The sequence below is a fragment of the Parabacteroides bouchesdurhonensis genome, assembly GCF_900186615.1.
Lineage (GTDB): Bacteria > Bacteroidota > Bacteroidia > Bacteroidales > Tannerellaceae > Parabacteroides > Parabacteroides bouchesdurhonensis.
On the sequence record NZ_LT896588.1, the window covers coordinates 2,211,766 to 2,327,108 of the forward strand.

The 115,343-nt window shown below is 41.9% G+C and carries 99 protein-coding genes, 1 tRNA gene and 2 pseudogenes (2 of these 102 only partly in view); 55 read left to right on the forward strand and 47 right to left on the reverse strand.

Translation table 11 applies throughout. From position 1 onward, the window contains the following. The 11 genes from trxB to C1721_RS09630 form a co-directional block, all read left to right on the forward strand. Positions 1–53, forward strand: the final stretch of a protein-coding gene (trxB, locus tag C1721_RS09580; protein ID WP_102408134.1) for a thioredoxin-disulfide reductase. Its footprint begins 901 nt before the window's first position; only the last 53 of its 954 coding nucleotides appear in the window; its start codon lies off the left edge, out of view; its stop codon occupies positions 51–53. Between the two features lie 81 nt (positions 54–134). Continuing rightward, positions 135–911 (forward strand): glycerophosphodiester phosphodiesterase family protein, encoded by a 777-nt coding sequence (locus C1721_RS09585; RefSeq protein WP_102408135.1) that lies wholly within the window; start codon positions 135–137, stop codon positions 909–911. 11 nt (positions 912–922) lie between these two features. Next, the gene (locus C1721_RS09590; protein ID WP_102408136.1) at positions 923–2,401 is read left to right on the forward strand and encodes a glycoside hydrolase family 10-like protein; all 1,479 of its coding nucleotides are present in this window, start codon (positions 923–925) and stop codon (positions 2,399–2,401) included. Positions 2,402–2,680: 279 nt separating this feature from the next. Beyond that, positions 2,681–3,208 (forward strand): RNA polymerase sigma factor, encoded by a 528-nt coding sequence (locus C1721_RS09595; RefSeq protein ID WP_102408137.1) that lies wholly within the window; start codon positions 2,681–2,683, stop codon positions 3,206–3,208. Positions 3,209–3,211: 3 nt separating this feature from the next. Continuing rightward, positions 3,212–4,468 (forward strand): porin family protein, encoded by a 1,257-nt coding sequence (locus C1721_RS09600; protein ID WP_102408138.1) that lies wholly within the window; start codon positions 3,212–3,214, stop codon positions 4,466–4,468. A 56-nt stretch (positions 4,469–4,524) separates the two neighbouring features. Beyond that, entirely contained in the window at positions 4,525–5,310 is a 786-nt protein-coding gene (locus C1721_RS09605) for a BFO_2992 family lipoprotein (protein WP_102408139.1), read from the forward strand. 207 nt (positions 5,311–5,517) lie between these two features. Then, positions 5,518–6,240 (forward strand): BFO_2992 family lipoprotein, encoded by a 723-nt coding sequence (locus C1721_RS09610; protein WP_159063567.1) that lies wholly within the window; start codon positions 5,518–5,520, stop codon positions 6,238–6,240. Between the two features lie 70 nt (positions 6,241–6,310). Continuing rightward, positions 6,311–6,877 carry a YIP1 family protein gene (locus tag C1721_RS09615; protein ID WP_102408141.1) on the forward strand — a complete coding sequence of 189 codons (567 nt, stop codon included), beginning with the start codon at positions 6,311–6,313 and terminating at the stop codon, positions 6,875–6,877. A 16-nt stretch (positions 6,878–6,893) separates the two neighbouring features. Further along, entirely contained in the window at positions 6,894–7,355 is a 462-nt protein-coding gene (gene smpB / locus C1721_RS09620) for an SsrA-binding protein SmpB (protein WP_102408142.1), read from the forward strand. 89 nt (positions 7,356–7,444) lie between these two features. Beyond that, entirely contained in the window at positions 7,445–11,137 is a 3,693-nt protein-coding gene (metH, locus tag C1721_RS09625) for a methionine synthase (RefSeq protein WP_102408143.1), read from the forward strand. 77 nt (positions 11,138–11,214) lie between these two features. Further along, positions 11,215–12,222: a DUF3810 domain-containing protein gene (locus tag C1721_RS09630; RefSeq protein ID WP_199830430.1), complete on the forward strand. Its 1,008-nt coding sequence runs from the start codon at positions 11,215–11,217 to the stop codon at positions 12,220–12,222. Here the strand turns inward: C1721_RS09630 and C1721_RS09635 are convergent. Then, entirely contained in the window at positions 12,189–12,797 is a 609-nt protein-coding gene (locus tag C1721_RS09635) for an HU family DNA-binding protein (RefSeq protein WP_102408144.1), read from the reverse strand. The genes C1721_RS09630 and C1721_RS09635 overlap by 34 nt on opposite strands. 371 nt (positions 12,798–13,168) lie before the next feature. On the opposite strand from C1721_RS09635, the gene ileS reads away from it, so the two are divergent. The 5 genes from ileS to C1721_RS09660 all read left to right on the forward strand — a co-directional run bounded on the left by ileS (position 13,169) and on the right by C1721_RS09660 (position 18,884). Then, positions 13,169–16,588, forward strand: coding sequence for an isoleucine--tRNA ligase (gene ileS, locus C1721_RS09640; protein WP_102408145.1), 3,420 nt, complete (start codon positions 13,169–13,171; stop codon positions 16,586–16,588). Positions 16,589–16,712: 124 nt separating this feature from the next. Then, positions 16,713–17,093, forward strand: a complete 381-nt coding sequence (locus C1721_RS09645; protein WP_102408146.1) for a TraR/DksA family transcriptional regulator — start codon at positions 16,713–16,715, stop codon at positions 17,091–17,093. Beyond that, positions 17,094–17,723, forward strand: a complete 630-nt coding sequence (locus C1721_RS09650; protein WP_102408147.1) for a lipoprotein signal peptidase — start codon at positions 17,094–17,096, stop codon at positions 17,721–17,723. Then, the gene (locus C1721_RS09655) at positions 17,713–18,501 is read left to right on the forward strand and encodes a DUF4296 domain-containing protein (RefSeq protein WP_102408148.1); all 789 of its coding nucleotides are present in this window, start codon (positions 17,713–17,715) and stop codon (positions 18,499–18,501) included. The genes C1721_RS09650 and C1721_RS09655 overlap by 11 nt, the downstream gene beginning before the upstream one ends. A 5-nt stretch (positions 18,502–18,506) precedes the next feature. Further along, a complete protein-coding gene (locus C1721_RS09660) occupies positions 18,507–18,884 on the forward strand; it encodes a hypothetical protein (protein WP_102408149.1) in 378 nt (125 codons plus the stop codon). Here the strand turns inward: C1721_RS09660 and C1721_RS09665 are convergent. Continuing rightward, positions 18,804–19,580: an RNA methyltransferase gene (locus C1721_RS09665; RefSeq protein WP_102408150.1), complete on the reverse strand. Its 777-nt coding sequence runs from the start codon at positions 19,578–19,580 to the stop codon at positions 18,804–18,806. The genes C1721_RS09660 and C1721_RS09665 overlap by 81 nt on opposite strands. Before the next feature lie 76 nt (positions 19,581–19,656). Here C1721_RS09665 and tamL point away from each other — a divergent pair, with 76 nt between their 5' ends. From tamL to C1721_RS09685, 4 genes and pseudogenes are all read left to right on the forward strand, one after another. Next, on the forward strand, positions 19,657–22,014 hold the full coding sequence (gene tamL, locus C1721_RS09670) for a translocation and assembly module lipoprotein TamL (RefSeq protein WP_102408151.1): 2,358 nt from the start codon (positions 19,657–19,659) through the stop codon (positions 22,012–22,014). A 143-nt stretch (positions 22,015–22,157) separates the two neighbouring features. Then, positions 22,158–22,231, forward strand: a tRNA-Arg gene (locus tag C1721_RS09675). Positions 22,232–22,469: 238 nt separating this feature from the next. After that, a pseudogene (locus C1721_RS09680) lies at positions 22,470–24,210 on the forward strand (helix-turn-helix domain-containing protein). A gap of 258 nt (positions 24,211–24,468) precedes the next feature. Then, positions 24,469–24,771 carry a hypothetical protein gene (locus tag C1721_RS09685; protein ID WP_102408152.1) on the forward strand — a complete coding sequence of 101 codons (303 nt, stop codon included), beginning with the start codon at positions 24,469–24,471 and terminating at the stop codon, positions 24,769–24,771. 142 nt (positions 24,772–24,913) lie between these two features. On the opposite strand, the gene C1721_RS09690 is transcribed toward C1721_RS09685, so the two are convergent. Both C1721_RS09690 and C1721_RS09695 read right to left on the reverse strand, forming a co-directional pair. Next, the gene (locus tag C1721_RS09690; protein ID WP_102408153.1) at positions 24,914–26,473 is read right to left on the reverse strand and encodes a Gfo/Idh/MocA family protein; all 1,560 of its coding nucleotides are present in this window, start codon (positions 26,471–26,473) and stop codon (positions 24,914–24,916) included. Positions 26,474–26,509: 36 nt separating this feature from the next. After that, positions 26,510–27,766 carry a DNA recombination protein RmuC gene (locus C1721_RS09695; protein ID WP_102408154.1) on the reverse strand — a complete coding sequence of 419 codons (1,257 nt, stop codon included), beginning with the start codon at positions 27,764–27,766 and terminating at the stop codon, positions 26,510–26,512. A 163-nt stretch (positions 27,767–27,929) separates the two neighbouring features. Here C1721_RS09695 and tpx point away from each other — a divergent pair, with 163 nt between their 5' ends. Both tpx and C1721_RS09705 read left to right on the forward strand, forming a co-directional pair. Next, positions 27,930–28,430: a thiol peroxidase gene (tpx, locus tag C1721_RS09700; protein WP_102408155.1), complete on the forward strand. Its 501-nt coding sequence runs from the start codon at positions 27,930–27,932 to the stop codon at positions 28,428–28,430. Between the two features lie 158 nt (positions 28,431–28,588). Then, positions 28,589–28,873: a hypothetical protein gene (locus C1721_RS09705; RefSeq protein ID WP_102408156.1), complete on the forward strand. Its 285-nt coding sequence runs from the start codon at positions 28,589–28,591 to the stop codon at positions 28,871–28,873. 31 nt (positions 28,874–28,904) lie between these two features. On the opposite strand, the gene C1721_RS09710 is transcribed toward C1721_RS09705, so the two are convergent. From C1721_RS09710 to truA, 3 genes are read right to left on the reverse strand one after another with little or no spacing between them, the layout of a single operon-like run. Then, positions 28,905–29,537 carry a DUF3256 family protein gene (locus tag C1721_RS09710; RefSeq protein WP_102408157.1) on the reverse strand — a complete coding sequence of 211 codons (633 nt, stop codon included), beginning with the start codon at positions 29,535–29,537 and terminating at the stop codon, positions 28,905–28,907. Positions 29,538–29,550: 13 nt separating this feature from the next. Beyond that, on the reverse strand, positions 29,551–30,447 hold the full coding sequence (locus C1721_RS09715; protein WP_102408158.1) for a DMT family transporter: 897 nt from the start codon (positions 30,445–30,447) through the stop codon (positions 29,551–29,553). 7 nt (positions 30,448–30,454) lie between these two features. Beyond that, complete coding sequence (gene truA, locus C1721_RS09720; protein WP_102408159.1) at positions 30,455–31,213, reverse strand: tRNA pseudouridine(38-40) synthase TruA; 759 nt, start codon at positions 31,211–31,213, stop codon at positions 30,455–30,457. Between the two features lie 110 nt (positions 31,214–31,323). Between truA and C1721_RS09725 the strand changes: the two genes are divergently transcribed. Together C1721_RS09725 and C1721_RS09730 are read left to right on the forward strand one after the other, a co-directional pair. Continuing rightward, complete coding sequence (locus C1721_RS09725; protein WP_102408160.1) at positions 31,324–32,922, forward strand: aspartate:alanine exchanger family transporter; 1,599 nt, start codon at positions 31,324–31,326, stop codon at positions 32,920–32,922. 31 nt (positions 32,923–32,953) lie between these two features. Further along, positions 32,954–35,089 carry an HRDC domain-containing protein gene (locus tag C1721_RS09730; RefSeq protein WP_102408161.1) on the forward strand — a complete coding sequence of 712 codons (2,136 nt, stop codon included), beginning with the start codon at positions 32,954–32,956 and terminating at the stop codon, positions 35,087–35,089. 54 nt (positions 35,090–35,143) lie between these two features. Here C1721_RS09730 and C1721_RS09735 read toward each other — a convergent pair whose 3' ends face one another. From C1721_RS09735 to C1721_RS09755, 6 genes and pseudogenes are all read right to left on the reverse strand, one after another. Beyond that, positions 35,144–36,850, reverse strand: coding sequence for an acyl-CoA dehydrogenase family protein (locus tag C1721_RS09735; protein WP_234347607.1), 1,707 nt, complete (start codon positions 36,848–36,850; stop codon positions 35,144–35,146). A 66-nt stretch (positions 36,851–36,916) separates the two neighbouring features. After that, a pseudogene (locus C1721_RS16305) lies at positions 36,917–37,258 on the reverse strand (four helix bundle protein); the annotation flags it as partial. Positions 37,259–37,383: 125 nt separating this feature from the next. Then, positions 37,384–38,403: an electron transfer flavoprotein subunit alpha/FixB family protein gene (locus C1721_RS09740; protein ID WP_102408163.1), complete on the reverse strand. Its 1,020-nt coding sequence runs from the start codon at positions 38,401–38,403 to the stop codon at positions 37,384–37,386. 105 nt (positions 38,404–38,508) lie between these two features. Further along, complete coding sequence (locus tag C1721_RS09745; protein ID WP_102408164.1) at positions 38,509–39,414, reverse strand: electron transfer flavoprotein subunit beta/FixA family protein; 906 nt, start codon at positions 39,412–39,414, stop codon at positions 38,509–38,511. Between the two features lie 329 nt (positions 39,415–39,743). Then, positions 39,744–40,469, reverse strand: coding sequence for a helix-turn-helix transcriptional regulator (locus tag C1721_RS09750; protein WP_159063568.1), 726 nt, complete (start codon positions 40,467–40,469; stop codon positions 39,744–39,746). Further along, a complete protein-coding gene (locus C1721_RS09755; RefSeq protein ID WP_102408166.1) occupies positions 40,411–41,727 on the reverse strand; it encodes a tetratricopeptide repeat protein in 1,317 nt (438 codons plus the stop codon). Before C1721_RS09755 ends, C1721_RS09750 begins: the two co-directional genes overlap by 59 nt. A gap of 561 nt (positions 41,728–42,288) precedes the next feature. Here C1721_RS09755 and C1721_RS09760 point away from each other — a divergent pair. Continuing rightward, positions 42,289–45,630: a GLUG motif-containing protein gene (locus C1721_RS09760; RefSeq protein ID WP_102408167.1), complete on the forward strand. Its 3,342-nt coding sequence runs from the start codon at positions 42,289–42,291 to the stop codon at positions 45,628–45,630. Positions 45,631–45,938: 308 nt separating this feature from the next. Here the strand turns inward: C1721_RS09760 and C1721_RS09765 are convergent, their stop codons facing one another. Further along, positions 45,939–46,532 carry an RteC domain-containing protein gene (locus C1721_RS09765; protein ID WP_102408168.1) on the reverse strand — a complete coding sequence of 198 codons (594 nt, stop codon included), beginning with the start codon at positions 46,530–46,532 and terminating at the stop codon, positions 45,939–45,941. A 223-nt stretch (positions 46,533–46,755) separates the two neighbouring features. Here C1721_RS09765 and C1721_RS09770 point away from each other — a divergent pair, with 223 nt between their 5' ends. Then, positions 46,756–47,661, forward strand: coding sequence for a helix-turn-helix domain-containing protein (locus C1721_RS09770; protein ID WP_102408169.1), 906 nt, complete (start codon positions 46,756–46,758; stop codon positions 47,659–47,661). 36 nt (positions 47,662–47,697) lie between these two features. Here the strand turns inward: C1721_RS09770 and C1721_RS09775 are convergent, their stop codons facing one another. The 6 genes from C1721_RS09775 to C1721_RS09800 are packed head-to-tail and all read right to left on the reverse strand — an operon-like array spanning position 47,698 to position 53,660. After that, positions 47,698–48,819 (reverse strand): NAD(P)-dependent alcohol dehydrogenase, encoded by a 1,122-nt coding sequence (locus C1721_RS09775; protein WP_102408170.1) that lies wholly within the window; start codon positions 48,817–48,819, stop codon positions 47,698–47,700. A gap of 6 nt (positions 48,820–48,825) precedes the next feature. After that, positions 48,826–49,998 carry an iron-containing alcohol dehydrogenase gene (locus C1721_RS09780; RefSeq protein ID WP_199830403.1) on the reverse strand — a complete coding sequence of 391 codons (1,173 nt, stop codon included), beginning with the start codon at positions 49,996–49,998 and terminating at the stop codon, positions 48,826–48,828. Positions 49,999–50,013: 15 nt separating this feature from the next. Further along, on the reverse strand, positions 50,014–50,934 hold the full coding sequence (locus C1721_RS09785) for an alpha/beta hydrolase (RefSeq protein ID WP_102408171.1): 921 nt from the start codon (positions 50,932–50,934) through the stop codon (positions 50,014–50,016). An 8-nt stretch (positions 50,935–50,942) separates the two neighbouring features. Continuing rightward, positions 50,943–52,073, reverse strand: a complete 1,131-nt coding sequence (locus C1721_RS09790) for a carboxymuconolactone decarboxylase family protein (RefSeq protein WP_102408172.1) — start codon at positions 52,071–52,073, stop codon at positions 50,943–50,945. A gap of 17 nt (positions 52,074–52,090) precedes the next feature. Then, positions 52,091–52,780, reverse strand: coding sequence for a flavodoxin (locus C1721_RS09795; RefSeq protein WP_159063569.1), 690 nt, complete (start codon positions 52,778–52,780; stop codon positions 52,091–52,093). Continuing rightward, a complete protein-coding gene (locus C1721_RS09800) occupies positions 52,764–53,660 on the reverse strand; it encodes a cyclophilin-like fold protein (RefSeq protein ID WP_102408174.1) in 897 nt (298 codons plus the stop codon). Before C1721_RS09800 ends, C1721_RS09795 begins: the two co-directional genes overlap by 17 nt. 515 nt (positions 53,661–54,175) lie before the next feature. Here C1721_RS09800 and C1721_RS09805 point away from each other — a divergent pair. Both C1721_RS09805 and C1721_RS09810 read left to right on the forward strand, forming a co-directional pair. Beyond that, positions 54,176–55,411, forward strand: coding sequence for a site-specific integrase (locus C1721_RS09805; RefSeq protein WP_102408175.1), 1,236 nt, complete (start codon positions 54,176–54,178; stop codon positions 55,409–55,411). Between the two features lie 20 nt (positions 55,412–55,431). Next, positions 55,432–56,685 carry a site-specific integrase gene (locus tag C1721_RS09810; protein ID WP_102408176.1) on the forward strand — a complete coding sequence of 418 codons (1,254 nt, stop codon included), beginning with the start codon at positions 55,432–55,434 and terminating at the stop codon, positions 56,683–56,685. A 98-nt stretch (positions 56,686–56,783) separates the two neighbouring features. On the opposite strand, the gene C1721_RS09815 is transcribed toward C1721_RS09810, so the two are convergent. After that, entirely contained in the window at positions 56,784–57,935 is a 1,152-nt protein-coding gene (locus tag C1721_RS09815; protein WP_102409390.1) for a hypothetical protein, read from the reverse strand. A 173-nt stretch (positions 57,936–58,108) separates the two neighbouring features. On the opposite strand from C1721_RS09815, the gene C1721_RS16175 reads away from it, so the two are divergent. Next, positions 58,109–58,279 (forward strand): hypothetical protein, encoded by a 171-nt coding sequence (locus C1721_RS16175; protein WP_199830404.1) that lies wholly within the window; start codon positions 58,109–58,111, stop codon positions 58,277–58,279. Here C1721_RS16175 and C1721_RS16310 read toward each other — a convergent pair. From C1721_RS16310 to C1721_RS09860, 9 genes are all read right to left on the reverse strand, one after another. Continuing rightward, positions 58,261–58,584, reverse strand: a complete 324-nt coding sequence (locus C1721_RS16310; RefSeq protein WP_234347620.1) for a GNAT family N-acetyltransferase — start codon at positions 58,582–58,584, stop codon at positions 58,261–58,263. The genes C1721_RS16175 and C1721_RS16310 overlap by 19 nt on opposite strands. A gap of 77 nt (positions 58,585–58,661) precedes the next feature. Beyond that, positions 58,662–59,603, reverse strand: a complete 942-nt coding sequence (locus C1721_RS09825; protein WP_102408177.1) for a DUF5712 family protein — start codon at positions 59,601–59,603, stop codon at positions 58,662–58,664. A gap of 4 nt (positions 59,604–59,607) precedes the next feature. Continuing rightward, on the reverse strand, positions 59,608–60,192 hold the full coding sequence (locus C1721_RS09830) for a BfmA/BtgA family mobilization protein (RefSeq protein WP_102409392.1): 585 nt from the start codon (positions 60,190–60,192) through the stop codon (positions 59,608–59,610). A gap of 254 nt (positions 60,193–60,446) precedes the next feature. Then, positions 60,447–60,797: a helix-turn-helix domain-containing protein gene (locus tag C1721_RS09835; protein WP_102408178.1), complete on the reverse strand. Its 351-nt coding sequence runs from the start codon at positions 60,795–60,797 to the stop codon at positions 60,447–60,449. A 129-nt stretch (positions 60,798–60,926) separates the two neighbouring features. Beyond that, entirely contained in the window at positions 60,927–61,292 is a 366-nt protein-coding gene (locus C1721_RS09840; RefSeq protein ID WP_102408179.1) for an RteC domain-containing protein, read from the reverse strand. 22 nt (positions 61,293–61,314) lie between these two features. Further along, positions 61,315–61,542: a hypothetical protein gene (locus C1721_RS09845; RefSeq protein ID WP_199830405.1), complete on the reverse strand. Its 228-nt coding sequence runs from the start codon at positions 61,540–61,542 to the stop codon at positions 61,315–61,317. A 97-nt stretch (positions 61,543–61,639) separates the two neighbouring features. Further along, entirely contained in the window at positions 61,640–62,152 is a 513-nt protein-coding gene (locus C1721_RS09850) for a DUF2867 domain-containing protein (RefSeq protein ID WP_102408181.1), read from the reverse strand. Positions 62,153–62,215: 63 nt separating this feature from the next. Further along, on the reverse strand, positions 62,216–62,590 hold the full coding sequence (locus C1721_RS09855) for a DUF6463 family protein (protein WP_102409394.1): 375 nt from the start codon (positions 62,588–62,590) through the stop codon (positions 62,216–62,218). 8 nt (positions 62,591–62,598) lie between these two features. After that, positions 62,599–63,132 carry a TetR/AcrR family transcriptional regulator gene (locus C1721_RS09860; protein ID WP_102409395.1) on the reverse strand — a complete coding sequence of 178 codons (534 nt, stop codon included), beginning with the start codon at positions 63,130–63,132 and terminating at the stop codon, positions 62,599–62,601. A gap of 228 nt (positions 63,133–63,360) precedes the next feature. Between C1721_RS09860 and C1721_RS16110 the strand changes: the two genes are divergently transcribed. The 3 genes from C1721_RS16110 to C1721_RS09870 are packed head-to-tail and all read left to right on the forward strand — an operon-like array spanning position 63,361 to position 64,535. Beyond that, complete coding sequence (locus C1721_RS16110) at positions 63,361–63,915, forward strand: hypothetical protein (protein WP_234347403.1); 555 nt, start codon at positions 63,361–63,363, stop codon at positions 63,913–63,915. Then, positions 63,906–64,199 (forward strand): helix-turn-helix domain-containing protein, encoded by a 294-nt coding sequence (locus tag C1721_RS09865; protein ID WP_102409397.1) that lies wholly within the window; start codon positions 63,906–63,908, stop codon positions 64,197–64,199. Before C1721_RS16110 ends, C1721_RS09865 begins: the two co-directional genes overlap by 10 nt. Positions 64,200–64,235: 36 nt before the next feature. Next, positions 64,236–64,535 carry a helix-turn-helix domain-containing protein gene (locus tag C1721_RS09870; RefSeq protein WP_102408182.1) on the forward strand — a complete coding sequence of 100 codons (300 nt, stop codon included), beginning with the start codon at positions 64,236–64,238 and terminating at the stop codon, positions 64,533–64,535. 47 nt (positions 64,536–64,582) lie between these two features. On the opposite strand, the gene C1721_RS09875 is transcribed toward C1721_RS09870, so the two are convergent. Next, the gene (locus C1721_RS09875; protein ID WP_102408183.1) at positions 64,583–64,951 is read right to left on the reverse strand and encodes a virulence RhuM family protein; all 369 of its coding nucleotides are present in this window, start codon (positions 64,949–64,951) and stop codon (positions 64,583–64,585) included. A gap of 22 nt (positions 64,952–64,973) precedes the next feature. Beyond that, positions 64,974–66,206 carry a site-specific integrase gene (locus C1721_RS09880; protein ID WP_102408184.1) on the reverse strand — a complete coding sequence of 411 codons (1,233 nt, stop codon included), beginning with the start codon at positions 66,204–66,206 and terminating at the stop codon, positions 64,974–64,976. Positions 66,207–66,620: 414 nt separating this feature from the next. Between C1721_RS09880 and C1721_RS09885 the strand changes: the two genes are divergently transcribed. Next, the gene (locus tag C1721_RS09885) at positions 66,621–66,878 is read left to right on the forward strand and encodes a hypothetical protein (protein WP_159063572.1); all 258 of its coding nucleotides are present in this window, start codon (positions 66,621–66,623) and stop codon (positions 66,876–66,878) included. A gap of 2 nt (positions 66,879–66,880) precedes the next feature. Here the strand turns inward: C1721_RS09885 and C1721_RS09890 are convergent, their stop codons facing one another. From C1721_RS09890 to C1721_RS09900, 3 genes are read right to left on the reverse strand one after another with little or no spacing between them, the layout of a single operon-like run. Continuing rightward, positions 66,881–67,789: a hypothetical protein gene (locus C1721_RS09890; protein WP_234347404.1), complete on the reverse strand. Its 909-nt coding sequence runs from the start codon at positions 67,787–67,789 to the stop codon at positions 66,881–66,883. Between the two features lie 2 nt (positions 67,790–67,791). Further along, positions 67,792–68,682 (reverse strand): slipin family protein, encoded by an 891-nt coding sequence (locus C1721_RS09895; RefSeq protein WP_102408187.1) that lies wholly within the window; start codon positions 68,680–68,682, stop codon positions 67,792–67,794. A 5-nt stretch (positions 68,683–68,687) separates the two neighbouring features. Next, entirely contained in the window at positions 68,688–69,071 is a 384-nt protein-coding gene (locus C1721_RS09900; RefSeq protein ID WP_102408188.1) for a GntR family transcriptional regulator, read from the reverse strand. Positions 69,072–69,270: 199 nt separating this feature from the next. Here C1721_RS09900 and C1721_RS09905 point away from each other — a divergent pair, with 199 nt between their 5' ends. Beyond that, positions 69,271–70,716, forward strand: coding sequence for an RNA-binding domain-containing protein (locus tag C1721_RS09905; RefSeq protein WP_102408189.1), 1,446 nt, complete (start codon positions 69,271–69,273; stop codon positions 70,714–70,716). 107 nt (positions 70,717–70,823) lie between these two features. Here C1721_RS09905 and C1721_RS09910 read toward each other — a convergent pair whose 3' ends face one another. From C1721_RS09910 to C1721_RS09935, 7 genes are all read right to left on the reverse strand, one after another. Further along, a complete protein-coding gene (locus C1721_RS09910) occupies positions 70,824–71,933 on the reverse strand; it encodes a glycoside hydrolase family protein (protein ID WP_102408190.1) in 1,110 nt (369 codons plus the stop codon). A gap of 198 nt (positions 71,934–72,131) precedes the next feature. Next, entirely contained in the window at positions 72,132–72,305 is a 174-nt protein-coding gene (locus C1721_RS16115; protein ID WP_159063573.1) for a DUF6722 family protein, read from the reverse strand. Between the two features lie 24 nt (positions 72,306–72,329). Continuing rightward, complete coding sequence (gene gcvP, locus C1721_RS09915) at positions 72,330–75,182, reverse strand: aminomethyl-transferring glycine dehydrogenase (protein WP_102408191.1); 2,853 nt, start codon at positions 75,180–75,182, stop codon at positions 72,330–72,332. A gap of 36 nt (positions 75,183–75,218) precedes the next feature. Then, entirely contained in the window at positions 75,219–75,857 is a 639-nt protein-coding gene (locus C1721_RS09920) for an MBL fold metallo-hydrolase (RefSeq protein ID WP_102408192.1), read from the reverse strand. Further along, entirely contained in the window at positions 75,854–76,507 is a 654-nt protein-coding gene (rsmG, locus tag C1721_RS09925; protein WP_420872732.1) for a 16S rRNA (guanine(527)-N(7))-methyltransferase RsmG, read from the reverse strand. The genes C1721_RS09920 and rsmG overlap by 4 nt, the downstream gene beginning before the upstream one ends. Positions 76,508–76,554: 47 nt before the next feature. Next, positions 76,555–77,409 (reverse strand): DUF3298 and DUF4163 domain-containing protein, encoded by an 855-nt coding sequence (locus C1721_RS09930; protein ID WP_102408194.1) that lies wholly within the window; start codon positions 77,407–77,409, stop codon positions 76,555–76,557. Positions 77,410–77,546: 137 nt separating this feature from the next. After that, positions 77,547–81,521, reverse strand: coding sequence for a hybrid sensor histidine kinase/response regulator transcription factor (locus C1721_RS09935; RefSeq protein ID WP_102408195.1), 3,975 nt, complete (start codon positions 81,519–81,521; stop codon positions 77,547–77,549). Positions 81,522–81,681: 160 nt separating this feature from the next. Here C1721_RS09935 and C1721_RS09940 point away from each other — a divergent pair, with 160 nt between their 5' ends. From C1721_RS09940 to rseP, 9 genes are all read left to right on the forward strand, one after another. Then, positions 81,682–84,219: a glutaminase domain-containing protein gene (locus tag C1721_RS09940; protein WP_102408196.1), complete on the forward strand. Its 2,538-nt coding sequence runs from the start codon at positions 81,682–81,684 to the stop codon at positions 84,217–84,219. Between the two features lie 155 nt (positions 84,220–84,374). After that, a complete protein-coding gene (locus C1721_RS09945) occupies positions 84,375–86,189 on the forward strand; it encodes a glycoside hydrolase family 2 protein (RefSeq protein ID WP_102408197.1) in 1,815 nt (604 codons plus the stop codon). Positions 86,190–86,279: 90 nt separating this feature from the next. Beyond that, complete coding sequence (locus C1721_RS09950) at positions 86,280–87,497, forward strand: DUF418 domain-containing protein (protein WP_102408198.1); 1,218 nt, start codon at positions 86,280–86,282, stop codon at positions 87,495–87,497. Positions 87,498–87,595: 98 nt separating this feature from the next. After that, positions 87,596–88,189, forward strand: coding sequence for a DUF4290 domain-containing protein (locus tag C1721_RS09955; RefSeq protein ID WP_102408199.1), 594 nt, complete (start codon positions 87,596–87,598; stop codon positions 88,187–88,189). After that, a complete protein-coding gene (murA, locus tag C1721_RS09960; protein WP_102408200.1) occupies positions 88,186–89,490 on the forward strand; it encodes a UDP-N-acetylglucosamine 1-carboxyvinyltransferase in 1,305 nt (434 codons plus the stop codon). Before C1721_RS09955 ends, murA begins: the two co-directional genes overlap by 4 nt. Before the next feature lie 11 nt (positions 89,491–89,501). Continuing rightward, positions 89,502–90,023: a ribosome maturation factor RimM gene (gene rimM, locus C1721_RS09965; RefSeq protein WP_102408201.1), complete on the forward strand. Its 522-nt coding sequence runs from the start codon at positions 89,502–89,504 to the stop codon at positions 90,021–90,023. 14 nt (positions 90,024–90,037) lie between these two features. Next, a complete protein-coding gene (locus C1721_RS09970) occupies positions 90,038–90,913 on the forward strand; it encodes a M23 family metallopeptidase (RefSeq protein ID WP_102408202.1) in 876 nt (291 codons plus the stop codon). A 7-nt stretch (positions 90,914–90,920) separates the two neighbouring features. After that, positions 90,921–92,072: a 1-deoxy-D-xylulose-5-phosphate reductoisomerase gene (locus C1721_RS09975; protein ID WP_102408203.1), complete on the forward strand. Its 1,152-nt coding sequence runs from the start codon at positions 90,921–90,923 to the stop codon at positions 92,070–92,072. 34 nt (positions 92,073–92,106) lie between these two features. Next, positions 92,107–93,432 carry an RIP metalloprotease RseP gene (gene rseP / locus C1721_RS09980; RefSeq protein ID WP_102408204.1) on the forward strand — a complete coding sequence of 442 codons (1,326 nt, stop codon included), beginning with the start codon at positions 92,107–92,109 and terminating at the stop codon, positions 93,430–93,432. Between the two features lie 75 nt (positions 93,433–93,507). Here the strand turns inward: rseP and C1721_RS09985 are convergent, their stop codons facing one another. The 5 genes from C1721_RS09985 to C1721_RS10005 form a co-directional block, all read right to left on the reverse strand. Continuing rightward, a complete protein-coding gene (locus C1721_RS09985; RefSeq protein ID WP_102408205.1) occupies positions 93,508–94,251 on the reverse strand; it encodes a tetratricopeptide repeat protein in 744 nt (247 codons plus the stop codon). A 274-nt stretch (positions 94,252–94,525) separates the two neighbouring features. After that, the gene (gene secA, locus C1721_RS09990; protein WP_102408206.1) at positions 94,526–97,888 is read right to left on the reverse strand and encodes a preprotein translocase subunit SecA; all 3,363 of its coding nucleotides are present in this window, start codon (positions 97,886–97,888) and stop codon (positions 94,526–94,528) included. A gap of 60 nt (positions 97,889–97,948) precedes the next feature. Next, positions 97,949–99,538: an alkaline phosphatase family protein gene (locus C1721_RS09995; RefSeq protein WP_102408207.1), complete on the reverse strand. Its 1,590-nt coding sequence runs from the start codon at positions 99,536–99,538 to the stop codon at positions 97,949–97,951. Positions 99,539–99,591: 53 nt separating this feature from the next. Next, positions 99,592–100,779 (reverse strand): lipoprotein N-acyltransferase Lnb domain-containing protein, encoded by a 1,188-nt coding sequence (locus C1721_RS10000; RefSeq protein WP_102408208.1) that lies wholly within the window; start codon positions 100,777–100,779, stop codon positions 99,592–99,594. A gap of 248 nt (positions 100,780–101,027) precedes the next feature. Then, on the reverse strand, positions 101,028–102,074 hold the full coding sequence (locus C1721_RS10005; RefSeq protein WP_102408209.1) for a DUF2776 family protein: 1,047 nt from the start codon (positions 102,072–102,074) through the stop codon (positions 101,028–101,030). A 69-nt stretch (positions 102,075–102,143) separates the two neighbouring features. On the opposite strand from C1721_RS10005, the gene C1721_RS10010 reads away from it, so the two are divergent. The 12 genes from C1721_RS10010 to C1721_RS10065 all read left to right on the forward strand — a co-directional run. Then, positions 102,144–102,938, forward strand: coding sequence for a type III pantothenate kinase (locus tag C1721_RS10010; RefSeq protein ID WP_102408210.1), 795 nt, complete (start codon positions 102,144–102,146; stop codon positions 102,936–102,938). Further along, complete coding sequence (bamG, locus tag C1721_RS10015) at positions 102,925–104,208, forward strand: BamG family beta-barrel-assembly machinery protein (protein WP_102408211.1); 1,284 nt, start codon at positions 102,925–102,927, stop codon at positions 104,206–104,208. The genes C1721_RS10010 and bamG overlap by 14 nt, the downstream gene beginning before the upstream one ends. 28 nt (positions 104,209–104,236) lie before the next feature. Next, complete coding sequence (locus C1721_RS10020; protein WP_102408212.1) at positions 104,237–105,601, forward strand: tetratricopeptide repeat protein; 1,365 nt, start codon at positions 104,237–104,239, stop codon at positions 105,599–105,601. Between the two features lie 2 nt (positions 105,602–105,603). Beyond that, positions 105,604–106,302, forward strand: coding sequence for an LPS export ABC transporter periplasmic protein LptC (gene lptC / locus C1721_RS10025; RefSeq protein WP_102408213.1), 699 nt, complete (start codon positions 105,604–105,606; stop codon positions 106,300–106,302). Beyond that, on the forward strand, positions 106,303–107,559 hold the full coding sequence (locus C1721_RS10030) for a hemolysin family protein (RefSeq protein ID WP_102408214.1): 1,257 nt from the start codon (positions 106,303–106,305) through the stop codon (positions 107,557–107,559). A gap of 96 nt (positions 107,560–107,655) precedes the next feature. Continuing rightward, a complete protein-coding gene (locus C1721_RS10035; protein ID WP_102408215.1) occupies positions 107,656–109,791 on the forward strand; it encodes a peptidylprolyl isomerase in 2,136 nt (711 codons plus the stop codon). Between the two features lie 202 nt (positions 109,792–109,993). Next, entirely contained in the window at positions 109,994–111,025 is a 1,032-nt protein-coding gene (gene rlmN, locus C1721_RS10040; protein ID WP_102408216.1) for a dual-specificity RNA methyltransferase RlmN, read from the forward strand. A gap of 57 nt (positions 111,026–111,082) precedes the next feature. Beyond that, on the forward strand, positions 111,083–112,117 hold the full coding sequence (locus C1721_RS10045; protein ID WP_102408217.1) for a DUF4837 family protein: 1,035 nt from the start codon (positions 111,083–111,085) through the stop codon (positions 112,115–112,117). A 12-nt stretch (positions 112,118–112,129) separates the two neighbouring features. Further along, positions 112,130–113,239, forward strand: a complete 1,110-nt coding sequence (pdxA, locus tag C1721_RS10050) for a 4-hydroxythreonine-4-phosphate dehydrogenase PdxA (protein WP_102408218.1) — start codon at positions 112,130–112,132, stop codon at positions 113,237–113,239. Between the two features lie 130 nt (positions 113,240–113,369). Continuing rightward, positions 113,370–113,834, forward strand: a complete 465-nt coding sequence (locus C1721_RS10055) for an FAD synthase family protein (protein WP_102408219.1) — start codon at positions 113,370–113,372, stop codon at positions 113,832–113,834. Between the two features lie 15 nt (positions 113,835–113,849). Further along, entirely contained in the window at positions 113,850–114,578 is a 729-nt protein-coding gene (locus C1721_RS10060; protein WP_102408220.1) for an SDR family NAD(P)-dependent oxidoreductase, read from the forward strand. 7 nt (positions 114,579–114,585) lie between these two features. Next, positions 114,586–115,343, forward strand: partial view of a CDP-alcohol phosphatidyltransferase family protein gene (locus C1721_RS10065; protein WP_102409398.1) — the 5' portion only. Its footprint extends 127 nt past the window's final position; the window shows 758 of its 885 coding nt (coding positions 1–758); its start codon is at positions 114,586–114,588; the stop codon falls past the right edge of the window.

Here is a 115,343-nt window from a genome sequence, read left to right on the forward strand (position 1 = left end):
GCTGTAAGGCTGCTATTGAAGCTGAACGGTATTTGTCTGAAACCGGAAAATAAGTATTGGATGCTACCTCAAATGACTGTTTGTTTTTGAGGTAGTGCTTTTTTTGTTTAACTAATATTATTCTATTTATTACCATGAGATTAAAAACTACCTTTATTGTGTTGCTTTGTGCTTTGATGGCATTACCGGCAGTAGCAAAGAACAAAACAAAAGTGATTGCCCATAGAGGGTATTGGAAAACGGAAGGTTCTGCCCAGAACTCGATTCGTTCGTTAGAATTAGCAGACCAGATTAAGGCTTACGGTTCTGAATTTGATGTTCACCTGACTGCCGACAATGTTCCTGTTGTTCACCATGATAATGACATTCAGGGTGTAAATATCCAGAAAGCTACCTATGACCAGATAAAGGATATGAAACTGCCTAACGGAGAAACATTGCCTACGTTGGAACAATATCTGGATAAAGCGAAGACTTTAAAGAATACAAAATTAATCTTTGAATTGAAAGTCCATGCTACACCGGAGCGTAATCGTGAGGCTGCACGTATGGTAGTTGATATGATTAATAATAAGAAATTAGCGAAGAAAACCGAATATATTACTTTTAGTCTGGATGCGGGAAAGGAACTTATTCGTGTTGCTCCAAAAGCGAAAGTGGCTTATTTGAATGGTGAATTATCGCCTAAGGAATTAAAAGATTTAGGTTTTAGTGGCTTGGATTATCATTATAATGTTTTTAAGAAACATCCTGAATGGATTCCGGAGGCTAAGAAACTGGGCTTGACTGTCAACGTCTGGACTGTGGACGAAGAAGGTTTGATGAAAGAACTGATTAATGACGAAGTAGATTTTATTACAACAGATGAACCTGTTGTTCTCCAAAAATTGCTAAATTCGCGCGCTAAGTAGAGAGTGTGCAAATGAAAAGATATTGTTGGTTATTGTTGTTGGTAATATGGGGACAAGGCGCGTTGGCGATAAAACTGCCTAAACATGAAATTCGTGCCATCTGGCTTACTACTGTATATGGATTGGATTGGCCTCATCGTCCGGCGGCAACTCCGGCAGGAATGAAAGCCCAGCAACAAGAACTTTGCGATATTTTGGATCGTTTGCAGGAAGCTAATTTTAATACTGTCTTTTTGCAAGTTCGTTTGCGTGGTGATGTCATTTACCGTTCTGCAATAGAACCGGCAAGTAAAGTTTTTTCAGGTAAACAAGGTGTAATGCCGGGCTATGATCCCTTGGCATTTGCTATAGAAGAATGTCACAAACGAGGTATGGAATGTCATGCCTGGTTTGTGACATTTCCGCTTGGAACCGATAAGAGTGTGAAAGAACAGGGAAAACTCTCCGTTGTAAAGCACTATCCTAAATTATGTAAACGGCATAATGGGGAATGGTATCTTGATCCTGGTGTCCCGGAAACAGCTGATTATATTTTGTCTCTGGTTAAGGAGATCGTGAATAATTATGATATTGATGGTATCCACTTTGACTATATACGCTACCCGGAACAGGCAAATCGTTTTCCTGATAAAAGTATTTATAAGAAATATGCGAAAAAGGAGGATTTGTCGGATTGGAGGCGTAACAATATCAACCGTATGGTAGTTCGTATCTACGATTGGATAAAACAGGCAAAGCCTTGGGTGCAGGTTAGTAGTTCTCCGCTGGGTAAGTATAACCGCATACCTCAAGTTCCTAACGCCGGATGGACAGCTTATGAGAGTGTGTTTCAAGATCCTAAGAAATGGTTGCAACAGGGTAAACAGGATATGATTGTGCCTATGATGTATTATTTGCATGATAACTTTTTCCCCTTTGTGGATAATTGGGTGGAAAACGGCAATGGTCGTTTGGTAGTCCCCGGTCTCGGTGCTTATCGCATGGAAAAGAATGAAGCGGACTGGGCAATAAATGATATAACGGATCAAATTGATTACAGTCGTTATTTTGGAGCTGCCGGTTGTGCATTCTTCCGTTGTGCCAACGTATTGAATAATACGAAAGGACTGTATGATGAATTGAAGAATACGTATTATAAATATCCAGCTCAATTGCCTCCGCTTACTTGGCTGAATGATTCTATTCCTGCTTCTCCGGACGAAATTTATGTTGAACGGATTGGTAATGAACTGAAACTGTCTTGGCAGAAGCCTGCTTCCGAAATACAAGACCTTACTTATACGGTTTATTATTCGTTGACGGATTCTATAGATATGGATGCGGCCAAATGTATTTTAATGACAGGTATACGGGATAATGAATTGTATTTACCTGTGAATCCGGGAGTAGAACGTGGATATACATTCTGTGTTTCTTCGTCTACTCGTTACCATATAGAAAGTGTGCCGTCAAAGGAAACATATTATTATCTTTCCGAATATCCTAAATAATATTAACGGTTTATTTAAAAAGTACTTGAATAAATAGGATAATTATGTCTAAAGAGTTAGACAGCCGGTGTCTTTGTTGAAAAAAGTGAAAGCAACCGGGTTCATTAACAAAGTTTATCGTTATAACATTGTATCTTTGCGAAAACATTCCGTAATGTGTAAGGTGGACTGAGAAGTCCACTTATTTTGAAATATTTTTTATACGGAATGCAGCGTTTTGTAAATTAATAACATCATAATATTGTACTGTCTCTGCAAAGGGCGTTCAAACACTGCTAAATGAAGGAACAGCAACTGATAGAAGGTTGTAGGAAGGGAAACAGGTTAGCTCAGAAAGAGTTGTATGATACGTATTCCCGTAAAATGATGGGAGTTTGTCTTCGCTATGTGAGCGACAGAGAAACAGCCCGCGACCTGCTGCAGGATGGCTTTGTGAAAGTATTTACCAGTGTGGATTCGTATAATGGATCCGGTTCCTTTGAAGGATGGATGCGAAAGATCTTTGTCAATTGTGCGTTGGAGTATTTACGTAAGTCGGACGTGCTACGTGAAGCAACCGATCTGGATAATACGGCGGAACTGATTCAACCGAATAATTCTGTTATCTCGGATTTATCGGCTGCCGAACTGATGGCATTGGTGCAGGATTTACCTGCGGGATTTCGTGCTGTATTCAATATGTTTGCAATAGAAGGATATTCGCATAAAGAGATCAGTGAAATGTTGAACATAACGGAAAGCACATCGCGTTCACAATTTACGCGTGCTAAACAGTTACTACAACGTAAAATTAATGAATTGTATTGAGGAATGAACGAAAAGGAAAGAGATATATTAGATGACTTGTTCCGCTCGAAACTGGAAGATTTTGAAGTGGATACGGTGCCGGGTGACTGGGAGGCTATTGCTGATCGGCTGCCGGGGAAAACTTCTATTCCTTTCCGTCGGACTATACGCTATTGGGCTGCGGCGGCAGTTATTTCATTGTTGATGGTAACCGGCGGTGTTTATATATTTAATAATAAACCGCTTGAAGCTCCTGTAGCGGCAGAGGTAAAGGAACAGATAAAGGTTGTAGAATCTCGTATTATTGAACAAAATAAGGCAATAGCCGAAGTACCGGAACTTTCCGCTACGCAAGTTGATAAGACTAAAAAGAAGGCGAATGTTGCTGTTGTCAGGCCTTTGCAAAAAACAGTATTAGCCGATGCTGTTACAGTGAGAGACATTGAGGCTGAATCGATGATAAAGGATGATGAGGCGGAAATTGCTCCGTTATCAATGGAAGAAAAGCGGAACGAAGTAGAAGAAGATATTTCTGCTTCTTTGCAACCGGAAACAACCTCCCGGAAACAAGTATTAGTAGCAGATGCTGCTCCTGTAAAGACAAAGAAGCAACCTGCTACACGTAAGTGGGGTATTGGTTTAGGAGGTGGTGGATTTTCTGTTGGCTCTGAAAGTTCTGTACCGCAATATATGTTGAAGAGTGCTTCGTTATCGGGAGATAAATTAATGTCATTGAATTCTCCGTTCTTTAATGAAGAGCTTCCCAAGACCGATGTACATCATAAAACACCTGTTTCTTTTGGAATAGGTGTGAGCCGTTATTTAAATAATCGCTTTTCGTTGCAGACAGGAATAAATTATTCGTATTTGTCTTCCGATTGGGTTACAAACGGTACGGCATATCATGGGAAAGTAAAGCAAAAATTACATTTTATTGGTATTCCGCTTTCTGTAGCTTATAAGATTGCGGAATGGAAACGCTTTCAGGTGTATGCCGCAGCCGGAGGTATGGCGGAAGTTAATGTGACAGGGAAGCAGGAAACAAAGTTCTTTATGGATGCTACTGAGGTTTCCCGTGATGTGGAACATGTACGTATGAAAGAATGGTTGTGGTCTGTAAATGCGCGTGCCGGCGTAAGTTACCCTATTATTCGATTTGTAAGTGCTTTTGCGGAAGTAGGAGCTGCTTATTATTTTGATAATGGCAGTGATATAGAAACGATTCATTCTGAAAAACCTTTCAATGTAAATTTGCAGTTTGGTTTTCGTCTGGGTTTCTAAATGAAAAGAAAATGAGTAATTAACTATATACAACTATTTAAAAACAGAAATTTAAAATGAAGAAACGTGGAATTTTAGGAATAGCAGCAGCGTCTGCTTTACTTTTGTTGACCTCTTGCTTGGGAGATTCAAATAACGAACAAACATTATCAGCTATACCAGGGGTTGTTTCTGTCTCTAAGGATTATAAGACTATCGTAGAAACAGCTGCTGGTGTAAATATCTATTCTCCTAATTTAGACCTTGCCGGCTATACATCCGGTGACTGCGTGCTGGCTTCCTTTACGATTAATTTTGATGATGCCCAGAATGCGAACGCAGCTACTAACGGATATTATTATGTAGCATTAAATGCAACGCCTGAAAAGGTTGATAAATGGTATGTTAATCCTACAATTGGAGATACAACAAAATTGATGGATAAAGAGCAGCCGGTGGCAAGCCCGATAGATACTCGTTATGGTGGTGCTTATTTAAAAGGAATCTTGTTCTTGTATTCTGACTTTTCATTTTTGAATAAACAAGAGACCCGATGGACTTTATCTTACGATGCGAATCAAGTACCTACTACCGAAAATGGAAAACAGATATACTCTATTTTCTTGAGAGCTTCTGTTATCACAGAAGGCTCTGCTCCAACTAAAAGTGAAGTTGTTGTAAATGCTTTTGAAGCAAAAACGATGATTGATCTGTTCAATAGTCAACAAAAATCTTTGGGTAACAAGGAGTATTATGTGACTATCAACTATGTTAAAGAGATTAACAAAGATGATCCCACGAAATTTACTTGGGCTTCAACAGATCCTACTTTGATGAAGTTTACAGTTCCTACAGATAATTAATAAGTAATTTTGATAGTTAACGGGATAAGCCCGGATACGGAAAACAAATCCGTATCCGGGTTTTTTTATGTGGATTGCTTTCATTTATTGGGAGATTCTTTTCGCATTTTAGGATGTTAACTACCCTTTTTTAATTATCTCCCTATTATTTACTACCTTTGCACGGCTAATTAAGGGGAAAAGATGAAGATGTGGAAATTATATTGTATGGCAATCTCGCTTATTCTATTGGCTTCCTGCATGGGAACGGATGAGGATAAGCAAAAGTTTGGTGCGCAAATAGGCGTTGTCCAGTTAGAGCCGGAGAAATGTATACATATAAGTGATGGTGAAGCCATTTATGCTACTGCCATGGATACTATGGACTTGAAGGCCGGCGATTGCTGCCTGCTCGATTATGTGAAAGACTGTAGCACAAAAGAAGTTGGTTATGGATATGCAAAATATCAGGCACAGATACTGAAATACGATCCAGTCCGTGTATTGGAACTTTCCCCGTCGCTGACGGATACTACACGCGTACTTGACAAAGAACGCATTCTTTCGTTTTCTTTGCTGCGTTGTGCTTATTTTAAAGGTCGGTTCTTCTTGTTTACAGAACTAAGCGATTATGTGGACGGCGAAACCAGCCTTTTCGATCTGAGTTATAATCCGAAGCAGGGCGCTGTTGTAGAAGCCGGTGATAACAGGGTTTATAATTTATATCTTCGCGCGTCCAAAGGAAATGTTGAGGAAGGTCAAAGAGGTTCAAGATATACTATACCTGTAGCGTTTGATCTGGAGCAGTTTGTGGAAGAGGCAAGCGCAATGGAAAAAAGCGCGGGCTTAGATACATTGAAGTTTAAGTTTAACTATCCGAGGAACTTTAATGTGGATACAACAGCATGTATATGGACTACGTCGGATTTATTTACGATGCCTATTTACTAATAATCTGATTGGAGAATAGGGAAATACCTTGTATTTTTATACTTTTGCTTTTTTAAATAAATAGATAAAGATGTACAAAGAGATATTTCAGTGGGTAATTGCCATCATCACTCAGCCTGCGAAGGCATGGGATCTGTTGACAAGGAAAGAAGAAAAAGGAGAAGAATTTCTTTCCCGATTTGTGTATCCGTTGATAGGGCTGGTAACTGTTGCCGCTTTTTTAGGTGTACTGTTTACCCGGAAAGAGTTTGATATAGAGCTGGCTTTGAAATCATCTATAAGAACGTTAGTTTCCTCTTTCGGAGGATTTTTCCTTGGTTCTTATTTCCTGAGCGAGATATGGCAAGGGATGTTTAAACGGGAAAAAGATTTGAAACTTTGCCAACGTTTTGTGGGATATTCTTCATCCCTGATGTTTACGTTGAATATTATATTGATGCTTTTACCGGAATTCTTTTTTCTCCGCATATTTATCCTTTATACTCTGTATATCGTTTGGGAAGGTGCAGGGCCTTATATGAAAGTGGAAGAGAATATCCGTTTGAAGTTTGTTTCTATAGCAACGGTTGTTATATTGGCTACACCGTTCCTTATAGAGTTTATTCTGGTTTTATTGATGCCGGGATTGAGTTTTTGATAAAGTATAGTCCAAAATGAAAGAAAAGATTAGTAATAATATACAGATAAAAAATAAACGGGCCACCTTCGATTATGAATTGCTCGATACTTTTACGGCCGGCATCGTGCTGACCGGTACGGAAATAAAATCTATCCGCCTGGGAAAAGCCAGTTTGGTAGATACCTTCTGTATTGTAGAAAAGGGGGAATTGTGGGTGAAGAATATGTATATTGCCGAATACTTTTATGGCACATATAATAATCATGTAGCCCGTCGTGACCGTAAACTCTTGCTGACGAAAAAAGAATTACGAAAAATCGATAGCGCTGTGCGTACTACCGGTTTTACTATAGTGCCTACTAAATTGTTTATTAATGAGAAAGGATTGGCAAAGCTGATTATAGCTATAGCCAAAGGAAAGAAAGAATATGACAAGCGTGATTCCATCAAAGAGCGAGACGACCGCCGGGAGATGGACAGAGCTTTTAAGCGATAATGAAAGAAATCCTTGCCTGAATCGCCCAAGACTTGTATCTGGATGTGTAAAGGGGATAGTTCTATTTATACTGGAAGTATAGAATATATATGAATAAAGAAACTTTTTTGAAGCTCCTTAACGAGCGTATATTAATATTGGACGGTGGCATGGGGACCATGGTCCAGGGTTTTAAGCTGAAAGAAGAAGATTACAGAGGCGAACGCTTTGCCGATTTTCCCGGACAACTGAAAGGTAATAACGATTTGCTTTGTATTACGCGTCCTGATGTGATACAGTCTATTCATCGCCAGTATATGGAAGCCGGTGCGGATATATTTGCTACCAATACGTTTAATGCCAATGCCATCTCGATGGAAGATTATGGCATGCAGGCCTACGTGCGTGAAATAAATCTGGCTGCCGGAAAGTTGGCTCGTGAAGTAGCGGATACGTTTATGGAAGAACACCCCGGTCGTATAATTTTTGTAGCCGGTTCTATAGGCCCGACGAATAAGACGGCCTCAATGAGCCCGGATGTGAGCGATCCTGCCTATCGTGCCGTTACTTATATGGATTTATATACTGCCTATAAGGAACAGGTGGAAGCGTTGGTTGATGGCGGGGTTGATATTATTCTTTTTGAGACTACTTTTGATACATTAAATGTAAAAGCCGGACTTGAAGCCGCCGAAACGGTATTAAAAGAGAAAGGAAAAGATTTGCCGATTATGCTTTCATTAACTTTATCGGCACAGGGTGGACGTACTTTTTCCGGTCAAACGCTGATGGCGTTCCTGGCTTCCGTACAGCATACTAATATCGTCAGTGTCGGTTTGAACTGCTCATTCGGGGCAGCGGATATGAAGCCGTACTTGGCCGAACTGGCTAAAAACGCGCCTTATTATATCAGTGCGTATCCCAATGCCGGACTGCCTAACAGTTTTGGGGCGTATGATGAGACGCCCGAAAAGATGGCCGTTCATGTTAAGCCGTTTATAGAGGAAGGTCTGGTGAATATATTAGGAGGATGTTGTGGTACAACGCCGGCCCATATTGCCAAATATCCGGAACTGGTGAAAGATGCGAAGCCGCATGTGCCTGTTGCTAAACCGGATTGCCTTTGGTTGTCCGGTTTGGAATTGTTGGAGATAAAGCCTGAGAATAATTTTATAAATGTAGGTGAACGTTGTAACGTTGCAGGTTCGCGAAAGTTCCTTCGCCTGATAAAAGAAGGCAATTATGAAGAAGCGCTGACAATTGCCCGTAAGCAGGTAGAAGACGGGGCGCAAGTGATAGATATCAATATGGATGACGGCATGTTGGATGCCGTTAAAGAAATGACTACTTTCCTGAATCTGGTAGCTTCAGAGCCTGATATAGCGCGTGTTCCGGTAATGATAGACTCTTCCAAATGGGAAGTGATCGAAAAAGGGCTGATGTGCGTGCAGGGGAAAAGCATTGTCAATTCTATCTCTTTGAAAGAAGGAGAAGACGTTTTTCTACAACATGCCGCCCGTATCAAGCAATTGGGAGCGGCAACGGTTGTGATGGCTTTTGATGAAAAAGGACAGGCCGATACCTTTGAACGTAAGATAGAAGTTTGTGAACGGGCTTATCGTCTGTTGCGGGAGAAAGTGGATTTTGATCCGAATGGAATTATTTTTGACCCGAATGTACTGGCTATCGCTACCGGAATGGAAGAGCATAACGGATACGGGCTGGACTTTATCCGTGCGGTGGAATGGATCAAGAAAAACCTGCCCGGAGCAAAAGTGAGCGGCGGAGTAAGCAATTTGTCATTCTCTTTCCGTGGAAATAATTACGTACGTGAAGCCATGCACGCCGTATTCCTGTACCATGCTATCCGTAAAGGCATGGATATGGGTATTGTGAATCCTGCCACTACAGTACTTTATGAAGATATAGAACCTTCTTTCCGTGCCTTGTTGGAGGACGTTATCCTGGCACGTCGTCCCGAAGCGGCGGAAGAATTGATAACGTATGCACAAAACCTGCATCAAGAAAACGATGGCGGAGAAATAGAAAAGCATGAAGCCTGGCGGGATATGTCATTGAATGAACGCTTGGAATATGCCTTGATAAAAGGTATTGGAGAACATCTGGAAGACGATTTACAGGAAGCTCTGAAACAATATCCCCGGGCAGTAGATGTTATAGACGGTCCGCTGATGAGCGGGATGAATAAGGTAGGCGTACTGTTTGGAGAAGGAAAAATGTTCTTGCCCCAGGTAGTTAAAACGGCCCGTACTATGAAGAAGGCGGTAGCAATCCTGCAACCAGCCATTGAAGCGGAGAAGTCTGCCGCAGGTTCGGCTAAGGCCGGTAAAGTAGTATTCGCTACTGTAAAGGGAGACGTACACGATATAGGTAAGAACATTGTATCTATCGTGTTGGCCTGCAATAACTATGAGGTGATAGATCTGGGCGTCATGGTGCCGGCGGAAGTGATTGTAAAGAAAGCGATAGAGGAGAAGCCCGACCTGGTTTGTCTCTCCGGTTTGATTACTCCTTCACTGGAAGAAATGGTGCATGTAACGGATGAAATGCAAAAAGCAGGGCTTACCATTCCTATTATGGTAGGTGGCGCGACTACCTCAAAACTGCATACGGCGTTAAAAATAGCTCCGCACTATAACTATCCGGTAATCCATGTATTGGATGCTTCCCAAAACCCGTTGATTGCCGCAAAGCTGTTGAATCCGAATACACGTGAGGCATATATTGCCGGATTGAATGACGAATATGAACGTTTGCGTTTGTCTATGGAACAGAAGAAAGAAGTCTTAGTTCCTTTGGATGAAGCGCGTGCGCATCCTGTAAAGATAGATTGGGCAAATTATAAACCTGTAGCGCCCAGAGATATGGGCGTTCATGTGATGCCTTATATCCCGTTGGAAGAGATTATTCCTTACATCCATTGGACGTTTTTCTTTAGTGTATGGAAGTTAGGCGGCCGTTTTGCGGAGATTACCCAGATTCACGGATGCGATGCTTGTCGTGCTTCGTGGTTGGCAAGTTTCCCGGAAGAAGACAGGGCAAAGGCGGGTGAAGCCATGAAACTATACAAAGATGCGGTTAAATTGCTGGATCGTCTGGTTGAGATAAAGGCCGAGTACTGCCGCGCTGTTTACGGCTTTTTCCCGGCTAATAGCGACGGAGACAATTTGATTGTGGGTGATGTAACGATCCCGATGTTGCGTCAACAGGTGAAAAAAGAGGAACATGTTTATAAATCACTGGCCGATTATGTGATACCCAAGTGCGAAGGCCGTACGGATTATGTAGGAGCGTTTGTTGTAACAGGTGGAGCCGGTGCCGATTATTTGAAAGATAAATATGAGGACGAAGGCGATATGTATAATGCCATGTTGTTACAAACCCTGACCGACCGTTTGGCGGAAGCTACGGCAGAATATCTCCATGAAAAAGTACGTAAGGAATATTGGGGTTACGCTCCGGATGAAGCGCTTTCTATCCCCGACTTATATAAAGTGAAGTATCAGGGGATTCGTCCGGCTATAGGTTATCCTTCTTTGCCGGATCAGTTACTGAACTATACCTTGGACGGCTTGCTGGATATGTCCCGTATTGGCGTTAGCCTGACGGAAAACGGAGCCATGTATCCAACCGCATCGGTAAGCGGAATTTATTTCGCCCATCCCGAATCCCAGTATTTCATGATAGGTTCTGTTGATGAGGTGCAGATGAAGGATTATGCCAAGCGGCGTAACCTTTCGGAGACAGAAGCAAAAAAGCTGTTGAATAAGAATATATCCTGACGGTGAGTGGAAAGATACAACTGAAATATATACGATGGTCTTTGCTGGCAATATGCCTGGTGGGTATATGGTGCGTAATGCGTTCACCTGCCGCCGGAGAAACCTATGCCCGGCGGATTTATCCGTATATTTCTGCTGTTTTATCCCGTTTCTCTTCTCTCTTTCCGTTCTCTGTAGGCGATTGCTTTATATATGGCAGTATCATCGGGTTAATCGCTTTTTTTGTTTATGCTTTGCTCAAAAGGCGTTCGTGGAGGATTACCGTTGGGCGAATAATCGAATATCTATTGTGGGTATATGTCTGGTTTTATCTGGCGTGGGGATTGAATTATTTCCGCGAAGACTTTTATAACCGCAACCGGATTCAGTATAAACCCTATGTCGCGGAAGATTTTAAATCCTTTCTGTCCGCTTATACCGATTCGTTGAATGCTTCCTATATCCCGTTTGAAATAATTGATACTGCGAAGGTGGCAACGGAAGTAAAGAAAGGCTACCGGCAAATCGTTTCCCGTTTCGGACTTGACATGCCTGCCGGCTACCTGTATCCAAAGACCATGCTGGTCACTCCCTTGATGAGCGGAGTAGGAGTGATGGGCTATATAGGGCCTTTCTTTAATGAGTTCAATCTGAACGGAGAGCTTCTTCCGGTCCAATATCCGTCGGTCTATGCCCATGAGATGGCCCATGTATTAGGTATTTCCAGTGAGGCGGAAGCCAATCTGTACAGTTATTTGGTATGTACGGCATCTTCTGCTCCGGAGATTCGCTTTTCCGGTTATTTTTCTCTCTTTCCTTATGTGTTGGGTAATGCTTATCAGTTACTTACGGAAGAAGAGTTTAATCAATGGGTTGAAACTGTTTCTCCTGAGGTCAAGTCTCTTTATAAACAAAAAGCGGCCTATTGGCAGTCTCGTTATAGTCCGTTGATCGGCGATATTCAAGATACCGTTTATAATTGGTTCTTGAAAGGCAATAATATACCTTCGGGTCGCCAGAATTACTCCGAAGTAGTTGCTTTGTTGATGGCGTATCTCTCCGATACAGCCGGTCAGGTTTCCATTGCCGGCAAGGGTAATGAATAAACTCTTGTGCTTCGGTATCCTCCTTTTGCCAGCTTACCTTCATGTATCAGTTGGTTCAAATCTTTCAGGGCGAGGTATTTGGAGCAACCGGTTAAGCCCCTGTAATCGCCGCAAGTAATATAATGATGTGATTTCAGGTAATCCATCAGTCTGCTGATCCGTTCGTCAAAAGAAAGGAGAGTGCCTCTACTTTCCGGGACACGTTCCAGATACATCGTTTTCAATTTGCTTTTCAGATATTTGCTGCAACGGAAATTGACGTTGCGGAAATGAATGGATTCACTTCGTATCTCTTTCTGATCCGCTACCGGACGTGCCGTGAGTGAAACGCTGAAAAAGCCTATTCCTTCCAGTTCAACATTATATCCTCTGTCCAATTGTTCGGCCATTACGTCGGCTATGACCTGCAACGCGCCTTTTATGTCGGCCGACGAAAGGCCGGAACGGCTCTCTATGTCGCGCATCAATTCTTTGATTCGTACTGTTCCGTAAGGCACTACACGCGGATGTAATGATTGTTTTGAGTTTTTTCCTGTCGGATCGGGATTCTTTGCCAGCTTATATCTTGCACACATATTCGCGTCTTTTTAAATGAAACATCGTGACTGTTTATTAATTTATTCCCGTATATTTATTTGTTTTTCAACTGTAGAACGCTTGTTCGACAGTTGTCGTTCGCTTATTCTTCAAGTGTCTTATAAGCGTTTGACAGATGTGGGATAAATAAAAATACGGCATCAAAGGTATAAATAATAAGGGAGAAATACTTTATAATATCCGGCTTTTTGCTTAACCGGAGCTAAAGGACTGGCTGTAAAGAGCTCCCGGCAGATTAAAAAACATCCCGTAAATTTTAAAAGAAGAAGGCGGAAAACGATCATTGTCTAATTCAAATAAAATCACTAACTTTGCGGCATTTTTAGAAGACAGATAAACATAACGCGATATGAGTAAGAAATTTGCCGAGTATTCAAAGTTTGACTTATCGAACGTAAACAAAGAGGTGTTGAAGAAATGGCAGGATGGAGACATCTTCCATAAAAGTCTTGAAACGCGAGAAGGGCATCCTTCATTTGTATTTTACGAAGGTCCTCCTTCTGCAAATGGTATGCCCGGTATTCACCATGTCATAGCGCGCTCCATTAAAGATATATTCTGTCGCTATAAAACGATGAAGGGCTTTCTGGTTAATAGAAAAGCCGGATGGGATACCCATGGCTTGCCTGTGGAACTGGGAGTGGAAAAAGCGTTGGGTATAACGAAGGAAGACATCGGCAAAAAGATTTCCGTTGCCGAATATAATGCCGCTTGCCGTAAGGATGTGATGAAGTTTACCAAAGAATGGGAAGACCTGACACAGAAAATGGGCTACTGGGTAGACATGGATAATCCTTATATCACTTACGATAATCGCTATATTGAAACTCTTTGGTATTTATTGAAAGAGTTATATAAGAAAGGCCTGTTGTATAAAGGATATACTATTCAGCCTTATTCTCCGGCCGCCGGAACAGGACTGAGTACGCACGAATTGAACCAGCCGGGTTGCTACCGTGATGTGAAGGATACCTCTTGTACGGCCCAATTCCGTATTCTTGATCCGAAACAGGAGATGTCCGAATTTGGAGAACCGTTCTTCCTTGCGTGGACAACTACCCCGTGGACATTGCCTTCAAATACAGCATTGTGTGTAGGCCCGAATATTACTTATGTAGCTGTTCAGACATTCAATCCATATACCGGAATGCCTATGACTGCCGTGCTGGCTAAGGATTTGCTGAATGTTTATTTCAGTCCGAAAGCGGCCGAACTGAACTTGTCCGATTATAAAATAGGAGATAAACTGGTTCCGTTCAGAGTGGTTGGCGAATGGAAAGGTACGGAACTGGAAGGCATGCATTATGAGCAGTTAATACCGTGGGTAAATCCGGGAGAGGGAGCATTCCGCGTAATTACAGGTGATTATGTAACTGTAGAAGATGGTACGGGTATCGTACATATTGCTCCTACCTTCGGTGCTGATGACGACCGCGTGGCAAAAGCCAGCGGCATACCGCCTTTGATGATGATCGATAAGGATGGAAACCAGCGTCCTATGGTGGATATGACCGGTAAGTTCTATTTGCTGGAAGACCTTGATCCGATGTTTGTCCAGAAGAATATGAATGCTTCCGATTATGATCCGTTCCAGGGTAAATTCGTGAAGAACGCGTTCGATCCTGCAAAGACAGATAAAGACGAAACACTGGATGTTGAAATCTGCATGATGCTGAAAGTACAGAACCGTGTGTTCCGTATCGAAAAGCATGTACATAATTATCCGCATTGCTGGCGTACGGATAAACCTGTATTGTATTATCCGTTGGATAGCTGGTTTATCAAGACTACCGCTTGTCGTGAGCGGATGATTGAATTGAATAATACAATCAACTGGAAGCCTCAGAGTACAGGTACGGGCCGTTTCGGTAAATGGTTGGAAAACCTGCAAGACTGGAACTTGAGCCGTAGCCGTTATTGGGGTACTCCGTTGCCTATCTGGCGTACGGAAGACGGTAGTGAAGAGAAGTGTATCGGTTCTGTTGTTGAGCTGTATGGCGAAATAGAAAAGTCTGTAAGCGCAGGCTTCATGGAATCGAATCCGTATAAAGATTTTGCTCCGGGTGAATATACGAAGGAGAATTATGAGAAAATAGATTTGCACCGTCCGTATGTAGACGAGATTATTTTGGTTTCTCCCAGTGGAAAGCCGATGAAGCGTGAGACAGACCTGATAGACGTTTGGTTTGACTCCGGCGCTATGCCTTATGCCCAGATACATTATCCGTTCGAGAATCAGAAGGCGCTGGATACTCGTGTTGTTTATCCGGCTGACTTTATTGCCGAAGGGGTAGACCAGACTCGCGGATGGTTCTTTACCTTGCATGCCTTGGCAACTATGATTTTTGACAGTGTTGCCTATAAGGCGGTTGTTTCCAACGGATTGGTTCTTGATAAAAACGGAAACAAGATGTCTAAACGTCTGGGTAATGCCGTTGACCCGTTTGCAACGATTGAGCAATATGGTTCTGACCCGTTGCGTTGGTATATGATTACCAATGCTTCTCCGTGGGATAATATCAAGTTTGATGTAGAGGGTATAGAAGAAGTTCGCCGTAAATTCTTCGGTACATTATATAATACCTATTCATTCTTTGCCCTTTATGCAAATGTGGATGGCTTTGATTATTCGGAACCGGATATTGAAATAAGCCGGCGTCCGGAAATTGACCGTTGGATACTGTCGTTGCTTAACTCATTGATAAAGGATGTGGACGGTTATCTGGAAGCATACGAGCCGACACGTGCCGGACGTGCGATTTCCGATTTCGTGAATGATAACCTTAGTAACTGGTATGTACGTCTGAACCGTCGCCGTTTCTGGGGTGGTGGAATGACTGCCGATAAACTGTCGGCTTACCAGACTTTATATACCTGCCTGGAGACAGTTGCCAAACTAATGGCTCCTATCGCTCCGTTCTATGCAGACCAGTTGTTCCTGGACTTGATTGCCGTAACAGGACGTGAAAACGTTGAGTCTGTTCATTTGTCCGATTTCCCGGTTGCAAATGAGAGTATGATCGACAAGAGCCTGGAAGAACGTATGCAGATGGCACAGGATGTATCTTCTATGGTATTGGCTTTGCGTCGTAAAGTAAATATCAAGGTACGCCAGCCGCTACAGACTATCATGGTCCCTGTTGTCGACGATCATCAGCAGGAAAGTATTGAAGCTGTAAAAGATTTGATACTGAATGAAGTGAATGTAAAGGAACTGAAATTTGTAGGGAGTACCGCCGGTATCCTTGTGAAGAAGATCAAACCAGACTTCAAGAAGCTGGGCCCGCGTTACGGAAAGATCATGAAGAGTTTGGCCGCTGCTATTCAAAGTATGTCTCAGGAAGAAATCAATGCTTTTGAAGCAGCCGGAACATATACGTTGAAAGTAGAAGGACAAGACGCTGTGGTGGAACGTGGCGATGTTGAAATTATCTCCGAAGATATTCCGGGTTGGCTGGTTGCCAACGAAGGCCGTTTAACTGTTGCCCTGGATATTACCGTAACAGAAAGTCTGCGTAAAGAAGGCTTGGCCCGCGAACTGGTAAACCGTATCCAGAATTTGCGTAAGAGCAACGGCTTCGATATTACGGATAAAGTGAACGTTACGATTCTGTCTACCGAAGAGATGGATACTGCTGTTAAGGAGTATAATACATATATAGCTAATCAGGTATTGGCTGTTTCCATCGAAATCGTAGATATTATCAGTGATGCTACTGTGCTGGACTTTGAAGATTTCAAGTTGTCCGTGAAAGTAGAGAAGGCTTGAATTTTTTTAGAAAAAGAGTGGCTAAATGTCGCATGTATATAATAAATATGTATATTTGGACTGTGTGACATTTGGGTCGCCTGATATAGTAGAGTGTGATTGTTGAACCTAAAAATTTTGAACCATGGCAGAAAAAACTAGATATTCGGATGCTGAACTGGAAGAGTTCCGCTCCATTATATTAGAAAAGCTGGACGTTGCCAAAAAGGATTATGAATTGTTGAGATCTGGCGTTACAAATTCGGATGGCAATGATGTGGCTGATACATCTCCTACTTTTAAGGTATTGGAGGAAGGCGCTGCAACATTATCAAAAGAGGAAGCGGGCCGTTTGGCACAACGTCAGATGAAATTTATTCAGAATCTGCAAGCCGCACTGATTCGTATAGAGAATAAGACATACGGTATATGTCGCGAAACAGGTAAGCTGATTCCTAAAGAGAGGCTACGCGCTGTGCCCCATGCTACTTTGAGTATTGAAGCTAAACAAGGAGGCGCTAAGTAGATGAAATATTCTAAAGGTTGGGGAGCAGTGTTAATAATAATACTGCTCCTTCTGCTTGACCAGTCCCTTAAAATATGGATTAAGACACACATGCAGTTGCATGAAAGTATAGAGATAACCCCGTGGTTCTATATATACTTTACCGAAAATCCGGGAATGGCCTTTGGTATAGAAGTTATTGGTAAATTGTTTTTGTCGGTCTTCCGTATAGTTGCGGTAGGCTTTATTGGATATTATCTGTATAAACTGGTAAAAGAGAACTATAAGTTCGGTTATATTGCCTGTATTGCTTTGGTATTTGCCGGGGCGGTGGGCAATATTATAGACTCTATTTTTTATGGAGTTTTCTTTGACCATAGTTTCGGACAAGTGGCGTCTTTTATGCCGGAAGGTGGAGGATATGCTTCGTGGTTGCATGGGAAAGTGGTTGATATGTTTTATTTTCCGTTAATACAAACCGTGCTGCCCGACTGGTTACCGATCTGGGGTGGAGAGGAGTTTATCTTTTTCCGTCCTATCTTTAATCTTGCGGATTCTTCCATTTGCGTAGGCGTTTTTCTATTATTCATTTTTTACCGGCATACATTATCAGCCAGCCTTTCAAAAAACGAAAAGGTGAATGCAAAATAGTTTACGTAGATATGGTGTCTTGCTATTGCTAACAACGGTGTTTGCTGCATGTAGTAAAGTTCCTGACGGTGTTCTCTCTGAAAAGAAAATGCAGCAGGTAGTCGTTGATATGCAATTGGCTGAGGCTATGATTGGTACGGATTATAAGAAATACCCGGACCAGGCCTCCAAAGAAGCACTGTATCAATCTGTTTTTCGTAAACATGGCATTTCTCAGGCATTATATGACAGTTCCTTAATCTGGTATGGTAAAAATCTGGATATTTATATGAAGGTCTACGACCGTGTTGTTAGAGATCTGAATAAACAGATTACCAACCTTGGTGATGTTCAGGCTGATGCCGCACCTTCTTCAACACGCGATTCTGTCGATATATGGCCACGACGTCCATTCATGACGTTAAGCCCGAAAGCTATCTTTAATGGCGTTGTTTTTGATATTCGTCCGGAGAAAGATTATTCCTCAGGAAGTATTTTCGTATTAGGAATGAATGTATGGGGAATAAACGGACAGATGAAAGAGTATCCGGAAATACGTTTAAGCGCTGTTCAGGGTGATACGATTCTGACGGTTAATAATAAGATCGTCCGGGATGGTTATTCGGAAACTATACTGGAAACATTGCCGACCCGTAAAGTGAAACGGGTTTATGGCTATATCCGCATGAATAGCACCGATTCTTGTTATTATAAAATCTATCTGGATAATATTTCGTTGATGAAATATAATTACGGGACGAAAGTACTGGAGATGAAGACAGATTCCATCAAGAAGTAATTTTTATGCGCCGGATAGCTTCTCATTATATTTATTGGGGGAAACCATATAAGATGCACTATCTGGAATTGGCGGATGATGGTTCTTTTGCCGGGATTTACCCTTTGTCGGAAGAGATTGCCGGGACGGAGTTCTATGATGGTATATTAGTGCCGGTTGCTTATGATGCCCGACAGGTCTGTTCGGATGTAATTTCAATTTCTTCCGAAAAGAATTTGAATCTTTCCCGAAAGGAATCTATTTTCTCTCTGCTGGACGCGCTCAACGTCTCTGTTCGTATAAAAGAAAATGTGCCTGTCCGATTAATTCTTTTGAGTGGTAACCCCATGACGGCGACGGAACTCTGCACAAATTACGGCTGTGGCAATAGCAACGTTGAGTGATTCTGTGGTCTGCCGTTCCGCCGGATAGTTAGGGATATATAACTTCTCGGTAACCAACTTTTCAATGGAAGGACGAATGCCGTTGCCTTCATTTCCCATGACAATAATTCCTGTTTTAGATAATTCTTTAGCATACATATCCGTTCCGTCCAGGAATGTCCCATATATTGGAGTGGAATTGTTGTTGTGCTCTTTCAGGAAATTATCCAGTTCCGTATAATGAACTTTTACATGAGACAATGCTCCCATTGTGGCCTGTATGACTTTCGGGCTAAATACATCAACGGTGTCTATGCTACAGACAATATGTTCGATACCGAACCAATCCGCCAGACGGATGATTGTACCTAGATTACCCGGGTCTTGTATGCCGTCTAAAGCAAGAATTAACTGGGTATCGGGGTTAATTTCCTTCATAGACCAGGCCGGACGTTTGAATATGGCCAGAACATCCTGAGGATTCTTTAAGAGACTGGCTTTGCGTATATCTTCGTCTTCGGCAACTAATAATTCTTTGGCGGGAATGTCGCCCTGCGTTGCCATCCATGACGGTTTTGCCAACAATAACTCGCAGTCAAAGGCGGGAAGCATGTCTGCAACGAGTTTGTTGCCTTCGGCAATGAAAGCATTGTATTCGTTTCTGAATTTCTTTAATTCCAGTGAATGTATATATTTTACTTTATTCTTACTTAGCATCTTTACTCTTTTTACAAAGCAAAAGTACGGGAAATAATTTAAATTCCAGTACATTTGCGACGTAATTGGTCGGACGATGAATAGAACCCATCTTATATTATTTTTTGTTTGTTTTGTGATGTTGCTAGCCTCTTGCAGCTCCACAAAATATGTGGGTGATGGAGAGTATTTATTAGATAAGGTTGAAATAATATCTGATAATAAGAGCCATAAATCCTCCGATTTGAAATCTTACCTTCGTCAGCAGCCAAACTTTAAGGTCTTTGGCCTTATGAAATGGCAGCTTTTTGTATATGACTGGTCCGGACGTAATGAGAAGAGATGGATAAATAAGCAGTTAAGGCGTATTGGCGAAGCTCCGGTTATTATGGATACTACTCTTGTAGATCAGTCTGCTGCCGAATTAGAGCGTTTCTATGTAAATAAGGGATATATCAATGCGGAGGTGACTGCTTCCATCGATACATCCAAAAGGAAAAAGGCTGTAGTGACGTATCATATCAAGGCAAATGAACCTTATCGGATTCGTAATTACACTATGAATCTGGAAGACACTAAAATAGATAGTATCGCCCGTCTGAAAGCTCCTCGGCGTTCCAAGTTGACTTCCGCATTCCGATCAGCGCCGGAAGGTTATGCATCTTTAATAAAAGAGAACGCATTGTTTGACCGTGATGAGTTGGATAAAGAGCGTCAACGTATTACGTCCTTGTTAAGACGTCGTGGGTATTATGCGTTTAACAGGGATAACCTGGCCTATGTTGCCGATAGTGCTTTTAATCAGAATATAGTTGATTTGGAGATGCTGCTTAAGCCTTACCGTCAGGTAAATTTAGATGGATCGGTGGTAGAAAGTCCCCATAAACAATATTACATTAAAGATGTAATGGTTGTAACCGATTATGACCCGATAGGAGCAGGCGAGGGGGAAGCTGCATTTAATCCGACCGATACGGTTCAAACGGGAGGCATCAATATCCTGTATGGTAAAAATGGCCGCTCCGTTCGTCCGTCTGTCTTGCGCAAGAGCGTGTACCTTTCTCCGGGACAACGATTTAATGAAAGAAATGTTGAGCAGACTTATTCATCCTTTGCCGCATTGCGGGCCTTGAAGAATGTAAATATACGTTTTACGGAAATAGAAGAACAGGATACGATGAAATTGAATTGTGTCATTCTTACTTCTCCTACAAAAACGCAGGGAGTCGGTGTTGAATTGGAAGGTACAAACTCTGCCGGTGATTTTGGCTTTGCATCCAGCTTGAATTATCAACATCGTAACCTGTTTAAAGGCTCGGAGCTTTTTTCTGCAAAGATAAGGGGGGCTTACGAGTCTTTGTCTGGCAATAAAGGTAGTGGTTTAGCCAGCTATTGGGAACTGGGGGGAGAAGCTTCCGTTTTGTTCCCTCGCTTTGTCTTCCCTTTCTTAAGTGAGAATTTCCGGCGTAAATTACGCGCTTCAACAGAACTGAAAGTGAGTTACAACAGGCAAACACGTCCTGAGTATGAGCGGGCAATCTTATCCGGAGGATGGAGTTATATCTGGCAAGATCGGACAAACTCGCAAGCCCGGCATGTCTTTAAACTGCTGGATATAGACTATGTATATCTTCCGAAGATAGATGCTGATTTTAAGAATAGTCTTCCCGCATCTACGGCATTGTATAATTATTCCGATCAGTTTATAGTGGGAGCCGGTTATTCATATTCCTTTAATAATTTTAATCCGCAGAACAGACAGCGGAATACGCATTCTTTACGTGCTTCATTTGAGATGGCAGGTAATTTGTTGAATGGATTGTCACGTGTCACGGGAGCAAAAAAAGATGCGGAAGGCCGTTATAAATTATTTGGTATAAATTATGCCCAATTTATAAAAGGTGATATAGATTTTGGGAAAGGTATCGTATTGGATAGCCGTAATAAGCTGGCGTTTCATGTAGGAGTGGGAGTGGCGTTCCCATATGGCAATGCCAAGATGCTGCCGTTTGAACGTCGTTATTTCTCCGGAGGAGCTAATAGTGTTCGAGGGTGGTCGGTGCGTGAACTTGGTCCGGGAAGTATGGAAATTACCGATACTACTTCATTTGCGCTGCAAGCGGGAGATATACGTTGGGACTTAAATCTGGAATATAGAACGAAACTGTTCTGGAAGTTTGAGATGGCGGCTTATGTGGATGCCGGAAATATATGGACTATACGTCCATACGAAGATCAGAAGGATGGTAACTTTGACTTCTCCCGTTTTTATAAAGAGATCGCTGTCTCTTATGGTTTAGGTTTACGTTTGGATTTCGACTTTTTCCTTCTTCGTTTTGATACAGGTATGAAAGCCTATAATCCGCAAGAACGTGGTTCGATGCGTTGGGCGATTACGCGGCCGAACTTTAAGGATAATTTTGCCTGGCACTTTGCCGTTGGATATCCGTTCTGATCCATTAATCTATTTATTGTATTTTCTATAACGCTGTTTCTAAAGTAGCTATATGGCATATATTGTTTGCCTTGTTGTAAAAACCAATTGGAATTTTTGCGTATTAAAATAATAATACTACCTTTGCAACCGCAAATAAGGCTGGTTCCGTAGCTCAGCTGGATAGAGCAACGCCCTTCTAAGGCGTGGGTCGAGCGTTCGAATCGCTCCGGAATCACTACTTGTAAAGAGCTGTAAATTAATTTACAGCTCTTTTTTATTATAGAACCTCTTCATTGGGATTATTTAAATAAATAATTCTTGTCGTTTTACCTCATTCAGATAAATTAGGTTGGTGAATATGTTGTATTTATTTGTACATACGATATTGAACTAATTAGATTATTGGGGTGTTTTATTGTCATTCCCTTAATTAATATGTATTTTTGAAAGAGGATTAGCATAAGTGTAAAATTATGAAGTTCAGGTGTTTTATATTTTTATTTATTTTTCTATTTATATGTTCCCCTTTTTTAATGGCAAATAAAGCTATTAATAATGATTCTCTGCATACTGTCGAATATATATCGGATATTTATATCAAAGAGCCTAAACGGGCTTTGAGTTTGTTGGATGAGGCTGAAACTGGAAATCTCATTCCTCTGAACCTGATAGATGAATTGCGTAGTAAGGCATATAGGAATATGTATATGAATAAACTGGCTTTTTTATATGCAAAGAAATCATTCTATCTCTCAGAAAGATCCGCAGCATTTATTGAAAATGACGATTGATTTGGCAGAGTTGTTAATTCTTCTGAGTGAAAATGATGAGAGTATGAGGTACGCTCTTAAAGGCTTGGCTTTAGCAAAAAAAGAAAAAGATAAAGGGGCTGAAAGCCGATTACTTTTTTGTATAGGAGAAAATAAGAGGATATTGTCTTTTAAAGATGAGGGATATGATTTTTTCGATCAGGCTATTGAGCTCTTGTCTGATACAGAGGATATACAAGAGATGAAGATGTTATCTTATTTTTATGGGAAAAAAATGGGGTATCTGATGAATGATGACCGGAATAAGGAAGCTTTGTTGATTGGTTTGAAACGAGAAAAGTTGATTGAGAAAATGAAAGCTTTACACAAAATACCTGATGGTTACATTGATTGGCAGCATGCATATTTATATGCTAAACTTGCTTATCTCTGTTATCTGGATAAAGATTATAAACGCGCAGGCGAATACTATCAACGCTACTTGTCGACGGACGCTTCTCGTACCCCTGATGGGAAATTCTTTTCAACACCATATTTGATGGCCTCTAAACAATACGGAAAAGTAATAGATAATTGCAATACTTTTAGGCCGGTTATGCAACAACAGGATACATTGAACTTTCAATATCTCAGCATACTTCAACAAGAAGCAGATGCTTATTGGGGTTTAAATGATTATAAAAAAGTAGCGGAATTACGAGGTGTTATTATAGATATCGCTAGAGGTATTAATGAAAAAAATAAACAAAATGCGGCCTTGGAACTTGATAAGATTTATGAGGTTACTCAAAAGAAAGAACTAATTGCCGAGCAAGATTTTCAATTGAAAATTAGAAATATATCACTTGCATTCTTGACGTGTATTGTTTTTTTATCATTGTTTATGTTGTGGAGAATGTGGCGCTATAACAGCCAAATCAATTATAAGAATAAGATGTTGGCTAAATTCATTAATGAAAAATTGAGCCATACGAAAATGAATAACGCAAAGTTATTTGATAATACTGATATAATGGATTCTGCACCATTTGTCCAGGAAGAAAAAATCTTTGTAGATACTGACCCTGTCTTGAAGGATGAAGAAGATTGTACAAATGAAGAAATAAAAGAAAACAAGAGACTTTTTGATGAATTGAATCGTACTATCATTAGAGATCGATTATATCTTTCTCCGGAATTATCCCGGGATGACTTAGTTCGAATTGTGCATTTGAATAATGCTCGTTTTGCCAGAATGATAAAAGAAAATACAGGGACCAATTTGAATGGGTACATAAACGATTTACGTATAGGTCACGCTATAGAATTACTGAAAAAATACCCTAATTACACGATACATGCCATAGCAGAAGAGGTTGGGTTTAATAGTACTCCAGTCTTATATAATCTTTTCAAGAAAAAGACAGGAATGACTCCTAATGAATTTAAGAAAACATTTGAGTAAGATATTCCAAGAACTTCTTACCCTCTCAAAATATATAATGGAGTATTATATCAGATAATCAATGGTTTAAAACAATACTTTATAGCTTCTCAACAAATAATTACAACTACGGCTAATTTTGAAACTGTTGTTTAATAAGAATTTTTTCTCTTTGCAGATGAAAAATAGTATTGTGTTTCTGCTTTCAGGCAAAGTTTTACCTTTCCAGTGCAGGAGGAAATTCATTTTAATTTTTATTAATCAATCAAATCACTCTCTATGAATATCGAAGATGTATTAAAAAAGGAAGTATGTAATGATGATCACATTCACTTGTATTATTGCGCGGTGAAAAAATGTTGGAAAGCTTATGAACAATCTGCAATCAATTTGTTAGAACTTATTCCTGATTTGAATATCCAAGATGAAATTTTTGAAGATCATCATATTCGTTTGCGTTGTGCTTTAATTACTAAGGAGCAGATAGAATGTTATAAATTATCTCATGCCCTGACTTTATTATCAGAAGAATACGTAGAGTTACAGCTGAATAAATCTTTAATGAAAGAGGCTCTTTATTAAATCTCACGATTACTGGAAAAATAGAATAAGATAATACAGAGACAATTTAGAGTCATAAAACGAAGAGCTATGCCAATTACGAAAAGAGGCATAGCTCTTGATAACATCGAGTCTATAAAATAAATTAAATATTTCTACAACGTCAGTCTATTTCCCAGCCTTTGCGCGTTTTCCTTGAAAGCAGTTTGTTGGCTTCTTCATTATTGGTAATAACTCGCGTTTGGGGATCATATTCTAATTTCTGTCCACCGCTCATTAACGATACGGCTCCCAGATTGAATGTTTCATTAACCTCTTTTGCATACTCAAAAGAACCGGGCCCTTTGCCTTTGCCTCTGCAACCATCAATCCATTTTTGCAGCCATCGTTCTGTTCCGTCTGCTAATGCGCTTCGGGGATGTTCTGCCATAGGATAGCCTTTTATGTTAGAATAATGTGATGCGTTTTCACCTAGTATTACCGGATCTTTTCGTAAGAAACCGGAAATGATGGTTCCTTTATCTCCTACAAACATCATTCCTTCGATAGGAAGATCATCTTCCTTATAGTCCAGAGGTATTTGTGGCTTCATTCCTCCGTCATACCATTGGAGAGTAATTTTTCCTGAACCGTTTTTATAAGGAACTTCAAAACGGTATGCGGCAGCCATCGGGTATGAATAATCATTAACTATTGGTGTGGGGACATTGTCTTCCAATCCGATTACGCGTGAAAACCGGGTACTTACGGATGTTGCGGAATCTAACTGCAATGCGTCAAATACCGGCCACAAACTGTAATATCCCATATCTGCTATAGCGCCTGCTCCAAATTCATACCAACCTCTAAAAGTGGCATTTGTATATTGAGGATGATAATCGCGCATTTCTGCCGGCCCTAACCAAAGGTCCCAATTGAATCCATCAGGGATTGCCGGTTTGTCAGAAGGAATAACAGGATATTGTGGCCATACCGGACGGTTTGTCCAGTTATGTATCTCCTTCAATTCTCCAATAGCACCTGCATCTATCCATTTTTTGATTTGATCCATATTCCCGTCGCCAAAAGCGTTATATGCCATCATATGGGTAGATAAAGTAGAGGCTTTTGCCGTGTCTACTACTTTCATTGCCTCTTTCATCTTATTTCCTAAAGGTTTATGCATAATAACATGTTTGCCTTTTTTTAAGCAATCTACCGCTTGATAAGCATGCAAGTGGTCGGGGGACATAATTTTTACGGCATCAATATCTTTCATCGTTGCCAATAATTCCCGGTAATCTTCAGCGGAAGCGATACTTCCTTTATATCCGGGTCTGTTTTTCCGATAGTAGACCTCTACTACTTCTTTCATTATGTTACGTCCGCCGGGAATTCCTTTTATATTTTCTTTCCAAGTGGGTTCTCCCATTAATTCACGTAAATCATCACGTAATCCATATTTACTCCAATGGATGTAATTATAACTTTCACGATTGGGATCGGCAACTCCGATAATTTCAACGGCCGGTGCTTTTAATAAGGAACGTAATTCACTAAGACCTTGTGTTCCACATCCGATATGCAACAGGCAAATCTTGTCACTGGGAGCAACCATCCCTTTTTTGTGGGCGGCAAATACATGGTTCGGAATAATACTAAAAGCGCTAATTGCCATTCCTGTAGAAAGAAATGTACGCCGGTTCATTTTTAAATGTTCTTCTTTACTCATCTTGTTATTCATAAAAGTATTAATAAAATAAGGTGTATTGATAATATGCTAATCTTCTTCTTCGATTCTTCCGATTTCAGGAAGAATGGCCCGGGCTTCGCGATCGTTCAGAGTGTCTACATCCTTTAGTTTACGCTGGATAGCCCGGGTTCTTGTCCCTAGAACTTCTTCTATTTGTCCGCTGGCTGTCTGTAAGTTTTTTTGTGCTTTTTCAAGCATGCCGCCCACTTTTTCAAATTCTTTTTTTATAGCACCTAATATTGTCCATACTTCACCGGAATGTTTTTGTATAGCGAGTGTACGGAATCCCATTTGGAGGCTGTTTAATATTGCGGCAAGTGTTGTAGGGCCTGTTACCGTAACCTTGTAATTCCTTTGCAGTTCTTCTAATAAAGCAGAACGGCGAACAACTTCCGCATATATTCCCTCGAAAGGGAGGAACATAATACCAAAATCTGTAGTAGCAGGAGGTGCTAGATATTTATCGGAAATATCTTTAGCCATTTTTTTTATAGTCGTTTCCAATAGTTTCCCTGCAATCTCAATAGCCTGAGTATCAGTACTGTCATAGGCATCAAGAAGTTGCTCATAAACATCTTTCGGAAATTTGGCGTCTATAGGTAGATAGACAAATTCGCGCTCGTTATCTTTTCCCGGCAGTTTTACCGCAAACTCAACAACCGCATCGGAACCTTTGCGTGTGTGTACATTGGCTTCATATTGCTCCGGAGCTAGCATTTGTTCTAGTAGCATACTCAATTGTATTTCTCCGATATTACCCCGGGTTTTTACATTACTGAGCACACGTTTTAAGCCACCTACATCTTGTGCCAGCGTTTGCATTTCGCCTAATCCTTTCTGGACACTCTCTAACTGCTTAGTCACTAAATGGAACGATTGGTTAATACGGTCGTTTAGGGTTTTTTGCAGTTTCTCTTCTACCGTGATACGAATTTCTTCCAACCGCTTTTCAGTATTGTCTACCAGCTGGCGTTGACGTTCGTCTAAAGCGGAGAACTTTTCCCGCTGTAAATTATTGAATGCGGCAATACCTCTTTCAAATGTTTCACGGAATTCATTCATCGACCGGGATAAATCTTCACGGTTATCCTTTGAGGCAAGACGGCTTTCTTCCCGGTTCAGCCGGAAATCTTCCCTGAAATTTTTTTCTATGCGGTCAAATGAATGTTGCATTTCATTAAGTAATTTTTCTAACTCTTTGTTATTCTCTCTTTGCTGTTTGGGGCGAAAGAGTATCTGAATAACAATAATAATTAGTATGCCGATAATTATAAACCAATCCATTTTAGTATAATTTTGGTATCAAAGATAAGAAAAAATAGTAATGAATTTCTGTAATTAAAATAAGTTAAATGCAGAAACATTTTCTCTTACGGCTTGTTTTTTATACGTAAAGCTGCTTATATTTGTAAGGCAGTTTTAGGAACGATCTTAAAACTAGATAAACATGGCAAAAGTAACATTAAAAGGAAATGAAGTCCATACAAACGGGACTTTACCAATAATAGGAGCAGAGGCTCCGGATTTTACAGGAGTAAAAAGTGATTTAACAGAATTATCGTTAAACGATCTTAAAGGAAAAAATGTAGTAATAAATGTTTTTCCAAGTTTGGATACATCCGTATGTGCTACTTCCGTAAGACGTTTTAATAAGGAAGCTGCTTCACTCCCGAATACTGTAGTTTTGGCAGTATCAAAAGATTTACCATTCGCACAAGGACGTTTTTGTACTACAGAAGGTATTGACAAAGTAATACCATTATCTGTTTTTCGTTGTTCTTGTTTTGAAGATAAATATGGAATGCTTCTGGTAGACGGTCCGCTTAAAGGCTTATTAGCTCGCGGTGTGATTGTTATTGATGAAGCAGGGAAGGTTATCTATACGGAATTGGTTCCGGAGATAACAACCGAACCGAATTATGCGGCTGCAATTGCAGCCTTGAAATAAAAGGATTTGATTATTGTTTTTCATTGGTTAAAGTTAAGGGTTAGTGTAGGAGACCGTCGGATGTGAATCCCGCGGTCTTCGTTTTTTTTAATAGAAACCGGAAAAAACTTTCCTTTGTGTGATTTGTTACAAGATAATAAGATTAAAAAGGAAAGAATATGAAACTAAAGTTACCATTTGCACTTCTTCTCTTGTGTGCTTCTTTTTTATTTGTCGGTTGCGGAAACGGTCAGTCAAAAAGCGGAGCAGTTCAGTCTGTTCATGCGGATGATGTCCCAATGGTTATAATGGATAATTTGACGAGTTCAGCCTATAAAGACTATAAAATAGAATCTATACAGAAGACCGAAAAGGAAGGTAAAACAATCTATACATTTACACTAAAACAAGATAATAATAAAGTGACTTTGTCTTTCGATGCCAAAGGACAAGCCGTAGAATAGAAGACATAGTTGCTTTTTGAAGTACGCCTTTTTATTTGAAATGAGACTTTTCCCAAGTATATACCTTAGGCGTTGTTTTTAGAAAAGGCGTCACTTTTTCCCGGTCGCTTTTATTTAAGTATAACGGGGTCGTATAAGTTTCAGTTAAAGTTAAATTATCAGGACTTAGCGTGTATTTTATCAGATTCATATCTAACAGAGCTATTGCGTTGCGGTAGGCTTCGTTATCTTTGTCCGCATCTTCCCGGATGAACCATTCGGGAGAAACGGGAGTCAATAAATCCTCAGTATCCAATGGTTGCCAGTCTGTTGTGTAAAATGCTATCCGGCTGTCGGATATAGGACCGTCTACGGTTGTTACAACGCATATAATATTCGTCTTATTCACCAGAGGGAGAAGTTTCATTTCAACGGTGCTGCGTTCGGTTGTTTGCAGTAGCAAATAGTCGGAAGTGAGCTTTTTCAGAGAAGAGACGCCATTCATTGTATTCTTTAGCTGAGCCTCTTTACCGGAATTGTATAAATCTATCAAATCTTTACGCCAAGCGCTTTCCAGTTGGGGAATGTACATATCGGGCATAGCGGCAAATAAGGCATCTATATCTTGTGCTTTTATTCCGGATATAAATGTGCAGAGTAATATGGAAAGTATTAATCGTTTCATAATTTATTTAATTCTATTTTGTTCCCAAATATAGGAATATCATTCCTAACAACACAAAGAATAGATCGATCGCTTTGTTCTTTAAGTTTTTTTCATGGAAAAAGATAGCTCCTGCGGCAAAGGTTACCAATACATTACTGCGGCGTATCATAGATACGATAGAGATCATGGAATCAGGATAACTAAGGGCATAAAAATAGACCCAGTCCGCAATACATAAAAATACGGATATGAATATGATATTCCATTTCCATACAAAAGGAGTGCTTTTTTTTCGCTGCGGATACCATAACAGGAACAATACGAATAGCATAATGATACATTGGTAGACATTGAACCATACTTGCACGGTCATAACATCCATCGAATGCATCAAATGTTTATCATACAGTCCGCTTAATGCGCCTGTAATAATAGAAAGTACAGTGAAGAATATCCATTTATTATGAGCAAAACGGATACCCTCTTTCTTTCCGGAAGATGACAACAGGTAAAAAGAAGCAATAGAAAATAATACGCCGATCCATTGGAACAGGTTCAATCGTTCGCCGAAAATAAGCATGGCGCCAACCAATGTAAGAACCGGTTGAGTAGCTTTAATAGGCCCTGTAATAGTTAATGGCAGATGTTTCAATGCGAAATATCCCGAAATCCAGGAAGACAGTACAATTATGGCTTTTATGAAAACGGCAATATGATCGGAAAGCGACGCTTTGGGTACATATACGGCAGTACCGTCCAGCACCGTAGTATAGAATGACAGAAAAATAAAAGGAACAAATAGAAGGCTGCTTATCAGTGTATTGAAAAATAATACGGGAATCACCGCATTTCCATTCAGAGATATCTTTTTGTTTACTTCATAACATCCTAAAAGGAATGCCGAAAGAAAAGCTAATGCTACCCACATATTAAATCTAACTGTTAAATAAATGCTCCGGATACGTTACGTCTACAAGGTATAAAGCTTGTCCCGGAACAGATGTGCCTGCATCGCACCGGTTTTTTGACTCTATTACTTTCCGGAATCCTTCTATTGATAATTTACCGCGTCCTACCTCCAATAAAGTTCCTACAATGGCACGTACCATATTACGTAAAAAACGGTCGGCCCGGATAGTAAATACCCAGACATCACTGTCTCCTTCTTTTTCCCAACCGGCCCGGTATATATGGCAAATATTTGTTTTTACGTCTGTATGTAATTTACTGAAACTGGTGAAATCAACATAATCGAATAAAACTTTACAGGCTTCGTTCATCTGTTCAAAATCCGGTTTGCCGGATATTCTGTAAACGAAATCGTAGTTAAAAGGATCTTTTTGGGTGGTGACATAATATTTGTAAGTCCGTGAAGTGGCGTCAAAGCGGGCATGCGCCTCAGGTATGACCGGAACAATTTGGTAGATGGCAATATCTTTAGGTAAAAGACGATTCATCTTTTTTGTCAGGAAAGCAAGGTCTTCTATCGTATCCTCCCAATCAAAGTGGGCAACCATCAGGCGCGCATGCACACCCGCATCCGTTCGTCCCGCACCAACTACCGAAACAGGTTTACGTAAAAGGGTGGATAAAGCCGTTTCAATAGATTGCTGCACCGTTGCGCCGTTAGGCTGTATTTGCCATCCGCAGAAATTCTTACCGTTATATCCTAAATAAATAAAATATCTTTTCACCAGTAGACCTTTTTACGTTGCAAAGGTAACAGAAATCTTTTCCAGGCATTGCCCATACGCTCAAAAAAGTGTAAATTTACACACTTATTTTACACCTCAAAACTATAAACATGTTCACAACATTGCTACAATCCTCTTATTTCGCTTTGTTTCTGATTATTGCACTCGGATTCATGTTGGGTAGAATACAGATCAAAGGCTTATCGTTAGACGTATCCGCAGTTATCTTTATTGCATTGCTATTTGGCCACTTTGGCGTTGTTATTCCTAAGGAGTTGGGTAATTTCGGTTTGGTATTGTTTATCTTTACAATTGGTATACAGGCGGGGCCCGGATTTTTCGATTCGTTCAAATCCAAAGGAAAGGTATTGATTGTACTTACATTGCTGATTGTAGGCTCTGCCTGCTTAACCGGTTTGATTCTTAAATATGTTGTAGGCATAGATACTCCGAGCCTTGTAGGATTGATAGCCGGTGCTCTTACCAGTACTCCCGGTCTGGCCGTCGCTATAGATTCTACGCAATCGTCATCGGCTTCCATAGCTTACGGTATTGCCTATCCGTTTGGGGTAATAGGGGTCATTCTTTTTATTAAACTGTTGCCGAAGCTATTGCGTAAAGATATGGACGCGGAAGCAAAAGCGCTGGAAGCCCGGAGAAAAAGCAAATACCCTCCGTTGTATCCGGCAACTTTCCTGATTACAAATGAGCATATTTTTGGAAAGAGCCTTGCGCAAACACAGCTTCGTTCTATGACCGGAGCTGTTGTGTCCCGTATCAAACACGATGGAAAGACGGTTATACCGACAGCTCAGACTATTTTGAACGAAGGCGATATGATCCGGGCTGTAGGGAATGATAAATCACTGGAACAACTGGAGATATTGTTGGGTGAACGTGTGCAGAATGATTTGCCGTTTGGCAGTACTCAGGAATTACAATCTTTGTTAGTTACGAATAAAGAGGTGATAGGGAAGAGTTTAGGATATCTGAACCTGCAAACTACTTTTAGCTGTACGGTAACCCGCGTCCGCAGAAGTGGCATTGATCTTTCGCCTGAACCCGATTTGATTTTGAAGTTCGGCGATAAATTAATGGTCGCGGGAGAAAAAGAAGATATTAAAGAACTGGGACAGGTTTTTGGCAATGATGAGAAACGTTTGTCGGATACGGACTTCTTCCCGATAGCAATGGGTATCGTATTAGGTGTGTTGTTCGGAAAGCTGAACCTGTCATTTTCCGATTCTTTCTCTTTTTCCCCGGGGTTAACCGGCGGTATTCTGATGGTCGCCTTAATTTTGAGCGCCATCGGTAAGACCGGGCCTATTATCTGGTCTATGTCCGGCTCTGCAAATAACCTGCTTCGCCAGTTAGGTTTATTGTTGTTTCTGGCGGAAGTCGGAACGTCCGCCGGCGTAAACCTGGTTTCTACTTTTCAGGAAAGCGGATGGACTTTGTTTGGCGTAGGCATTGCTATTACGGTAGTTCCTATGATTATAGCGGTGGTATTTGGCTATTTTGTTTTTAAGATTAATATTCTGGATCTGGTCGGTACTATTGCCGGAGGTATGACAAGTACTCCGGGACTGGCAGCGGCGGATTCAATGACGGATAGTACGGCGCCAAGTGTTGCATATGCAACGGTATATCCTATCGCTATGGTCTTTCTTATTCTCTTTATTCAATTTATCGCGAATTTGATAGTTTAGAGCCGTCAAAGAAACTTAAACCTCAAATATTATGAATGAAAATCCAGAAGCAGACCTTGCTTTTAATTTCCTGCAGAATACAGGAACCAATATATTTCTTACGGGTAAAGCAGGGACGGGAAAAACCACTTTTCTGAAAAAATTGAAGGAATTGTCTCCAAAGCGTATGATTGTGGTGGCGCCAACGGGTGTCGCTGCCATTAATGCCGGCGGAGTAACGATACATTCGTTTTTCCAGATACCTTTCGGGCCTTATATCCCTTCTTCGGGGGAAAAGAACAATCAGCAACAAGGCGGTATGCAGAATAAGTTCAGTAAGGATAAGATTAATATTATTCGTAGTATGGACTTACTGGTAATAGACGAGATCAGTATGGTACGTGCCGACCTACTGGATGCCGTAAGCGACGTGTTAAAGCGGTATAAAGACCGTAATAAGCCTTTCGGCGGTGTCCAGTTACTTCTTATCGGCGACATACAGCAACTTGCGCCGGTAGTAAAGGAAGAAGAATGGAACTTGCTGAAAGAACATTATGACTCGACTTTCTTTTTTAACAGTAAAGCGCTCCGTGAAAGCCATTATTTATGTATTGAACTAAAGCATGTATACCGCCAGGATGATCCTGTTTTTGTTTCCTTATTGAATAATATACGTGAGAATCATTTTGACGATAACACATTGGAACAGCTTAACCGGCGGTATATACCCGGTTTTCGTCCGAAGGAAGGGGATGGATATATTACTTTAACGACCCACAACTATCTGGCCCAGCAGATAAACAACCGCAAACTGGAGGAATTGCCGGGACACTTATATACCTTTGACGCGGAGATAAAAGATGATTTTCCAGCCTATTCATATCCTACGGATGAGAAATTGGAACTACGATGTGGCGCACAGGTCATGTTTGTGAAGAATGATTCTTCCGGAGAGAAAAGGTATTATAATGGCAAAATAGGAAAGATTGTCTTTATAAACAATAACAAAATACTTGTAACGGACGAGTTCGGGCATGAAATAAATGTCGAGAAAGAGACTTGGGAGAATGTAAAATATACGATTGACCCGGATACGCAGGAAATTACCGAAACCCTTTCGGGAACATTTAAGCAATACCCCTTAAAAACAGCTTGGGCTATCACGATTCATAAAAGCCAGGGACTTACTTTTGAACATGCCGTTATCGATGCTTCTTCCGCTTTCTCCCACGGACAGGTCTATGTAGCGTTGAGCCGTTGCAAAACGTTGCAGGGGTTGGTATTGAGCAAGCCTGTTACCCGGAATGCGATGATAAACGATTTGCGAATACAAGACTTTACTTCCGGCATATTAAATAACTGTCCGGGTCTTGAGGCGCTAAGGGAGGCACAACGCAGTTATTTTCTTGAATTGGCTGTGGAACTGTTTCAGTTCGGAAGTATTCAGTACCGGCTGCAATATGCGTCGCAGGCCGTTTATGCACATCTTCAACGCTTATATCCGGAGATGTGTAATCTGTATACTGCCACCCAGAATGATTTCCGTACGGAGGTGACGGAGGTTGGAGAGCGTTTCCGCCAGCAGCTGACACGTCTTATCGCTAGATGTCCCGATACTTATCAGGAAGATGCCGTTATACAGGAAAGGATACAAAAAGGATCGGACTACTTCATCCGTGAGATCGTAAAATTCTGGATGCCTTTATTTAAAAGCTCACGTATAGAAATAGAAAATAAGGAAGCGCGCAAAGCCGTAACACGGGCAATAAACAACCTGGCAGAAGAGATACAGGTAAAACTGCAAACGCTGAGGGCTTGCAGCGAAGGATTTTCCGTAGTTCGATATCTGTCCGCGAAGGCAAAAGCTACTTTGAACTGTCAGGATACCGTCTCTGCCCGGAAGAAATTTGAGAAGGCCTCTTCTTCTTCAAAAGGAAAGGAAACGACGATAGACACTACTTATATAAAGAATGCGGCATTGTATGAAGAACTAAAAAAATGGCGTGAGAAGAAAGCGGCAGAGAGAGATTTGCCGTTGTACACGGTTCTTCGGCAACGGGCGATGATTGGTATTACCAATATATTGCCGGCAGGCAATAAGGAACTTTTAGCTATTCCCGGTATCGGAAAGAAGATTGTTGAGGTGTACGGAAAAGAACTGCTGGAAATAGTGGCGCGATATAAATAGAAAGAAGCCGGATATTTTTATGTATCCGGCTTCTTCTTTATTATTGGAATTGAATTATGCCTGTTTGTAAGCGGCCAGTTCTTCCTGCGTGAAGTTGCTGACGAAAGAACAAATCTTGTCAACTTCGGCTTCACCGTAGTTTACGTACACTTCGGCCGAACGACGGAAACTTTCATCCTCGTTCGCATCCTGAAGCAACAGATAACCGAATACGCAGTGAGCGACAGCTTCTACCATGCGACGTGCGTGGAAGTCGATATATTCGTTGTCTTTAGTCTCCGTTACCATAGCCACCAGTTTTTCATACTTTCCGGTCATGGCTACCAGTTTGCTCTTTATGTTCTGTAATTCCGGCTTGTATTCAATAGCCTCGTATTCCTTGATCCGGTTCAGATAAGTGCCGGTGGTGACGTGGCGGATAGCAGCCACAACCTGTAATTGGGTTGTTCCCTCATAGATGTTGGTAATACGGGCATCGCGGTAAATACGTTCACAAGCGTAATCTTTCATGAAACCTGAACCTCCGTGAATCTGGATAGCGTCATACGCGTTCTGGTTGGCATATTCTGTGGTCATACCTTTTCCCATCGGGGTAAAGGCATCGGCCAGCTTGCTGTATCTTTTCTGTTCCTGACGTTCTTCCGGAGTCAGTTTACGTTCTCTGGAAATGTCGTCCAACGCTTTGTATATGTCAACAAAACGGGCTGTCTCATATAACATTGAACGTGAAGCGTCTGCCTTGGCGCGCATCAACGCTATCATTTCGTATACAGCCGGAAATTCGATAATAGCTTTGCCGAACTGTTTACGTTCTGTTGCATAAGCATACCCTTCGCGGTAAGCCGCTTCACTCAAACCTACGGCTTGCGCCATGATACCCAGGCGGGCGCCATTCATCAAAGCCATTACATATTTGATCAGACCCAATTTGCGGTCGCCGCAAAGTTCGGCTTTGGCATTCTTGAATACCAACTCACAAGTGGGCGATCCTTTGATACCCATCTTATTTTCGATACGGCGGACATTGACGCCTCCGTTGCGCTTGTCGTAAATGAACATAGACAAACCGCGACCGTCTTTCGTTCCCTCTTCCGAACGGGCAAGAACCAGATGAATGTCCGCATCGCCATTGGTGATGAAACGCTTTACACCGTTCAGGTACCAACAACCGTCCTGCTCGCTGTAAGTCGCTTTCAGCATTACGGATTGAAGGTCCGATCCGGCATCCGGTTCGGTTAAGTCCATCGACATGGTTTCACCGCCACATACGCGTGGAATGTAACGCTGATGCTGGTCTTCATTTCCGAACTCATATAATGTTTCGGCACAGTCCTGCAATCCCCACAAGTTTTCAAAACCCGCATCGGCACGCGATACCAGATCGGCTGCCATGATGTAAGGAACAATCGGGAAGTTCAGACCGTTATAACGGCGAGGCATTGCGATACCCATCAAACCGGCCTTGCGTACGGCATCCAGGTTTTCCTGAGTACCCTTTGCGTAGGTCACACGACCATTGGCAACCGTAGGTCCTTCATGGTCTACACTCTCTGCATTCGGAGCAATGATATCTCCACAGATTTCGCCCACTATTTCCAGCACTTTTTCGTAACTGTCCATCGCATCCTCAAAGTCCAGAGGAGCATAATCATACTTGTCCTTGTCGGCAAAGCCGCGTTCTTTCAGCTCTACAATCCGCTTCATCAGAGGATGATGCAGATGATGCTTCATGCTAGGATTATCGAGATAAAAATTAGCCATTGTTTTTAATTTTTTAGTAGTTAGTAGATGGTAGTTAGTGGTAGTGTTTCTGACGAGGCTTTTTGAATAAGATGAAAGCAATTTCTGAACAACAATCAGTTCACTGTATAGTGTTAGACTTTCGATTGCGTTTACATATCCGAGGTCTTTCGATAAGATAACATAATATCTACATTCGTTAATTGAACCTTCTGCGATGTTGTAAAAACGCAATTTATCATTTATTCCTTTCTTTCCGTAACCTTCGGCTATGTTGGCGGCAATAGAAACGGCAGCTCTGCGATATTGGGACGTCAGTCCGAAAAGCTCGTCTTTCGGATAAGCCTTTGTATATTTGTAAACATTCAGCACAAAAGAATGCGCTTTCTGCCAAACATTTAAATTTTCGAACCCTTTATTTTCTTCCATCTTCAAGCATCGCTTTTAACGACATTATTGTCTTTCTGTACTTATTTACAACATTACTTTTTGTGTGTCGTCGTCTTTTTCTACTAACTACCAACTACTTACTACTAACTACTCAAAACACGAATTTACTTCGTGTTTTGCTTATAATACTTAATCATCTTCGGGAGCACTTCTTCCACCGTGCCGTTGATAACATAGTCGGCGATGGTGTTGATAGGAGCGTTCTCGTCGTTGTTGATAGAGATGATGATACCTGCGTCCTGCATTCCTGCGATGTGCTGGATTTGTCCGGAGATACCACAAGCTATATAGAGTTTCGGACGGACAGTAAGGCCTGTTTGGCCGATCTGACGGTCGTGATCACAAAAGCCTGCATCCACGGCGGCGCGGCTGGCGCCCACTTCGGCATGAAGCTCTTTGGCCAGGTCGAACAGCAGGTTGAAGTTCTCTTTTGAACCTACGCCATACCCTCCGGCTACAACGATAGGAGCTCCTTTCAGGTTATGCTTGGCCTGTTCAACGTGACGGTCTATAACCTTCACAACATAGTCCGTAACCGGAACATATTTGGCTACGTCGTGTTTAACCACTTCGCCTTTATAACCGGCATCCAGTATTTCTTTCTTCATCACGCCTTCGCGAACGGTAGCCATTTGCGGACGATGTTCGGGGTTGATGATAGTAGCAACGATATTACCGCCGAAAGCCGGACGGATCTGATACAGTAAATTCTCGTATGTAATACCGGCTTTCTTATCTTCATGGTTACCTATTTCCAGGGAGGTGCAATCGGCGGTCAGACCGCTTGTCAGGGCCGATGAAACACGCGGGCCCAGGTCGCGGCCTATCACGGTTGCGCCCATCAGGCATATCTGCGGTTTTTCCTCCTTGAACAGATTGATCAGAACGGAAGAGTGGGGGAGTGATGTGTAAGGAAACAACCCCGGCGCGTCAAACACATGCAGTGTGTCCACGCCATAAGGCAACACCTGCTTTTCAATGCCATCCAATCCGTTACCGGCAACGACAGCTTCCAGCCGGCAACCTAACTGATTGGCTAATTTCCGACCTTTGGTCAGCAATTCGAGACTCACATCGGCAACAGTAGTGCCTTCAATCTCACAATATACGAATACGTTGTTCATAATTCTAAAAGTAGTTGGTAGTTGGTAGTTAGTAGTTAGTAGATGGTAGGCGACAAGCGGTATTTTTATCCGTCTTTCTCTACTAACTACTTTTCTCTCCCCTCCCTACCCAATCGTATGATTGGATAACAGTTCAACAATCATATCTTCAATATCTCTGTCCGAGCTGGTCAGCGTTTTGCTTTCTTTTGCCTGGAATACGATGTTCTGTATAGACTTCACTTTGGTAGGTGAGCCGGACAGGCCGCATTGAGCCAGATCGCCGTTTACATCTGCCACACTCCATTCCGGGATGTTCAGATACGGACGGGTTTCATATAGTTCGGGGTAAGCCGGTTGGTTAACGCCTTCCGGATGGCATGCCGGTGCCGGAGCTTTCTCCTGAGCGCCCAGCGCGCGTTTATATTTTTGTACCAACCGGGCATTGCGCGGACGGCAAGGCGCGGCCGAGCCGTTTACTGTGATAACGATAGGCAGCGGGCCTTCTACCGTCTCTACACCTCCGTCTATATGACGCTTTACGGTGATACGGCGTGCGGCTTCGTCTACGTTCAGGATTTCCTCTGCGTACGTAATCTGTGTCAATCCCAGTTTTTCGGCCACTTGCGGACCAACCTGTGCGGTGTCTCCGTCGATAGCCTGGCGGCCGCCGATGATGATGTCGTAATCTTTAATCTTTTTGATGGCAGTAGCCAGTGCGTAAGAGGTAGCCAGTGTGTCGGCGCCTGCAAAAGCACGGTCGGTTAACAAATAGCCGCCATCGGCTCCGCGGTAAAGACCCTCGCGGATGATCTCGGCAGCACGTCCCGGCCCCATGGTCAGCAACGTAACGGTAGCTCCCGGACAGGCATCTTTCAGGCGGAGGGCCTGTTCTAAAGCATTCAGGTCTTCCGGGTTGAAGATGGCGGGAAGCGCAGCGCGGTTTACCGTTCCGTCTTCTTTCATAGCATCTTTTCCCACATTGCGTGTATCCGGGACCTGTTTAGCTAGTACAATAATTTTTAAACTCATTTTATAGAAATATTAGATTTTCCAGAGGAAATATGTTAGTCTTTTTATCATTTATCTCGGACTGCAAAAATAATCAAACATTCTTTATCTCAAACTACTTTCCAGTTAAATATGCACACTTTGCCGGTTTTTGAGCATGGCGTTTCTTTCCCATATAAGGAATTTGGCAAATCATCGGGATGTTTTTTACAAATCATCGAGATGATTTTTTAATGGTAGATAGTAGATAGTAGTTGGTAGTTAGTAGGCGACAAGCGGTATTTTTATCCGTCTTACCCTACTAACTACTTGCCTACTTAACTACTAACGAGTGAAACGAGTGATAACTACTATCTACCTCCTCCTCCTTTCCCGATGTTTTTCAGGAAATCTTCCAGTACTACCCCTGTTTCCACTAACCCGAGCCGTTTACGCATGCGGCTGCGGGCTTTGTTTATGCCGGCGCGTGAGATACCCAGCGTAAGGGCTATCTCGTCATTGTTTTGTCCCAGTAGCAAAAGCATGGCTATCAGCTCGTCCGTGCGGGTAAGGTCGGGGCAATGTTGCCGCAGGGCGGGCAGATAGTCCGGATAAAGAGATTTGAAGCTCTGCCGGAAGTTTGCACCTCGTCGGGGCCCGACAAGTGCCGGCTCAGCTTCACATTCAGTTCGCCTATCTCCCAGCGGTGTGTCACTTCCTGTAGTTCCCGTTCGCGTTCGTCGAGGGTCTGCGTCAGTAACCTGTTGCGCCTGTCCAGTTCGCCCTGTGTATCCAACAGGGAAGTTATTCGTGAGAGGCGGGCTTCGCTGATTCTTCTTTGCAAGCGTTGCCGCTGCCGGAAATACATCCCTCCGGCAAGCAGCAGGATCGCCAGAAAAGCCGTAGAGGTCCACGCCAGTGTAAGTGTGCGCCCTTTCAGCGCCACTTCGGCAGACAACGCGCGGTTCTCCTGTTCTTTGCGTCCCGTTTCGTAACGCACGTTCGCCCCGATGGCAAAGTTTAGCTTCTCCTCCCGGTTCAGCGAGTCCGAAGCCGCCATATACGACGGATATAGCCGGGCTTCCCTTCACGCGCATAATAATCCAGCAGAATGCGGGCGTAAGCGGCATATTGTTCCTGCCAGTCCATACTTTCCAGTTCGTCCAGTGCCTGCTCCATCAGTACCGTGCCTTCGCGCAGCGATCCCGAAGCCGCCATCACCTGCCCGTAGAGGAAGCGTACAGGCACTTTGTCTACCCTCCGGGCGGCAGCGCTGTCGGCATACAGAGCGGCCGTCTCCCGCAATAATCCGGAGGAAACACTATCCGGCGAAGCATCCAACTGCAATTCCACCGCCGTGCGCCGGCAGATATAGGCTCGCGTCCGGTTACCCGTCGCGAGGGCAACCTCTTCCGCCTTCCGGTTATAAACAAAGGCCGAATCCCACAGGTGCAGTTCCGAGAATGCCAGCGAACGGAAACGGTACAGGTCGCTCAGCAGGAAACTGTCCGCCGCCAACGAACATTGCAGGGCTTCTCCGGTGGCCTCCAGTGATTTGTCATGCAGGCAGAGCGAACTGTATAACGCCGCCAGGTTGGCGTAGGCATATACCATCCCCTTCGTGGGCTTTCCTGTATTCCGCCGGCCCTGTTCTATGGCTTCGATAAACAGTTGCGCCGCCTTTTCGTATTCGCCGTTGCGGCGGTAGTAGTAACCCAGGAAACTCAATATATAAGGTGCGTCGTTGGTACGTCCCCCGTCGCGCAATGCCCGTACGGCCCGTTCCTGCATGCTGATCGCCGCTTGCGGGTTATGTCCCCAATAGTTGTAGACGCGCGCCATGGCATCGGCGGCAAAAAGTTCCTGTGTGCGGTCGGTGGGGCGGGGAGCGGCGGCAAAGGAATCCGCCAGCTTCAAAGCGCCTTTGCCATCGTTGGCAGTGCTGTGGTTCAGTGCCGACACAGCCGTCAGTATAGGTTGCATATAACGCGAAAGAAACGGGTGGGAGGATGTGCGCAGGCTGTCGAAAAAGGCCGTCAGCGTCTCCGGCTTTCGTCCGTCGTTGCCGGAGCGGAGCACCGCGAGGCAGAGGCCCGAGAGGGCTTCTTTCAGCGTGTCGCGGTTGCCTGTCAGTTGCAAGGGCAGGCTTTGCAGCACGTTGCGTCCGTATACGATAGCGGAATCATATTGCTTCATTTCATAGAGACAGGTAGCCGTCCGGGCGGCGTCTGTCAGGGTGGTTTCCGCTGTGCCTGCGGCTTCCTGTAATGCAGCGTTGCGCGGAGTGTTGTGATGGCAGCCTGCTGTGCAAACCATGAGCAGGCACAGCAGCAGGACGATAGGTTGTTTTTTCATACGCGAATAGTTTGTATGCGGGCAAATATAGCGGTTTTCCCGCTTCCGGAGGCATTTGTCCTACAAAATGTCCCACACCTTTTTCAGGCATCCGGCAGCGGATATAATACATTTGTTCCCGTTATATGAAACAAATACTGCTTGACTGTTGGTAAACCTGAAACCTTTTCTTTATCTTTGTCATGCGAGTGCGGCTAAAGCCTTGATATCCGGAGAGCCGGAAGCAAAGACAGGCGGCGGCGACACTCGCGGTACATTATGGTAACGGAAAGCGTTTAAAGATATCATCTCTTACCAATCGAACTTCGCAACTTTGATTAAATACTGGAGAGATGGTAGCAACAAACGCTCACGTACATTGTTTATATAGGTGGCCTCCCGCCGGGGAGACGTATATATAAGATAATGGCGTGAGTGCTGTTGCTTATCTTCAGTATAGGTTATGCGAAGACCTGATTGGTAAGATAAGATGACGGCATCTCACGCCTTTTTCGTATCTGTACGGCCGGTTTGGCACATAGGGTTTCAGAATCACTTGTATAAACAATAAAATATATAACCATGAGTACGGCTAATACGATTGCTCTCCTGAATGAGCTGGCAAAAGATGTAAAGAACGATTGTTGTCTTACCGCGAAAGTATTGCCCCCGCCAACCTGCCAAACACGCAAGCGGGGGAGGGAGTATGTAACCCAACATCACAACAGCATCATGAAAACAACCCATCTCATCCTCACCGGCCTCTTCTTCCTGTCCCTTGCCATTACGGCACAGGCGCAAAGCCCCGGTCCCAACCCCGCAGATACCACTTACTGGAAAGACCAGCTCGCAGACGTAGACGTAGGCAGTAGCAATAACAGGGACGTTGTCGTGTCTACCACCAGTAGCGCTAGCGGCATCGATACCACCTACAAGGTTAAAACCGCTAAAGGCCTGGCCTGGATTGCCTGGATTACGAACGGAGATTCCTGCTATGTTGAAGGTCAGTATAACACCGAAAACTATCCCTGCCGCAAAGGCTTCGAAGGCTGCAAGGTGAAGCTGGATTTTACGGGTGACAGCCTCTCCCTTCGCGAACATTACTGGACGCCGATAGGGGATAACATCTCTCGTCCTTTCAAAGGCGCTTTCGACGGCAACCACAAGCTTGTGGCGGGGCTCAAGGCGGATACAACGGTAATAGATCAATATCCTGTTGAAGCAGCCTACGTCGGCCTGTTCGGGTATATATATAATGCTTCGGTCAGCAACGTCGGTGTGTGGGTTGCGGCGGAAGGGATAACGGGTAGTTCAAATAACGATAGCTACGTCGGTGGCATAGCCGGTTATAGCTCCAAGAGCACTATCCGCAACTGCTTCGTAGCCGGTGATGCCGGGGCAACTATAACGGGGAAAGGTAGTTCCTGTTATGTTGGTGGTATCGTAGGACAAAATTTGGGGACAGTGGAGAACTGCTATGCTACCGTAGATGTCTATGCGTCGGGTAAGTATAGTGACGTCGGTGGAATAGCCGGCATAAATGAACGTGACGGCTCTATCACTTCCGTGTATGCAACAGGAAATGTTACAGGGACAGCCAGCTATTGCGATGTCGGCGGTATCACCGGCTATAACGCCGGCACGCTATCCAAAGCCCTGGCCCTGAATAAAGACAGCCTGTCGGCGAGTGCTGGTTCTGGTGATCTTAACCTCGGACGTATATCCGGTGATAAAAGCTTTAGTCCTACCTTTTCGCAGTGCTACGCCTCTACCAACATCAAACTGGTGCCGAAGGGCGCAACGCGTGAGGACAATTACTTCGACGGCACCGACGCCAGCGTTGCCTCCGACTTTTCCGAGCTCTTTCCCACCACGGGCGGCACTCCTGCCTGGGCTACCAACGGCGATGGCAACCTGCCCAAGCTTAGAGACTTCAATGCTGTTGCCAATACCTCTACCGGCGCGCCCGGCCAGCCCGCGCTGGCCTGTGCCGACTACCTGGCCACGCTTCCTCGTGGCACCGAGGGCAACCCGTTTGTTATAAACCTGGCTAGTATATCTAGTGGGGATAACGAGAATAAGTATAGCTATTCCAGTGGTCTTATCACCCTGCAAGAACCCGATTCCTGCTACCTTATCAAAGGCAAATCGTCGAACACTCGCACCGTTACCTTTAATACTGAGAGGGTGCTAGTTACCGATACCTGCCGTATTTACGCCCGGGGCGGTTGCACGCTTGACACCCTGCTGATTCCTGCCGGCATCACCTGCGTTATCCGGGGCGACAGCCTCCGCGCCAAATCGTGCCAGGTGAAGGGCCATCTGATAACGGAAGTGCCGGTGGTGCTCGAGATGCCTGAGGCCTCGTCGGGAGATGCGTGGAAGTATAGCAGCCTCTATATAGACAGCGGCAGCGTAACGGTGAACGATACGCTGAGGGCGTATGCGCACGCTAGTGGTTTAGGATACGGAATTAACAGCACTGGCGCTTATACATTCACGATAGGCGAAAAGGGCGTGGTTTATGCTTATGGAGGATTCCGGGGATGCCATCTGTTTAGTGACACGCCAGCGGAGATTAAAGCCGGCGGCATCCTGCGGGCAGCAGGAGGTTCGGATGCTATAGCCGCCGGAGACAGGTCTCTCTCTTTCCCTGCAATACAATGGACGTTTGAGTATACTCCCGACGCCGACAAATTGACGCTGAAGAAGGACGGCGGTAGCGAGGTTGCTACCTTTTCCGAGAAGGAGTTCGGTTCCTATTTCGGCGAGGCAAAACTCTTCGCCGCCAATGTAGAGGGCAATGCCACCACCTATAACTTATATCAGGAGGGGAGCGCTACACCGCTTAACGGTCGCGTGATAATAAATTACCAAATGGTAGCTACCTTTACGAACAAGTTTGTTGCACTGGAAAGCAACGGGGTGCAGTCTTATAGATATGTGGGGCTGCCAATGGAGAGGCTTGCCATTGTCCCGGATAGCATAACCCTGACCAACCCTTGTGTATATTGGAAAGATAAGGAGATTACAGGTACGCACTTCGACAATGTGCTTTCCTGTGAGATGAAGAAGTTGTGTATAACGTCAACCGGTACTAACTATGTCTTGCTGAATGGCGTTACCATCACCGACAGCCTGCTGGTGAAGGCGAATGGGTATGCAAATTTCTATTTGTTACAGCCGGAGGGTAATGCCGCTAATGCACTGGGACATGTCCGGGTGGAGAAGGGCGGCTCTTTAATCTTTAAGGCAGTCGGCCAGGGTACTGCGCCTGCTACGGACTTTGTGAACAGCGGCACTTTCACCGATCACACCGGCCTGGTAGAGCAGGTTAACGCCTCCATAACGCCCGGCGACACCTTTACCGTGAAGCGCCCTTCCATAAAGGGTACGCCGGAGGCTACTCCCGGCGGCACCGTTACGCTGACGGCTGTAGGCTGCTCTACGAAGCTAACGCGCAGCAGCAACAGTACCGGCCCTGCATATAGTTACACTTGGCAGGAATGGAAAAATGAGCGCTGGGAGGACATGAGTGGTCAGACGACAGAGGAAGCGACAGTGGGGAAAGGCAAGTACCGTTGCCAGATGACGTATGCGCTGCAGGTGTCCGACGGTTCCAATAGTGCCTATGTCACTACCACTGCTGTAGAGGTGAAGGAGAAGAGCGCGCCTCCCTACATCCCGCCTGTAATTATCCCTACCTCCAACGCGGAGGTAGCGCCGGATGCTGCCTGCGTATGGCTGGCCGGCGGGCTGCTGTACATCTGTACGCCGCAAGCTGCCGACATGCGCATTTACACCTTTGGCGGCAACCTGCTTCATTCCGCGCATATCCCTGCCGGGGATACCACGATACAGGCGCCCGACAGCCCCTGTATCGTGCTGATAGGTAAGCAACGGTTTAAGCTTGCTCCGCGGTAAAGGCGATTTCATCAGGTCGGACACAAGGAGCAGCACCGGGAATTGTAAAAGATAGCGGATTTCTCGGATTATTGCTGTATCTTTGTGAAGGATAAGAAACTTTTATGTATCTGTCTGAATGACAGCGCAGAGCGGAGATTAAGAAAGTTGTCGGTAACGATTTAGCGACCATGTAACTGCACTGAACTGCTGCGCTTTGCATCTCGTCGAACAACTCTATGCAAATATAGCGTTTTTCTTGGAAATAGCAAAATCGGCGATTGTGTTTATGCAAAATGCGGACAGAATCTTCCATCCGCATTATTTAATCAGCGTCGCCGCTCCTGTTCTTTTTCATCGTCGCGTTGCATCCGCAGGTTCAGACGCTCGCGCAACTTGTCGAGAAAATAGGTACGGCTCTCGCCCTTGCGTCGCTTGATGTCCGCATAAGCGTCGTAAACGCTTCGCGCATCGAGACGAATGCCGAACAGTTCGCCGAAGAATCCGGCCAATTCATTTATGGCTGCTTCGCCGTCGTCGATACGTTTCGTCTCCTGCAAGGCATATATCAACTCGACTAATTCGACAACCGTACCCGTCCAACGTCGTTTGCTTACATGTTTTTTTGACGGGCAGGTATCGCCGTAGCGATTCAATATCTCCAGTTCCGTGTCGATATATCCGATAACGATATGTAAGAATCGAATTTGAGTGCGGCTCTCCGGCATTTCCTCTTTCGAGATATATCCGCATAATACGTGCAAACGGATACGCGCATAACGCAAAGTACGAAAAACGGCTTTGCGGTCGTCCTCCCCATCGCAGAGGGAACGGAGTGTATTGTCGAAGTCGCGGAACAGTTCTTCCGTGACGGCTTTGATGGCGGATTCTACCAAATGATCTGCTGTAATATAGTGTGTCATATTTATTTATCTTTCAATTTATAAATCTCTTGATTTCAATTCTCATATTGTTTTACACACGATAATCAACGGTGGAGATTTATTTTTTAAAAGGTAAATTAGACACAAACAACCTACTGTAGATGATTATGAAGTATGGTATATTTTACAAATGAAATAGACGCAAAGTACTCTGTATATGGAGAATAATCTATATTTTTGCAATCAGCTATTTTTTTAATAAATGGGTGAAATAAAGAAAATATCTACCGTCCACGATTTCAATGTCCTCCTCGATGTGGAAGACCGGCATCCGCTTGTCAGTGTGATCGACTTTTCGGCATACCCGCCACGTCCTCTTTTTCGCGCATTGTTGGGAGTTTACGGCATCTATATCCGAGAAGACGAGCCGCAAAATGTGGTTTACGGCACGAGTAAATATGACTTTCTCGGCGGTACGCTGATTGCCATTGCTCCCGGCCAGATAAGCGGAGCTGAAGACATTGGGCGCCCCGTACAACGCAAGGGATGGGCAATCCTTTTCGATGCGGAGTTACTGCATGGTACATCTCTCGCACAAAAAATCCAGCAATACACGTTCTTCTCCTACGAAGTGAGCGAAGCCCTGCATATGCAGGATTCGGAACGGGAGACAATCGTCGAATGCCTGAAACACATCCGCACGGAATTGTCCGGGCCGCAGGACGAATACAACCGCGCGATTTTGGTTGCATATATCGAAGTGCTGCTCAACTATTGCATGCGGTTTTACGGACGGCAATTCGCTACGCGCAAAACTGCAAGTAAAGATATTCTGGCCCGGTTCGAACGGATACTGACCGAATACTTCGACAAGGGCGAGCAGATTCGGCACGGATTGCCCAGCGTACAAGAATGTGCAGAACGGTTATCGTTGTCGCCCAATTATTTCGGCGACCTTGTCAAACGGGAAACCGGAGAAACTCCACACGAACACATCCAGCGCTTTCTGATAGAGCGTGTTAAAAAGAGTTTGGCGGAAGGCGGAAAGACAATCAGCGAAATCGCATACGATATGGGATTCAACTATACCCATCATTTGAGCCGTATGTTCAAGAACGCCACCGGAATGTCCCCGAAAGAGTATCTCTCCGCATTGAAACTGAAATAAGCGGCTCTTTGATATTTTAGGGAGCCGCCTATCTTTCTATTCCAACGATTTCATGTCGATTACATAACGGAAATGTACTTTCCCGTCCACGACATTTCTCCAAGCCTCATTGATTTGCTGAATGGGGATTACTTCCACTTTCGGATAGATACCGTGCGATACCGAGTAATCGACTGTTTCCTGCGTTTCACGCATTCCCCCGATAACCGAAAACCACACCTTTCGCCTGCCTCTCAATCCCAATACCGGAACGACCGGTGCATCCTTTGCCGCCGGCATTCCCACAACAGCCAGTTCTCCATCCATTTTGAGCATATTCACATAAAGCATCGGATCGTAAGCAGACGGTATCGTGGAGAGAATAAAACTGAACATGTTATTCAAGCCTTCCAGTTCTTCGATATTCCGTACATTCACGTAGCGGACTGCCCCCATGTCCAATGCCTCGTCGCGTTTTTCATTGGTAATGTCAAAAACAGTTACTTCTGCTCCGATTGCCACGGCATATTGCAGCGCCATGTGTCCTAAACCGCCGAAGCCGGCAATTCCCACTTTATCGCCACGTTTCACCCCTGCGTGCATAATCGGCGAATATGTCGTAACACCTGCACACATAAGCGGCCCGACCTTTTCTATGTCTGCTCCTTTCGGAATCGTAACGGCAAACTGTTCGTCCACTACCATATTGTTCGAGTAGCCGCCCTGCGATATTTCATTGTCATGATAAACATCCTTGTCCCCGTATGTCAGTACGCGCCCATGCAGGCAGTACTGCTCTTCCCCGGAATCGCAATACTCGCAATGCCGGCAGGAACCCACCATGCAACCGACACCTGCATAATCACCGACTTTGAACCTTGTAACTTTCAATCCCGTCTGTACGACACGTCCTACTATTTCGTGCCCGACGACCAACGGATAGCTTTGCGGGCTCCAGTCGCCGCGTCCCTGATGAATATCGCTATGGCAAACTCCGCAATAAAGCGTTTCGATCAGAATATCGTTTTCTCCTATCGGATGGCGGCTAAAGTCATACGGTTTCAGTTCTCCATCGGCAGTATGGAGGGCGTAACCTTTCGAGGCAATCCGCTCTGTGGTCTGTGCAAAGCCATGCAATGATAAGATTGCAGCGGCCAATGTAAAAATCAATCGTTTCATTCGTTTCTATTTATAAGATTTTCTATAAATCTGTATGCAATCCTCTTCGGAGATCTGAACACGGTCGAGCTGGAATAGCCGCCCCATTGTTTCGCGGGCATTGCAAGCGAAAGCAGCGGCCTCTTCCATACTGATGCCATAGTCCGACATTTTCAAGTCGGCCACCCCGCACGTATCCTGCAATTTTCCGAGTGCCTTAATGAAATCTCCGGGTTTGGCAGCATCGGCCATACCCATTGCCCGCGCCATTCGCACGAACCGTTCATCGCAAGCGTGTACCTCAATCATGTGAGAAAAATAAGCCCGGCTTATCATAACCAGCCCCGCTCCATGCGGTAACTCCTGATGATATGCGGACATGGCGTGTTCCAATGAATGCTGGCTCGTCACGCCGCCGACACACATCACCACGCCCGACAGATAGCTGCCCCACGCCACATGGGAACGTGCTTCCAAATCATTTCCGTCATTCACGGCCATAGGCAGATAGCGGGCGATATGTTCTATGGCAGTCTGCGCATACATATCGCTCATCGGATTGGCACGGTTCGACACATAACCTTCGATACTGTGAAACAAGGCATCGAAACCCTGATAGGCCGTGAAAGCAGCCGGAACGGTAGTCATTAACTCCGGATCAATGACCGCCAGAACGGGATAGAGCGACGGATGGCCGAATCCGGTTTTTTCATGCGTTCTATCGTTCGTTACCACGCAGGCAGAGTCCGTTTCCGAACCTGTTCCGGCAGTAGTGGGTATGGCGACCACGGGCAACGGGCGGCATTCCACCGCACGGCCTTTACCCGTCCCGCCGGAGATATAGTCCCAATAGTCGCCGTCGTTGGTTGACACGACCGCAATGGCTTTTGCGGCATCAATCACACTGCCTCCACCGAGGGCGACGATCATGTCGCAACCGTTCTCTCGTGCCGTTCTGCCCCCTGCCATGACAGTTCCGACAAGCGGATTAGCTTCCACTTTATCGAAGACAGCGTATGAAATTCCGGTGAGCTTCAGTTGTTCTTCAAGCCGGTCGAGATACCCGTTTACCCGTGTAGAACGTCCGTTGGAGATCACCACAAGTGCCCGTTTTCCCGGCATCGCCTGCTTGTGCAGGTTATTCAGTTCCCCTACGCCAAAAATCGCACGCGTAGGTATATACATATTGAAATGTTCCATGATTATTTTTGTCTTTCACTTGTTCAGCGATTCGTTAAAAAATTCCGTCATTTTTTTGACAGCCATGTCGATATACTTCGGATTATCGTAGAGGTCGAAGTGTCCGGCTCCCTCGATTACGTATAACTCTTTCGGCCCGTTCGACAGTTCGACAGCCCGCTCGCTTTGCCACAGCGATCCGGCTTTGCTTCCCGCCACGACCAACAACGGGCGGTCGAGCAGTTCGGGGATAAATTCGTAGGCGTCGAACGTGATTCGATTGGCCATGCCTACAAACCGGAACTTGTTGGATGAATTGGGATGCAGGGCACGGGCCGGATTCCGGTAGTAATCGCTTGCTTCGATCATATCGGGGTAAGTGTTCCCGTCTATTTCATCGGCTTCCGGCACATAATGGGTATAACGCACCTCCGCTCCGTTCACTTCTGCCGTGCGTTGCTCGGCGATTTCATCGAGACGGCGCTTCATATCCTCGATACTCCGCTTTCCATCCCATCCCTGCCGGGTCGTAGCTCCCGGATTGGTACAGCAGATTCCGCAAACGGCTTTGATGCGCCGGTCGGTCAGCGTGGCGAAGATGGCATAGCCCGCTCCTGCGCAGGAGCCGATAGCACCGATACGTGCCCGATCCACATAAGGCAAGGTAGTCAGGTAGTCCACGGCGCATTTCACATCCTCGCTCCGTTCATAAGGATTGTCCCACAAACGGGGTTCGCCTTCGCTTTCGCCTTGGTGGGAGGCATCGAACGTCAGGACGATAAATCCCGCTTTTGCCATGCTTTCGGCATAGAGTTTCGAGGTCTGCTCTTTTACGCCTCCTCCGGGGTGGCATACGGCAAGTGCGGCATACCGTTTTGTCTCGTCAAAATTATCCGGCAGGTACAGGCATCCCGCCATGTTCCAGTTCCAATTCCTGAATATCACTCTCTTTTCCATATCGTTTTTTACTTGTTATTTACTTCTATATAATCCTCCTCGCTTACCGCTTCCAGCCATGTATCCTTGTTTTTGTCGGGATTGGGGATGACCGACACGTGGCTGAACTCGCAGTCTATCGCCGCTCCGTGCCAGTGCACCACGCCCGGACGAATGTTCACGACATCTCCGGCCGACAAAGCCTGCGCGGACTGTCCTTTCTCTTGATACCAGCCCCTGCCTGCCGTGCAGAGCAGAATCTGCGTGCCGGTATGCACGTGCCAACGGGTTCTTGCCCCGGCCTTGAACGTTACATTGGATGCTTGACAGGGGATATTGCTGTCGGCTGAAACGAGCCGTTGGTTGAATACCTCACCCGTAAAGTAATTCGCCGTCGAGATACGACCACGGGGGAATATGTCGTCGATAGGTTCCGGCATCGGGTATTTCCGCTCGAAAGCGGCACTCAATACCTGATCCGCCCGCCATGCTTCACGTGTGCCTACTTTATTCTTCAACGTATGGACGATTTGCCATACCTGCCCATTGGTCAGTCCGGCATTGGCCGCGTAACGCAGATGCGATTTGATCTGCCCTGCCGTCCCGTCGAGTGCCGATAAGGCGGAGAGCGTGGCGATTTCACGGCTTGCCTCGTCTAAATTGTCCCTCCCGAAAAGGTCTCCGAACAAATGGGCTTTCAGGCAGTAGTCGATAGCGGGGGCAAATGACATGATACCGCCCTCGACCGGATGTCCCGACAGACGGGTCTGTACCTCTGTTCCTAATTCCAACGCGCTCTTGTCGCTCGGCATCGGCGTCGCTTCCACCCCTTCCGTATCCGTGATTCCTTTCTCACTCCGCTTATCAAGAACACTCTTGAAGGTTGTGAGGGCGTTCAGACTGCGAGGGAAGCCCGTATAGGCGTAAAGATGGGTTAGAATTTCTTTAATCTCACTGATTGTCAGCCCGGCATCCAACCCCTCTGCAAGAGCTTCCCGCAGATGTTCCGTATCTCCTTTGGCCGTCAGTGCGGCGATAGGAACAATCGCCTGCTGTTTCTTGCTCAATGTTTCCATTTCCTGTGCATTCGTTTGTGCGATTCCGCCTATGGTAAATAGGACAGACACCGCAAGTACTAAAATTCGAGTTTTAAGTTTCATATCTTTTTATCGTTTGTTTATTCGATACCGATCCACTCCGAGAGCAGTTCCTCCAAATTATTCGGAATGTTATAGGATATTCTCAATCCGTCGGCTACCGAAGATTCGGGACAAAGACGTGCGATATTCGCTTGTGCATCTTCGATACCGACCGCCATACTGGTACAGAACGGGCGGATGGTCTTGCCTGTAAAATCGTACTCTTCGAGGAACGTGCGGATTGCCATCGGCTCGCAATAGCGCCATATCGGGAAGCCGATATAAATAATATCGTAATCTTCCATATTGTCCACATGGGTAGTCAGTGCAGGACGCGCATCGGCCTCGTATTCCTGTAAGGCGATTTCGGAACACTCCGTGTGCGATACGGGGTAGTCGCGTGCGGGTATGATCTCGAACAGGTCGCCGCCAGTCAATCGGGACAGTTCCATAGCTACGGTCTGCGTGTTACGTGTTTTGTTCGTAGCTCCCGATACGGCATCCGTACCGTCAGGCACATGATTTGCCCGTGAGAAATAGGCGACCAGTACCTTGCCGTTGCCGCTGGAAGGCGTATCGGGTTCGTCCGGAGATTCGGGAGTGTCGGGCTGTTCCTGCTGCTGCGGTTCCGTTTCATCCCCACCGCAGGCCACGGAAAACGGCAGTACGAATGCCGCAAAGAATATCGATATAAAAATAGTCCGTTTCATACTATTCCGCTTTTTCAAACCGAACATCCACATTACCGATGCCGTCGAAGATTTCGACACCCGAATCCACCCGTCCGATGGATTGCATCTGAAAATGTTCTCCGTTCTGTTTATACATGATTACAAAACTGTGCATGGGCGGATAATAGACGATTTCACCCACCTCATATCCCCGTGAACGGGCATTGTCCGTCGGCAGGGCTTCCGGGAAACGATAACACATCTCCCGCCCGTACAAATCCATCATCGGCAACGTAACTGGCATTTTTTCCACGAATGCCCGTGTTGTTGCGTTATCTTCCAAAGTTGCGGTCAGAGTCCGACCGTTTACCGTAATTTTCATTTTCGTTACCATATCGTTGTCATTGTCTGAATTTTCATTATCATCTTCGTTTTCCGCTAAAGCTATCGTTACACGGATATTCTGCCCCAATGAACGCACCGTTTCTATATTACTCGTAATAGCTCCGATAATTACCAGATTGCCGGTCGATGAAGAGTTCGCTTCGTCACTGTGAAATATCACGAAATCATCACCGGCCGTCCAAAATGCCAGATCGCCGTCGTGCCAGCCATATTGCACATCGGTTTCATCATATGCCAACGCGGGGGATATGCCGCCGCAATAGTCGTGCGCTCCGCGATTGAGTGTTATAGTTACGGGGAGGCGGGAAAGCAGGTCGCGGGCTGTGCGGTTTTCGTTCAAATATCCTTCGAGTACCGTTTCGCCTACGGTCAATGTGATGGCTGTTCTGTTGGTGGAACTATTGTCATCGCCCCCGCCGGGATTTTGGGGAGTTTCCGGAATGGCCGGATCGTTTTCAGAAGTGTTCGATTCACAAGCCGACAGCGAAAGTGTCATGCACATCGCCATCATCATAGTCGTTAAAATTTTCATATCCGTTACTTTTTTAATCGTTTATACCTTAATTTATTGTAGAGAGTATCGCTGCAACTTTCTCTGTTGCAAAAGTAGCGGATGCCGAAGTCTTAATTTCAACGCAAAATATCGGTTCTTATACCAATTTCTACGATGGAATTATAATTATGAATCGCCCGACTATGGAGGGTCGATTGTCCCCCGTCAGGGCAAGGCTTTTGAGAGTAACTCAAAAGGTATCGAGTTACCCAAAAAACAAGGAGTGTAAAAGGAGAAAGGGAGAAAATTAGGGTAATTAATTGATAGATAGAAATGTATGTCTTTTAGTGGCTTTGGATGCCGAGTAGCGAAAATGCAAGGAAAAGCGGATTAAAGCAAACTTTCCGTTTCTAAACCGTTACCCGTTCCGAGAGGCGAAAAATACGGCAAACTGATGACGTTAAACGTCTGGTTATAGCACTGTTTGTCTGTGGTTTACATTGTTCGGATAACTCACAAAGAAAGTAATTTTACGAACTTAAAATGTGAGCGTTATGAACAACGAACTAAAGGTATCTTTTTACCTCAAACGAGAGGGCAACACGGAGAGGACAGAAACAAATCCCGATGCCGTTTTTCCGATTATCGGAAAAATCAGCATCGGCAACACCATCGCACAATTCGGCTTAAAGCTGAAAATTGAAGAACGGCTTTGGAGTGTAAAATCAGGTCGGGCAATCGGCAAAAGCCGTGCTGCTGTTGAACTCAACAGAGAGATTAATAAAATTAATCTCTCCATACACACGCACTACAAGGACATTTTAAAGCGAACCGGAAAAGTAACCGCTATCGAAGTGAAGAACGCCTTTCAAGGAATTGCCACAACACAAAAAACACTGCTTGTCCTGTTCGCTGAAATGATGGAAGATTTCAAAGGGAGAATAGGCATCGACAGGGCACAATCCACCTACAAGCAGTATGAAGTCCTTTACAAACAGCTCAAACAATTTCTTCGGGAAGAATACCACGTAGAGGATATTCCCCTTGCCGAGTTAGATTTGCCTTTCATCGAAGCATTGAATTTCTTTTTCCGTGTAAAACGTAGGATGAAGCCGAGAACCGTTAAGGCTCGGATTGTCTTGCTAAATAAAGTAATACATTTGGCATTGCATCGAAGAATTATCACCCGTCCGCCTTTTGACGGTTTTGAATTGGAAAAGACGGAACTTAAAAACAAGTCGCTCACCAATGACGAACTGGACTTGTTAATGAAAACTCCCCTTAAATCAGGCACACAACGGTTTATCCGTGATATGTTCTTGTTCTCGACCTTTACCGGCTTGGCTTATGCAGACGTGCATAAACTCTCTTGGAAAGATATTATCACCGAAGATGACGGTAGTTTGTGGATTTCAGCCAACAGGCAAAAATCACATACGGAGTTTAATGTAAAACTATTGAATATCCCTATCCGAATCATGGAGTATTACAAGGGGCTGGCTCCCGATGGAAAAGTATTTCCGCACATGAGTTTGGGACAGGTGAATGTTGGCTTAAAACGAATTGCAAGGAACTGCGGTATCAACAGGGCGTTATCCTACCACATGGCAAGGTACACGTTTGCTTCCCAAATTTGCCTTTCACAAGGCGTTCCGATTGAGAGTGTAAGCCGGATGTTAGGGCACAAGCATATTGAAACAACCCAACGCTACGCACGTCTTAACAATGAGAAGATAGGCAACGATATGCAGCAGCTATCTGCACGTCTTGCCACTAAATTCAACTTTTAACAATCCAAAATGTAGATATTATGCAAAACAATAGAAGCACTTTCGCTATACTCTTTTACTTAAATACCAGCAAAAAGAAAAAATCAGGTAATTGCCCTGTCATGGGGCGTATCAGTGTGGACGGTAAAAGTTCGGCTTTCAGCACGGGCTTAGAGTTATCCCCTGAAAAATGGGATGCCAAACAGGGAATAGCCATAGGCAAATCAAAGGAAGAAACAACTATCAACAAGCAGATAGAAAGCTATCGGGCTGAACTTGTCCGCCACTATAAAATCTTACTGGAGAATAAAAGCTACATTACTGCTGAAATACTTAAAAACGCTATCAAAGGAATTGGCATTAAACAAAACACCTTAATACAGGAGTTTGCAGCCTTAGTTGAAGAAAAACGGCAGTCTGTCGGTATCTTGATAGTAAAAACCACCTATACACATTTTTATCGTGCTTATCAGCATTTGAAAGAGTTTTTAGGGTACAAATACGGGATAACAGACATTCCGTTTACCCAAGTTGATTTTGATTTTATAGAATCGTATGTTTACTATCTGAAAGTCAATTTGCAATTAAGCGCAAGCACAACCAACAATACAATAAAACCATTACGACGGGTTGTAATGAGAGCCTTAAACAAAGGTTTGATGTATCAAGACCCGTTCTTTGGCTATCGTCCCCAGCGGATAACCATTACACGGAAATGGCTATCAATGGATGAGATAGAACGGTTGATGCAAGTAGACATGAAACACGAAAGTGCTAATTTTATCCGTGATATGTTTTTATTTTCGACATTCACAGGGCTTGCCTATGTGGACTTGAAGAACTTACGGCATGATAATATTGTACGGCAAGAAGATGGCAAACAGTGGATTGTCTTAAATCGGCAAAAGACCGGAACAACTTCTTACATTCCCCTGCTTGATATTCCGTTACGGCTTATTGAGAAATACCGGAATACAGCTTTTGCCGGGCTTAATGGAAAGGTTTTTAGGTTATGTACAATAGAAAATGCTGATATTCAATTGAAAAAGATAGCCAAAGCAGCCAATATTGATAAACGTTTGACCTATCATATGGCAAGGCATAGCTATGCAACCCTTTGTCTTTCAATGGGTGTTCCAATAGAAACGATTAGCCAGACATTGGGACATCGAAGCATTTCCACTACTCAAATCTATGCGGACATAACCCGTACCAAAATCAATGAGGATATGACAAATTTAGCGAAACAGATTCAAGGAAAGTATGTACTATCCGAAACTGATAATAAAATTTAAAAACAGTGTAGACGAAACAGAAAATTCCTTAAAATGGAAACCTATGAGAACAATTTATCAATGATTATCGGGAAAGTTAATGCTTTCCCGATAATCACTTATGTAAGCCAATCTTTAGGGATTTTAAGTATGTCACCTATATTATCGCCTGTGTTGTCAATTATTTTTCCCTTGCTTATATAGTTGAATTTTAATCCTATTTTATCGAAATCCATTTTGTTCTCGGAAAAAGGATGTTCATATAGCCAATAATTGGCAACAGGAATATTATGAGGGCATACTTTAGAAACGAAAACACCTGTAAGATTTTTAAGTCGCACACCTTTCTTATCACAAAATACGCCATTTAATTGTCGTATCCATTTTTCATCTTTACTTTCCGGATTTGTCGACCATGAAAATGCTACTGTCCCCCAAATAGCATTATCAACGTCTATTTTTCCCGATGTTCTAATGTCTAACGAATTTAAGCATACAATAAATGGTTTATCCAATTTTCCGTACCTTTTAGCTTTTTTTTCAATCGATTCTTTGAGAGATTCTTCACCTCCTCCCCAAAAGGCTTCTGCTGGATATATACCTATTGGACGTATTTTTTCCTCTCTTGTTGAAGGACTTACTGGAATAGGGCTTACTATGATATGAACATCTCTATTCTTACATTCTATCTTCGGTAGATTTTCAATGCCATTTTTCTTTAATTCTTCTCTCAATATGTCGGGGTCTATTTTTTTTAATTCTTCCTCTATACATTTTATCATCTCTTTTGTACTTGGTTGTTTCTGGGTCAGAAAACAAACATCTTCAATATTTAAAAAGAAATCTTTTGTGTTTAACTTATTCAGATTATCATAGAGTTCATTTCTTTTTCGTTCAAAAGCCTCCTGTTCCATTGTTTTACCCTTAACAACCTTAGCTTCAATATATAATTCCAAATTATCTTTAGATATTAGAAAATCAGGTTTTTTCGGTGAAGATGGTAAATCGGGATGAATAGTAATATCATACCCCAATTTGCAAAACAGTTCATGTAAGAACAATTCATAAAATGAAGAGTCAAAATCTTTTTTAAATCGGCTCTTTAGCTCTTTCTTTTCTTCTTCAGGATAATTATAGAACCATCTCTCTAAAGTATCTCTCACTTTTGACATATCAGTTCGTGCGCTGTTATTATAATACTCGTAAGTATTATCATTGTGTTTTGCAAATTCGAGACATGTTCTTTCAAATGAATCAAATAAACTATTCATATATTTTTCTTTTTGCAGTAAAGATATAGATTTCAATGCTTTTTAAAGCAAAGGAAAGCAATTTTTAGTTGGTTTCAAAAAATGGGGTAGAATGAATGGAAGTGAGTGTGTTCTGCGTAAACACTCAACCATACATATATTTTTCCTTTTTTTCTCTGATAAACATCTCCTATATGGAGAGAATAAATAAGGCAACTCTTTTGATAAATTTACTCTTTTTGTGGAGCAAAAAGGAAGAAATTTATCAAAACCCGCAGGGCTTGGTGTTGCCGTTTTATTCTTGGAATATACCTTTGTGTTCAGAGAAAGAAAGGATTAATCAAGATTATTCCATTGAAAAATAGGATATTAGATTGATTACTGCTATTGCGTAATTCTCACCATCTATGCAGTAAAAGCCTAATTTCTTGGCAAAAGTACTGCTTTTGATGTTGGCACACTCAATGCCGATATGGTTAAAATCGTACTTTCGGGCTATTCTTGTCAGAAATCGGATAAAGTGTGTTCCATGCCCTATCCGTTCTTTACTAAAACTCAATCGGGCGATAATCAGGCAATCAGGTGGAAAACGGCTTTCAACCTTTCTAATACGCAAATATAAATCTACCCGGCTATTTCTTCGGGTGACTATTATATTATCCACTGTCAGCCATACAAGCGATTTTCAATACTTAAAACGTTCCATCAAATAGCGGTCTATATCGGCTCTTAGTTCTTCATATTCAGTCATCGTCTAATCCCTTTCTTCTTTTTCTTCTTGCGTTTTTGTGCCTGTAATTCTTCTACTGGTGCAGCATTGTTATTATTGCCATCTCCCAATGAGAAGATAGATAATAGAGAATCGCCACTACCGTTATTTTGCTGGTCGTAAGAATGTTTTTCATCTGCCTTGCTATCAAGCTTGCAAGAAATATTGTTTTCTTTTTCACTGGATTGGAATACATCTTTTTTATTTTCGCCAGTAAAATATTGTTTTGGCTCTTTCAACTCCCGCTCCTGCATTCTCAGTTTATCGTCAATGCTTCCGTTCTTCATCGTGTTGGAATACTCAAAGGATTCGGATAATTGGCGATTGTAACTGAATAGTTTATCAAAGCCTTGTTCCGCTTGTTGGAACAGGTTCACACGGTCAAAACCACCTTTTATTACTCCGTTTTTGGTGTTCTTGTGGTTGGTAAGCGGTGATAGCTTCTTTTTGTTTGTTTGGTCTTTCCGGCTCACAATCAAATGGCAGTGCATATTCAGTTCATTGTCGGAACGGCTACGGTCAAAATGAATTTTGCCGTAAAACTTTATATCCGCTTCCGATAGTCCTTTGTTGAAGTTCTTGGCATATTCAGGAATAAACACTTCCCGAACATACCGTTTCATGGCTTCGGCTTTCTCCTGTTCGGTGTTCCCCATTGCCCGAAGCTCGCTTTCCGATGGGCTGACATGGATAGCGTAAAACTTAGCATCCGTTTTCAAGAGTTGCCCGATATTGGTATCTATATCTTTTATGACCTTTGATTTGTAGATATTATCATCCGTCAGGTTGAAAAAGCCATCGATATAGATACCCTTTTCCATCCGTTCCAAATCTTCATGCTCCATGTATGAAGCTAATTGGCGGCTACTTCCTACATTGTTATATGTTCCTCCCGATGGTGGTGCAAAATCTATGTGCATGGTTCTATGTATTTATCAAATTGACGATTTCCGCTTTTAGGTTCTCTTTCCGTTTGCCGTCCATTACGCCACAAGTTGATAACTCCGAATAGAGTTGTATCAGTTGGAACATTTTTTTATAATCCCGTTGATGTATCTGATACAGGGCGGTGAGTTGTTTCCCCTGCTGGTTAATTACATCGGCATGTTTGCCGAACTGCTCACTTACTTTTTGCAATACGGCTGTTTGTTTCCCCTGAGTGGATTCCAATTGGGAAAGAATAAGTGTTTCTAATGTTTTACCGATGGTATCAAACCGAATTGCGACAGAATTAACGGTTCGTATCATAGGATTTAGTTGTTCTTCCTCGTAGTGCCGGATGAAGCGGATAATATCATCCTGACGTTTGTTTATTTTCGCCAGTTCCGATTTTACGGATTCCGGTGCTTCCGATGGGTTGATACACGCTTTATCAATATAGACAAATGCCAACCTGACTATTTCCCCTTTTTTCAGCGAATAGCGTTTGCAGAGCTTATCTATCAACTTACCCGTCTGTCGGTCTATCCCGATGGTGGTAAGGGTGGATATATTACTGGTCTTATCCATGATTATAACTTTTTTATAAGGAAAATGAGGTTCATTCAGTTGATTATAAGCGAAATACATTCTCAGGTTATAATCACTGTTATAAACGGTTACGAATGTAACCTATTAAAGCCGAAGGCTTTGCCCCGCAGGGCAAGAGGGAGAACAGGACAAAGTCCAGTTCCCTCTTGCTTCATTTAGCGAAACGAACCGATCCATAGGGCGAGGCGGTTTCTGCTAAATGGGGATTGTTAGCACTGCATCAGGTGGTAACATTACCCACCTTGTTTTGCAGTGATTTGCTTGTCGAGTTGATTTTCTCTTTTGAACCGTTCGTAGGTTTTACAATCAGCATTTTCTTGAATAAAAGCCCGGATGTCGGCTGCACGATAATAGGTCTTGTGGCTTATCGTAAAATAAGGAAGTTTGCCACTTGCCCGATACCGTTGCAGGGTTCGGAAAGATACTTTTAGCAGGAAAGCCAAATCCTGATTGTCGAGTATCTTATCATTTTCGTCCAGTACATTGTCAGTATTGATAAGGGATTTTAGGTCTTGCCCGATTTCGGAGAGCTTTTTTGATAACCGTTCCATCCACTTGTCGAAGTTTTCGTTGTCTATATACATTTTGCTTCATTTTTTAGTTCAACATTATTATTTTCAATCGATTGATGAAGCAAAATTCGGCAAACGAGCGCAAATAAGTTAGGGGAGTAGATATACTACACCCCTAATAATTCTTGGTAAGTATCTGATTTATAGATAGCCTTTCTTCTTACTTTCTTCGGTAATAGCTTTACGAAGTATGTCCAAAAACTCGGTGCGCTTATTAGCTTTACGGCAAATTACATTATCGTGCTTTTTGTGGATGTCCCCCAACTTGATATTGAACAGCCATTCAAAGGTTCTACCGATTTCCGTTAGTGGTGATTCTGTTCCGTTGTGCGTTACCACTCTTTTAGATAGGAACAATCCACTGACTATCTCCATAATCTCCACAAGATGGGTTTCATCGGTGAGATAAAGCGGTGAGGGTGGAAAGTTATTTTTTCGACTTTGAAATGAGGTTAGATATTGGATTTTCAGATTCAGCAATTCCAGTTCTGAATTGATAATAGCCAATGTCTTTTGTAGAAACCGCTTTTTAAGCGCATTTTCCCCCCTGCCCGTAAAGAGGTGTTGTTTTAAGTGAAGCTATCTCAATACGGGTAGCATTCAATGTACGATAGATAACAGAATAATCTATACCATCGCTTATATTTTTGATCTGTTCAAGAAATTCGCCATAGGCTACTTGCATTTCTTCGTTAGTTACTTCTTGTGAGGTTTCAAACAATAGTTCGAATATCCTCGTCTGTAATAAATCATTCATAAGCATAAATTTAAAATGTGAATATTGATAGTTAGACGTAAGTCCTATTTTATGCTGAATGATGTAATAAGGCATTAAGCCTAATCATTTTATTTTTTTATCTAATCTTTTTCACTAAATATTTTAACATAACTCTAACTAAAATATTGTGAAATGGATATATAACAAAAAAGTAGCAACGCCCTAATAGATTATGAAAGTTTACTAAAGTCGTGGCTATAACTGATTTTTTATTTCCTTCTCCTTTTCGGACAATGATTGAAAGATAGAATGTTAAATGCTTATCTACATTACATGTAACTGTCTCATCGTTCGACTTTGAAGTAGCTGATATATATTTATATGAGATACCATTTATAAGGCACTCTCTAAGATTATCGGCATAATCATTTATATCGGATTTTATTCCGAAGGGTTTGACAAGTATTGTTCTCAAGTGTAGAAGCCAATCTATCCATATTGGTTTAGTAGTCCAAAAAGCAATTTGCACATCATCCGGTCTTATATCTTTTGAAGAAATGAAATTACATTCAAAAGAATCCGAATAATCGGAAGGAAGATAGTTATATACTAAGCTGTTTTGAGGAATTGAAATCTTTTTTGTTTTCATATTTTTGTTTTTTACATACCATACTAAATGGTATTATTTATTGAAAAAAATTATTATGTCTATTTACGCCAATTTAGTATGTTTCCTTTTTGCAAATATGATTATTAATGCTTGTGGAATAAAAAGCCAGAAGCCAGATATAGGTACAATAAAACATCCTAAAATAGAGAAAATTAATAACGCATACCCTAAGAATAATGGTGCTGGCAATTTCTCTTTCTTTATATAATAGTGTAAAGATTGCCCAAACATAATAAGAATCACTCCAATTATAAAAAACCAAAAAGAAAGAGCTTTTTGGGTATTATTACTTATTGAATTTATCAATCCATCAAAGAATAATTCTTTATAAATGTTCCATTCTCGTATTATCGCAACAATAATATGGATTATACCTGTTGCAGACAAAAGCATTCCACTGTATTTCCAAAGTTTTATATATTCTATCATTTTACTATTCCTTTAGAAAAGAGTTCGTATAACTCTAATTGTTTTTTCTCTGGCATATCAGGATATAGTTGTTGGATACCTATCAGACATCCATATTCTAATATAGCTAACTGCCTTGCTATATTTGCTTGTTCCCCACATAGAATTTTTAAATTTGCTGTATATTCAATCCGCATCTCATCAACTTCTGTAACATACTTTCTTACGACCTCATTGGAAAAACTCCATCCTCGTATAACTTGTTCGGTTTTATGGGAACGTTGAAGTACTAATTTGTTGAGCTTTTCTATTTTTTCATATGGTGCTTTTACTTTGTCAACTTGTAGTATCAATGACTTTGTATTTTTATCTACCCAATATTTCATTAATGCGTCAATATAACCATCGGCATTTTTGAAATGGTGGTAGAATGAGCCTTTTGTTACTTTCAGCACATCGCAAAGATTATCTATAGTAATCTTTAAGAACCCATCATTTTTAAGAATTTCTAAACCCGTTGTAAACCAGTCTTCTCGCTCTATTTTTTTCATATCTTTCAACTTTATAAAACCATACCGTATAGTATTGTTTGCAAATATAGAAATAATTTCAAATAAAACACTAACTTTGCGAAAAGAGTTATTTGAAACAATGGAAAAACACAGCAGACTAAAGAAGTTCGCTCGTTTCTATATCGTTACCCATTGTTATACTCTTCTTCTTTAAAAATCTATTATCCAATAGATTACAATCACATTTCTTGTTTCTCGATACACACCTTGCTATGTTCCGACGAACATAAAAATTCACCTTCGGGCGGATTGCGGGAGAACCGATTTCAACCGCACCATAAAGCCGAGCGATGCGTCCTGTCACTTGGATGCAAAACAGAAGTTTCCGAGACGACTATTCAAGAAGCAAAAACACCAAACGTCGCCATTCCGACAACACCTCTGTCATTTCAGGCAGAAGCTATACAACCGATATTTTCTTACCGTAGAAACCAATGTACGACCATCGGGCTGGACAGCCGAAGGTCGGCCGGAACAGACCGACAAACAGCCGGACAATCCGAACGGCCTACGCACGTCGGTCGGTTGCGAAAGACCGTCCGACATTGGTTGGTTGCGACGTTGGGCTATTGGACGAAATCTATGGCTCTACACGGGCAACATACCTGCTATTGTCGGCAAGAGCAGTTTCAATATGCGACCGGCACGACGCCAAACAGTGCCAAACGGACGCCACAAGCTGCCACAAAACCGAAAACGGAGGCAGCGAGCGCAGGTTTGGCTACATTTGCCCTGAACTCAAAACATGGTATATGGAAGTAGTAATTATCGAAAAGAAAAACTTTGAAGCGCTCCTTTCCGGCGTGGAGACGCTGACGGGGAAAGTCGGGACGTTATGTCGCCGTTGCAATGACAAGCAGATGCAGAAGTGGCTCGACGGGCAGGAGGTGTGCCGCCTGCTGCGCATAAGCCCTCGCACGCTGCAATCCCTGCGGGATAATCGCACAATCAGCTGTACGCAAATCAACCGGAAATTCTATTATAAGCCGGAAGAGATAGAGAGGCTCATGCCCATAGCCGGGCAGTTCAGGGTTGGCTCCGGCTAATATTTATTTTTACCAACCACTAAATCCACAGAAAAGATGAATGACAGTAACGTAATCACGTCGGAAGACGGACGCATGGCGTCGGTGTTGTACGCCTTGAAGAAATGCGCGAAAGAGGTAGATAAGCTCATGGACGATTTTCATCCGCCGCTCGGAGGAGAACGATACATGACCGACAAGGAGGTGATCGCCCGGCTGAAAGTCAGCCGCCGTACCTTGCAGGAATATCGTTCAGCACGGAGGATACCCTTCATCCTGTTCGGAGGGAAAGTGCTGTACCGTGAAACGGACATAGAGAAGATGCTCGCGGAGAATTACCGCAAGGCAATTCCCTGAAAACGAAAACGGGCAGGTTTTGATGCCTGCCCGTTTTTGTGTCCGATTCAATTCAGAAGACCGTCCTTATACTGAATGACAATCGGGGGTGTCGTGCGTCGAGGGGCGGTGGCTCCCTTTACCAGCCACCTCCTGAATACCGCCGCGGGGTAGGTATTCAGCCGGAACGCGAGGGCTACGACGATCTCCATGTCATACACGTCCGCACTGTTGCCGCTGTCCAGACGGATACATTTGCAGACTTCGTAATCATTCAGGGCGTTTTCTTTGAAGATGGCTTTGATACCCGTATGTACCGCTCCGGCGGTCGTCCCGAACAGCTCGGCAAGCTCCATTGCCGTCATCCATATAGAGGCAGTATCGGTCGGCATATTCAATCCGCCCTGCTCGTCTATCGTGATAATTTCTCTTTTCATCGTATTCTGTTTTTTAAGTTCATTAAATCGCTTGACATATAAAGCTCTCCATCTGCTCGATACGCTGCGCGAGTTTCTCCATGTCGCGGCTCACTTTCTCGGCTGTAATCTTCGCATAGATTTGCGTCGTGCGGATACTGCGGTGGCCCAACATCTTCGAGAGCGTTTCGATAGGTACGTCGTTGGAGAGACAGATGGTCGTCGCATAGCTGTGGCGACTTTGATGCCACGTGACGTTCTTTTCGATACCGCACTTCTTCGCTATTGCCTTGATGCCTCTTTTACAGTTTTCGTAACACGGAACGGGCAGCAGCTTGTCCCCTTCGGCCATGCCGTCGTATTTCTCGATGATGTGTCTGGCAACGTCTAACAACCGGATATTGGTTTCGACACCCGTTTTCTGTCGGTTGGTGTTCAGCCACAAATGCCCGTCGAACGAGGTGCGCAGGTTCGCTTTGGTAAGGTTCGCCATATCCGTCCAGCTCAACCCCGTGAATGTACAGAAGATGAACAGGTCGCGGATCAGTTCGTAGCTTTTCTTTTTGAATGTGCCGTTGATCAGCAGCTTGATCTCCTCTTGGGTCAGAAAGCCCCGTTTGGTCTCCTCCTTCGTGATGCTGTACGCGAAGAACGGGTCGCGCGACAACAAGCCGTTATTGACGGCCATGAAGATAATCTTTCGGAATGGCATCATATAAGACCAGACCGTGTTGTTGCAGTGGTTCTTTTCTACCCGCAGGAACAACTCGAAGTCCGTGATGAATGCCGGAGTAAGCTCTTTAAGCGCAATGTCGCTGACCTTGTAACGCTTTTCGATAAACTCCGAGAGGTGTTTGTAAACGACGCAGTATTTCCAATAGCTACGCAGGCTTTTGAGTTTGCCCACCTGCTTCTCGTAATCCTCGTTATGCTGACGGAATACCGCCAGCAACGTTTCGTGGTTCATACCCAAACCTAAATAGGCATTGCGAACCTTCTCGGCGGTTACATAGTTGTCGCGGTCGCTGATCTGCTGATAGGCACGATCGATACCTACACGAATCTTATCCAACATCCGGTTGGCCTCCTGCGCCACGATGCTGCGACCGGAAACGCGGCCTGACTTTACGTTCCACGATTTCTCCTCTACGTCCAATTTGCAACTGAATTGAGCGATTTTGCCGTTTACCGTGATGCGGCACATGACCGGAATAAGCCCATTCTTTTTCGGGGCATTGCGTTTGAGGTAAAATAAAACTTTGAATGTCGATCTCATAACTCTACAATTTTTGGGTTACAAAATTATTTCTTGTAGAGCTGTTCTTCGATACGTAAATCGCAGCATATCAACGCAATCGCACCCGAAATAGAACTTTTTCCGCCTCCCTCTGCCCGAATTTTGGAAATCCGGCTATATTTGCAGTTGGAACAAGGCGAATAGAGCTTGTATTTCAGCGCTTTGAAACCTTCCCAAAACCGTCTTTGCCTTTCGGAACAGAGTAACGGGATAGTAACGTAACTCTGGTTTCAGTTGGCTTTTCGATGGCTTCGGTTTGGCTGCGACAGCGCAGTCCGTTACTCTCTAACCCCCTTGTTTACAACCTTCTTGCTCCAATCCGCTCTATCTATCGGTTTTTATCACTATCTTTGTGTTCGATAGTAAATGAATAAACAGGAAAGGCGTTCTGATATGACAACAAAGCCTTACAAATACGATGAAGCCGAAGCCGGCAAGCCGCAATGCGTCTCCGAGCCTGTAGTTTCTTATGTTGCATCCCGGGAAGAGGAAGACCTGATGCCTGGTGGAATCCCGGCTTTGCAGTTTACGAAAGAGGAACTGAATGCCCACATTGACAAGTCACTCCAAGACATAGCAGAAGGTCACGTCTGCACTTCGGCTGAAGTGCATCGGCGAATGGAAGAAAAATTTCCTTTTTTATGCAAGTAATATTACTTTACGCGAAATAGTTTGTTTTTGTAATCAATAATTACCGTGTTATCGAAAAAATAAGCATTTCCGGTTATTCCCCATATATTGTAAGAATTATATATTCCATCCCAAAGTCCCTCTTTATCATAGTAAACCTTTGCGCTTTTAAGAACTTTTCCTCCGAATGCTATGGGTTTGTTTATTTCAAGCCCATAAAAAGTGATTTCTTGTCCCCACCATAAAGGACCGCTAAGGGAGTCGGTGATCTGTGAGTTGGAGATGCCCAAAGCCCGCTCCTTTGACGTTATCAACCGAAAAGGACTTGAACCGGTATCGAACATCAATTTACATGGTTTATTATCGATATGGAACGGAAGGATCATTATACCATCTTTCAATTCAAATTTCTCTGCCGGCAAATCCTCATATTCGGCAGGCAGACTGTCTGAAACGGCAAATCTGCCTGATTTATAATCGATCACTAGCACTTTACCGCGGAATATATCAGACGCAATTGTTCCAATATGTTTTGGGGTTTCTGAAAGAAGCGAATCCTTGGGAATCTTTTCTCCAAAATTATTATAGTATCCAATATCAATACCTGTAAACTTAACAGAGCCCATTTGCAGGGTTATATCGTTAAACATTGGGATTTCGTATTTATCCGCTAAAGAAGTAAATTCTTCAAGATAGGGTTCTATGGAATTTCCATAAAAGAGTGTCTGGTCTGTTCCTAAATCCAACTGCATAGTAAAATCGCAGGGCAGGTTCTCAATTTTTACCGGGACATATATAAATGCTTTTTCAATATATCTTCCAGAAATCGTATCGCCTTCCCAATTGAACGAAATCCAATTCAATGACTGTTTTTGCGAACAACCGGTACAAATGAGGAGCAGAAGTATAAAAAGAATTCCTTGTTTTTGCATGTTCATGGATGATTTGCTTCATTGTTTTTTGCTAGTGACACTAATCCTCCCATAGCACCCAGATTCATGGTATCCAATGCTGAACTGGGAACGATGACCATAGAGCCTTTTTCTTTAAGGCCTTCGAATAACATATTCATACCCCTGAGGTGTAATGCGACCGGATTATCGGTATACTTTTTACTGGCCAGTTCAAATTTTTCGGCAATCTCTGTTTCAGCCGTCCCTAAAATAACACGTGCCCGTCTTTCGCGCTCGGCTTGTGCCTCTTTGCTCATAGCGTCGGCCAAATCCTTAGGGATAGCAATATCCTTGATACCAACAGTCTGGCAAGTAATACCCCAGGGACTGGTATTTCTGTCTAATACTTGTTGCAAATCTTCGGCAATTTTGTCGCGTTCCTGTAAGAGTGCCGATAATTCGTGTTTACCGATTGTATCTCTTAAACCTGTCTGAGTAATGTGCTCGATGGCTTTTTGATATTCCTGCACCTCCAAGGCGGCTTTTTCGACATCCCAAACAGTCCAGTATACAACCGCATCCACATTTACCGGTACCGTATCTTTGGTAAGGGTCTGCTCGGCCTTGAAAGCGCTTACCCGCACCCGCTGGTCAATATAAGTAGGCACACTATCAATAATAGGGATAATCATAAAAGGACCTGGACCTTTTAACCCTTTGTATTTTCCCATACGTAATACTACAGCCCGTTCCCATTGGTCGGAAATACGAATTGAGGAAGCCAATAATCCGGAAAAGAGGATTAAGAATGCCAGCCCTACGATATTGATTATTTGCAAAACATATAAGACTACCGAAACTCCGATAAGTATCAGTAATGTGGTAATGGAGATGGGATTCAACCATCCTTTGTTGATTGCATTTGTTGTCATAATGATTATGTATTAGAGGTTTGTTTTATGTTTTTTAATTCGCATATAATTTCGTCTAGATTGAAACCGTAACTGAATGCAACGGAAGAGAAATGCAGACTGATTTCCTTTAGTTTATCTTCCCGTTCCTTTTTCAATACGACTTGTTCTGTAGTGTTGATAAACGTTCCGGAACCTTGTTGGGTTTCCAGAATATTTTTAATTTCAAGTTCTTTGTATGCTTTGGATACTGTGTTTAGGTTTACTTTTAACTCTACGGCTAATGCCCTTACCGTAGGTAATTGCTCGCCTAGTTTAAGTTGACCTGATGCTATGCCAAATCTGATTTGATCGATAATCTGACGGTATACCGGTACACCACTGGAATAATCTAATAAAAACTTAATCATATAGCCCTGTTTTTGTATTATACAAATATTGTACTATTATTATATGACAAAGGTACAATAAAGAATTATTTCTCAAAGTTTTTTGCTGTATATTTTTTCGTACCTTTGCATATAGGGGTTAATTACCAATAATAACTGTTTATGACTCTTTTATAATATAAGGTACTACGTGTGAGTAACAGGAACATAAGTGAAATATATGACTATAAAAGAAGTATTGAGCCAGCCCGAAGGTCGTCGATTGGAATTTAAGGCTGAATTGCCTGAAAACTCTGATCTTGCAAAGACCATAGTAGCATTTGCGAATGATGCCGGAGGAGAACTGTATATTGGTGTTAATGATATTCCGCGTTCGGTAATTGGGCTTGATGAGGATAAGTTGATAGCAATGGAAGAAAAAATCAGTAATACAATTTTCGATCGTTGTTATCCAGCTATTTTGCCGGAAATAAAGTTTATTAGCGAAAATGATAAGCGTTTGATTCAAGTAACAATTTTCAGAGGGAGCACACCGCCGTATTATCTAAAAGAGAAAGGTAAATTGCAGGGTACATACATTCGAGTGGGTTCTACGAATCGGCTTGCTGACGAGACGATTATTGCTGAATTAGAGCGTAGAAAACGAAATATCTCTTTCGACAGCGAAATTATTCCTGAAAAAACGTTGACAGAACTGAATATAGATAGTTTCAAAAGAATATTTAAGGAGAAGGCTGGGGAAGAACTAACCGTTCAGGTATTACGAAAATTTGAACTTATCAAAGAGGTGCAAGGTGTGGAATATCCAACTAATGCATTGATTTTGTTTTCGGACGACCCATTACGAAACTCTATGTTCCACTATGCAAAAATAGAGTGTGCTCGATTCAAAGGTGTTAGTTCTGAGGTGTTTATCGATCAGAAGAGTATTACAGCCAATATCTCTATTCAAGCAGAAGATGCTTATAACTTTATTCTTCGTCATATAAACCAAGGTGCAACAGTAGAAGGCGTTTATACGGTTCAGAGATGGGAATATCCCGTTAAAGCTATTCGAGAAGCAATTCGTAATGCTGTGGTACATAGAGATTATTCACTCACAGGAAAAGATGTAAAAGTCGCTGTATATGATGATATGATAGAGATTACGAGCCCAGGTCTCCTATTGCCTTCGATAGACTATACAGCTATGGAAAGTCGCCAAAGTGACGCTCGTAATAAAATAATAGCTCCTGTCTTTAAACGGCTTGGCATCATAGATCAATTGGGGAATGGCTTGAAATTGATAGCCAGTGAATTGAAAGAATATCCGAATATCGAACTTCGCTGGAAGGAAGTTGGTTTATCTTTTCAAATACAGTTTGTGAAATTGGATTATCTTGAAAAGCAAGAACGGACTGATAGCATACGGCAAGAGCTATTAAAGTCAACTCTGTATTCGGAGGTGTTACGCTGTTTGGTGCATAATACTTTGTCAAGACAAAGCATTTCTATTGCATTGGGACAAAAGAAAGTATCGGGGCAACTTAATAAAATTGTTCAAAAACTTATTACAGATTGCCTGATTGAGAGAACTATTCCTGATAAGCCGAATCATCCTGCCCAAAAATTTCAATTGACAGAGAGAGGAAGGATGTTCCTTGGTCTACTTGATAACAAAATCTGATAATATGGATAATTGCAATGTAATAAAGCCTTGCTCTGGTGATTCTGCCAGAGCAAGGCTTTGTCGTTTCAAAAACTTTTGAAACTTTATAATACTACTGTTTACGTTTACTTCTTCACTATGTATGGTTGATGGATAGCCTTATCTAGAGCTTTCCAGTGCTCGTTGGTCATGCTGTTAGGCGTAAAGAGGGCGATTCCTGCTGCACCGTTCTCCATCGAGCCGCGTACGGCTTCTTCCATTTCAGACGGGAGCAGGCCGTGACCTTCCGGATCCTTGATGTTCGCTTTGTTTTGCCAGTCGTGACAGATAAACAGGCCACTGTATACCGGGAATTTACCGCCAACCGTTTCTACCTCTTCCTTTACGATGGGAGCGAGCCAGGAGGCAGGTTCCAGATAGAAATCGTTATAGTTCATCGGGAATACGGCATCCAGATTCCATTTGTCCCACTCCTGACGTACCATCCATTTGGCGTGTGAATCCGGGCCGGGGAATACGGCAGCGCTCACCTTCTTACCTTTGGCATGGACGGCATCGGCTATTTTGCCCACCAGATTAGTGATTACATCACAGCGGAATTGTGCCCATTCCGGACATTTGGACGGGTCTTCTATGGCTAGGATGTCGATACCTGTGGCAGCTTTGAAGTCGGCTACGCATTTAGGGCAGTAACAGTAGTCTGCCGTAGGATATTCTTCGTTCATTACCAGTCCGTATTTTTCCCATAGGCCTTTGGCCAGAATCACGTCTACGTAGCGGATGTAGTCCAGGTGGATATAGTCTACTTCGGGGATGTCGGCCACACTGCTGTATTCCTGAACAAGGTAGTTTATTACATCCTCATTGTTGGGACACATGAACTTGTAGTACGGCACATAGGCCTGCACGTTGTAAGCCGATTCGCCTTTGCGGTTCACGGCATACCACGAAGAATCGGCATCGCCTTTCAGCATCGTGGGTATCCAGGCATGGTATTCCATACCGTTGGCCTTAGCGATCTTGGCGGCGCGCTGTATCTTTTCAAGGTCGTAGCCTACGTTGTAGCACATTCCGTCTACGCCGTGGGAGTGCCACTTGCTAAAGTCTTCCTGAATGGTCTGTTCGGTTGCATTTTGTCCCTCACCTTGCCAGGCGTAGACTTTTACCGTTTTCTCCGGTGCTTTGCTGCAGGCTGTCATGGCAACGGCTGCAAGAGCGAAAAGAAGTGTTTTCATTTTAGATATGATTTGTTGTTTATAAAAAAAGGCTATCTAAAATATAAATATCCAGATAGCCTTTGGTACTACATGTTACTTTTTAATTCTCTTTCATCCATTTTTTACCTTCTGGAGTAATAGCGAAAATATATGCGCCTATTGCTATTGCGCATAAAAAAGACATCATGATAATTGCTCCCATTTTATCCTCCTTTCTTATCTGTCTTTAATATAATATAGGCCGACAGAGAAACATAAAGCTACAGTGACTAGACCAACTACGTACATGATCCATTTGTCGTCAAACTCTCCTAAAAAAGAAGAGATCAATACGGCGGTAGCTACATACTTCGCTACGTCCATCAGCCATTTGCCTATTTCCTTTCTCATTTGTTGCAAATATAATGTTATAAATTAGATTTCGCAAGCGCAAAGTGTCGGAATTAGGTTACGGTCGCCATACGCATTATCTACGCGGGCTACGTTGATCCAGAACTTACCGTCGTGTAACCAATCGAGTGGGAAGGCGGCTTTGCTGCGTGGGTATTCGTGCTTCCATTCGTCGGCAGTCACTTCGTATTCCGGATGCGGTGCATTCTTTAATACGTTGTCTTCTTTTGACGCTTTGCCTTCTTCCACTTCTTTGATTTCTTTCCAGATGCAATCCATTACTTCGGCAAAACGATCCAATTCAGCTTTGCTTTCGCTTTCGGTCGGTTCTATCATCAACGTACCGTGTACGGGGAATGACAGAGTAGGGGCGTGATAGCCAAAGTCCATCAGGCGTTTAGCGATGTCGCCTTCGTCGATGCCTGAACGTTCTTTTACCGTGCGGCATTCCAGAATCAATTCATGACCTACGCGTCCGGTTGCTCCGGTATAAACGATGCCGTAGGTATCTTTGAATTTTGATGCCAGGTAGTTCGCATTCAGTATGGCTGTTTTTGTTGCAGTAGTTAGTCCTTCCGTTCCCAGCATGCGTATGTAGCCGTATGTGATCGGCAGTATTCCGGCACTTCCGTAAGGAGCAGCGGATACTGTATTCAGGTCGCTTCCCCAAAGAACGGGATGTTGAGGCAGGAATGGAATCAAATGCTCTGCCACGCAGATAGGACCTACGCCCGGACCGCCACCGCCGTGAGGAGATGAGAAGGTCTTGTGCAGGTTCAGATGGCAAACGTCTGCGCCGATAGTTCCCGGATTAGTCAGGCCTACTTGTGCGTTCATATTGGCGCCGTCCATGTAAAGCTGTCCTCCGCATGCGTGAACGATGTCGCACATTTCTTTGATGTCCACCTCAAATATTCCGTGTGTGGATGGGTAAGTAATCATGCTGGCGGCAAGATTCTCTTTATTCTCTTCCGCTTTGGCACGAAAATCTTCCAGGTCGATATTCCCGTTTTCGTCGCACTTCACGGTTACAGTTGTGAAACCGCATTGAATAGCGCTGGCCGGGTTTGTTCCGTGTGCCGAAGCAGGCAGCAGAACAACGTTGCGATGTCCCTGACCGATGCTTTCCAGATAAGCGCGAATTACACGCAGACCTGTGTACTCACCGGCCGCACCGGAATTGGGTTGCAGGGTAACTCCTTTCAGTCCGGTTATTTCGGCCAGATAAGAGCAAAGGTTCTCTATCAGTTCTTTGTAACCTTCTACCTGTTCTTCTGGAGCGTATGGATGGATATTCATAAATTCGGCACGGCTCAACGGGAGCATGGTTGATGCCGGATTCAATTTCATTGTACACGAACCCAAAGAGATCATGGATTGGGCCAGTGATACGTCTTTGCGTCCCAAACGGGTGATGTAACGCATCAGCTCGGTTTCCGTGCGGTATTTCTTGAAAACGTCCTGTTGGAGAAATTCAGATGTACGAACAAACTTATCGTCGAAATAGCGTTTCTCAGGAATCGACTCGTTCAACATATAATCTTTACCGGCTGCTCCGGAGAAGATATACAGAAGAACGCCTATGTCAGTAGGCAGTGTTGTTTCGTCTATACTGATACCAACTTGTCCGGCCTCAAAGTAACGCAGGTTTACTTTGCATTCCAATGCTATCTCGCGTAGCGCATTAACGGAAACATTAGCCGGAAGCTCTATCATTAATGTGTCGAAATAGTTTTTATTCAGTTGCTTGTAACCTAGTTTTTCCAGTTCTCCGGCAAGGAATCCGGCAGTGGAATGAATGCGGTTGGCAATGTTTTTTAATCCTTTTGCTCCGTGGTATACGGCGTAGAAGCCCGCCATTGTAGCAAGCAGTGCCTGGGCTGTACAGATATTGGAAGTTGCTTTCTCACGCTTGATGTGCTGTTCGCGGGTTTGCAGAGCCAGACGGTAAGCCGGATGTCCGTAGGCATCTTTGGAGATACCGATGATACGTCCCGGGATCATGCGTTTGTATTCGTCCTTTGTTGCGAAATAAGCGGCGGACGGACCTCCGAAGAACATCGGAATACCGAAACGCTGGCTGCTTCCGAATACAACATCTGCGCCCCATTCTCCCGGAGGTGTTAATAATACAAGGCTCATCAGATCGGCGGCAACACCTACTTTTGTACCGTTTGCATTGGCGTGGGCAATGAAATCTTTATAATCTTCTATGGAACCGTTTGCATTCGGATACTGTACGATTGCGCCGAATACGTCCGGCGTCAATTCAAATTTCTTATAATCTCCTGTAACTACCTTGATGCCTTGCGGAATCATACGGGTGTGTATTACAGCTAATGTGGAAGCAAATACATTTTCGTCTACAAATACGGTGTTTGCCTCTGCCTTTACCTGTGTACGGCTGCGTGAACCGTAAAACATGGTTACTGCTTCGGCTGCCGCGGTTGCTTCGTCCAGCAACGAACAGTTGGTTAACGGCAGACCTGTTAATTCACAGATTACTGTCTGGAAATTCAGCAAAGCTTCCAGACGTCCCTGAGATACTTCTGCTTGGTATGGAGTGTATGACGTATACCAAACCGGATTCTCAAAAACGTTACGCTGGATGGGAGCGGGGCAAACCGTATCATACCAGCCCATTCCGATATAGGATGTAAAAACGTCGTTCTTGGAAGCCAGTTCGGAAATGTGTTCGGCAAATTCGCGTTCGGTCATAGCTTCCGGAAGATTTAGAGGAGCTTTCAGGCGGATATTGGCCGGAATTGTCTGGTCGATCAGTTCGTCTAAAGAGTTTACACCAATAGCCTGTAGCATAGAAGGTATATCTTCTGCAGCGATACCTACGTGGCGGTTTACAAACTTGTTTGTGTCCATAGTAATTTAGTAGTTTTATGTAGTTTGTGACTCCTGTTATAAATAAGGATTATTTAATTTTTCTTCGATAATGGTGGTGTCCGTACCATGTCCGCTGTAAACGATTGTTTCATCCGGCAGTGATAGTAATTTGTCTTTTATGGCGGCAACCAGTATTTCCTGATTCCCTCCCCAGAGGTCTGTTCGCCCGATACTTCCGGCAAACAAGGCGTCGCCTATGACCACGAAGCCATTCTTTTTATTATAGAAAGCTACACTGCCCGGAGAATGTCCCGGAACGGATAACACCTGCAGTTCGGAGTTTCCGAATGCAATGGTTTGTCCTCCTACCAGATATTTCTCTACCTGAATTTCATCGATGCGGGTAGGGATACCAAACAGACGTGCTTGCTCGTTGGGAGAAGGCAGTCCTTCCACGTCTGCTTTGTGTGCTTCCGGTTTCAAACCGTATGTTTTATATACAAAAGAATTTCCGAATATATGGTCTAAATGTAAATGAGTACACAAATAACGTTTTATTGCCAGATTGTTTTGTGCAACGAAATCACTTAACTCTTTTTCTTCTTCTTTACGCATACAACCGCAATCAATAAGTACGGCTTCAAGTGTTTCATCGTACAGAAGATACGTATTCTCGGAAAAGTAATTTACTTCAAAAGATTTTATTGTAATCATAGGGGAACGTATACCGTTTTTTTAGTTTCAAAAAATTCTTCTTTAAAATAATCTTTCAGGTCGATGCTTATTGCCTGTTTGCGAAAAGGCAATATTTCGTGTTGTAATTCTCCGCCTTTCAGGCAGATCAGTCCATTAGGCAATGCGTTTGTTTGTTCTCTCCGGATATTTTTGCGTACAATTTTTACCAAATCGGATAAAGGCATTACGGCACGGCTCACAACGAAGTCGAATACTTGCTTTTCTTCTTCTCCCCGGCAATGGCGAAAAGTTACATTGGTAAGTCCTATGCCTTCCGCAACCGCTTGTCCTACTTTTATCTTTTTACCGATGCTATCCACCAGGTGAAATTGTACTTCGGGGAAGAATATAGCCAAAGGGATTCCCGGAAAACCGCCTCCGGTTCCCAAATCCATGACAGATGAGCCTTCTTTGAATTTTATCATCTTCACGATACCAAGTGAATGAAGTACATGGTGCAGATACAGATTATCTATATCTTTCCGGGATATGACATTTATTTTTGAGTTCCAGTCCGCGTACAGGGCATACAAGGCAGTAAACTGCGCTTTTTGTTTTTCGCTCAAGTCCGGAAAGTATGATTCGAGAATTGACAATTGGGTATTGACAATTTCCTGAAAATTAGTCATGTTGTTATCTTGTTCCATATTCTGTTTGTCACGATTCTAATCTGTAATTAATTACCGATTAAAGGGCTGATAGGACTTTCTTGCTTAAGTAAGTGTTTAATTTTATCAAATGAAAGATGTACGTTGATGACACCTACAACGTAAGCTGCTATTTCATATTCATTAAATGTATATGTGATACCTGTAGAGTCAACAAGAAAATTGCCGTTAGGGAATATTTCATCAATGCTGAAAAATCCTGCATTTTCCAGTTCTTTCGGATTCTCCATTTTGTTTTGTTCAGTAATCTGGTCTACAAGAATCTGACTTAAATTATCCTGGAAATTTTCAATAAATATATCTTCTTCTGTAATAGGTTCTCCGTTCTTGAGGTTCAATACATGATTCATATGAGAATGCGCGCCATGCGCTCCACCGGTATAATTCTCCATATTAACGGTATAACTAAGTATATCGTTTTCATTATAAACGATGTCATTTGACGACATTTCATAGTAGGAGAACCAAGCTCCTACCGGCTGGTCTTTATCTTTTTTAAGCTCTTCTTTAAAGTCGCTTTCCAATTCTTTGTATGCCTTTAAATAGTCCTGGGTATAATGTTCTGCGGCTTCTTGCGGAGTGTCTTTTTCATAAGTGTCGCCGAAATAGGAAACAACAAATTGCTGTTGTATTTTTTGTAATATATCTTTGTTTGTATATTTTACCGGATAAATAAATTCTATTTGCAGGTTGCAGTTCGGATTATCCGGGCTTTCCAGCATGTGGTATGTCTTTTCTACGTGAATAGAATCGAATTTTATATTATTTTCTGTCACTTTTTTAGTACCGGTGTTGCAACTGGTCGTAATCAATCCCATAAAAAAAAGAATGAAAAGACCATTTATGTATAATTGCGTTTTCATAGGGAAACAGATTTATATAATTATGATGCAAATGTACGTCATTATATTATATAAACAAATTGCCCCTGATAAGTTTACCCAAAATATTCTTTTATAATTTCCATCCGGAAGAATTTCTGCATTTTTTGTTTCATTGGTTATAACTGTATTATTGGAAAAGATCCCGATGATTCTATATTTTTCATAAATTCGGAAGGAGACTTTCCGTATTGTTTCTGAAAACAGGTTGAGAAGTATGCCGGAGAAGAGAATCCTACCTGAAACGCTATTTCATTGATTCGGGTTTCTCCACTTTGCATTAACAAAATGGCTTTCTTCAAACGGGCTATCTTGATGAAATCGACCGGAGATAAACCGGAAAGCCCTTTTACTTTTCTATATAGGCTGGACGTACTCATTCCCATTTCGGAAGCCAGCATTTCTACATTCAAGGCTTCATTCGTGATGTGTTTGTCCAGGCAAGTGTTGAATTTGTTGAGGAAAATATCATCAACCGGTGATATTGCAAGGGAAGAGGTTGGTGTCAACGGCTTTTCCAGATATGTTTTATTCAGTATTTCCCGGTTCTTTAGCAGATTTTGTATTTGTGCAACCAGCAATTCAATGGAGAATGGTTTTTCCATATAGGCATCGGCCCCTTTGTTCAATCCTTCCAAACGGGATTGCAGATTATGCTGTGCTGTCAATAAAATAAATGGAATATGACTATAGTTAACGTCGTTCTTTACTTTATTGCACAATTCAAATCCGTCCATGACCGGCATCATTACATCACTTATAATCAGATTGACTGTGTTGTTTTTCAGTTGGTCGAATGCCGTTTCTCCATTATCGGCTTCCAATACTTGGTAATCGCCGGAAAGTTCCTGTGCGATGAATTGCCGCATGTCTGTTTGGTCTTCGACAATAAGTACGGTTGGTTTTCCTGTTTTCGGCATAGCTATTGTTTCTGCAACCGTTGTCTCCTGCAATTCCCCGGATACCATCATATAACAGTCTTTTTGTTCCATCGGCAGAGTCAGGACGAATTGATTTAAACCATCCGGAGAATGGCGGTAAATCAATGTTCCGCTGTGGAACTCGGCTAATGTACGGGCCAGTGATAGCCCAATGCCGCTTCCCTGTTTATTCTCAGTTTCTTTTATACGGTAGAAAGGAGTGAAGATGTTTTCCTTTTCCTCTTGAGGGATAAGATATCCGTCGTTCGTAATAGTTACTGTGAAACAAGACTTTTCACTTTCGGATACGGCAAGGTTCAAATAAATTTTCTTTTCGGAATATTTGATAGCATTGGTCATTAAATTGCTAATGATTTTAGAAAATGCTTCTCTGTCTATATAGGCTGTAAGATGGTATTCCGGAGTGGTGATCGTGAACTCTTTATGCTCTGTTTCAAGGATAGATTCAAATGGCTGGAGAATAGTTTCTATCCATAATTTTACATCTGTCCGAACATAATTAAGCCGGAATCCTTTACTTTCCGTTTTACGGAAATCCAGCAACTGATTACTCAGATCGAGCAATCTCTGGGTGTTCTTTTCAATAATTTTCAGATTTTCTTTGGTGGATGCTGTACCGTCTCCGGACTTTAGAATCTTTTCCAGCGGGGCTTTTATTAATGTTAACGGGGTACGTATTTCGTGTGTAATAAAAGTAAAGAACTGTATTTTGGCGTTGTAAAGCTCTTTCTCTTTTTTGTTTTCGAATATTTCCTGATTAATGCGATGCTTTTCTATCAGTTTTGCTTTTTTATAGTAATAGAAAATGGCAATGCAAATTATTAATGTGATTACATAAATAATCATAGCCCAGCCGGTTGCCCAAAAAGGAGGTGTGATTATGATTTGTAACGTTTGTTCATTATCTTGCCAAACTCCGCTGCTGTTTGTTGATTTTACCTTGAACAAATAACTTCCCGGTGATAAATTGGCAAATGTCACTTCTCTGTTTTGGTTCATGTAAATCCAGTCTCCTTCAGTTCCTTCTAATTTATAAGCATATTTTATGGCTTCCGGAGAAGTGAAACTTAATGCTATATATGACAATGTGAAAGTGGAGATATTATACGGTAATTTAAGCTGGTATGAGCTCTCTATAGGTGATGTTTTTACCCCTTGTTTATCTTTTTTGTAGGCAGGAATATGAATGTTTGTGATATAAACAGGCGGAGTATATGAATCTTCTCTGAAAAGTTTGGGATTGAATGCCAGCATTCCATTAATTGTTCCCATATAAATCATGCCATCCAGCGATTTGTAGGATGAACTGAAATTGAATTGCATTTCATGTAAGCCGTCCGTATAAGTATATGTGCGCATTACGTAGGTTTCCGGATTGAATTTAACTAATCCGTTGGCAGTGGAAATCCAGAAGAAATGGTCATCATCTTCTATTATCCGATAAATAATATTGCTGGGCAATCCGTTTTCTGCTGTGATCCGGTTGAATGAGTCTGTCGTTTCATCGTATTTGGAGAATCCGTGACTGGTCGTTATCCATATCCGTCCTTTACTGTCTTCAAACACGGAATTAGTATTATTACTGCCTAACCCCTGTGTTTTACCGGAGGTGTAATAGTCTATTTTATCTTCTTCAGGAAGATAACGATATACACCATTGATGGTTATAATCCAGATTCGGCCTTTCTTGTCTTCGTAAATCTGACGTGTTAAAGTATGAATGTTTTTCCACGGACGGAAGCTGTCATTCGTTTTATTATATAGAACAGTTCCCGAAGATGTACCGATAAGTATATCGTCGTTTCCTGTTTTACAGAAACATAGAACAAAATCATTGATAAGGTTCTGGTGCGTGTTAGCCCTCGTATAACGTTTAATTATTTTACCGGAAGGAATATCGAGCACATCAATACCGTTATTGAATGTTCCTACCCAAAGCCGGTCGCCATCAGCCATTAATCCGTGAATATTTGTGGCAGACAAGGGATGGAGTGAATTATTGAGTGAATAATTTGTCATTTCTTCGGTTTGGGGGTTATAACAGTTGATTCCGTTATCTTCTGTCCCAAGCCATAAATGTCCATACTGATCGGGACATATCTCACGGACTGCATTGCCCAGCATGCCGGGATGCGTTTTTCCTCCTATGAAATATTTAAATCCGGTATATTCTTTAGGCAGATAACTGATCCCTCCGAAAAACGTGCCGACCCACATTCCTCCTTCATGGTCTTTGGTTAATGTATAAACGGCATTGTCGGCTATAGTATATTCGTTGGTTAGTGACTTCTGCAGATGGCGAATTTGTTTATCTATTATATTATAAATATAAACGCCGGATTCGGAAGCTATCCAATAAGTGCTTTTATTAAAGGCTGTAATGGCGCGTACTTGGATACCGGGAATGATTGTTTCTATCTGCCGGTTCTTGTAATGATAGATTTTGAGGCCTGTCTTATCTGTTCCGAATAAAACTCCTATTTCCGGTATCTGGAAAATAACGGAAATATGTATTTCCTGTTCTTCCTCTTCTTTACTTAAAATAGGAATATTATCGAAACTGTCTGTTTCATTTTTATAAGTATAAATTGTATTATTATCGAAGGAAATGGGGAAACCTTCATCCGATAAAATCATGCCGTTCGGATGGAAGTACTTCTCTGCCGGATAAATTTGCACGGTATTGTTTTCGGGAGAATACTTTACAATCCGGTTATATTCTATGCACCAGAGATTGTTTTCTTTATCTTCCAAAACAGAAGAAAAATTTTCTATCCGGTTTTTTCCGTCGGGAAAAAGTAATGGATAAAATGAGTCTGTTTTATAATCATAATAACATGTTCCCTGATTGGTACAAATCCATATCTTTCCGTCGCCACCTTCATAGAGGGAAATGATTCTGTCTCCGGGAAGGCTCGATTCTACCCATGAGTTATATCGGTACGTTTTAAATGTATAACCGTCAAATCTATTCAATCCGTCGTCTGTACCGAACCACATGAATCCTTTTCTATCTTGCATCGAACAGAAAACGGTATTGTGGGATAAGCCGTGTTTGTTATTGTAATGCTTGAAATAGAGTTCGCCGGCTGTACTGTTTTGATAACAGAAAGCGCAGAATATACTTATAATAGCAAAAATGAATGATCTCATAAAATAATTGCTAAATAGATGCTTTCAGTGGCAAATCTACAATAAATGAATGATGTTTGAAAGTTTTTGATTGATTTCTGAAAGCCCTGAAATATATATTCCTGTTCTTTTGCAGTCGTAAGATAGTCGGGCTTTGAATAAATAGAGACTTTATAATATCATGAAGAAACATTACAGTTTATTTTTTCTTTTATTTATACTGCAACTCGTTGGTTGTTCCGGTTCCGGCGTGAATTTTCAGGCTGGGAAAAAGAATGATTTACGTGCGCCGGCTTATCCTCTGATTACAATAGATCCTTATACAAGCGCCTGGTCATTTACCAATAATTTATATGATGATCCTGTGCGTCATTGGACCGGAAAGAAATTCCCTTTAATAGGCGCTATTCGCGTAGATGGTAAGGCTTACCGTTTTATGGGTAAAGAAGATGTGGCGCTTAAAACCATACTGCCTACTGCTATCCGGGAAAAATGGGATGCTTTATATACGGAAAAAGAACCTGCTTCCGGATGGTTGTCCAAAGATTTTAACGATGCGTCGTGGAAGGCCGGAAAAGCTGCTTTCGGAACATCCGAGATGTCCAACTTATCTACTCCGTGGGAAAGTTCGGATATTTGGGTTAGACGAAGTTTCGATTTGCCGGATGATAATTATAGTGCACAGACTATTATTCTGGAATATTCGCACGACGACGTTTTTGAACTTTACGTAAATGGTATTGAAGTTGTAAATACCGGAAATACCTGGAAGAATAATGTATTGGTTGAACTGCCGGCTAAGGTTGTTGCCACCTTAAAATCCGGGAAAAATACAATTGCCGCTCATTGCCATAATACAGTAGGCGGTGCTTATGTTGATTTCGGACTCTATAAGAAGGAAGATAAAGGGAGTAATTTTGATTTGGTTGCCGTTCAGAAATCGGCAAATGTATTGCCCACCCAAACATATTATACGTTTGAATGCGGCCCTGTACAGTTGGATATGATATTTACCTCCCCATTATTATTGGATGATTTGGATTTAATGAGTACTCCGGTTAATTATATTTCTTATCAGGTGCAGTCGTTAGACGGAAAAGAACATGATGTACAGGTTTATATGGAAGCTACTCCCCATTGGGCTATTGATAATGAAGGACAGCCGGTTTCTTATGAAAAAGAAGAGAGAAACGGGATAACTTATTTGAAAACCGGAACATTGGAACAGTCTGTATTGGCAAAGAAAGGAGACGATGTGCGTATAGACTGGGGATATTTTTATTTGGCAACTCCTGATAATGCCGGAAATGTGGAGATGGGCATAGGCGATTATCATAAAATGAAGAAGGACTTTATTTCGGTCGGTAAATTCGCAGTGAAGGCATTTAACCCGGATGTAACGCCAGAGAGCGAAACAATGAATGCATTGGTTTATACTCGTGATTTGGGAAATGTGCAATCGCCGGTAAGCGGATATATTATGCTGGGTTATGACGATTTATACTCCATCCAGTATTTTAAAGATAACCGGATGGCCTATTGGAAGCATAACGGAAAGTTTGATATCTACGACGTTTTTGAAAAGGCTGTTAAAACTTATGCCTCTGTTATGCAGCGTTGTGAACAATTTGATATCCGGATGATGAATGATGCGGAAAAGGCCGGAGGAAAGAAATATGCCGAGTTGTGCGCATTGGCTTATCGCCAGGCGGTAGCAGCTCATAAGTTGGTTGAAGATAAAGAAGGTAATTTGTTATTCTTCTCAAAAGAAAATTTTAGTAACGGGTCTATAGGAACAGTTGACATAACCTATCCTTCCGCACCTTTATTCTTGCTTTATAATCCGGAATTGCTGAAAGGAATGTTGAACCCTATTTTCTATTACAGTGAAAGCGGACAATGGAATAAACCGTTTGCTGCCCATGATGTAGGTACTTATCCTTTGGCTAACGGTCAGACTTATGGCGGCGATATGCCGGTGGAAGAATGTGGTAATGTACTTATCCTTACTACTGCAATAGCTCAACGGGAAGGTGATGCCGAGTATGCGAAAAAACATTGGGAGGTATTGACTGTGTGGGTTAATTATCTGCTAAAAGAAGGATTGGATCCGGAGAACCAGTTGTGTACGGATGACTTTGCCGGACATTTTGCTCACAATACTAATTTATCCATCAAAGCTATTATGGGTATTGCCGGTTATGGTAAGCTGGCTGAAATGCTGGGAGAAAAAGAGGTAGCGGATAAATATATAAATGCCGCCAGAGAGATGGCCGGAAAATGGGTTGATATGGCTAACGATGGCGATCATTACAGACTGACATTTGATCAACCCGGAACATGGAGCCAAAAATATAATCTGGTGTGGGATAAAATGTTTGGCATGGATATTTTCCCCAAAGAGGTAGCAACTACGGAGATGGCATATTATTTAACAAAGCAAAATGATTATGGTTTGCCGCTCGATAGCCGTAAAACATATACAAAGTCTGACTGGATTCTATGGAGTGCTTGTCTGACAAACAATATAAACGATTTTAACAGCCTGCTTGATCCGGTATATAAATATGCGAATGAAACGACGACACGTATGCCTTTAAGTGACTGGCATGAAACAACAAACGGCAATTCGGTAGGTTTCCGTGCCCGTTCGGTGGTTGGTGGTTATTTCATGAAGATGCTGGAACAGGAAATGATGAAAGAATTTTCTTCAATGTAAAAATGCTTAATGTGGAAAACGCCAAAGAATTAATTTTGATTTACATTTACATTATTGGTGGATATACTTCCGTTCCCCTCCTGGGAAGGCCGGGACAAGGAAGTATTTAACAAAACGATTATTAATGAATTATTAACTTATAAATCTGAATTCGCATGAGAAAGAATGTATTAATTGGTTGCACCTTAGTTTTAGCTGTGTGCGCACAGGCACAGTGGAAGCCGGCAGGCGACAAAATCAAAACACAGTGGGCGGAACAGGTAAATCCGAAAAACGTATTGCCTGAATATCCTCGTCCGCAAATGGAACGTGCCGACTGGGTAAACCTGAATGGCGAATGGGATTATGCCATTAAGCCGATAGGAGAAGTAGAACCAACTTCGTTTGATGGAAAGATATTAGTGCCATTTGCAGTAGAATCTTCTTTATCCGGCGTACAAAAAGAAGTTGGAGACAAGAATGAACTGTGGTATAAACGCTCCTTCTCCATCCCTTCTGCCTGGAAGAATAAAAACATAATGTTGAACTTTGGCGCAGTAGACTGGAAAGCCGACGTTTATGTAAATGATATTCTGATCGGTTCTCATAAGGGTGGTTTTACTCCGTTCTCTTTTAATATCAGTCCTTACTTAAATGGCTCTAACAATCAGAAATTGGTAGTTCGTGTATGGGATCCAAGCGACAAAGGGTATCAACCTCGCGGAAAGCAAGTATCTAACCCTGAAAGCATCTGGTATACTCCGGTGACTGGTATCTGGCAGACCGTTTGGCTGGAACCGGTAGCAACAAATCATATCAAATCGGTTAAGTCAATTCCGAATATTGATAATAATTCAATGAGTGTAACAGTTGCTACTTCTGTGGAATGTCCTGCTGGAATAGTAGAAGTAAAACTGTTGGATAAAGGTAATGTTATTGCTTCGGCAAAAGGCGTACAGGGTGAAGAATTGCGTTTGGCAGTACAAAATCCTACGTTATGGAGTCCGGCTACTCCTTATCTGTATGACATGAAGGTCTCTTTATCTAAGAATGGCAAAGTTCTTGACGAAGTAAAATCATATACAGCATTCCGTAAAATCTCTTCAAAGAGAGATGCTAACGGTATCATGCGTATGCAGCTAAACAATCAGGATTTATTCCAGTTCGGTCCGTTGGATCAGGGATGGTGGCCTGATGGTTTATACACTGCACCTACGGATGAAGCGTTGCTGTACGATATAAAGAAAACAAAAGACTGGGGATTTAATATGATCCGTAAACACGTGAAGGTTGAACCGGCACGCTGGTATTACCATTGCGATAAGGAAGGTATTTTGGTATGGCAGGATATGCCTAGCGGAGATCATGGTTCTTATATGTGGGAACATCACGTATATAACGGCGGAAAAGATCATCAACGCACACCGGAATCAATTGTCAATTACTACCAGGAATGGAAAGAGATCATGGATTTCTGCATGTCTAATCCTTCTGTGGTTGTATGGGTTCCTTTCAATGAGGCATGGGGACAGTTTGATACTGAAAAAGTAGTTGAATGGACTAAATCTTATGATCCTTCACGTCTGGTGAATCCGGCAAGTGGTGGTAACCATCGTCCTTGCGGTGATATCTTGGACTTACATAATTATCCGGCACCTGATATGTTCCTTTTCGATCCGCAGCGTGTAACTGTTTTGGGTGAATATGGCGGTATTGGTCTGCCTGTTGAAAATCATTTGTGGTGGAACAAACGAAACTGGGGATATGTACAGTTTAAGAATGGTGATGAAGTAACGGCTGAATATGTGAAGTATGCCAATGAGCTGAAAAACTTAGTTCCAAAAGGCTTCTCTGCTGCCGTATATACACAGACTACAGACGTGGAAGGTGAAGTTAACGGATTGATGACTTACGATCGTAAAGTGGTCAAAATTAATGAAAATGCTGTAAAGAAAGCAAATGAAGCGGTGATTAACGCTTTGTCAAAATAACAGGCTTTTTAAGTGTTTCAGTAATGTAATCCCCTGGACAATATCCGTATTCGGGTTTGTTTGGGGGATTCGTTTTTATCGGATTATAAAATGAACCATATATTATCTTCAATAACGCCACCCCGGCGTATTACTTCAATAGATTCCTTGCGTGGATTTGCCCTTATAGGCATTATGTTGCTTCATTGCATGGAGCGTTTTGACCTTACACTGGTGCCGGTTGTTGAAAATCCTTTCTGGCAGCAAGTGGATACATTTGTTTTTGATAGTCTCCGGTTTCTGTTTGCGGGGAAATCCTATGCCATGTTTTCCCTTTTATTCGGATTAAGTTTCTTTATGCAGATGGATTCGCAGGCTGCTAAGGGAGTTGATTTTCGCGGACGTTTTTTGTGGCGTTTAGCCTTGTTGTTAGTATTCGGATATATAAACGGACTTCTTTATCTAGGTGAGTTTTTTGTTGTTTATGCTGTGTTAGGGGTATTCCTGATTCCTCTTTATAAAGTTCCTACACGCTGGCTGATTGTATTTGCTGTATTATTGTTCTTGCAGGTACCTGCTATCATCCGCTTTATTTCTTTGTTGGAAAATAATGTGCCGAATGAACCGACGGAAGCCGTTTCGTACATGAATCATTTGTATGATGTGTGTGCCGCTATCTTCATCAACGGATCGTTTTGTGATGTGATAGACTTTAATCTCTGGAAAGGACAGTATGCCAAAGTGCTTTGGGTATTTAACAATTTCCGTTACCTGCAATTGCTAGGTTTGTTTATCGTCGGAATGCTTATCGGACGTGCGGGCATACATAAAAGTGAAGAAAAGATGATAAAATATAGCAAGTTGGTGTTACCGTATGCACTGGTATGGTTTGCTGCGTTTTACGCTATAGCGTTTTTTCTGCCGGCAATGGGTGTGGACGGTTTTGCTTTGCAAGTTGGAAAAACAATGTTTAAGACTTATGGTAACTTAGGACAAATGATGGTCTATATTAGCGGCTTGGTTTTGCTTTATTATCAATATGGCGGACGTAAAATATTAGACTATATGGCCCCTGTAGGACGAATGAGTGTTACCAATTATATGGCACAAAGCATGTGTGGTGTTATTATCTTTTATGGTTTTGGTTTCAACGGGGCCGTACATCTGGATTATTTACAGAGCTTTTTGGTTGGAATTGCCTTTTGTGCCCTACAGATACTGTATAGTAACTGGTGGATTAAGCGTTTTTATTATGGCCCGGTTGAATGGCTTTGGAGAGTATTAACATGGCTTCGTCCGGTTCCGTTGCGTAGAACAGACAGGGCATAATGAATATAACAGCCTTTGTTATTTGCGTTTTTTATCAACCCTCATTCCTTTTAGTCGATAATAATGTATAACTTTGCAAACTAAACAACATTGAAGGAATGAAATATAATACAGAAGAAAAGAAATTGGCATTGCCGGAATATGGACGTAATATCCAGAATATGGTGGACTATTGTGTTGCTATCCAAGACAGGGAAGAACGGAAACGTTGTGCCAATACTATTATAAACATTATGGGAAATATGTTTCCCCACTTGCGTGACGTAAATGATTTTAAGCATATACTTTGGGATCACTTGGCTATTATGGCGGATTTTAAACTGGATATAGATTATCCGTATGAAATTATAAAGAAGGAAGATTTATATTCGCGTCCGCCTCGTATTCCGTATAATAACTCCCGTATCCGTTACCGTCATTACGGAAAGACGCTTGAACTTATGATCCGAAAAGCTACCGAGTTGGAAAATGGTACGGAAAGAGATCAGCTTATCAAATTGTTGGCAACTCAGATGAAGAAATCGTTTCTTAACTGGAATAAAGAATCGGTAGACGACCGGAAAATATTTAAAGATTTGGATGAGTTGTCTGACGGTAAAATTATTTTGGATGAAGAAGTGCATAAATTGGCTGAAAGCCGTGATATTCTCGCTCGAAATAATAAGAAAAACTATACCCGTAAAGGACGATGAGCTCGTTTGTTATAGAAGGTGGCTATAAGTTATCCGGAGAGATTACCCCCCAAGGCGCTAAGAATGAAGCTTTGGAAGTTATTTGCGCCGTATTACTGACCGCTGAAAAAGTAACGATTCACAATATACCCGATATACTTGACGTAAATAATCTGATTCAACTATTGCGTGATATGCAGGTAAAAGTAGAGCATCCCGGTGCCGGTACTTATACCTTTCAGGCCGATGCGGTAGATCTGGATTATCTGACTACTGATGAATTTCTTCGTAAGAGTACCAGTCTCCGTGGTTCTATCATGATTGTAGGGCCTTTGGTTGCCCGTTTCGGTAAGGCCATGATACCAAAGCCGGGAGGAGATAAAATAGGCCGCCGTCGCTTGGATACTCACTTTGTTGGTATTCAAAAGTTGGGAGCATGTTTCCGTTATGATACAGAACGTCAGTTGTATGAAATAGAAGCACGCAGACTAAAAGGAGCTTATATGCTTCTGGATGAGGCCTCGGTAACCGGAACTGCCAATATCTTAATGGCGGCCGTGTTGGCCGAAGGAACAACGACTATCTATAATGCTGCTTGCGAACCCTATTTGCAACAACTTTCTTCTATGCTTAACCGTATGGGGGCACGTATTTCCGGGGTTGGCTCAAATCTGCTTACAATAGAAGGGGTAGATGCTTTGGGCGGAACGGAGCATACTATTTTGCCTGACATGATTGAGGTTGGCAGTTTTATTGGAATGGCAGCGATGACAGCTTCTGATATTACGATTAAAAATACGGGTTATGATAAACTGGGAATTATTCCGGAATCTTTCCGCCGTCTTGGTATCCGTGTAGAACAACAAGGTGACGATATACATATTCCTACGCATGACACTTATGAAATAGAGACTTTTATTGACGGTTCTATTATGACAATTGCCGATGCCCCTTGGCCGGGACTGACTCCAGATTTGTTGAGTGTGTTTCTGGTTGTGGCCACTCAGGCTGTTGGCAGTGTGCTGATTCATCAAAAGATGTTTGAAAGTCGCTTGTTTTTTGTCGATAAACTGATTGATATGGGAGCGCAGATTATTCTTTGCGATCCTCACCGCGCAACGGTTATCGGATTGGGTAATCGATTTAAATTACGGGGGGCAACGATGGTGTCGCCAGATATTCGTGCCGGCATTGCCTTGCTGATTGCTGCCATGAGTGCAGAGGGTACAAGCCGGATTCACAATATAGATCAGATAGACCGCGGATACCAGGATATTGATAAACGACTGAATAGCATTGGTGCACGTATTACCAGACTTTAAAAAATAAAGCCATGATAAAGAAAGAAGAGGTATTCAAGATAGGGCTGTTTGCCAAGCCACACGGTATTAAGGGCGAGTTGTCTTTAATTACCAATAGTGATGTCTTTGATGATACGGATGATCCTTATGTGGTTTGTGACATTGATGGTATCCTGGTGCCTTTCTTTATTGAAGATTATCGTTATAAGAGTGACAGTGTTGTTTTGGTGAAACTGGAATATGTGGATAATGAGGACGCTGCCCGGGAATTTGTCAATAGGGAAGTCTTTTATCCGTTGAATGCTGTTGAAGACAGTGATCTGGTAGGAGATATGACATGGGATAGCTTTATAGGCTATATGGTTACAGATGAACGTTTGGGAGAACTGGGCAATATAACGGATGTGGACGATAGTACTATTAATGTACTTTTTCAAGTAAAATATGAAGGAGAGGATATTCTCTTTCCGGCAGTGGAAGATTTGATAACGGACGTCGATCATGAAAATAAACGTCTTACCGTTTCTCTTCCTGAAGGGTTGCTGGATTTATAAAAGAAGAGAAGGACATGGCATTAAAGAAAAAGAAACAGAAAAATACTAAATCATTTTGGCATCGGATTCGTTTCAAATACAAACTATCCTTTTTTAATGAAACGACATTGGAGGAGGTTTGGTCTTTCCGCTTGTCTCGGCTGTCGGCTTTCTCATCATTGGCTTTATTTGCTTTAGTCCTGATTGCCGTGACCGCCTTGATTATTATTAAAACGCCAATTCGAAACTATCTTCCTGGCTATTTGGATATTGAAGTGAGGAAAGAGATAATGCAAAATGCTTTGCGAGCGGATTCTTTGGAAAGAATGATGGCTGTACAATCTCTTTATTTAAAGAATGTGGTAGGTATCCTGACTGGTACAACACCTATTGATTCTATCCGTGAGATAGATTCTTTGGCGCATGTCAATGCCGATTATGATATACCACGCAGTGAAAATGAAAGTAATTTTGTGAAGGCTTTTGAAGATGATGAGAAATATAACCTTGCCGTACTTAATCCGAATCCGGTTCCTACGGATGGTATTTTCTTTTATAAACCAGTGAATGGAATTGTATCTTCCCATTATGAGGCCGATATCCGTCACTTCGGTGTGGACATAGCTGCTTCACCTAAAGAAAGTGTTTTGTCAACGTTAGACGGAACTGTTGTTTTTACCGGATATGATCCTAATTATGGGAATGTGATCCAGATACAGCATAAGAACGGTTTCCTTTCTATTTATAAACATAATGAACTTCTATTGAAGGAAATCGGCGATCATGTTGTCGCTGGTGAGGCTATTGCCTTGGTGGGGAATACGGGGAAACTCTCTACCGGACCTCATTTGCATTTTGAGTTATGGTATAAAGGTAGTCCCGTCAATCCTGAAGATTATATAGCGTTTTAAACATCCTATGAAAAGACAATTAGCAATATTGGGCTCTACTGGTTCTATCGGGACCCAGGCATTGGAAGTAGTTAGTGAACATGCAGACTTGTTTGAAGTGTATGCCCTTACAGCCAATAACCAGGTAGATTTGCTGATAAACCAGGCACGGAAATATATGCCTGAGGTGGTCGTTATTGCAAACGAACAGAAATATCCGGAACTGAAAGAAGCGTTGGAAGACCTGCCTATTAAGGTCTGGGCTGGATCGGACGCTATCGCTCAAGTCGTTCAGTCCGAACCTATAGATATGGTACTTACGGCTATGGTTGGCTATTCGGGTTTAAAACCTACTATAGCAGCCATCAAAGCGGGAAAAGCTATTGCTCTTGCCAATAAAGAGACTTTGGTAGTGGCCGGTGAATTGATTACAGGCCTTGCTTCGGAGCATAAAGTTCCTGTTCTACCGGTTGATTCGGAACATTCTGCTATCTTCCAGTGTTTAGCTGGTAGCTATGATAATCCGTTAGAGAAAATTCTTCTTACAGCTTCGGGCGGTCCTTTTCGTACGAAGACTTTGGATGAGCTGGCACTTGTAACGAAGGCGCAGGCGTTAAAGCATCCGAACTGGACGATGGGAGCAAAAATTACAATTGATTCGGCATCAATGATGAATAAAGGGTTCGAGATGATTGAGGCTAAATGGCTTTTTGGAGTATCTCCGGAACAGATACAGGTGGTTGTTCATCCGCAGTCGGTTATCCATTCGATGATTCAGTTTGAAGATGGTGCTGTGATTGCCCAACTCGGTATTCCGGATATGAAACTGCCTATTGCTTACGCTTTCTCATTTCCAAAGCGGATGAAGAGTATGGCTCCCCGTTTAGATTTTAATCAATATTCGACGCTTACGTTTGAAGAGCCGGACATGAAGCGTTTCCGTAACCTTGCGTTTGCTTTTGAAGCTGCCGGAAAAGGAGGAAATATGCCTTGTATATTGAATGCGGCAAATGAGGTAGTAGTCGCTGCTTTCCTTCGTGATGAGGTAGGCTTTCTCCAGATGAGTGATATAATAGAAAAAACGATGGAAAAGGCATCATTTGTTGCTACTCCTTCTTATGAAGATTATGTAGCTACGGATGAAGAAGCCCGGCGTATAGCCGCTTCCATAATAAAATAAGTAGAAACAAATTTAAAAACAGAACAGATAATAGATGGAAACATTTTTGATTAAGGCACTACAGCTGATCCTGAGCTTATCTATATTGGTGATTGTCCACGAATTCGGGCACTTTATCTTTGCCCGTATCTTTAAAGTAAGGGTGGAAAAATTCTATCTTTTCTTTGATCCGTGGTTTTCCCTGTTTAAGTATAAGCCGAAGAACAGCGATACGGAATATGGTGTTGGATGGTTGCCGCTGGGTGGATATTGCAAGATATCCGGCATGATTGATGAGAGTATGGATAAGGAACAAATGGCTCAGCCGGCAAAACCGTATGAATTTCGTTCCAAGCCTGCCGGACAACGGTTGATGATTATGGTAGCCGGAGTTCTTTTCAACTTCTTACTGGCTCTATTTATATATTCGATGGTTCTCTTTACTTGGGGAGATACTTATCTGCCGTTGAAGAATATGAAGATGGGTATGGATTATAGTGAAACATTCCATAATATCGGTTTCCGGGACGGTGATATTCTATTAAAAGCGGATAATGCGGATTTGGAACGTTATGATGAAGGAACAGTTCGTGCTGTTATAAACGCGAAGAATGTAACTGTTTTGCGTGATGGCGTAGAGACAGTAATTCCGATACCGGAAGATATGATGCAGCGTATTATGCGTGATAAAAAAGGATTTGCCAATCCATATCGCTTCCCTATGATCGTTCGTGAACTGGACGGTGGTTCGCCTGCTGCTTTGGCCGGCATACAACCTAAAGACAGTATTGTGTCTATCAATGGCATATCCGTTCCAACTTTTGATGACGCTTCTTCTATGCTGGCTCAGAATAAGAACAAGGAAATTGAGCTTGGATTTTATCGTAATGGACAGTTTGAGACACTCTCATTAACAACGGATACAGCCGGTAAGATTGGCGTTTTTGTTATGTTGCCGAGCGATTTATATCAAACAGTTACCCGTAAATATGGATTCTTTGAGTCTTTTCCGGCCGGAATTATGCTGGGAGTAAATACGCTGAAAGGATATGTGAACGATATGAAGTACGTTTTTACGAAAGAAGGTGCTTCCAGTTTAGGAGGTTTTGGTACGATTGGCGGCCTGTTTCCGTCTTCCTGGGATTGGCGTTTGTTTTGGGAGCGTACGGCTTTCCTTTCAATTATTCTGGCTTTTATGAATATTCTTCCTATTCCTGCTCTTGATGGTGGGCACGTTATGTTCCTTCTTTATGAAGTAATAGCACGCCGCAAGCCCAGTGATAAGTTTTTGGAATATGCTCAAATAACAGGAATGGCGATTCTGTTTGCTTTATTACTTTATGCAAATGGTAATGATATATTCCGTTTCTTTGTAAAGTAGTTTTTTCTGACAATGTGATATAAAAAACTCCCGGATCATAATGTCCGGGAGTTTTTTATTAAAGGATGTACGTATTTATTTTAATATGTCATTGATTGAATCCAGTATCTTTTTGGATTTATCGTCATTCGGATTGATCTCTATTGCCTTCGTCAGATAGTCTTTTGATTTCTTGAATTTTTCGTCTGCTTTTGCTTTCTCCGCATTATATTTATCAGGCTCAGACGTTGCGATAGGAGTTGCTGCCTGGAGTATCTTTGCCCCGTCGCCATAAAACATCGATCCTAAGCTATAGAGGGCATTGCCTTGATAAGTCTTGTTAGACAGGTCTAATACTTCTTTATAAAGTTTTTCTGCTTCTGCCAAATCTCCTTTCTTCTGGGCTGCCTGACCTTGCTTGATGCAATAAACGTAAAGTAGTTTTTCCAAATTTGCCCGGTTTTTATTGTCTGCCGGTATTACTTTGATACCTTCTTCTACTGTAGTTAAGAATTCTTCCGTTTTGTTTTGATTACGCAGAGCCATTGCTTTACCTACATAAGAATCGTCGATGTTGTAGTTCATTTTAATAGCCATATCAAAGTATTTAGCTGCTTCCGGATAATTTTTTACTTGATTGGCTGCAAAACCACAATTGAAGATACGTACAGTATCTTTATAATCCGTTGCTTTCAGGTATTCACCATACTTGGCTACAGCACCTGCATAATCTTTGGCTTTTAAGGCTGCATCACCTTCATCTCTCAATTTGTCTGCGTCTTGTGCAAACAGGTTTCCAACACTCAGGCATAATGCCAACGCTAAAACAATTTTCTTCATGGTTATTCTTTATAGTTTAAAATGTAATGTTTGCTAATTTAGTAAGAGCATGCAGAGGTACAAAATATTTCGCCATTTTTTTTAATTCTATAAATATAATTGAAACTATTTTGTATTATTAAGGTAATAAAATAACGGTTAGTCGTTGCTATAAGAATGGAATCTTTATTCTTCTTGTTTGCTCATTAAATAAAAAGAGGAAATTCATCAGTAGAACTTCCTCTTTTTATATATAAGGGTGTAACCAACCCCTTTTATGTGAACGGTCTATACATTATAATCCTTGTCCATGACAATTCTTATATTTTTTACCACTTCCGCAAGGGCAAGGATCATTGCGGCCTACTCGTTTTTCAGCACGAACCGGTGCTTGTTTAGGCTGTTGGGCTGCACGTGGTTCAGGATTGTTATTACCGCTGATATCTGTTTTCTCCGCACGGTATTTACTCATGTCTTCATGACGTTCCGGAGCGGCTTGCTGTACGGCTATCCGTTGGCGTGCAGCAGCTTCTGCAGCTTGTCTAGCCATCATAGCTTGCTTTTCCTCTGCTGTAGGTTCTTCACGGACAGGTATCTGACCACGCATTAATATAGCCGCTGTTTTACGGTTCATGGTATCAACCATATCCTTGAATAAGTTGTATGACTCCAGTTTATAGATCAGTAAAGGATCTTTGTTTTCATAGCTGGCATTCTGTACGGAATGGCGTAATTCATCCATTTCGCGTAAATGCTCTTTCCATGCTTCATCTATAGTATGCAATACGATTGATTTCTGGAAAGCCTTCGTTATTACCTTACTTTCAGTTTCATACGCTTCCTTCAGATTACAAGATATATTGTACATGCGCTTGCCGTCAGTGATAGGGATCATGATGTTTTCATACATGGCACCTTGATTTTCGTATACCTGCTTGATTACAGGATTTGCAACCTGGGCCATGCGTTCCATACGACGTTTGAATAACGACAATGCTTCATCAAACAATTTGTCTACCAACTGAGCCGGCTTTGTCCCCTTGAACTCATCTTCCGTAAACGGACTTTCCATAGCGAAAGTCTTGAATAATTCCAGCTTAAAGCCTTCATAATCCTGTAAGTCGGCATGTTGCTCAACGATAGCATTAGATGTATCATATATTGTATTTAATACGTCTAGTCCGATACGTTCACCCATTAACGCGTGACGACGACGGGTATAGATTACGTTACGTTGTGAATTCATAACGTCATCATATTCCAACAAGCGTTTACGGATACCGAAGTTGTTCTCTTCAACCTTTTTCTGAGCACGTTCAACAGATTTGCTCAGCATATTGTGTTCCAGTACTTCGCCCTCTTTGAATCCCAGTTTGTCCATCAAACCAGCAATCTTCTCAGATGCGAATAAACGCATCAAATCATCTTCCAAAGATACAAAGAATACAGATGAACCCGGGTCTCCCTGACGTCCGGCACGACCACGTAACTGACGGTCTACACGACGGCTTTCGTGACGTTCAGTACCTATGATGGCCAAACCGCCTGCCGCCTTTACTTCCGGAGACAGTTTTATATCGGTACCACGACCTGCCATGTTTGTTGCGATAGTTACCGTACTGCTTTGTCCGGCAGTTGCTACAATTTCCGCTTCCTTTTGGTGCAGTTTAGCATTCAATACGTTGTGTTTGATCTTACGCATTGTAAGCATACGGCTTAGCAATTCGGATATTTCTACAGAAGTAGTACCTACCAGGATAGGACGACCTGCTTCTGTTAACTCAACGATTTCGTCGATTACTGCATTGTATTTTTCACGCTTTGTTTTATAAATACGGTCGTTCATGTCCTTACGGGCAATCGGACGGTTGGTAGGAATAACCACAACATCCAGTTTATAGATATCCCAAAATTCTCCTGCTTCCGTTTCTGCCGTACCTGTCATACCGGATAGTTTGTGGTACATACGGAAATAGTTCTGCAATGTAATGGTTGCAAAGGTTTGTGTGGCAGCTTCTACTTTTACACCTTCCTTAGCTTCAATAGCCTGGTGCAAACCATCTGAATAACGGCGGCCATCCATAATACGGCCTGTTTGTTCGTCTACAATCATAACCTTGTTGTCCATTACAACATATTCATCATCCTTTTCGAATAATGTATAAGCTTTCAGCAACTGGTTGATTGTATGTACACGTTCACTTTTAACAGAGTAATTTGCTAATATTTCATCTTTCTTCGCCTGTTTATCTTCTTCCGAACCTTGCATGTTCTCCAGTTGAGACAATTCGGACGCAATGTCCGGTAATACAAAGAAGTGAGGATCGTCAGTTTTGCCGGTCAGCAAGTCTATACCTTTATCTGTTAATTCAATGCTATTGTTCTTTTCATCGATGACAAAGTATAACTCATCGGTTGCCTCGTGCATGTGACGCATGTTTTCCGACATGAAATATTCTTCCGTTTTCAACATCTGGGCTTTGATGCCTTGTTCACTAAGATACTTAATCAAGGCTTTATTACGGGGATAACCTTTAAACGAACGGTATAACTGCACTGTCCCTTCTTCCACAACCTTCGGATCGCTGCTGGCCATTTTTTTCTTGGCTTCTATCAACATCTTGGAACAAAGATCCTTTTGTGCATTTACCACAACCTCTACGTTTGGACGGAATTGTTCAAATAACTGTTCTTCGCCACGGGGTATCGGACCGGAGATGATCAATGGAGTACGGGCATCATCAATCAATACGGAGTCTACCTCATCGACGATTGCATAATTATGTTTGCGTTGTACCAAGTCACTTGGGCTGATTGCCATATTGTCACGCAGATAGTCAAAACCGAATTCGTTGTTTGTTCCGAACGTAATATCTGCGTTGTAAGCTGCACGACGGGCATCAGAGTTTGGTTGATGTTTGTCTATACAATCTACGGAAAGGCCATGGAACATGTATAAAGGTCCCATCCATTCGGAGTCACGTTTTGACAGGTAATCATTCACGGTTACAACATGTACACCGTTACGGGTCAACGCATTTAGGAAAACCGGAAGAGTAGCCACCAAAGTCTTACCTTCACCGGTTGCCATTTCGGCTATCTTACCTTTATGAAGAACGACACCACCGAACAGCTGCACATCATAATGTACCATGTCCCAAGTGATTTCATTCCCGCCGGCCATCCAATGGTTTGAATAGATCGCTTTATCACCTTCTATGCGTACAAAGTCATGTTGGGTAGCCAAGTCACGGTCAAATTGGGTAGCCGTTACAACAATTTCCGGGTTTTCGGTAAAACGGCGTGCCGTATCTTTCATTATAGAGAAAACTTCAGGCAGAGATTCTTCCAGAACAATTTCCATTTTTTCGGTAATCTCCTTTTCTATTTTATCTACTTCTGCCCAGATCGTTTCACGTTCTTCCAGTTCTTTATCATCAATACCTTTGCGGAGTTCTTCCACTTTAGCCCGTTCATCGGCAACATAATCCTGAATACGTTGTTTTATTTCGTCTGTCTTTGCACGAAGTTCATCGTTGGATAATGTCTGGATTGATGGATATACAGCCTTAATCTTTTCTACATAAGGTGTAATTTCTTTAAGGTCTCGCTGCGACTTGTTGCCGAACAGCTTCGTCATGAATTCATTAAATCCCATGATTTATTGTTGTTTTTTATTTATATCAAATTAATAATTAAAGAATATAAGTTACCCCGGTTATTTATTGACGGTTAACTCTTGAAGCGGTAAATCTTGTGCTGCATTCGGTGGTCTGATCCTTAATATATGGGTTATCGTAGGGGCTATCTCGGTAGCTTTCACCTCACGATAGATATGTTGCGGTTTTAAACCGTTGCCCATGAATATTAGCGGAGTGATAACAGCATTGTTGCGTATTATTTTAACTTTTTCTTTTGGATTATCATTATTGATTTTCCATCCGGGTTGTAATTCTATAATTAAATCGCCACGTCCTAGATGATGAGTTCCATGACGGAACTTGGCGGTACCTTCATTCCAGTCTCCCGAGCGCAGGGCGGCATCGGTCGTTACATGTTGAACACCACTAAATTCAAGAAGGAATTCCGCGCTCTTTTCCTGTATCTCTTTCAGGCTAAGCTTCTCATCTTCTATCGCTTTTCTGTTCAGGTAGATCTGATTGTTGTAATATCCTTTTACCCAATTATATTTCTGACCATAAATAGCCATCAAATACATATTAAGTAAAGCCGTACAACGTTTTGGGTGGAATTCTCCGCCGTTAACCATGAGTCCGTCGGGATATTCTTCTTCGCTTCTGTAATATCCGGAACCGGTAAACACAATTAATGTATTGCTTAGGCCTACCTTTTTGTCGATAGCATCCAGTAATATTGTAATATCCTGGTCTAACTGGTAATACGTGTCTTGTATTTCCCGGCTGTATTCTTTGTTCATTATGCCCCGATAATTACCGGCATAATAAGTAATAGCCAGCATATCCGGACAGCTGCGTGTACCGAATGCCCCATATTCCAGGAACTGTAGAGCCAGACGGTTTATTTCCTTATTGACGAAAGGTGTCGTCTTAAGGTTAGGGTAGCAGTTTATCGTATTATCCTTAAATACATAGCGGAAAGGAATATCGTCTAATACGTATGGAAAAGCATTATATTTTTCAATGGGCAAAGAAGGCGTCCATACCATTGTTTCCAGACGGGCAGAAAGCGCTTCCGGTCCATTGTTGTAGCGGTCTACATACCAGGGAAGCCCCTTGTAATAAGTAGTGGTAGCCCATTTCCCGTTTGTGTTCTCCATCCAGAAAGCACCATTGGCGGCATGTCCGGCAGATATAATAGCGCTTTCGGCATCCGGAGAGATTGAAAATACGTCGCTTCTTCCTTTAGATGCGATTTTTAGCTCGTCTCCGATAGTGGAACTATATAAATTCTTGGGAGAATAATTCTCTTTCGTGTAGTTTCCCAGATACTCCGGGTCATTAAGGATAGATATTTCCTTTTCCTTCTCAAAATCGTATGTTTTATTCCCGGTTATTCCGCTGAAACAAGGATTGCTCCCGGTGAATAATGTGGCAAAAGCACTGGCCTGGTCGATATCTGAAAATTCAAAGCGTATATTATTGTATACAATACCTTCGTTTAGCAGGCGTTTGAAACCGCGTTCGCCGAATGTGTTGTAAAAGTATTCAATATAGTCTCCCTTTAATTGGTCTACCGTGATACATACCACTAGCTTGGGCGCGTGTTGTTGCGCTTCAAGGTTTGTAACCACGAGTATGGCAATAAGGGAGGATATAATTTTTCTCATTCGATTTTCCATATATTCAAACTATACGCCCAATTTTTTTGTTCATCGGCACATTATTTAATCAGCGTGTTATTCCCTCTGTATATACCATATCCCGAACGTAACCATAAGGTAGCTACCAGCGGAATAAATGCTATATTCAAATGCTGTGGAATGAAATGCCAACCCAATAACATTAGCGTAAGCGCCGCAAAGTTAATAAAATGATAATAATATGCAGCCTTCTTGAGCTTTTTTACCGAAAACAATACTACTGCTACCAAATCCAGCGGTTGCAACCATACGAGCGACCAATTGGGCCATGTACATGGATGAACGGATATAAAACTAAGAAAACATAATATAACTCCGCCTATTCCGGCTATGGAGAATAAAAGACAATCAATAATAAGAAAGTATTTTTTCTTTCTCCATTCCACATAGGTTATTAATGAAACTAACAAAAAGAGTGCCAAACTGCAAACAATGGGGCTGAAAAGCTCTTCATTATTAAATTCGGCGTCTTCATCGGCAATAGTCAGACGGTTTGTCTCCGAAATAAGCTTCCTGACAGTTCCGTCCGGATTTGTAATAGTAGCCTTTGCAAATTCATTTTTCAAATATTCGGGCAAGAACATCATTTCATGGGGAGTTGCTTCTCTGTCGGTAGGACTTCCCAATGCCAGATCACATCCGAAAGTGAGCCAGGCATGGTTACGCGTACAATAATTAATCATCTCGCGAAATGTCTTTGGCTGTGGAGGATCATTATAGGTAAGATGTCCCGTTATTTGCTTTTCTATAATAGCTGCCGGACGCGTGGCACAGTTGTCGAAGAAAAAGTTATACCTGTACACCCGGTTCTCCGGCAGGTAATTCTCCAATAAAGCCTGCCAAATGTGTCCTTTTTCCTCCGTTGTCAGGTTGAGCACTTGCTCGGTTACTTCGCTACCTCTCATCTGATATTCTATAATGTAGCTTTGAAAATCGATAACGCCCAGCTTGTAATCCGTTTCCCCTTTTGCGAAACGGTAAATAAAGTTGGGTTTTGAAAAATCGAACAATCCGTAATTGAAAATAATATCTAGATTGTGTGACGGGTCATTTATCCGTATTGCAGCATGGCCATAGACCGTGTAAACTTCTTCATCGTATGGAGAACTTGTTAATATGCTTATTCGAGCGCTATCGCTTAATTGGACTTGAGTATATCCTTGAATACATATAAGTAGAAAGAGCAATGAATATTTTATTTTTCTCATCCTGATAGTCTTTTGAGACACAAAGGTATGTTTATTTTTTCAATAAAAAGATATTGCCTTTTCAGATGGGACTTATTAATTGTGAACATCGCTCTTTTTAGTGAAAAGTTCCCGACATTTTATTCTTTTGAGCCGGGTCAAAATCAATTACGACCTGGCTCAAAATCAATTTTGCCCTGGCTCAAAATTAATTTCGACCTAGGTCAAAAGAATAAAAATACAGGCGTATGTTAATAATAAAAGCATACTTATTTGGTAGAAGTACCGCTTTCCAATATACTGACAATAGAAAACAGGGTAAAACAGATGCCTCCTAAGCCGGCTAATACGCGGGCGGGAACAAAGTAAAAGACACTTTTTTCTGCTATATCGAATAAATAAGACGACATGAACAAACAGGCCAGAGCCGTGAATATAGGAATCAACGGAATGCGGTTGGCCAGTTTGAATTCCCGTTTCCATATTTTGGCCAGCAAAATGACTTTGCTGGATATGCTGTAACATACAAGTCCCAGCCCTACCATTATATATCCGGTTGTAGACTTTAATGGATTTTCAATGCCCATAATAATCAAGCCCCAGAATATACTTAATGTACCGAAGAATAATACAAATCCCGGCCACCAGTTACGTTCGAAGTTGGAATAGGTATTTCTTATCTGGCGTACAATGGTGGCAACTAATGCAACAAGACTGGTACATATACAGGCCAAACCTGCCATAACATGTCCTGCAATGAAATACTGTGAATGCTCTCCGCTTTGAGATAATAGTTTGAAAGCCCATACCCAGGTAATCACTGCAATGATGACGGAAACGGATATGAGTGTAACGGCTTGGCCTTTTGTGAAAGCTTCTTTGGGAATACGCGGGTCTTCGCTTTTTGCATTAATCTGGATTAAGGTGAACCGGGTAGAAGAAGTTGCCGTTGTTGCTACGCATGCAGTAATGAAGCCAACCCCGCATATTACGTGGCCTACTACAAATAAAGAAGAGTCTGAGGGCAATGTCAGTAAAAATAATCCTCCTATTACTGTTATTACTGCTGATAAATACCCAACTATAGGAAGTGCGTATTTTACTACAGAATTGTATGTGTGGATAATCTGACGGATGATGGTTGCAGCCGTAGCAAAAAGAGCAATGCAGATCATTCCCAGAGAAAATACAACAGGTCCGGCAACGAACCGGTCGGTTTCTGTTCCCGAATCGAATATAAAAAGTCCGTAACTGAAACAAAATAATGCCATGAGTAATGGAATGGCTCTAAATATAACACTAATACCGTAATTCATAATCTGTTTTCTTGTTTAAAGCATAAACAGTTTAATATGGAATTTGGTTTTTACCTCGGAAGAATATGAATGTTTTTTTTCGTTCTTGCTGTTATCTCGTCATTTTTGTGTTTCTTTGCGGAAAATATCAGCGAAGTGAATCTTATTATAGAACAAGGGAACACGTCATCGAAAGTTGCTATATATAATGGAAGCCGTATCGAAGCGTCATTTGTGTATAAAGACTTTGGGATGTCGGTTATAGCTCCGCTCTTGGAGAAGTACAATTTGTCGCACGGAATATTATCATCAGTCATTGATACGGATGAGGAATTGATTACTTTTCTGAAAAGTAAGCTGGCGTGTTTTGTGTTTTTGGATGAAAATACATCTTTGCCGATAACGGTACGGTATGAAACTCCTGAAACTTTAGGAAAAGACCGTTTGGCTGCGGTTGTAGGAGCTAATTATTTACGTCCCGGAAAAGATATTTTGATAATAGATGCAGGTACAGCTATTACTTATGAATTGATAGAGGCTTCCGGAATCTATCTGGGGGGAAATATCTCTCCGGGGATGACCACTCGGTTTAAGGCCTTGAATACTTTTACAAAAAAGTTGCCTTTGGTTTCGGAAACGGATAATATACCTCTGCTTGGAACGACTACTAAGACGGCGATACAGGCAGGTGTTGTAAATGGGATAGTCTATGAGATGGACGGGTATATAGATCGCTTACGCGTGAAATATCCTGAACTTTTGGTTTTTTTAACAGGCGGTCATTCGTTTTATTTTGAAAGACGGCTAAAAAACTCCATCTTTGCAGACATTAATTTAGTGTTGACAGGATTAAATCGAATCTTAGAGTATAATGTTGAAAATTAATAAGGTAATAATAACAAGCATTCTTATATTCACCCAGTTGTCATTAATGGCACAAAACAATACAAATTCGCCTTACACTCGTTTTGGTTATGGCGAATTAGCGGATCGCTCATTCGGAGCAGGACGCGCAATGGGAGGTATTGGTTATGGATTGCGTTCGTCAAAACAGATAAACCCTATGAATCCGGCATCATATAGCAGTATGGATTCTCTTACCTTCTTATTTGATTTTGGTGCTTCGGGACAATTATCATGGTACAATGACGGAACAAATAACCAGAAAAATATAAATGGCAATGTAGAATATATTGCGATGCAATTTCCGGTTTGCAGACGGGTGGCTCTCAGTTTCGGACTATTACCTTATTCTTATGTAGGATATAAGTACGGAAGCAGGATAAGTAATAAGGATGAAGGCTTGGATGCCGTTGCGTCTTATGTCGGAACAGGAGGTTTAACGGAAGCATACGGAGGTATATCTGTAGATCTCTGGAAGAAAAGGCTGGCTATTGGCGTAAATGCCGGTTATTTATTTGGGAACATTACGCATGAGCAAAATGTTAGTTTTGCAAGTCCGGGATATAATATTTCCCGTAGGCAAGAGGTGCAAGTCCGGGATTATAAACTGGATATTGGTATCCAATATACGCATCCTATCAGTGCTAAAGAAAATATAACCGTAGGTTTTGTATATTCACCGAGCAATCACCTGAATGCTAAATCGTATAATACGTTGCAGAAATTAACATCCGGTGGTTCTGTCGTTGATAATGTAGCGGATACGATTACAAATCAGGCATTCGATATACCAAACTCTTATGGAGCAGGTATTTCATATGTAAAGCAGAATAAATTGACATTAGCTGCCGACTTTTTATACGAAGAATGGGGCAATGCGCGTTTCTTTGATAGTAAGGATGATTTTAAGAACCGTATTCGTGTTGCCGGAGGTGCTGAATTTATTCCGGATTTCCAGGGTCGTAACTTTTTAAGTAAAGTACGATACCGTGCCGGTTTCCATTATAGTAATTCATACCTGAAGATTAATCAGTCGGAAGGAAACGGATATGCTTCGGGTAGTTATAATGAATATGGGGCAAGTATTGGTTTTGGATTGCCCTTAATTGATAACCGCTCTTTAGTGAATGTATCTTTTGAATATGTAAAGGTACGTCCGGAAGAAAAGACGATGATTAATGAACAGTATTTTCGGTTTACTGTGAATTACACGTTTAATGAATTGTGGTTCTTTAAGAAAAAAGTGGATTAATAAATAGTTAACTTTAATAGAAATAGATATGAAGCTCAAAGTATTATTAATTGCTGCCGGATGTTCCATGGGAATGTTTGGAGCATATGCACAAAAGGGTGTGGATAATGGTACTCAGTTCGGATCGGGAGAAGATAGTATCCGATGCATTACCAATATTAGCTTATTTGGTCCTTATGCAAAGGCCGGGAATTATAAGGATGCTCTGGAATTCTGGAAGATTGCTTATAATGAATGTCCTGCGGCAACTAAGGATATTTATCTGTATGGGGTAAGAATTGTAGGTTGGCAAATCCAAAATGAAAAGGATCCGGCTAAAAGGATGGCTCTTATTAATGACTTAATGGGTGTTTATGACAAACGTGTTAAGTATTTTGGAAATGACCGTCGCTATGGAAAAGATTGGATTATTTCCCGTAAAGCTCAGGATTATATACAGTATATGGGAGAAAATGCCGATTACAATGTTGTATATAATTGGTTGAACGAAATTGTAAATGAAAAGGGAAATGATACTGAAACATTGGGCGTTTCTTTATTTGCATTCTCGGCATTACAGAAAATGTTGGCAGATCCTAATTTTAAAGAGCAATATATTCAAGATTATCTGAAAGCTTCGGCTATTTTGGAGTCACAGTTAAAGGCAGCACAAGCTGCGGGCAACACAAAGGATATTGATGCTATCACTACAATTAAAGGAGGTATAGACAATAGTTTTGCAAATAGTGGTGCTGCCGATTGTGAAACATTGCAGAATATGTATGCTCAAAAAGTTGAGGAAAATAAGGATAATCTAGACTATTTGAAAGATGTAATTTCTTTATTGAGAAGAGTTCGTTGTCAGGAGATTGATGCTTATTTTGCCGCTTCTGCTTATGCATATAAACAGGAACCAAGTGCTGAGGCTGCAATTGGTATTGCTAAACAAGCTGTTAAGGCGAAAGATTACGATAAAGCAATTAAGTATTTTGAAGAAGCAGCAAATATGGAAACAGACAATGCTGCAAAAGCAGACGATTATTATATGATTGCTTTGTTGTGCTTTGAACAGAACAGTTATTCCAAAGCCAGACAATATTGCCAGAAAGCAATAGAGTTGAATCCGAATTACGGCGCTCCTTATCTTATGATTGGTAAAATGTATGCAGCTACTGCAAAATCTGTATATCCGAATGACGGTGTATTATCAAGAGCTGTTTATTATGCTGCAATTGATAAATTTGAAAAAGCTAAACAAGTAGATCCAAGTATTGCAGAAGAGGCTAATGGATTGATTAATACATATCGGGCTCATCTTCCTTCTACAGAAGAAATCTTTATGCACCCGGATTTGGAGAAAGGTAAACCTTTCACTGTTGGTGGCTGGATCGGAGAGCGTACAACTGTAAGATAATTATGTTTGGAATACGTTTTCTTTGTAAAACGAATACGAATCAAGGCATAACAACTATCCCGGCGGTAGTTGTTATGCTTCTTTTGTTTTCTGCTTCTTGTTCAAAAGAAAATAATGAGGTTGTTGATGTTGAGTTTGATCCGGAACGCACGTATACAATGAAAGCGACGGAAGTAACAAGCCTTATTTCTGATTCAGGAATAACAAGATACAGCGTAAAGGCTAAAGAGTGGTTAATGTTTGGGAAGGCAGCAGAACCGTACTGGTATTTTCCGGAAGGTATTTATGTGGAGAAATTTGATACCGTTTTTCAAACAGAAGCCAGTATTAAAGCTGATACGGCCTATTATTTTGATAAAAAAGGATTGTGGAAACTGATAGGAAACGTTGAAGTGGAAAATTTACAGGGGGAGAATTTTCAAACTTCTTTATTGTTTTGGGATCAGAAGAAAGAATTGGTTTATTCTGATAAATATATTCGTATAGAACAGACTGATAAGATAATAACAGGTATTGGTTTTGAATCGAATGCGGATATGACAAAATATAAGATATTTAATTCTACGGGTATTTTCCCGGTAAAAGAAATGCCGGCGGATACAGCGTCTGTTGATCAACCTCCGCAGGAGTTACCTGCGCCGGATAACAATAAGACAACAGAGACTCCTTTTGTCAAAATGGATTCTGTAAAAAATAATTAGGTGGGAACTTTATCATACATATTAATATCGTTAGCGTTTTCTGCGTTTTTTTCCGGTATGGAGATTGCTTTTATTTCTTCTAATAAGTTACGTTATGAGCTTGATAAGAAGGATAAGAGTTTTATCAGTAAGATATTGGATATCTTTTATAAAAATCCGAATCTGTTTATCTCCACTATGCTGGTGGGCAATAACATCGCTTTGGTTGTTTATGGCCTGCAGATGGCAATGTTGTTGGAACCATTTATCGCTAAATTTGTAAATAACGAGGCTTTAATTGTTTTTATACAATCTATTATTTCCACAATATTGATCTTGTTTACCGGAGAATTTATACCAAAGACAATATTTAAGCTGAATCCGAACCTGTCATTAAAGATATTCTCGGTTCCTCTTTTTATTATATATATAGTATTATATCCTATCTCTAAATTTTCATCTTTATTATCCTTTATGCTTTTAAGGTTGGGAGGTGTGAAAAATCTGAAAAATACAGCAGGCCGGACTTTAGGGAAAGTGGACTTGGATTATTTTATCCAACAAAGTTTGGAGGATGCACCTGCTAATTCGGATATGGATACGGAAGTGAAGATATTCCAGAACGCTCTTGACTTTTCAAATGTCCGTTTGCGGGACTGTATTGTGCCCCGAACAGAGATAGTAGCTTGTGATACATCTGTTACTATAGAAGAACTTCGCTCTAAGTTTATAGAAACAGGATTGTCTAAAATCTTGGTTTATAATGATAATATTGATGATATAATAGGATATATCCATTCTTCGGAGCTTTTTAAACATCCGGAGGATTGGACGCAAAGTATACGAAGTGTGTCGATTGTACCGGAAACAATGGCTGCTAATAAATTGATGAAACTATTGATGCAAGACAAGAAAAGCTTAGCGGTTGTTGTTGATGAATTTGGTGGTACTTCCGGCATTGTAACTCTGGAAGACCTGGTAGAAGAAATATTTGGAGAGATAGAAGATGAACACGATATGAAATCTCATATTGCGAAAAAGGTAGGGGATAATGAGTATTTGCTGTCCGGAAGAATCGAAATTGATACCTTGAACGAAATGTTTGGGCTTGAGCTGCCTGAGTCTGATGATTATGTAACGATTGCCGGATTTATCCTTCATTTTTATCAGAAATTTCCAAAATTACACGAATCGGTGGTAATTGATAAATACACCTTTAAAATCATAAAAGTTACAGCAACGAAAATAGAACTTGTACGTATGAAAGTGGCTGATTGATGAAAAAAAAGGATTTAATGATGTGACGAATTATTTTTTTCGTATCTTCGTGCCCTTAAATGAGAAATAATAAACTTAAAAAATAAATAAAGATAAATGGCTACGCTGGAGAAAATTAGAAGCAAAGCAGGATTGCTTGTCATCGTTGTTGGTTTGGCATTGTTTGCTTTTATTATTGGAGACTTTTTGAATTCAGGTTCGACTTATTTCAGACAAACTCAAGAAAGAGTTGCTAAAGTAGACGGCGAAATTGTTAAAATTCAAGATTATCAGTCACGTGTAGACGAAATGGCTGAAATGTATAAAATGCAGACCGGTTCAACGAGCCTGCCTGAGGAATACATGTCTCAGATTCGTCAATCCGTATTTGATGCAATGGTACAGGAAATCATTTTAGATGAAGCTACCGCCCAATTAGGTATGGGAGTTAGTCCTGAGGAATTGTTCGATATGGTTCAAGGTGAAAATATCTCTCCTCTGATTCAACAAATGCAGATGTTTGTGAACCCTCAGACCGGAGCTTTCGATAAAACAGCATTGCTTAACTTTTTAAAGACAATTAGCGATGATAATATCGCAAATTATCCTGCCAATCAACAGGCAGAATTGATTAAAGCTAAAAACTTCTGGTTGTTCTGGGAAAAGAATATCAAACGTCAGCGTCTTGAAGAAAAATATACGACATTGCTGAGTAAGGCTGTTGCTGTAAATACTCTGGATGCAAAGGAAGCCTTTGATGAAAATGCAGAAAGTTCGGATATTATTTATGCTATGCAATCATATTCTTCGATTCCTGATTCAACAGTACAGGTGAGCAAGAGCGAAATTGAAAAGTTGTACAACCAGCGTAAAGAAATGTTCAAGCAGAAGGAAGGTAAAGTCATTAAGTACATCGCTGTCGATATTCGTCCAAGTAAGGAAGATTATGATAAAGCACAGGCTGACATTGAAAGTATTAAAGAAGAGCTTGTCAGCACAGAGAAAGTGGCTGATCTGGTGACTGAAAATTCGGAAGTTCCTTATATGGATGCTTTCTTTACAGCTTCTGCATTTGATCCGGAACTGAAACAATTTGCTACTACAGCAGAAATAGGTGCTGTTTATGGTCCTGTTTTTGAGAATGACAAATATAGAATGTTCAAACTCGTTGATAAGACTAATGCTCCGGACTCTGTAAAAGTTAGTCATATTATGCTGGCTGGAAAGTCAGAGAAAGAAACGGCTGCTTTAGCTGATAGCTTGATGAATGTATTGAAAAAAGGCGGAAACTTTGAAGAACTGGCAAAGCAATTCTCTGCTGATCAGGCTGCTGAAAAAGGTGGTGAATTAGGTTGGTTTACAGAAGCAACCGCTTTAAGAGGCGTTAATGAAGATTTTAAAAATGCGATCTTTTCAACTCCTATGAATAACGTTGCTGTCGTTAAATCTTTATATGGTACACATCTGGTTAAAGTTACGGATAAGACAGCGAATGTAAATAAGTATAAAGTTGCTGATATAGATATGTCTGTATCTCCAAGCTCAAAAACTTACAGTAATATATATAATGAATTGAATCAGTTTATTTCAAAGAATAGTGATATTGCCAAATTGGACGACGCTGCGAAAGAGGCTGGTTACAATGTGATTTCTGATGTTACAGTAACGAAAGATAATCAGACATTAGGTTCGATCAAGAATTCTCGTCCGGTGATTCGTTGGGCATTCCAGAATGACAAAGGTAAAGTCTCTGAAATTTTTGAATGTGATGACAAGTTTGTTATTGCTGCTGTGCAAGGAACACTTGCTGAAGGTTATCGTCCTGTAGATATGGTTGCTCCTTTATTGAAGGCTGAGCTGATTAATAAGAAAAAAGGAGAAAAGATCGCGAATGAATTAAGCGCTAAAAATCTGACTTCCGTTGATGCTTATGCACAGGAAATGGGCGCATCTATAGATTCAGTTAAGTTTATTAGTTTCGGTACACGCCGTATAGCAGGTATTGGCGTTGAGCCAAAACTGAATGCAATGGTTTCATTAACTCCTGAAGGTAAAATTGGTGCTCCGGTTCAAGGAAATAATGGCGTTTATGTATTCAGTGTTTATGCTAAGAATAAAGAAAACAAAGAATATAATGAAGCGGATGAAATTCGTTCATTGGATGCTGCGAATGCATATCGTTTCGGATTCCAAGCTATTCAATCATTAGTTAATAATGCTAATATAGAAGATAATCGTATTCGCTTCTATTAATAAGTAGTATAAAAGTCTGAGGTTGTTCTATATGACCGATGAACAAAGGGTATATCAAATTTTTGATATACCCTTTGTTTTTATTCTTGTTATCCTTTGTCTATCGGCTTTCAATCCCTCAGAATCTTGTTATAGGATATTTTATATATGAATTCGGCAGCCTTTTTTTATCTTTGCAAAACAAAGAATATTAAGACATAGGATGAAGGACAAAAAATATTTGTTGGGAATGACTCTGAATGAGTTGAAGGACGTGGTTGCAGAGGCTGGTCTTCCTGCCTATGCCGCTAAACAAATAGCAGATTGGTTGTATAAAAAGAAAGTAGTTTCTGTTTCCGAGATGACCAATATAGCTGTGGCTAAAAGGGATTGGCTGGGAGAACACTATGAGGTTGGAGCTATGCCTCCGTCCGATCTTATGAAATCTGTTGACGGTACAATTAAATATCTTTTTCCGGCAGGAGAAGGCCACTATGTAGAGTCTGTTTACATACCGACAGAGGATAGAGCTACTTTATGTGTATCTTCTCAGATAGGATGTAAGATGAATTGCTTGTTTTGTATGACAGGAAAACAAGGATTTACTGCAAACCTGACTTCAAATCAAATATTGAATCAAATACAATCTTTACCGGAAAATGAAAAACTGACAAATCTGGTCTTTATGGGGATGGGAGAGCCTCTGGATAATGTTAATGAATTATTTAAGGTTCTTGAAATATTGACGGCTTCTTATGGGTATGGATGGAGTCCGAAACGTATAACAGTTTCAACTATTGGCATAACGAAGGGATTAAAACGTTTTTTGGAGGAAAGCGATTGCCATTTGGCGGTTAGCCTTCATTCTCCTTATCCTGCAGAACGTTTATCCTTGATGCCCATAGAGAAGGCCTTTCCTGTGAAAGACGTAATTGAACTTGTAAAGCAATATGACTTTACCCATCAAAGGCGTGTATCTTTTGAATACATTGTTTTTAAAGATTTAAACGATAGTCTCAAACATGCGGAAGCTTTAGCTTGTTTATTAAAAGGAATTCCTTGCCGGGTAAATTTAATTCGTTTCCATGCGATTCCGAATGTTCCACTTGAAAGTTCAGATGTGGCGAGAATGGAGGCTTTCCGTGATGTGTTGAATGCGAAAGGTGTTGTTTGCACAATAAGGGCGTCAAGGGGTGAGGATATTTTTGCAGCATGTGGAATGTTGTCTACAGCCAAAAAAGAGCAAAAGGGTTAAACATGTTACGTATGAGCAAAAAAAGGATTACATTTGTATTATAAAAATATAGCGGGTATGAAAACACATTTATTTATCGTTAGTCTGATGCTCCTGATATTGTTTGGAGCTTGTAATTCCGGTTCGGTAATGACAAATGCAACCGGTCTTGCTTATGAAGTTGTTGTGACTATGGACCAAAAGGATTGGAAGGGTGAAGCTGGCGAGTTGATAAAAGCCGATCTTGGATCTCCTGTGCCTGGTCTTCCTCAAGTGGAACCTTCCCTGAGGATAACCTATGTTCAGCCTCATGATTTTAATGGATTGCTTAAATATGTCCGTAATATATTGATTGTTAAAATTGATCCATCCGTGTATTCAAAAGTCTCTCTAAGCTATGAATATGATGTTTGGGCAAAAGGGCAGGTAGTATTAACAATGAAAGCTCCGGATGCTGCAGCCATTGTAGAGTACCTGAAAGCTAATAAGGATAAATTAGCAAACTTTTTTGTGGACGTTGAAATAAACAGGGCAATTGCTCAATTAGAGAAAAAATACAGTTCTGTGGTAATGGAACAATTGGAGAGTAAACATGATCTGATGTTAAATGCCCCGGAAAATATGACCTATTATAAAGATACGACCGATTTCTTTTGGGCTTCCAATAATGCAAATACGGGACGTACGGACTTGGTGGTTTATACATTCCCATATACTGATCCGAACACATTTACCGCAGACTATTTGGTGGCAAAGAGAGATTCTGTTTTAAAGGCTAATTTGCCGGGAGCTTTCCCCGATTCGTATATGGCAACAGAAACTCGCGGTGGTATTCAATATACTCCAATTACAATTAATGGTAAATATTGTGGCGTATTACGAGGTTTGTGGAGAATGGAAGGTGATATGATGGGAGGACCTTTCGTTAGCCATGTCCGTCTTGATGAAAAGAATAATAGAGTCGTCGTTGCAGAAGGTTTTGTTTTTGCACCCGAAACAAATAAACGTAATTTTATTCGCCGTATTGAAGCCGCATTGTATACATTACGGTTACCGGGGGAATTTGATAAACCGGTGAGTGCTCCTCTGGATGTTTCCAAGCAACAGAAATAAACATACATATATATGGAAGAACGATTGATTAAGGTGGGAATTACTCACGGAGATATAAATGGCATCGGATATGAAGTGATACTGAAAACTTTTGCCGATGCTCGCATGGCGGAACTTTGTACGCCCATTATTTATGGTTCCTCAAAAATTGCAGCATATCACCGGAAGGCATTAGAACTTGCTCCTGTTAACATGAGCATTATCGCTCGTGCGGAAGAAGCGGGTATAAATCGTGTAAATATCATCAATTGTGTGAATGATGATATGAAAGTCGAAATTGCAAAGTCTACAGCTATTGCCGGGGAATCAGCATTCAAGGCTTTAGAAGCCGCAATCACGGATTTAAAGCGCGGTACGATAGATGTTTTGTTGACAGCTCCAATCAATAAGCATAATATTCAAAATGAGGATTTTCATTTTCCTGGACATACGGAATATCTGGAGCAATGCTTTGGTGAATCGGACAAGAAAGCGTTGATGATTCTTATGAACGATACTCTTCGAGTTGCACTGGTTACGGGGCATATTCCTTTGTCTAAAGTTGCATCTTCTATCAAACAGGAAGATATTGTAAATAAACTTATTGTTTTTAACCAATCTCTTAAACAAGATTTTGGTATCGTGAAACCACGTATTGCTGTATTGTCTCTAAATCCACATGCCGGAGATGCCGGTTTGTTGGGTAATGAAGAAGAGACAATAATAAAACCGGCAATGCAAGAAGCCGAACAAAAAGGAGTGATGTCTTTTGGCCCATATGCTGCTGATGGATTTTTTGGTTCACAGATGTATGAAAAGTTTGATGGCGTGTTAGCTATGTATCATGACCAAGGACTTGCTCCGTTTAAGACATTAGCAATGGAGAATGGTGTAAATTATACGGCAGGCCTGCCGATTGTACGTACTTCTCCGGCTCATGGAACTGCGTATGATATAGCGGGTCAAAACCTGGCATCGGAAGAATCTTTCCGACAGGCTTTGTATTCTGCATTGGATATATACCGTAACCGTATCCGTTATTTTGAAGCAACAGCACATCCACTTCGCAAACAATATTTTGATAAGGGGGGCGATAATGAGAAGCTTGATCTTACCAAAGATGACGAAGCTGATGAAATTTAACAGAAAAGAAGCATAGATGAAATAAAATCTATGCTTCTTTTTTTATGTTTGTGAAGTATGCTTTTTCTCATTATACTTTTTTGATAGGAAAAGTTTGCGTAAGTTTGCGACTCAAAAGTAAAGTCGCGACATGTTTAAGGATAAAACAATTGTATATACTTCCGGAACATTTGATATGTTTCATTATAATCATCTTAGAATGATTAATTATGCCCGTAGTTTGGCGGATATCCTGATTGTTGGGGTAAGTACAGACGAGCTGGTATCTTCTTATAAAGCTTGTCCTATTATTCCATTTAGTGAACGTCTTCAGATTATAGAGGCTTTAAAAACTCCGGATATAGTTATACCTCAACATTCGTTAGATCATTCGGAGATTGTCAAGAAATTGAATATTGATGCTTTTGTAGTTGGTGATGACTGGTATGGTAAATATGATTATTTAGAGGATTTGGGAGTGCAAGTGTTTTATTTTCCATATGGAACAGGAGTCTCTTCTTCTAATTTGAAAAAAACAATACACGATTCATACGAAGCAAATCTTAAATCTCAGCGTAGTGCGAAACCACAGTCTGTTCAAGGCTTTAGCGAATAAGTATAAGAATAACTCATGAATAAATATGCTTTAATTACCGGTGGTACGAAAGGTATAGGAAAGGCGGTTGCTTCCTGTTTGGCAAAAGCGGGATATAAATTATTGCTTACTTATGCTACCGACGGAGCAAAAGCTATACAGGTTTGTGAAGAACTTTCAAAAGCTTTTCATGTGGAAGTCCGTTGTTTGCAGGCCGATATTGCCGACAGTCAGTCTATCGATCGTATATATCAGTATTTGCTAGAGAATACGATCCGTTTAGATGCTCTGGTTTTTAATGCTGGGTTGACTTGTCGTGACTCTTTTGAAAGTTTGTCTATGACTGACTGGGAACGGGTCTTCTCTGCAAATGTGCATTTTCCGGTTTTTCTTTTACAACGTATAGTAGAGTTGATGAATAGAGGAGGGGCCATTGTCTTTACCGGTTCATTAATGGGAATAGAGCCTCATTCTGTATCGTTAGCATATGGGGTCACAAAAAGTGCTGTTCACGCGCTGGTAAAGAATATGGTTAAATTTTTGCTCCCTTATGAATTGCGGATAAATGCCGTGGCTCCGGGATTTGTTGATACTGAATGGCAAAAGACAAAACCTGCGGAGATAAGGCGAAGTATTGAAAGTAAGATTGCCTTAGGACGTTTTTGTGATCCGGACGAGTTGGCAGAAGTCTATAAAATGTTGATAGAGAATAGTTATTTTAATGGTGAAGTAGTCGTTGTGGATGGAGGCTATTCGTATAAATAAAAAGCAGATGAGTAATTTGGATAAAGAATATGAAGCGTCGCTAAAGTCGATAGAAACAGAAAACGTAATTGACAGGATATTTTATCGTCCAATTGGCTTTCGCATAGCCCGAATGCTTCGTGGTACAGGAATTACTCCGAATATGGTTACTGTTGTTTCCATTTTCGTAGGTGCCGGTACTGGATTTATGTTTTATCATGATGATATTACATATAATATATTGGGAATATTATTACTTGTTTTTGCTAATATATTGGATTGTGTAGATGGGCAATTGGCACGTTTAACGGGTATAAAGTCCGCTATCGGACGTATTTTGGACGGCTTTGCCGGTGATATTTGGTTTACTTGTATTTACGTGGGATTTGCATTGCGTCTAGCGCATGACTACGGAACATATTGGTTCTTTGCTCTGGCTGTATTATCCGGCTTCTCTCATTTAGTGCAGGCTAATATTACCGATTATTATAAAACGCTCCATCTTTATTTTATCAGTAAAGACAAAGGCGCGGAGTTTCAGTCATTGGAACAGGTAGAAGCGAAGCATAAAGAGATGAAATACGGTATTAATAAAGCGTTTTATTTTTTGTATCGCTGGTATACCTTATTGCAAGTGAAGGCTACTCCTACTTTACAGCAGATGTTAAGACATCTGCATGTTAAATATGGAGATAATATACCGGAGGATATTCGTGTTAGTTTCCGTAAACAAAGTCGTGAATTGATGAGTCTTATAGATTTGCTGACTTTTAACGGACGTACAAT

Excerpts from the sequence above, each read along its gene's own strand:
- C1721_RS10060 (WP_102408220.1), top strand. The coding sequence starts at position 113,850 with ATGAATAAATATGCTTTAATTACCGGTGGTACGAAAGGTATAGGAAAG.
- C1721_RS09970 (WP_102408202.1), top strand. The coding sequence starts at position 90,038 with ATGGCATTAAAGAAAAAGAAACAGAAAAATACTAAATCATTTTGGCAT.
- metH (WP_102408143.1), top strand. The coding sequence starts at position 7,445 with ATGAATAAAGAAACTTTTTTGAAGCTCCTTAACGAGCGTATATTAATA.
- C1721_RS09745 (WP_102408164.1), bottom strand. The coding sequence starts at position 39,414 with ATGAGTTTAAAAATTATTGTACTAGCTAAACAGGTCCCGGATACACGC.
- C1721_RS09835 (WP_102408178.1), bottom strand. The coding sequence starts at position 60,797 with ATGTATATAGACAACGAAAACTTCGACAAGTGGATGGAACGGTTATCA.
- C1721_RS09715 (WP_102408158.1), bottom strand. The coding sequence starts at position 30,447 with ATGTGGGTAGCATTAGCTTTTCTTTCGGCATTCCTTTTAGGATGTTAT.
- C1721_RS09760 (WP_102408167.1), top strand. The coding sequence starts at position 42,289 with ATGAGTACGGCTAATACGATTGCTCTCCTGAATGAGCTGGCAAAAGAT.
- C1721_RS16115 (WP_159063573.1), bottom strand. The coding sequence starts at position 72,305 with ATGAGAAAGGAAATAGGCAAATGGCTGATGGACGTAGCGAAGTATGTA.
- C1721_RS09660 (WP_102408149.1), top strand. The coding sequence starts at position 18,507 with ATGCGCCGGATAGCTTCTCATTATATTTATTGGGGGAAACCATATAAG.
- C1721_RS09815 (WP_102409390.1), bottom strand. The coding sequence starts at position 57,935 with ATGAATAGTTTATTTGATTCATTTGAAAGAACATGTCTCGAATTTGCA.
- C1721_RS09940 (WP_102408196.1), top strand. The coding sequence starts at position 81,682 with ATGAAGAAACATTACAGTTTATTTTTTCTTTTATTTATACTGCAACTC.
- C1721_RS09755 (WP_102408166.1), bottom strand. The coding sequence starts at position 41,727 with ATGAAAAAACAACCTATCGTCCTGCTGCTGTGCCTGCTCATGGTTTGC.
- C1721_RS09610 (WP_159063567.1), top strand. The coding sequence starts at position 5,518 with ATGGCAATCTCGCTTATTCTATTGGCTTCCTGCATGGGAACGGATGAG.
- C1721_RS09740 (WP_102408163.1), bottom strand. The coding sequence starts at position 38,403 with ATGAACAACGTATTCGTATATTGTGAGATTGAAGGCACTACTGTTGCC.
- C1721_RS09685 (WP_102408152.1), top strand. The coding sequence starts at position 24,469 with ATGAATATCGAAGATGTATTAAAAAAGGAAGTATGTAATGATGATCAC.
- C1721_RS09725 (WP_102408160.1), top strand. The coding sequence starts at position 31,324 with ATGTTCACAACATTGCTACAATCCTCTTATTTCGCTTTGTTTCTGATT.
- C1721_RS09880 (WP_102408184.1), bottom strand. The coding sequence starts at position 66,206 with ATGAGATCGACATTCAAAGTTTTATTTTACCTCAAACGCAATGCCCCG.
- C1721_RS09945 (WP_102408197.1), top strand. The coding sequence starts at position 84,375 with ATGAGAAAGAATGTATTAATTGGTTGCACCTTAGTTTTAGCTGTGTGC.
- C1721_RS09705 (WP_102408156.1), top strand. The coding sequence starts at position 28,589 with ATGAAACTAAAGTTACCATTTGCACTTCTTCTCTTGTGTGCTTCTTTT.
- C1721_RS10055 (WP_102408219.1), top strand. The coding sequence starts at position 113,370 with ATGTTTAAGGATAAAACAATTGTATATACTTCCGGAACATTTGATATG.
- C1721_RS09695 (WP_102408154.1), bottom strand. The coding sequence starts at position 27,766 with ATGGATTGGTTTATAATTATCGGCATACTAATTATTATTGTTATTCAG.
- secA (WP_102408206.1), bottom strand. The coding sequence starts at position 97,888 with ATGGGATTTAATGAATTCATGACGAAGCTGTTCGGCAACAAGTCGCAG.
- rlmN (WP_102408216.1), top strand. The coding sequence starts at position 109,994 with ATGAAGGACAAAAAATATTTGTTGGGAATGACTCTGAATGAGTTGAAG.
- C1721_RS09605 (WP_102408139.1), top strand. The coding sequence starts at position 4,525 with ATGAAGAAACGTGGAATTTTAGGAATAGCAGCAGCGTCTGCTTTACTT.
- C1721_RS09935 (WP_102408195.1), bottom strand. The coding sequence starts at position 81,521 with ATGAGATCATTCATTTTTGCTATTATAAGTATATTCTGCGCTTTCTGT.
- C1721_RS09875 (WP_102408183.1), bottom strand. The coding sequence starts at position 64,951 with ATGAAAAGAGAAATTATCACGATAGACGAGCAGGGCGGATTGAATATG.
- C1721_RS09750 (WP_159063568.1), bottom strand. The coding sequence starts at position 40,469 with ATGCGCGTGAAGGGAAGCCCGGCTATATCCGTCGTATATGGCGGCTTC.
- C1721_RS09955 (WP_102408199.1), top strand. The coding sequence starts at position 87,596 with ATGAAATATAATACAGAAGAAAAGAAATTGGCATTGCCGGAATATGGA.
- C1721_RS09590 (WP_102408136.1), top strand. The coding sequence starts at position 923 with ATGAAAAGATATTGTTGGTTATTGTTGTTGGTAATATGGGGACAAGGC.
- C1721_RS09665 (WP_102408150.1), bottom strand. The coding sequence starts at position 19,580 with ATGCTAAGTAAGAATAAAGTAAAATATATACATTCACTGGAATTAAAG.
- tamL (WP_102408151.1), top strand. The coding sequence starts at position 19,657 with ATGAATAGAACCCATCTTATATTATTTTTTGTTTGTTTTGTGATGTTG.
- C1721_RS09735 (WP_234347607.1), bottom strand. The coding sequence starts at position 36,850 with ATGGCTAATTTTTATCTCGATAATCCTAGCATGAAGCATCATCTGCAT.
- C1721_RS10020 (WP_102408212.1), top strand. The coding sequence starts at position 104,237 with ATGAAGCTCAAAGTATTATTAATTGCTGCCGGATGTTCCATGGGAATG.
- rsmG (WP_420872732.1), bottom strand. The coding sequence starts at position 76,507 with ATGACTAATTTTCAGGAAATTGTCAATACCCAATTGTCAATTCTCGAA.
- C1721_RS09730 (WP_102408161.1), top strand. The coding sequence starts at position 32,954 with ATGAATGAAAATCCAGAAGCAGACCTTGCTTTTAATTTCCTGCAGAAT.
- C1721_RS16175 (WP_199830404.1), top strand. The coding sequence starts at position 58,109 with ATGGAGAGAATAAATAAGGCAACTCTTTTGATAAATTTACTCTTTTTG.
- C1721_RS09800 (WP_102408174.1), bottom strand. The coding sequence starts at position 53,660 with ATGAAAATTTTAACGACTATGATGATGGCGATGTGCATGACACTTTCG.
- C1721_RS09995 (WP_102408207.1), bottom strand. The coding sequence starts at position 99,538 with ATGAGAAAAATTATATCCTCCCTTATTGCCATACTCGTGGTTACAAAC.
- C1721_RS09810 (WP_102408176.1), top strand. The coding sequence starts at position 55,432 with ATGCAAAACAATAGAAGCACTTTCGCTATACTCTTTTACTTAAATACC.
- C1721_RS09830 (WP_102409392.1), bottom strand. The coding sequence starts at position 60,192 with ATGGATAAGACCAGTAATATATCCACCCTTACCACCATCGGGATAGAC.
- murA (WP_102408200.1), top strand. The coding sequence starts at position 88,186 with ATGAGCTCGTTTGTTATAGAAGGTGGCTATAAGTTATCCGGAGAGATT.
- C1721_RS10035 (WP_102408215.1), top strand. The coding sequence starts at position 107,656 with ATGGCTACGCTGGAGAAAATTAGAAGCAAAGCAGGATTGCTTGTCATC.
- C1721_RS09870 (WP_102408182.1), top strand. The coding sequence starts at position 64,236 with ATGAATGACAGTAACGTAATCACGTCGGAAGACGGACGCATGGCGTCG.
- C1721_RS09845 (WP_199830405.1), bottom strand. The coding sequence starts at position 61,542 with ATGAATGATTTATTACAGACGAGGATATTCGAACTATTGTTTGAAACC.
- C1721_RS09900 (WP_102408188.1), bottom strand. The coding sequence starts at position 69,071 with ATGATTAAGTTTTTATTAGATTATTCCAGTGGTGTACCGGTATACCGT.
- rseP (WP_102408204.1), top strand. The coding sequence starts at position 92,107 with ATGGAAACATTTTTGATTAAGGCACTACAGCTGATCCTGAGCTTATCT.
- C1721_RS09710 (WP_102408157.1), bottom strand. The coding sequence starts at position 29,537 with ATGAAACGATTAATACTTTCCATATTACTCTGCACATTTATATCCGGA.
- rimM (WP_102408201.1), top strand. The coding sequence starts at position 89,502 with ATGATAAAGAAAGAAGAGGTATTCAAGATAGGGCTGTTTGCCAAGCCA.
- smpB (WP_102408142.1), top strand. The coding sequence starts at position 6,894 with ATGAAAGAAAAGATTAGTAATAATATACAGATAAAAAATAAACGGGCC.
- C1721_RS09825 (WP_102408177.1), bottom strand. The coding sequence starts at position 59,603 with ATGCACATAGATTTTGCACCACCATCGGGAGGAACATATAACAATGTA.
- C1721_RS09905 (WP_102408189.1), top strand. The coding sequence starts at position 69,271 with ATGACTATAAAAGAAGTATTGAGCCAGCCCGAAGGTCGTCGATTGGAA.
- C1721_RS09885 (WP_159063572.1), top strand. The coding sequence starts at position 66,621 with ATGACAACAAAGCCTTACAAATACGATGAAGCCGAAGCCGGCAAGCCG.
- C1721_RS09785 (WP_102408171.1), bottom strand. The coding sequence starts at position 50,934 with ATGGAAAAGAGAGTGATATTCAGGAATTGGAACTGGAACATGGCGGGA.
- pdxA (WP_102408218.1), top strand. The coding sequence starts at position 112,130 with ATGGAAGAACGATTGATTAAGGTGGGAATTACTCACGGAGATATAAAT.
- gcvP (WP_102408191.1), bottom strand. The coding sequence starts at position 75,182 with ATGGACACAAACAAGTTTGTAAACCGCCACGTAGGTATCGCTGCAGAA.
- C1721_RS09595 (WP_102408137.1), top strand. The coding sequence starts at position 2,681 with ATGAAGGAACAGCAACTGATAGAAGGTTGTAGGAAGGGAAACAGGTTA.
- C1721_RS09630 (WP_199830430.1), top strand. The coding sequence starts at position 11,215 with ATGCGTTCACCTGCCGCCGGAGAAACCTATGCCCGGCGGATTTATCCG.
- C1721_RS09890 (WP_234347404.1), bottom strand. The coding sequence starts at position 67,789 with ATGCAAAAACAAGGAATTCTTTTTATACTTCTGCTCCTCATTTGTACC.
- C1721_RS09910 (WP_102408190.1), bottom strand. The coding sequence starts at position 71,933 with ATGAAAACACTTCTTTTCGCTCTTGCAGCCGTTGCCATGACAGCCTGC.
- C1721_RS09780 (WP_199830403.1), bottom strand. The coding sequence starts at position 49,998 with ATGGAACATTTCAATATGTATATACCTACGCGTGCGATTTTTGGCGTA.
- bamG (WP_102408211.1), top strand. The coding sequence starts at position 102,925 with ATGTTGAAAATTAATAAGGTAATAATAACAAGCATTCTTATATTCACC.
- C1721_RS09645 (WP_102408146.1), top strand. The coding sequence starts at position 16,713 with ATGGCAGAAAAAACTAGATATTCGGATGCTGAACTGGAAGAGTTCCGC.
- C1721_RS09985 (WP_102408205.1), bottom strand. The coding sequence starts at position 94,251 with ATGAAGAAAATTGTTTTAGCGTTGGCATTATGCCTGAGTGTTGGAAAC.
- ileS (WP_102408145.1), top strand. The coding sequence starts at position 13,169 with ATGAGTAAGAAATTTGCCGAGTATTCAAAGTTTGACTTATCGAACGTA.
- C1721_RS09600 (WP_102408138.1), top strand. The coding sequence starts at position 3,212 with ATGAACGAAAAGGAAAGAGATATATTAGATGACTTGTTCCGCTCGAAA.
- C1721_RS10000 (WP_102408208.1), bottom strand. The coding sequence starts at position 100,779 with ATGAGAAAAATAAAATATTCATTGCTCTTTCTACTTATATGTATTCAA.
- C1721_RS09790 (WP_102408172.1), bottom strand. The coding sequence starts at position 52,073 with ATGAAACTTAAAACTCGAATTTTAGTACTTGCGGTGTCTGTCCTATTT.
- C1721_RS09950 (WP_102408198.1), top strand. The coding sequence starts at position 86,280 with ATGAACCATATATTATCTTCAATAACGCCACCCCGGCGTATTACTTCA.
- C1721_RS09860 (WP_102409395.1), bottom strand. The coding sequence starts at position 63,132 with ATGAAAAAAATAGAGCGAGAAGACTGGTTTACAACGGGTTTAGAAATT.
- C1721_RS09690 (WP_102408153.1), bottom strand. The coding sequence starts at position 26,473 with ATGAATAACAAGATGAGTAAAGAAGAACATTTAAAAATGAACCGGCGT.
- C1721_RS09770 (WP_102408169.1), top strand. The coding sequence starts at position 46,756 with ATGGGTGAAATAAAGAAAATATCTACCGTCCACGATTTCAATGTCCTC.
- tpx (WP_102408155.1), top strand. The coding sequence starts at position 27,930 with ATGGCAAAAGTAACATTAAAAGGAAATGAAGTCCATACAAACGGGACT.
- C1721_RS09775 (WP_102408170.1), bottom strand. The coding sequence starts at position 48,819 with ATGAAACGATTGATTTTTACATTGGCCGCTGCAATCTTATCATTGCAT.
- C1721_RS09585 (WP_102408135.1), top strand. The coding sequence starts at position 135 with ATGAGATTAAAAACTACCTTTATTGTGTTGCTTTGTGCTTTGATGGCA.
- C1721_RS09635 (WP_102408144.1), bottom strand. The coding sequence starts at position 12,797 with ATGTGTGCAAGATATAAGCTGGCAAAGAATCCCGATCCGACAGGAAAA.
- C1721_RS09930 (WP_102408194.1), bottom strand. The coding sequence starts at position 77,409 with ATGAAAACGCAATTATACATAAATGGTCTTTTCATTCTTTTTTTTATG.
- C1721_RS09615 (WP_102408141.1), top strand. The coding sequence starts at position 6,311 with ATGTACAAAGAGATATTTCAGTGGGTAATTGCCATCATCACTCAGCCT.
- C1721_RS09765 (WP_102408168.1), bottom strand. The coding sequence starts at position 46,532 with ATGACACACTATATTACAGCAGATCATTTGGTAGAATCCGCCATCAAA.
- C1721_RS10010 (WP_102408210.1), top strand. The coding sequence starts at position 102,144 with ATGTTTTTTTTCGTTCTTGCTGTTATCTCGTCATTTTTGTGTTTCTTT.
- C1721_RS09865 (WP_102409397.1), top strand. The coding sequence starts at position 63,906 with ATGGAAGTAGTAATTATCGAAAAGAAAAACTTTGAAGCGCTCCTTTCC.
- C1721_RS09655 (WP_102408148.1), top strand. The coding sequence starts at position 17,713 with ATGCAAAATAGTTTACGTAGATATGGTGTCTTGCTATTGCTAACAACG.
- C1721_RS09805 (WP_102408175.1), top strand. The coding sequence starts at position 54,176 with ATGAACAACGAACTAAAGGTATCTTTTTACCTCAAACGAGAGGGCAAC.
- C1721_RS09920 (WP_102408192.1), bottom strand. The coding sequence starts at position 75,857 with ATGATTACAATAAAATCTTTTGAAGTAAATTACTTTTCCGAGAATACG.
- C1721_RS09975 (WP_102408203.1), top strand. The coding sequence starts at position 90,921 with ATGAAAAGACAATTAGCAATATTGGGCTCTACTGGTTCTATCGGGACC.
- C1721_RS09850 (WP_102408181.1), bottom strand. The coding sequence starts at position 62,152 with ATGAAAACAAAAAAGATTTCAATTCCTCAAAACAGCTTAGTATATAAC.
- C1721_RS09895 (WP_102408187.1), bottom strand. The coding sequence starts at position 68,682 with ATGACAACAAATGCAATCAACAAAGGATGGTTGAATCCCATCTCCATT.
- C1721_RS10005 (WP_102408209.1), bottom strand. The coding sequence starts at position 102,074 with ATGAATTACGGTATTAGTGTTATATTTAGAGCCATTCCATTACTCATG.
- lptC (WP_102408213.1), top strand. The coding sequence starts at position 105,604 with ATGTTTGGAATACGTTTTCTTTGTAAAACGAATACGAATCAAGGCATA.
- C1721_RS10045 (WP_102408217.1), top strand. The coding sequence starts at position 111,083 with ATGAAAACACATTTATTTATCGTTAGTCTGATGCTCCTGATATTGTTT.
- C1721_RS09650 (WP_102408147.1), top strand. The coding sequence starts at position 17,094 with ATGAAATATTCTAAAGGTTGGGGAGCAGTGTTAATAATAATACTGCTC.